The following is a 115343-nucleotide window of genomic DNA, read 5'->3' as shown; positions in this document are numbered from 1 at the left end:
CCCGCGGCCTGACGGCCGATCCGACGGGACTTCCCGGACCCCCGCAGACAGGGACCCCTGCCCATGGCCAAACCGACCGCCAACCTGCGCGACTTCGTGCGCCTGTGTGAAGAGCGCGGCGAACTGATCCGCATCAGCGAACCGGCCGATCCCTGCCTGGAGATCACCGAGATCGCCGACCGGTTCGTCAAGCGGGGCGAGCGCCCGGCGCTGCTCTTCGAGAACCCGGCGCCCGGCCGCTGGAGCGCGACGGCGGGCGGCCGTCCGCAGGCCCGCATGGCCGACGGCCGGCCGGTGCCGGTGGTCATCAACCTGTTCGCCAGCGAGCGCCGCATGGCCTGGGCCCTGGGCGGCGAGACGCTGGCGGAGGTGGCGGCGCGGGTCGAGGAGCCGCTGCGCCTGGGGCCTCCCGACGGCCTGTGGGAGAAGATCCGCCTGCTGGGCAAGCTGAAGGAGTGGGGCTCGGCCGCGCCGAAGAGCGTGGGCCGGGGCGCCTGCCAGGAAGTGGTCGTGCAGGGCGATGAACTCGCCAGGCGCGGCCTCCTGGACCTGATGCCCGTGCTGACAACCTGGCCGCGCGACGGCGGGCCGTACATCACCACGCCGCTGGTCATCACCCGCAGTCCCGAGAACGGTCGCCGCAACATCGGCATGTACCGCATGCAGGTCTTCGACGGCCGCACCACCGGCATGCATTGGCAGATCCACAAGACCGGGGCCGCCCACCACGCCGGTTACGAGAAGCGCGGCGAGCGCATGCCGGTCTGCGTGGCGATCGGCGGGCCGCCGGTGCTGACGTATGCGGCAACGGCGCCGCTGCCGCCGGACGTCGATGAGGCCCTGTTCGCGGGGTTCCTCACCGGGCAGCCCATCTCGATGGTGAAGGCGCTGACCTGCGACCTGGAAGTGCCGGCCGAGGCCGACTTCATCATCGAAGGCTATGTGGAACCGGGCGAGCGCCGGCTGGAGGGCGATTTCGGCGATCATACCGGCTGGTACTCGCTGGCCGAGGAATTCCCGGTCTTCCACGTGACCTGCATCACCAGCCGGCGGGAGCCGCTGTACCTGACCACGATCGTCGGGCGGCCGCCGATGGAGGACGGCTGGCTGGGCCAGGCCACCGAGCGGTTGTTCCTGCCGCTGCTGCGCGTGCCGCTGCCCGAAGTGGTGGACTACCACCTGCCGGTGGCGGCGTGCTTCCACAACCTGGTGATCGTCAGCATCCGAAAGTCCTATCCCGGGCACGCGCGCAAGACGTGCCATGCGCTGTGGGGCACCGGGCAGATCATGTTCACGAAGAACGTGATCGTCGTCGACGCCGACGTGGACGTGCAACCTGAACGAGGTGCTGTGGCGCGTGACCGGCAGCATGGACCCGGCGCGCGACGTGTTTTTCAGTGAAGGCCCCGTGGACCAGCTCGATCACGCCACCAACCTGCCCTGCTTCGGCGGCAAGATGGGCATCGATGCCACCACCAAGCTGCCCGGCGAGTACGGCTACCAGCGGCAGTGGCCGGAACTGGTGACCATGTCGGCGGACGTGAAGGCCGACGTGGACGCGAAATGGGCGGCGCTGCTGGCGCAGCTGGGCGGTTCCACGCGATGAGTGAGCCTGTCCGCAACGGCCGCTTCGAGGAAGTGCACGCCCGCGAGGCGGGCGTGTGGACCGTGCGCGACCCGCAGCAGCACGGGCGTTCGGTGCAGGCCATGTTCGCGCGCATTGCCGGCGTCTACGATTTCATGAACCATTTCCTCAGCGCCGGCCGCGACCGTGCCTGGCGCAAGCGGGTGGCCGCGCGCATCGACCACGATGCCTGGGAGATCCTCGACCTCTGCGCCGGCACCGGTGACCTGGCGCTGGCCTGCCGCGCGGCGGGGCGCGGCCGCGCGTGGCTTGCGGCCGATTTCTGCGCCGAGATGCTGCGCGGCTCGCGCGGGAAGAAGGGCGCCGACGAACTGGAACTGCTGGCGGCCGACGCCCTGGCGCTGCCCTTGCGCGACCACAGTGTCGATGTGGTGACCGTCGGCTTCGGTGTGCGCAACTTCGCCGACGTGCGCGGCGGCCTGGGCGAGATCGCGCGCGTGCTGCGGCCGGGCGGGCAGTTGGTGGTGCTGGAGTTCTTTCGCGACGATCCGCGCGCCCACGGCGAGTTGCGCGGCGTAGTGGCGCCGATCCGCTTCCTGGTCGGCAATTCCGTGCGGCTGCTCGGCCGCCTGGTGGGCCGCGACAAGGGCGCGTATGCCTACCTGCCGGCGAGCATGGACCAGTTCCTGACGGTGCGCGAGTTCCGCGACCTGCTGGCCGAATACGGGTTCAGCGATGTCGAGGTGGAACGGCAGACTTTCGGGATCGCGCATATCGTGGCGGGCCGGCTGCCGTGAATGGCGCGCGCTCGGCATGATGAATTGGCAGAGTTTGCGCGCCGATGTGCGTGTTCTGGGATGATTGTGCAAGAACGATGGCCGTCATTCCGGTGACTCCTTCAGCGATTGCCGCGCCGCGTCTTCAGCATCGTGCAACGTGCGGTGGCATCGCCAGCACAGCACTTTCAGGTTCTCCAGCTTGTTCTCGCCGGCCTCCGCCACCGGGCGGATATGGTGCACCTGCAGGAACACAGCGCACTCGCACCCGGGCGATTCACAGCGATAGCGCGCCCGTTGCAGGGCCCGGCGCCGCAGGCGCTGGTTCACGGTGCGGCGGCGGTTCCCGTCGGCATCTTCCACCACCGCGTCACACATGCCGGCTTCCAGCATGGGGCGGGGCACTGTGAACTCGCCCCGTGATGTGGGGCAGGAAGCCCGGCCACAGGTGGGACAGGCGAGCATGACCACCAACGGGACGCTGCTGTCGCCGTCCTGGCCTGCATTCGCGCCGCCGAGCCCCTCCAGAACTGCCTCTTCCAGGTTTCCCCTGCGTCTGGCGGCCTCGGCCAGGCGTTGCCAACGCGCATACTGCTCAATGGTGAAGCGCAGTTTGATCGCGAGCGAAACCGGTGACGCGGGAATGGGCGCGGCAAAAGGGGCCTCGCCTCTGGGCCTCATGATATTGGACGGAAGCTTCACGGGCGCCTGAACTGTCAACTCGAGTTGGCGGGGCGATGCGGGAATGTCTTCTTGGGTTTCCTCCGTCTGTCCCATGACCACCGCACCCAACTCCGCGCTGGTGAGCGTGGCCGCGAGCTCCAGCCATTGCTTCTGGTCCTCCGGCCGCGCCCGGCGGCAGATCATGCGCGCCTGGCTCCAGGACAGGCTCCCTGCCTGCAGCGCCTTCTCGACATCGGGAAAATCCGCCAGATTCCGCGCGAGCTCAAGAAAGCTGCGGCATTGAGCCGGGCTAAGTCCGGCCGCGGCCTGGGCATAGTCCGTGATGCTCGCAAAGCCCAGGGCCCGGTGGATCTGGCGTTGGCGAACCTGCAGCAGGTAGTAGGCGGCTCGGACGAGATCGCGGTGGAGAGCGTGCAGGGAATGCACAAAATTGTTATGAATGGCCTGTTGGGAAGGCAGTAGTCGTTCCAGATTGGCAAGTTCCTGCTGCATTGTGTTAGCTTCCTCATGTGCGGGTAAGGTGCCTGAAAACGGGTCAACGCATGAGGAATCGTCACGAACCCTGCACATCGAACCACGAACCCTGACAATTCCACAACGCAACGCCATCCCGGAAAGGCCGGCATTGAGCAATTCCCCCGCCATCGGTATCGGCTGGACCGGCGCCAGCGGCCTGGTCTATGGGGTCAGGCTGGTCGATGTGCTGCTGCATGCCGGCCGCGACGTGAACCTGGTCTTCAGCGATGCCGTGCGGCAGACAGCGCACGCCGAGATGGGCCTGGACGTGGCCGGCATCCTTGATCGCCTGGGCACCATGGGCCCGGGCAGCCTGCGCGTCTTCGACCAGCACGATTTCTCGTCGCCGCTGGCCAGCGGTTCGGCGCACGGCGGGCCGTTCGTGATCGTGCCCTGCTCGATGGGCACGGCCGGCCGCATCGTGGCCGGCACCAGCGAATCGCTGCTGTTGCGCGCGGCCGATGTCTGCCTCAAGGAGCGGCGCCCGTTGATCGTGGTGCCGCGCGAAACCCCGCTCGCCACCCATCACCTCGAGCACCTGGCCACCCTGAGCGCGCGCGGCGCGCTGGTCGTGGCGGCCATGCCGGGGTTCTACCATCGCCCGCAGTCGGTGGGCGAGATGGTGGACTTCATCGTGCAGCGCGTGTGCGACCACCTCGGCGTCGATGTCGAATTGACGCCGCGCTGGGGCGCGTGAGGAACATGAGCGAATCCAGGAAGCCGCCCACCACCGCCGAAGCCGCCTTCAGCGTGACCGGCATGAACTGCGCCGGCTGCGTGAACCACGTGGAGAAGACCGCGTCCGCAGTGACGGGCGTCGCGTCGGCGCAGGTCAACCTGGCCCGCGGTCGCGCCACGGTGACGTTCGATGCGCGGATGACTTCGGCGCAGGCGATCGCCGACGCGCTCACCTTGTCGGGGTACCCGAGCACGCCCGAGGTTGCCGGCGCTGACGCGGCAGTCGCCGAAACGGAGCGCCTGCGCAGCCAGGAAGCCCACACGCGGCGCTGGCTGCGGCGGGCGCTGGTTGGCGTTGCGCTGTGGCTGCCCGTCGAGGCGGTGCACTGGACGCTGCACTTCAGCGGGCGGCACGCGGGCGACTGGATGGAATGGGCGGCGCTGGCCACGTCCACGGCCGCGATGGTGCTGGTGGGCTCGGCCTTCTTCCGGAATGCCTGGTCCGCCCTGCGACGCCGAACGACCGACATGGATGTGCTCATCGCCATGGGCACCAGCGTGGCCTGGCTGTACTCGCTCGTCTCCTTTGCCGGCTACCAGCTGGGAGCCTGGGCGACGCTGCCGAACCTCTACTTCATGGAGGCCACCGGCCTGCTCGCCCTGATCAGCCTGGGCCACTGGCTGGAGGGCCGGGCACGGCAGAGCGCCGGGCGTGCCATCCACGAGTTGCTGCAGCTGGCTCCGTCGAAGGCGTTGCGGCTGGATGCGGCCGATGTCCCCGTCGAGGTGCCGGTGGCCGCGCTGCTGCCCGGCGATCGCCTGCTGGTGCGGCCCGGCGACCGCGTGCCCAGCGACGGCGTCGTGATCGAGGGCCGCTCGAGCGTCGACGAATCGATGATCACGGGCGAACCGCTGCCGGTCACGCGCGATCTCGACGACGAAGTCATCGGTGGCACCCTGAACGTCGATGGCCGCCTGGTGATCCGCGCCACGCGCGTGGGTGCGCAGACGGCGCTCGCGCAGATCGTCCAGCTGGTCGAGACGGCGCAGAACAGCAAGGCGCCCGTGCAGCTGCTGGCCGATCGCATCGCGGCCGTGTTCGTGCCGGCGGTGCTCGGGGTGGCGCTGGTCACCGGCATCGGCTGGTACGTGGCCGGGACGCTCGGCGGCTGGGAATCAGCCGTGCTCTGGAGCCGGCTGGCCAATGCGGTGTGCAGCGTCCTGATCATCGCCTGCCCCTGCGCGCTGGGCCTGGCGGTGCCGGCCGCCCTGATGGTGGGCACGGGCCTGGGCGCGCGCCGCGGCATCCTCATCCGCGACATCGATGCGCTGCAGCACGCGGAGAAGGTCACGCTCATCGTCCTGGACAAGACCGGGACCATCACCAGCGGCAAGCCGGTGGTGGTGCGCCTGGTGGATGACGAGGTGCTGCGGCTGGCGGCAGCGGCTGAGCAGTCGAGCGCGCATCCGCTGGCAAAGGCAGTGCTCGATGCGGCGCGCGCGCGGGGGCTGGCGCTGCCCGCCGTCGGTGCCTTCCGCGACGAGCCCGGTTCCGGCGTATTCGCCACGGTTGAGGGACGCAACCTGGTCGTGGGGAGCGAGGCGTTCGTGCGGCGCGAGACGGTCGCCGGCGGCGCCCTGCCCGAAGGCGCCGGATCGGAAGTCGGCACCGAAGTCTGGATCGGCGAGGCCGGCGGTGCCATACTCGGCGTGCTCGGCATCGAGGACGAGGTGCGGCCCGACGCCGCTGCCGCGATCGCGAAGCTTCACGCGCGGGGCCTGCGCACGGTACTGTTGACCGGCGACCGCGAAGCGACGGCGCGGGCAGTGGCAGCGCGCGTCGGCATCACCGATGTGCGCGCCGGTGTGGCGCCCGCGGGGAAGCGTGCGGTCATCGAGTCGTTGCAGCAGGGCGGCAAGGCCAGGGTGGCGATGGTGGGCGACGGCATCAACGACGCGCCGGCTCTGGCCCAGGCCGACCTGGGCATCGCCATCGGCAGCGGCTCGGATGTCGCGAAGGAGACCGGCGGCATCGTGCTGGTGAGCGGCTCGCTGCTGCTCGTGCCTGCGGCCATCGGACTTTCGCGCGCGACGATGCGCTGCGTGCGCCAGAACCTGTTCTTCGCCTTTCTCTACAATGTGCTGGCGATCCCGCTGGCGGCGTTCGGCCTGCTGAACCCGCTGATCGCGGCGGCGGCGATGGCGCTGTCCGACGTGACGGTGATCGGAAATGCCCTGCGCCTGCGGTGGGCAAAGGTGGATTGAGCCCGTTCTCCCCGACGTTCGGAGTCCTGCCATGTCGGAATCCGCCCCGGAATTCAGCGACCTGAACCTGGCCGCCCCGCTGGTCAGGGCCGTTGCCGAACTGGGCTATGAAACGGCCCTGCCCATCCAGGAGGCGTGCATCCCGCCCCTTCTGGCGGGCCGCGACGTGCTGGGACTGGCGCAGACCGGAACCGGAAAGACGGGCGCCTTCGCGCTGCCCCTGCTGTCGCGCATCGACCTGGCGCTCAAGGCGCCGCAGGTGCTGGTGCTGACGCCCACGCGCGAACTGGCCATCCAGGTCGCCGAGGCGTTCCAGGCCTATGCCCGCCACCTGAAGGAATTCCATGTGCTGCCGCTCTACGGCGGCCAGAGCTACACATTCCAGTTCAACCAGCTGCGGCGCGGGCCCCACGTGATCGTCGGTACGCCGGGACGCATCCAGGACCACCTCGACCGCGGCACGCTCGACCTGGGCAGCATCGCCAGCGTGGTGCTGGACGAGGCCGACGAGATGCTGCGCATGGGTTTCGTCGATGCCGTGGAGGCCATTCTCGGGACGACGCCGCCCGACCGCCAGATGGCCCTGTTCTCGGCGACCATGCCGGCACAGATCAAGCGCATCTCCAAGCGGCACCTGAAGGATCCGGTGGAGATCCGCATCGAGAACAAGACCATGACCGCCGAGAGCATCGAGCAGGTGTATCTCGTGGTGCCGCCGGCCGGCAAGTTCGAGGCGCTGGTCCGCATTCTCGAGACCGAATCGTACGACGGCATCATCATCTTCGCGCGCACGCGGCTGGCGACGGGAGAATTGGCCGAGAAGCTGTCGGCGCGCGGCTACGATGTGGCCGCCCTCAGCGGTGAAGTGACGCAGATCGCGCGGGAACGCATCATCAAGCGCCTCAAGAACGGTCGCCTGGACATGATCGTGGCGACGGACGTGGCGGCCCGCGGCCTCGATGTCGAGCGCATCTCGCTGGTCATCAACTACGACATCCCGGGCGATTCGGAAGCCTATGTGCACCGCATCGGCCGCACCGGCCGCGTGGGGCGCTACGGCAAGGCGATCCTGTTCGCGAGCCCGCGCGAGCGCCACCTGCTGAACTCCATCGAGCGGCTGACGCGGCAGCCGCTGAAGCGCATGGAGATGCCGAGCCACGACGAAGTGACCCGCAAGCGCGTGGGCAAGTTCCGCGACGAGCTGGCCGCGTTCATGGAGGGCCGGCCGCTGTTGTTCTTCGAGGACCTGAGCCTCGAGTTGATGGATTCGCTGAAGATCGACGTGCTGCAACTGGCCGCCGGCGCCCTGGCCTTTGCCCAGAAGAACCAGCCGCTGCAGGCCGAGGACAACGGGGCCCTTGCCGATGCCCGCTGGGACGAGCCCCGGCCGGCGGCGCGCGAGCGCGGCCCGGCGCCAGGGCGCGGCTCCCGGAACATGGCGCTGTACCGCATCGATGCCGGCAGCGCCGACGGCGTCGAGGTGCGGAACATCGTGGGCGCCGTCACGAACGAGAGCGGGCTGCGCAACCGCGTCATCGGCCAGATCCGCATCCACCCCGACCACGCGACCATCGAGTTGCCCGACGACCTGCCGCCGGCCATGATCGAGCACCTCAAGAAGGTGTATGTCGGGGGCAAGGCCATGAAGATGGAGCGCGTCGGAGGCGGGTCGGGCGCCGGAGCCGACCTGCGGCACGAGCGGCCGCCGCGGCAGCGCCCGAAAAAGAAGGAAGCGGCGCCGGCGCACCAGGCGAAGCCCGTCGCGAAGGCTCCCGCGAAGAAGCCCAAGAAGACGCCCAAGCCGGGCGCCAAGAAGGACAGGCGGCGGACCGAATAGCCGGCCCGCCGCGGCCTCCGTGAAGGGGAAACCGTCCGTGCAGATCGCCGTTGTCCACGACTACGCCGATGTCTTCCGGCGCACCCCGGCGTTCGTGCGGCTGGCCGGCCACGAAGTCGTCGTCTGCACGGAGGCGAACCCGGACCCGGCGCACCTCGTGCGCGCGGCAGGCGGCTGCACCGCCCTCGTCCTGACGCAGCAGCGCGTCGCGCTGACGCGCGCGATGATCGCGCAGCTGCCCGACCTGCGCTTCGTCGCCCAGACCGGCCGCAACACCGACCATCTCGATCTCGAGGCGTGCACCGACCGCGGCATCGTCGTCTCGGTCGGACGGCGCAGCAGCTCCGGGCCCTACTCGACCACGGCCGAACTGGCCTGGGCCCTGATCCTCGCCTCGCTGCGGCACCTGCCGCTGGAGGTGGAGCGCCTGCGCGCCGGCCACTGGCAGTCGACCACGGGCACGCGCCTGTTCGGCCGCACGCTGGGCGTGTATGCGTTCGGGAACATCGGCGCCGCGGTGGCCCGTGTGGGCCGCGCCTTCGGCATGGAGGTGGTGTGCTGGGGACGCGAGGCCTCGCTGACGCGCGCCCGCGACGAGGGCTTCGCCGTCGCATCCTGCCGCGAAGCCTTCTTCGCCGGCGCCGACGTGCTCAGCCTGCACCTGCCGCTGCAACCGGCCGCGCGCGGTCTCGTGACGGCTGCGGACCTGGCGCTCATGAAGCCGGATGCGCTGCTGGTCAACACGAGCCGGGCGGGGATCATCGAGGACGGGGCGCTGACAGTCGCGCTGCAGCGCGGGCGACCCGGCTTCGCAGCCGTCGATGTCTACGAACAGGAGCCGGTCATCGGCGCCGCCCATCCGTTGCTGGGGCTGCCTAACGTGTTGTGCACGCCGCACCTGGGCTACGCCGAGCAGGGCACCCTCGAGGCGCTGTATGCGGTGGCCGTGGAGCAGCTGCTGGCCTTCGCCGCCGGAGCGCCCTGCGACGTGGCCAATCCCGGCGCTGCCGGGCGCTGACCGGTCACTGGCCGGTCACTGGCCGGTCACCTGGCGATTTGGCGTTCGCCGCCGGATCGGTTATATTCGGGGCCGGTCCGCCACCCCGGGGTTCTCCTCCCCGCACGCGGCGACGGGCCACACGCCGGCACGGGCCGGCTTCCCCGATGCCACGACAACTTACGCCTGAAATGGATCTGCATGTCCGACACCACTACCGGCGTTCTGGACCTCTCCCAGAAGGGGGACGGATTCCTGCGCAACCCGGCCAAGTCGTTCCAGCCCTCTCCCGATGATGTGCTGGTGCCGCGGCAGGCCATCCAGAAGTTCGCGCTCGTGCACGGCGCCACCATCACCGGGCCGGTCAGGGCCCGGCAAGCGGTCGCCGCAGCTCGTGGGCCTGGACGCGGTCTGCGGCCTGCCCTACGACACCTACCGCAAGCGCACCCCGTTCGAGAAGCTGCTCGCGGTGAACCCGGACCGGCGCTTCCGCATCGGCGATTTCGGCGGGCCCACTATGCGCATCGTCGAATTGTTCGCGCCGCTGGCTCGCGGCACGCGCGGGCTCATCGTGGCCCCGCCGCGGACGGGCAAGACGGTGATGCTCGAGGAACTGGCCAAGGCCATCTGCGCCGAGATTCCCGACTCCCGCGTGGTGGTGCTGCTGGTCGACGAGCGCCCCGAGGAAGTCACGCACTTCCGCCGCTCGGTGCCGGCCGAGGTGCTGGCCAGCAACAACGACCACAGCATCGAGGCGCATATACGGCTCTGCGAGCTGACGATGGCGCAGGTGCGCTGCGAGGCCGAATGCGGCCACGACGTGGTGCTGCTGGTCGACAGCCTGACGCGCATGGCGCGCGCCTTCAACAACCGCGGTCCCGGCTCGGGCCGCACGCTCTCGGGCGGCCTCGACTCGCGCGCGATGGAGATACCGCGCAAGTTCTTCGGCATGGCGCGCAATGTCGAGGGCGGCGGCTCCATCACCGTCATCGCCACCGCGCTCATCGAGACCGGCTCGCGCCTCGACGACCTGATCTTCGAGGAGTTCAAGGGCACCGGCAACAGCGAGATCGTGCTCGACCGCCAGATGGCTGAGGGCCGCGTGTTCCCCGCCATCAACATCCGCACCAGCGGCACGCGCCGTGAAGAGCTGCTCTACACCGAAGACCAGATCGCCGCGCTGAACCTGCTGCGCAAGCGCGCCATCGCCGTGCCGCCGCGCCAGGCCATGGAAGGCATGCTCAAGCTGATGGAGAAGTATCCCACCAACGATGCGCTGCTGGCGGGGCTCAAGTCCATGCCCGGCGTCTGAGGAGCCGCGAGATGGCTGACGACGCGCGCGAACAGCTGGCCGCCATCGCCCGGCGCTGGGTGGAGGAGGGCTGGTGCGCGGGCGACGGCTCGCGTCCCGCCGGATCCATCGTCGACGAACTGCACGCCCCGGACTTCATCGACTACGACAGCGGCGGCCGCGCGTCCGACAACGCGGGTTTCCGCGACGGCATCGTGCGACTGCTGGCGGCGTTTCCCGACCTCGAGGCGGCGGCGCGCGATGTGGTGGCGGAACCCGCTGCGACTTGCGCCGGCGCAAGAGGGGTGGCCGCGAGCGGCAGCATCGCCGTTCGCTGGACGGCCGTGGGCACGCACCGAGGCGCCTACCTGGGTGTCGAGCCCACCGGGAAGCGCATCGCCTTCAAGGGTATCGAGATGATCCGCGTGCGCAACGGACGGATCACCGAACGGTGGGGCGAATGGGACGGGCTGGAGTTGCTGGGGCAGCTGGGGCGCGGGCTCTAGGTACGCCGTCGCGCAGAATGTCCTTGACTTTATTCATCTTTAGTCGAATAATTATTCAACCATGACCAAATACAAGGCACGGACAAGTTATTTGATTGTCCTCCAAGAGCTTAACTCGCGTTTGGCCGAGCGGGCGCCGACCCGTATCCAGCTGCTGGCCGGGCCGCGCCAGGTGGGAAAGACCACGCTGCTTTTGGAATTGGCTCGTGGGCTGGGACCGCGGGCCTTCTACCAGAGCGGCGATGGCCCCGAAGCTGCGGCGCCGGGGGCCTGGGAGCGACTGTGGCAGCAGGTCGCGCGCCTGGCGCGGGAGCATGCCGAGCAGGGTGGCGTCGTTGTCATGCTGGACGAGGTCCAGCATATCTCGGACTGGCCGCTCCGGCTCAAGGGTGAATGGGATCGGATCCTGCGCCTGGGCCTTCCCGTCCACGTGATCGCGAGCGGTTCGTCGGCGTTACACCTGGGCACAGGGTCGCGGGAGAGTCTGGCCGGCCGCTTCGAGCGATTGACCCTGTCGCACTGGGGAGCCGAGGCATTGGCGGCCGCATTCGGACTCCCGCGCCGGGAGGCCATCGAACTGGTCGTGAACGGTGGCGCGTGCCCCGGTGCCGTCACCTTGCGCCACGACCACGCCCGTCGCATGGCCTACCTGCGGGACGCGATCGTGGAACCGGCCATCGGCCGCGACATCCTTTCCAGCGGCAGTGCGCAAGCCTGCGCTCCTGCGGCAGGTGTTCGCTGCGGCCGCCTCGTCGCCGGCGCAGGTGGTTTCGCTGCAGAAATTGCAGGGAATGCTCGCCGATCGCGGCGCGCTGGAGACCATCGCTCACTACCTGAAGCTGCTTGAAGAAGCATTTCTGGTCGCTGGATTGGAGCGGCATTCGGAGCGTCTGCTGCGTCGCCGCGCCTCGCCCCCGAAGCTCGTCCTGTTGAATAATGCGTTCCTGGCCGCCATGGATCCCCGCGGTGCTCCCGATCGCGAGCGCGAGCCCGACCGCTTCGGCGCCTGGGTCGAGAACGCCTGCCTGGCCTTCGCCTGGAACGCCGGTCAGCAGGTTCGCTGCTGGCGCGAGGGGCCGCTTGAGGTGAATGCCGTGCTGGAGGGATCGTGGGGCCCATTGGCGATCGAGGTGAAGACCGGTCCGTTCGTTGCGGCGGATCTGCGCGGGCTGTTCGAGTTCACTCGGCGGCACCCCGCATACCGGCCGCTGCTCCTGTGCGACGAGCGTCATCTGGAAGTGGCGCGCCGCTGCGGGGTCGAGGCCATGGCCTGGGACGCGTTCCTGTGGCATGGGCCGCATGCCGTTGACTAGCCGCCGTCCGCCAAGATAGTGACGAATGCACGGAATCCACTCATATTGGGAACAGTGAGCCCATACCCCGAACCCGGAAAGTCCCACGGATCCTCATGACCGCACCGACCATGCCCAAGGCCACGCCCCTGTTCGTGCGCGCCCCCCGACCCGGCGCCGCGCCCGCGCCCGCGCCCGAACTGCCCATGTCGCGTGCCGAGATGGACGCGCTGGGCTGGGACGAGTGCGACATCATCATCGTCACCGGCGACGCCTACATCGACCACCCCAGCTTCGGGATGGCGGTGGTGGGCCGGTCGCTGGAGCGGGCGGGTTTCCGCGTCGGCATCATCGCGCAGCCGGACTGGCTCAGCGCCGCGCCGTTCACGGTGCTGGGGCGGCCGCGGCTCTTCTTCGGGGTCACGGCCGGCAACATGGACTCGATGGTCAACCGCTACACGTCCAGCCGGCGCATCCGCAAGGACGACGCCTACACGCCCAACGCGGAGCCGGACAAGCGGCCCGACCGCGCGGTGCTGGTCTATGCGCAGCGCTGCCGCGAGGCATACAAGGACACGGCCGTCATCATCGGGGGCATCGAGGCCAGCCTGCGGCGCATCGCCCACTACGACTACTGGTCGGACAAGGTGCGACGCAGCGTGCTGCCCGACTCGAAGGCCGACCTGCTGGTCTACGGCAACGGCGAGCGGCAGATCCTCGAGATTGCGCATCGTCTGGATGCGGGCCGGAACGTACGCGAGATGACAGACATCCGCGGCACCGCCTTCATGCGCAGCGGCGTGCCGGCCGGGTTCATCGAGATGGATTCCACCGAGCTCGATACGCCGGGCAAGCTGGTCGTGCATGCGGACCCGTATGCGATGGAGCCCGAGGGCTGCGCCACGAAGGACGATGAGCCCGATCGCGCCTGCTCGATGCCGGACCCGGGTGCATCGCCGGCCGGCCCGGATGTGGGCCCGGCCGATGCCGCGCCGCCCGCGCCCGGCGCCGCCGACCCGCGCAAGCTGTGGCGTGACCGCGACCGCACCGTGGTGCGCCTGCCGGCCTATGAACAGGTGGCGGTCGACCCGGTTCTCTATGCGCACGCCTCTCGCGTGATGCACGCCGAGACCAATCCCGGCAACGCACGCGCGCTGGTGCAGCGCCACGGCGAGCGCGACCTGTGGCTGAACCCGCCGCCGGTGCCGCTGTCGACACCCGAGATGGACGCCGTCTTCGACCTGCCCTACGCGCGCCGGCCGCACAGCAGCTACGGCCAGGCGCGCATCCCGGCCTGGGAGATGATCAAGGGCTCGGTGAACATCATGCGCGGCTGCTTCGGCGGCTGCACCTTCTGCTCCATCACCGAGCACGAGGGACGCATCATCCAGAGCCGCTCGGAGAAGTCGATCCTGCGCGAGATCGAGGCCATCCGCGACAAGACCGAGGGCTTCACCGGCGTCATCTCCGACCTGGGCGGGCCCACGGCCAACATGTACCGGCAGGCCTGCAAGTCGCGCGAGATCGAGGCGGCGTGCCGCCTGCCGTCATGCGTGTACCCGGCCATCTGCCCGAACCTCGACACCGACCACTCGGCGCTGATCGGCCTCTACCGCAAGGCGCGCGAACTGCCGGGCATCAAGAAGGTGCTGATCGCCTCGGGCGTGCGCTACGACCTGGCGGCGACCTCGCCGGCGTACGTGAAGGAGCTGGCCCAGCACCACACGGGCGGTTACCTGAAGATCGCGCCCGAGCACACCGAGGACGGCCCGCTGGACATGATGATGAAGCCGGGCATCGGCAGCTTCGAGAAGTTCCGGGCGCTGTTCGACAAGTTCTCGCAGCAGGCGGGCAAGAAGCAGTACCTGATCCCGTACTTCATCGCGGCGCACCCGGGCACCACCGACGAGGACATGCTGAACCTGGCGCTGTGGCTGAAGAAGCAGTCGTTCCGGCCCGACCAGGTGCAGACATTCCTGCCTTCGCCCATGGCCACGGCCACGGCGATGTACCACTCGGGTCGCAATCCGCTGCGCAAGGTGACGCGCGAGGCGAGGCCCGGCGGCGACGAGGTCTTCGTGCCGAAGCGCGGCAAGCAGCGCGACCTGCACAAGGCATTCCTGCGCTGGCACGACCCGGCCAACTGGCCGCTGTTGCGCGACGCGCTGCACCGGATGGGACGCGAAGACCTGATCGGCAACGGGCCGGAGTGCCTGGTGCCGCCGGGGAAGGGGAAGCTGATGGCCAACGTGAAGGGCAAAGCCAGGCCCGCAGGAAAGGCGAAGAGCGCAGACGACAGCGCGTCGCCGCCCCGCCCCGCCGGCGGGAAGGCGAAGGCCCCGGCCGATGTCGTGCGCATCGGCCGCGTGCCGGGTCGCGCGCGCCTGTCAGCCAAGGGACGGGCGGCGGCGAAGAACAAGCTGTCGCCCAACGACAAGGCTGCGGTGCTGCGCAAGGCCGCGGTGAAGGAGCGGCTGGCGGCCAAGGAGCGGGCGGCGGCCAAGGGCCAGGCCCCGGCGAAGGACAAGCTGGCGCCCGACGCGCGCAGGTCCGGGCCGGACATGGCACCGCCGGACCGCGGCCGGGGCGGACCGAATCCCGGGCGTCGCCGCAGCCTGGGCAAGCCGGAAGGCCGCACGGGCGGCAAGCCGCAGGGCCCCGGCGCCCCGCGGGCACCCCAGGCGGGTCGCAGCAGCGGCCGGGCTTCGAGCGCGCCGAAGAAGCGCGGGCGCGGGCGGTAGCCGATTTTCCGGAACCGGCGGCCGCCACCGCTGTTTACCGACCTTTGCCCTGGACCGCCCCACACAACGCAGGGGGATCTCCCGCATGCATTCGAGTCGCTGCCCGCGTCCGATCATCGTCGCGATCGGCATGCTTTGCCTGCTGGCCACGCTGGACAACAGCGCCGGCGCCGCCACGACGGCGGTACCGCAGCCGGTTCGCAATTGGAAGGAACTGGTTCTCGTCTACCTGACCGATGTGAAGGGCGAGATCGAGGAGTGCGGCTGCAAGGGCCATCCGCGCGGCGGGCTGGCGCGGCGGGCGACCGTCCTGGACGGGATCTGGAAGAAGGGCAAGCCCGTGCTCCAGGTCGATGCCGGCGATGTCTTCGGGGCCCCCACCCAGGCCGACCGTGAGCAGACGAAGTTCCTCTGCGCGGAACTGGGGACGCTCGGCCTCGACGCGATCGGGCTCGGCGAACAGGACCTGAACTACGGCCTCGAGTTCCTGCGCGAGATGATTGCGAAACACAAGCTGCCGTTTACCAGCGCCAACGTGCGCGATGCCGCCACGAACGAGCTGATCCTGCCGCCGTATCTGGTGGTCGAACGCAATGGGGTGCGCTACGGCATCGTCAGCGTGCTGGATCCCCGGCAGCGCATCGAGACGCTCACCGGGGGCGGTGCCCGGTTCTCCATTGCCGATCCCCTCGTGACGTTGCGCGAACTGTTGCCCGTGGTGCGGCGCGAGGCCGACTCCGTGATCCTGCTCGCACACCTGGGCGAGAAGGGCACCGAAGACCTGCTCAAGGACCTGCAGGGCGTGGACATCTGCGTGATCGGGCATACCTACCGCAACATCGACACCGAGCAGATACTCGACGACACGGCCATCTTCGCTTCGGCCTTCGAGGGCCGATTCCTCGGCCGGGCGAACCTGTTCGTCGAGGAGGGTGCGGGGCGGGTCATGGCGATCGATGTCGGCATCACCGACCTCGACGACAAGATCGCCGACGATCCCGAGACTGCGGCCCGCGTGGAGGCCTTCAAGAAGAGCCGGAACTGAGGCAGCCGGCCGCTAGACGGCCGCCGACTGCGTCGACCTTTCGATCAGCTCGTCCACGGCCAGCAGCAGTTCATCGACCTGGAACGGCTTGGTGAGGTACTTGTCGACGCCATTCTGCCGGGCGCGCTCGAAGTCGATCTCATTCGTGCGTGCGGTCAGGAAGATGATCGGCAGGAACATGGTGACCGGGTCGCCCTTCAGGCGCTGGGCCACCGTGTGGCCGTCGCCGCCGGGCATGCCGATGTCCAGCACGACCAGGTCGGGCCGTTCGCGGCGCGCCAGGCGCGTGGCCTGGACGCCGTCGCCGGCCGTGTGAACCTCATACCCGCCCGAGCGCAACCGGAGACGCAGGGCCTCGAGCAGTTCAGGGTCGTCATCCACCACGAGAATCCGCGCACGACTCATGACGCGACCTTTCGCCGGACATCGCAGCCAGCCGTGCGTGGCGCGCGCGCGGCGATTGATCCAGTCAGCAAGGCGGGCCTTGCCCGCCGTTCCGGCACTGGATCGGACATCGCGTATCCGACTTTAGGGCGAATACAGCAACCCCGTAGGAAAAACGTGCCGGGCGGCTCAGCAGCCGGGGCGTCGGCCCGACGCTGCGGTCATGCGCTCGATTTCGGCCTCGAGTGCGGCGCCGGCCGCGTCGAGCCAGGCTGATGTCTGGCTGCTGCTGCGCGCAGTCACCACCAGCGGGGCGGCGTCGAAGCGGAAATCCAGTCGGTCGTGACCGGCATCGCCGGCGGTCTCGAGCTGGCGCCGGATGCGGTCGACCAGCACGGCGGCACCGGCGGCGTCAGCCGCGGCGACGACGAAAGCGAGCTCACCCGTCTGGTCGCAGATCAGGCGCGGCAGCAGCAGGTCGCGATCGGGCATGAGGCACTCGCCGATGACCCGGCGCACCGCATCGAGGTAGCGGACCTCGAATCCCTGGAGAACGCCCCCGTTGACCGCGGTCGCCTCGATGCCGATCAGGCACAGACCGTCGATGCCGATGGGCGGCATCGGCAGTCGCGACAGCAGGGTGCGGCAGGAGAACACCGGCACCGTGAAGTGGAAGCTGCTGCCCTGGCCCGGCAGGCTGTCCACCCAGATGCGCCCGCCGTGCTGACTCACGATCTGGCGACAGATGTACAGCCCCAGCCCCAGTCCCTTGCGTCCGATCTCGGGACCCATTTCGCGCTGGTAGAGATGCTCGAAGATGCGCTCCTGCTCCTCGGGCGGAATGCCGCAGCCCGAGTCGCGCACCGAGATGCAGACCTCGTCCGCCAGGAGGGGATCCACCTTCGCGCTGACCGTGATGAACCCGCCGGCCGGCGTGAACTTCACCGCGTTGTTGAGCAGGTTGACCAGCACCTGGCGCAGCCGCCCCGGGTCGGCCAGCAGGTCCGGCAGGTCGTGGGGAAGGTCGACGCGGAACTGCACGGTTTCGCTGCGCTGGCTGGCGCGCACCGAGGTCACGGCCTCGTCGGCCAGGGCCGGCAGGCGGATGCGCAGCGGATCCACGCGCAGCTTGCCACTGTCGCTGCGCTGCGCCTCCAGCAGGTCCTCGATCAGCTTCTCCAGGTGACGGCAGTTGCGCAGCACGGTTTCGAGCGCTGTGGCCTGCTCCGCGGTGACGGCGCCCAGCAGGCCGTCCTTCAGCAGCGCCACCCACTGCTGCGCCACGGTCAGCGGCGTGCGCAACTCGTGCGAAACGTGGGAGAGGAAGTGGTCGCGCACCATCAACTGGCGCAACCGCATGTCGTCCAGCTGCCGCAGCGTTTCCTTGTGGGCGGTGATGTCGCGGAACGTGGCCAGGAAGGCCGGGGCACCCAGCCACTCGACGGGCACCACGCGCATCTCGGCGGTGACGGCGCGCCCGTCCGGACGGTTGAGTTCCAGTTCGCTGCGGCTGCCGTCGACCGGAAGCCCGAGGGGGCTGCCGATCAGGACGGCGCGGCGCCGGTTGAACAGGTCCTCGGCGGCCGGATTCGCGAAGACGACGATGCCGTCGGTGTCGGTGATGATGATGCCGTCGGCCGAACTGGCGATCAGGCGCTGCAGGCGATCCTCGCTTGCCGACAGTTCGCGGGTCTTCAGCGAGTACTCGCGTCGCATGCGGTGCCGCTCGATCGCGTAGCGGATGGAGCGGCTGAGCAGCGAGGCGTCGAGGTGCGACTTGGCCAGGAAGTCCTGGGCGCCCTTCTGCACGGCAGCGAGGCCCGTGGCTTCGTCGTGCAGTCCCGTCAGGATCAGGACGGGCGCGACCGACTGCACGGCCATCACCTGCGGCAGGGCCTCGAGGCCGATGGCGTCGGGCAGGTGGAGGTCGAGCAGGATCACGTCGAACGACGCGTTGCGCAGCAGGTCCAGGCCGCCGGCCAAGGACGTTGCGTCCTGCAGGCGGCAGCGCCCCCGGCCGAGATCGCCGAGGCAGATCTGGGCCAGCACGTCGCGCACGAGGACCCGGTCGTCGGCGTCATCGTCGATGAGAAGGATGTCCAGGTCGTCGTGCCGCCGGCTGCCGTCGAGTGTCTTCATTGGCCGAACAGGTCGTTGAGACGCGCGATCTCGCGCTCGGAGGCGTGGACCGGCACGCCAGCCAGGATTCCCGAGACATTGCGGAACGGCGAGCCGATGTGCATGCCGGCGCTGTCGATGGAGACCTCGCGGATCTCCTTGTCATGCATCGAACCACGCATCTTGAGCACGGTCATGCCGCGCCGCATCACGCCGTACATCTCCACGTAGCGCAGGAGCAGGATCGAGTCGGTGATCGTCGAGATGTGCGCCTCGGTCACCGAGGCGCCGCCGAGCAGCGTCGGCGTCGTGGCCGTGAACAGGCCCGCCATTTCGTGGTGCTTGATGAAGGACGTCAATCCGATCACGAACTCGCGGAAGCCCTTGCTGTTGCCCACGCGCTCCAGGGCCGAAAGGCTGTCGACGGCCACGCGGTTCGGCTTGAACTCGTCGATCTCGGCCTTCATCGACACCAGGTGGTCCTCGAGGCCGGCCACTTCGGGATACCTGCAGATGACGCGGAGACAGCCCGATTTCTCCAGTTCGTGGAAATCGAGGCCCCACCCGCGGGCGTTGCGGAACAGCTGTTCGCGGCTTTCCTCGAAGGCGAACAGCAGGCAGCGCTCGCCGATGGCGGCGCCGCCGTTGATGAACTGCGTCACGGTCAGGGTCTTGCCCGTGCCGGTGGCGCCCGAGACCAGGATCACCGAATCGCGGAAGAAGCCGCCGCCGCACATGTCGTCGAGCACCGGGTTGCCCGAGGTGATCCGCAGGTCGGTCGACTGCTGCTTCAACTCGAGGGCCGACAGGGGCAGCACGATGATGCCGTCGCGCGGATGGATCGTGAACGGATACTCGCCCTTCTGGTGGTCGGTGCCACGGAACTTGAGGATCTCCATGGTGCGACGGCGCTTCTCGTCGTCGAGGATGTTGCGCAGCACGACCACGTTGTCGGTGACGAACTCCTCGATGCCGTAGCGGGCGATGGCGCCGAACTCCTCGATGCGCTCGGCCGTCAGGATGGAGGTGACGCCCAGCTTCTTGAGGGCGGTCGTGATGCGGAGCATCTCGTTGCGCACGATCTTCGACTGGGCGATCTGGGTGAACACGGCCCCCAGCGAGTCCATGACGAGGCGCTCCGCGCCGACCTTCCTGACGGCATTCTCCATCCGCGCCAGCAGCGCACCCAGGTCATATTCGCCGCCGATGACCGTGTCGTCCGTCAGTTGCGGCGAGACGTCGACGAAGGCCCACTTGCCTGCGGCTTCCCAGGCTTCGATGTCCCAGCCGAAGCCCCGCATGTTGCGCCGGATGTCCACCGGCGGCTCCTCGAACGTCACGAAGACACCCGACTGGCCGAACTGCTCGATGCCCGACGCGAGGAACTGGCAGCCGAACACGGTCTTGGCGCTGCCGGCGGTGCCCGACAGGAGCGACGTCCGGTGCAGGGGCAGGCCGCCGTTTGTGATGCTGTCGAAGCCCGGGATACCGGTGAGCAGTTTGGGGAGGCCCAATGCGACGTCAGTCATGGTTCGGTTCCTCGAGGTTGCGGGTGGTTCCGGGAGCGTCGCTGCTGTTGAGCAGCCCGATCGTCTGCCAGACGATCTCGCGCGCTGAGAGGTCGCCGATGATGCGCAGCGACGGCATCGGCAGCAGGCGGATCAGGGTGGGCGTCGCCAGGATGTGGCGTTCCTCGGCCCGATCGGGCTGCTCGAGCACGTCGACGATCGTCAGTTCGTACTCGACCTCCGGAATCTCCGCGAAGTAGGCACGCAGATTCTGGATGGCGGCCTGCGACTGCCGCGTTCGGCCGGTCACGAACAGTTCGAAAACAAGTGTGGGCAAGGTCAGCTGTCCTTTCCCGGGTGGTCGCCGCGCGTCGTGTCCGCTGCGGCGGGGTGGAGGTTGAGCCCGGTGACCTGCCGGCGATACCACGCCATCAGGTATCCCATCAACTCGACCAGCATCAGGCGGCCCTCGTTGCCCATGGCGCGGGCGACGGAGTCAGTGGCCATTGCGGTGTACTCGCGAAGCGCATCCTGGTGGACGCGGATCACGTCCCGGGGCCCGGCGTACATCAGGCCCATGCTTTCCGACATCACCTGCAGGTCCTGCGAGGTGGCCCGTTCGCCGGCGCGCACGGTGTCCGAGAAGCGCCTTTCCAGCAGCTCGCCATAGCGCTGGACCAGTTCCCCGAAAAGCTGCGGCGCCGAATCGGCCAGTTCGACGGCACCGTAGAACTGCGCTGTGACCGAGGTGCGCGAAGGCGCCAGCAAGCGGGCATAGGCGGCCTGCTCCCGTTCGGCGCGCTCGTGCTCGCGCAGGTCCTCGATCTGGCATTGCAGCGACTTGCGCTCCTGCGCGTAGCGCAGGGCACGCACCAGCAGGTTGCGGTCCAGGCCGGCCTTGAGCAGGTAGTCCTCGGCGCCGAGGCCGAGCGCCTCGATCCCGGCGCCGGCGTCGCTGAGCCCGGTAAGCACCACGACCGGCACGCGGCGATGGCGGAGCCCGATCTCGCGCAGGCCCTCGAAGCCCTCGCTGTCGGGCAGCGACAGGTCCAGCAGCACGGCGTCGGGGGAGGCATTGTCCATCTCGACCAGCGCCGCCGCGAGCGTGGTGCGCAGGCAGACGTTGAAACCGGGTCGCTCCTCGGCGGCCAGCAGTCCGGCGACCAGGTGTGCGTCGTCGGCGTCGTCCTCGACGATCAGGATGCGGAATTCACGCGTGTTCACCATGAGGCTCCACAGGGGGCGGCAGTTCGACGATCTCGAACCAGTACTTGTCGAGTGTCCGCACCGTCTCGACGAGGGCGTCGAACGTGACGGGCTTGACGATGAACGAGCTGACGCCCAGGTCGTAGGTGCGCAGGATATCCTCTTCCGCGCGCGACGTCGTCAGCACCACGACCGGGATGCGCCGCAGGCGCGGATCCGCCTTGATCTCGCGCAGCGCTTCGCGCCCATCCAGTCGCGGCATGTTGAGATCCAGGAGGATGAGCCCCGGCAGGCCTTCCTCGCGGGCCGCATGCCGCCCGCGGCGCTGCAGGTACTCGAGCAGTTCCTCGCCGTCGGCCACGGTGCGGATGCGGTTGGCCAGCCGGCTTTCCTTCATGGCCTCCAGCACCATGGTGCGGTCTTCCTCGTCGTCTTCGGCGTACAGGATCGAGATGGGCCGCGCGGTCGGCATGGCTTCAGTCCTTCCCGGCGGGCTGGTGCCGCGGCAGTTCCACGGTGAAGACGGTGCCGCAGTCGGGGCGGCTCGCGACATCGATGGTGCCGCCGTGGCGGTGGGCGATCTTCTCGCAGACGGCCAGGCCCAGCCCGGTTCCCTCGTAGTCCTGGCGCGAATGCAGGCGCTGGAAGATGCGGAACACGCGATCCTTGTACTTCTCGTCGAATCCGATGCCGTTGTCGGCGATGGTCAGGACCACGGTGCCCACGCGCGCCGAGCCGGTGATCGTGACCAGCGGCGGCACCCCGGGCCGGTGGAACTTGAGGCTGTTGCCGACCAGGTTCTGCAGCAGCATGCGGATCTGCGTGGGGTCCGCCTCGAACGGGGGCACCGGCCCGACTTCCACCCGGCCGCCGGTCTCCTGGAGCCGCGACTCGAGGTCGCTGACGACCTCCTGCGCGATCGCGGCAACGTCGATCTCGGCAAAGGCGTGCGCGTGCATGCCGACCCGGGAGTAGGTCAGCAGGTCGTTGATGAGCTGCTGCATGCGGCGCGCCGAATCGAGCATGCGCGTGAGGTTGTCGCGGCTGGCGTCGTCGAGCTTGTCGCCCAGCGCGATGGCCAGGCGGTCGCCGAACGACTGGATCTTGCGCAGCGGCTCCTGCAGGTCGTGCGAGGCGAGATAGGCGAACTGCTCGAGCTCGGTGTTGGAGCGCGAGAGCTCGGCCACGTTCTGTTCCAGCTTGCGTTGCAGCTGCTTGCGCTCGGTGCAGTCCGCCGAGAGCTGGTAGTGCACCAGCCGTCCGTCGGTCCAGGGGATGAGGATGTCGGTGATCTCGTAGTCGCGCCCGGTGCGTTCGTCGTGGCGTTCCCAGTACATGGGCTGGCCAGGCATGGCTGCCAGCACGTTGCCGCGGCAGAAGTCGCAGGGCTCGTCGAATTGATGGAACGCGCGGAAGCAGGCCTGGCCCACCGGGTCCAGCGCCAGCGACTCGCGGTAGCGGCGATTGACGAAGAGGATCTCATGCGTGCCCGGGTCGACAACACTGACGCGCTCGGGATGCGCGTCGAGGATCGCCAGGAAGCGATTGTTCTGCTCGGTGAGATGCGCGATGACACGGTCAGCACCGGCCTTGTCGCTGGCGACCGGCCGGTCGGCTGAACTCCCACTCGAGGAGTGGCTCATCGACGACTTTCTGTGGCGATGGACGGGCGGGGCCCCAGCCCCAAGCGCAACCTGTTAAAGGACGTTACTATGCGCGTGCAAGGAGAGTCAACCTCTCTTGTAGGTTAACTTGTTGTCGATAAAGAAACTGAAACGCAGTAGCAATAAGGGCTCCCGGGTCTACCGCACCACCTCCACCTCACCCATCTTCGCCGTCGCCGACAGCCGCAACACCGGTGCCGGCACCTCGGCCGTGCTCCCCGTCAGCGTCGGCTCCAGGGCACCGTGCCCCTCGACCCGCATCTCTGACGGCACCTTGATGCTGATGCCGCCCATGTTCGCGGTGGCGCGCGCCGTGCAGTCGCCGCGCCAGGCGCCGCGCAGGTCGAAGTCGCCGCCGCCCATGGCGCAGTCGATGTCAAGCGCGCGCGGCGAGGCGTTGCCGACCCGCTTCGCGGCGATGCCGCCCATGCGCGCCTGCAGGCGCAGGCTCTCCATGGGTTCGCGCAGCGGGCTGCTGAACTCGAGTTCGATGCCGCCCTGGTGGAACCGGATGTCGCCCGTGCGCAGCCACAACCCGCCGAGGTCGGCCTCACAGCCGCCGCGGCGTCCCTCAAGCACGAGGTCGATCGGCACCTCGGCCGGCAGGTACACCGTCACCTTGGCGTTGTTGCGCTCGCCGCCGAACAGCTGCTTGAAGAACGAACTGTCACCCACCTGGCGGCAGTCGAGGTGGTACTCCCACGTGGAGTCGGGCAGCACGGTGAAGAGTTCGGTCAGGCGATGCCGCGTCGAGTCGTACTGGGCCCGCGCATGCAGCCCCTCGCCGGGCCCGGCGGGCCGCAGGCGGAATTCGCCCTCGCCCAGCACCAGCCGCACGCGTCCGCCCTGCGTGGTGGTCAGCCGCGCCGCGCGCGCGCTCATCGGTTCGTTCACCGCGCCGACCACCGTGGAAACCGCGTTGTCCGCCAGCGGCAGCTTGTCGTCGCCCCCGTTGAGCGCCTTCCAGGCCAGCGTCGAGATGATCACGCCGCCGATCACGAGCAGCGCGGCGAAACCGGCGCAACCGAGCGCGCAGGACTTGAGGCAGCCTTTGGGTTGCGGCATGGCGGGGAACACTCCGGGTCGGGGGTTGCCGGGGCGAACATGTTTCGGGCACAAGGAACACTATACGCGATGGCGGGCGGAATGGTTGCGGGGAGTGGGTTGGGGAGTTGAGCAGTTGTGAGGTGGCTTGATGGGGGAGTGCTTGCGCCGGCGCAAGGCGGCATTGCCCGGCGGGCTCCCGCGTGCGAAAATGCCTGGTCACGGCCACGCCATGTGGCCGATCCCGGTCCCGGATAGCTGTGTCGAGGTGCTGTCATGAGCCTGCGTGGTGCCCTGCCTGCCGTCGCCATCCTCTTCTGTGGCCTGATTGCGGGAAAAGCCGCCGCCGACCCTCCCTGCGTCGACTACAGCGCCTGGCTGCACGAAGCCGGCTTCCTGGATATGTGGCAGGTCGAAGGCGGTTCCGCCGCACCTCAGCGCCTCGAACTCGAAGGACACCATCTCTACTTCTATGACCGCGACTCCTACGCCGGCGTCATCGACGTCAGCGATCCCAGCCGACCGGTCCTGCTGCCCGGGCGCATGTACCACGACTCTTCGAGCGATGCCTTCGCCCTGGCCGACGGGCATGTCTACATCGCGTTCGACAACGGCGTCGTGATCTTCGACGTCTCCGATCCGGCCGCCCCCCGCCAGGTCGCGTTCCTGCCGACGGCCTCCTGGATCGCTGATATCGTCGTGATCGGTTCGCGCGCCTACGTCTCGCGCGGCGACGACGGCGTCGTCGATGATCCGCTGGATATCGTCGACGTGAGCGACCCTTCCGCGCCGCGCGTGGTGCGCACGCTGGCCGGCATGGCGGCGTATCGCTGCGTCGTCAGCGGAAACCGCCTGTATGCCACCGGTGGCATAGGACTGGTCGTCAAGGATATCACCGACCCCGACCAGCCCACGGTTCTCGGAACCTGGGATCCCCGGACGATCGGCCACTATCCCGTGGCCCTGACGGTTGTCGGGGACACGGTCTACCTGCCGTGCGGGGGCGGCGAACTGCTCATCGTCGACTGGACGGATCCGTCGACGCCCACGGTGCTCTCCACCTGGAACCCCGAGGGGTTCGAGTGCGGGAGCATCGCTGTCAGCGGCTCGCTGGCTCTCGTCGGCGGCGAATCCTACCCCCATGGCATGATGGTCCTGGATGTGTCGGACCCTTCGGCGCCGGTCGCCCTCGGCAGCAAGGTCCCGACGCCGCGGCTGACCGAAGTCGTCATCAGCGACGGATTCGCCTATCTCGGAAGTCGTGCCGAGTCTCTGCGCGTTCTCGATATCTCCCCGACGGAGGTCTTCCCCGGTTACGAGTGGCATGACACAGAGGCCCCGGTCGCCGCGGTGTGCGCCACGGCCGATCCTGACGTAGCCCTCATGCTGGTCGGCAGCGATCTGCGCGCCGTGGACCTCGGCGCCGCCGGCGCGATCACCGCCTCGCTGCCATTGCCGGGCTCGCCGCAGCGCATTGCGGCCGTCGGCAATCGCGCGCTGGTTGCCTGCGGCAGCGGCGGGCTCGTCGCGTTCGACATCACCGATCCGCGGGCGCCGCTGGCCCTCGGCGCCGTGTCCGGCATCCCGGAAGCAGTGGATGTCGTGCCCGGTGGCGGTGGTGTCGTGGCCCTGGCCGAGGGCGGGCCGCTGTGGGTGGTCGATCCGGACGGTGCGCCCGTCCCCTTGGTCATCGGTTCGCTGCCGATCGGGATCCCGGCCTGGCGCGTCGCGGTCGACGGCGATGTCGCCTACCTCGGCGCGAGCGAACAGATCCAGTCCGTCGACCTCTCCGATCCGACGCACCCGGTGTCACGCTGGACGACGGCCGGGCCCTGGACGATGGACCTCGAGCTCGTCGCGCGCGACGGCCTTCTCTACTTCATTCACCCGGCGGCTACGGTCATCTACGCCGACAACGGCGCCGGCGTGGATATGCTTGCCGTGTCCCCATATGGGGGCGGAGGCTGGGCATCCGACGCCGACGTTGTCTACATGGCCGGCACGGACTACGGCTTCGAAGTGCTGGACTTCGTCGATCCCGTGGCTCCTTACTCGGTGGGGCTCGTCACCGCCGCCGAGAGTCTGGACAGGTGGTCGCAGTGCGTGGCCCTGGTCGGCGACCGTGTCGTGGTTGGATACGAACCGAACGGCTTCCTGGTGACGCCGCGCCATTGCCCTGCCACCGTGGGCGTCGAGGTTGCGGCGTTCGCGGCCGCCATCGATGGCGCTTCCGTGCGCCTGCACTGGACGGCGAACGGAGCATCTTCGTCTTTCCGCGTCGTCGCACGCTCGACAGCCGGCGACCGCATCCTGGCCAGCCGCTTCCTGGGCAACGGCCACTTCGAGGCGCGCGACGACGTGACGCCATCGCCCGGCACGGTTGTCTCGTACGTGCTCGAGCGCGAGGACAGCCCCGGCGCCTGGGTCGCGCTGGCGACGACCGGGTTCACGGTGCCGCCTTCTGCCGTCGGCCCGCGCCTGGTCGGCTGTGTCCCCAACCCGTTCAACCCCGGCACGCGCGTGGACTTCACCCTGCCGGCCGCGGCGCACGCGGTGGTCACGGTGCACGACGCCGCCGGCCGCCTGGTGGCCGTGCTGGCCGACCGACGTTTCGAGCCGGGACGCAGTCGCTGACCTGGGACGGCCGGGACACGGCGGGGCGTGCGGCGGCGTCAGGAGTGTATCTGGTGCGGCTGCACGTTGGCGCCGCGTTGGATCAGGGCAAGATGCTGCTTTTGCGGTAGTGCGGGCACTTGCGCCGGCGCAAGTGAATTGAACAAAACATACGCATAAAATAGCCTTGACGAGTCAAAAATATACCCATATTTTGGCCAATACAACCACTTCAGGATTGGGGAAAAATCATGCAACGCCATGCCATGAAAAGGCTTGAGTCTTGGGTTGAAGCGTCGCATCGAAAACCCTTGCTCATCCGGGGTACGCGCCAAGTGGGCAAGTCCACGCTCGTCCGTCTCTTCGCCCAGCGTTCGGGGCGGAAGCTGCACGAAGTCGATCTCGAACGGCACCCGGAACTGGACGCGATCTTTGCGTCGCGGGATACCTCGCGGATCCTGTCGGAGCTGGAATACCTGATCGACAAGGGCCCCATCGACGATCACGCGTCTCTTCTGTTCCTGGACGAGATCCAGGCCGCGCCCTCCGCCATTCCGGCCCTCCGCTCCCTGCACGAGGACCGGCCCGAGCTGCCGATCATCGCCGCCGGTTCGCTGCTTGAGTTCGTCCTCGCGGACCACGCCTTCTCCATGCCCGAGGGTCGCATCGAATACCTGTTCCTGGAGCCCATGGGATTCGAGGAATTCCTCGAGGCGCTCGACGAGACGTCGCTACTGGATCTGCTGCGAACGCACAAGATCGTCGACGACTTCCCGGGGACTGCCCACAAGCGGCTTCTCGGGAGGCTTCGCGACTACATGCTGGTGGGAGGCATGCCGGAAGCCGCCCGTGTCTTCGCCGAGACGGGATCGTTCGCGGACGCGGGCTTCGTCCACGCTTCGATCCTCGAGACCTATCGCGACGACTTCGCCAAGTACGGCACCCGCTCCGAGATCGCCCAACTGCGCCGCGTCTACGGTTTCGTTCCGGGCGCCGTCGGCGACAAGTTCAAGTACTCCCGCGTGGACTCGGATGCCAGAACGCGGGACGTCAAGCGGGCCCTCGAACTGCTGGTCATGGCGCGGGTCGTCCGGCGCGTGACCCACACCGATGCGACAGGCCTCCCTCTCGGGGCAACCCTCAAAGGGTCGGCCTTCAAGACCTACTTCCTGGACGTTGGCCTAGTGAATGCGTCCTGCGGCCTCGACCGCCTGACGCCGGAGCAGGTGGCCGACGCACGCTTCGTCAACGAAGGCGCCATGGCCGAGCAGTTCATCGCCCAGCACCTGCCCCTGCTCGCGCCTGACAACCGCGCCTTCACGCCTACCTACTGGCTGCGGGAAGGCCGCACCAACAACGCCGAAGTCGACTTCGTGCAGCAGTTCGGCTCGGACGTGGCGCCCATCGAGGTGAAGGCCGGCAAGAGCGGATCGCTGAAGTCGCTGCTGGAACTGGTATCGGCGCGGCATTTCGATCGGGCCCTGCGCTTCGACACGAATCCTCCGCAAATGCAGCACGTGTCACACGCGCGTTCACACGGCGACGACGTCATCGAGTTCACGCTGCTGTCATTGCCCCTGTACATGGTCGAGCAGGCCCCCCGACTCTGGCGGGAGCTCGCAAGCGACATTCGGGTTCGACCAGACGGTCGCGACCACGGACCGGCCTGAGATAGACCAGACGGCGGGGCAGGCGGACGGCTGGGCGTGATCCCCGGTGCAGATGAAGCGGAGGCGTGTCGCGCCTGTGCAGCTTGCCCGAGCAGGAACGCTCAAGCCATCGTCCGGCTGCGATACAGCGCCACCAAAGCCGCGCCGATGGCCTGCGAAAGCTCGCCCAGGGTCGCCGGCACGATCTTCAGCGTGTCGCGCTGTTGCGGCCAGAGATAGGGCCGGGCCGCCTGCTCGATGAGATTCAGGTACCGCTCGCGGAATGCCGGCGTCGTGGCCTCGTGGTCCATCAACCCGCCGCCGATGATGAAGATGCCCGGATCCAGGGCCATGGCCAGGTTGGCGACGTGAATGCCCATGACCTTGGCCTGGAAATCGAAGATCTCCAGCGCCAGCGCATCGCCCTCCTGCGCGCGGCTGCGGAGCGAAAGCACCTGGTCCTTGAGGGGGGCAGCCGACCCGGCGAGTTCATGATCCGGGTGGCGCCGGCTGAAGATCGCCAGCAGTTGACCCAGGCCGGAAATGGTGGTGTAGGCCTCGACGCAGCCCCAGTCGCGGCCGCAGCCGCAGGCGAGGGGTTTGCCGGTCAGGCCCAGCAGCTGCAGCGGCACGGGCATGTGGCCGGCTTCCATGCCGGCCAGCGTGTCGCCATCGAGGCAGAGACCGTCGGCGCCGACGAACGCCGCCCCGAGCCCGGAGCCGGGCATGAGCATCGCCACCGAGGCGCGGGTCCTGCCGCGCGCCAGCTGCGCCTCGGCCACGCCGCCGTAGTTGCCGTCATTGCCGACCGACAGCGGGATGTGGCGGCCGATCGGTTCGGCCAGCGCCGCGCTGAAATCCTGGTGCACATCCCAGCCGCAGAAATGCTCGGGGAGGTTGGGCGATTTCCCCCAAACGCCGTAGCGCTCGTAGGGGCCCGGGATCGCCAGTCCCACGCCGTGAACCTGCGCCCACTGCAGGTCGTTCTGCGCGAGGAATTCGCCGATGCCCGCGATCCAGCCGCCGATGACCGCCTCGCGGCCGGCCTCCGCGTTCGTCGGTCGCTGTAGCACGCGGGGGGAGACCGTCTCGCCGTTCTCGGTGACCGCGCAGAATTTGGTGGTGGTGGCGCCGCTGTCGGTGCCGATGAAGATCCTCTCGCTCAAGAACTGCGCCTTCCGTTGCGGACTGCTGCGTCATGGGCATGACCTGCCCCCGATGATCGTACCACGTCTTTCGTCAGGCTACCTGTTCGGCGCACCCGTGACTACGGATTTGCGCCGGCAAGAGTCTGTCGGCGCCGGCAAGAGTCTATCGGCGCCGCCACCATTGCGCCGGCGCAGGTGCCCGCCAGTCCCACTGCCGCATGAGATGGTGCGCGCCACCCTCACGACCTGGCCGGCCACAGCGGCTAAGCGTGACGAGTACATGTCCGCGATCACGCCCTCAGGCGGGCGCGGGGGTGCTGCGAACGTGTCGCAGCAGCAGCGCAAGCACGAGCCAGGCCAGCCCCAGCAGCCAGTAGTCCTTGACCAGCGCGCCGGGCGTGCCGGCCGCGAACGGAGCCCACACCGACAGGGCGAACGGTGCGCGGATCGGCAACGCGAGCAACGCCAGCATCGACATCGACAGCGCCAGGGGCCGCGGACGAATCGAGCGCATGACCACCAGGAAGGACGGCAGCACCAGGATGATGTAAGAATAGCTCTTCATCCGTGGCATGAATGCCGCGTAGATCGCGCAGGCCAGGCAGATCGCCAGGGGGCGATCCGCGATCAGCGTGGGGAGGGCGGGGCCCAGGCGGCGCACGGCCAGGGGCACGCTGAGCGCCACGATCGCCACGTAGCCGAGAAGCGGCACGGCGCCCGGTCCGCCATCGGCAGCGTCCTTGAGGAAGGCCAGCAGCCCGGAGTTGTACCGGCTGCCCAGATCGTTCATCCGGATTGCCTGGCGCACGTATTGGGCAAACTGATCCGGCGCCGCCAGGTGGTTGGCCAGCAGGTAGACCGCCATGGCCGTCGTCGTGACGCCCAGGCACAGCCACTTCCGCTTCTGGTCGAACAGCAGCAGCAAAGGCAGGAACGCCAGGAACGACAGCTTGAAGAGCGAGGCCGCCAGCAGCAGCACGCAGAACGCCCGGGGGCGGTCCCGCAGCAGGCAACCGAAGGCCGTCCACAGCAGGAATTGCTCGACGATCGAGATGTTTCCCGCCTTCAGGTCCCAGGCGAAGGTGGCGCCCAGCGCGAAGCACAGGAAGACGGCGAAAACGGCGAACGGTGCCAGGCGCGTGAAGAGGCGGTGCCACTGGAGCACCAAGACGCCGGCCAGGACCAGCTTGAGCACCAGCCAGACCCGGGCCGCGACCGGATAGTCCAGGGTGCGAAAGACGGAGAACAGGTGCAGCGTCAGCGGCGGGTAGAGGAAGGCCGGCGTCCACCGCTTGTTGGAGACCTGGGAGATGCTGGCGGGGTCGTAGGGGTCCAGGCCGGCGGCCTGGGCCGCCGAGGCGTAGTAGTAAGTGTGGAAGTCCCACTGCAGGTGGAACGGCTCGCGCCAGATGTTGGCGAGGAAGAGCAGCGCGCACGTGCCCATGACGAGCAGCGCCAGGCCGCTCCCGGCCCTTGTGAGCAGGAGTCGCAACGGTCATCCTTCCCGTCGGGTCCAGGAGGCGGCGCCGGCCGTTCGGTCCAGGCGAGTGTACTGTTCCCGGTGCCGGATCGCCAGCGGCGACGCCTTGCGCCGGCGCGAATGCCCGCCCGGCTGCGTCCGGCTCGGCCACCGTACCCCCGCAACCGATGCGATCCGGGCGAACTCAGAATGCGAACAGCCCAAGGTCGTCCTCGAGGATCGCCCCGGTCGCGCTGAACGCGAAGCGGTCCGGCGGAAAGAGGCGCACGGGCTCGAAGCCGGGAGCCTCCGGATCAAGCGCCAGCGCGGCGCCGACGGGATCCGCGGGCACGGGGCCGAATGCCGACACGATTCCCACCCACCCGCTCAACAGCTGCGGGTCGCCCGCCGAACGCAACAGGTCACAGACCAGGCGCAGCCGTGCCCGCGCGATCAGATCCTCGGCGAAGCCCCGCTCGGCCACGTTCACCAGTTCTTCACGCAAGGCCGACAGGACCGCGGGCGCCTGTCCCGGTTGGCAGGTGACCTGGATCTCGGGCAGGCCCCATCCCGAAACCTCGTGGATCCGGCAAGAAACGTGGTAGGTCCAGCCCTCGCGCTGGCGCAGTCGCGCGTCGAGCGCCGTCTCGTATAGTTCCGAAAGCAGCATGAGGGCCAGACCGGGCTGCGCCGCGGCCGGTTCCGGTTTCACGGCGGCGAACGACAAGGTCAGTGTCACATCGCGGTCGTCGGGTGATGGGAAGATGGCGCCGGTGATGGCGTCGGGGCCGGCCGGCGGCGCACCGACCTTCCGCGGCTCGTGGTCGCCTCCGGAGCCGAACGAAGTCTGCAGCACGGCCCGCACTGCATCGGGATGCACGCCGCCATATGCCAGAAGCGTCAGGTCGCCGGAAGGGCGGGTTGCCCGGCGGTGCACCTTCTGGAGATCCTTGTAGACGATGCCGTCCAGTGCCGCAGTCTCGGGCTGCCATTCGCCCACGGCCGGATGGTCAGCACCGATGATCCGCGCCCAGCGCCAGGCGGAGGCGCGCCGCCCGGCGTCCCGGCTGCGGCTGAGCAGGTTGCCGGGACCGAATCTGAGGCTCGCGGTCCAGGCAGAGATGTTGAAGTCGTCGCGCTCGAGCCGGGCCGCCAGCGACGTGGCGATGGAGGCAGCTTCGTCGCGCGGACCGGCGGCGGCGAAGCGGTAAAGCCCGTCGGCCGCCAGGGAGAAGGTGGCGCCGAAGGCCCAGGGCTTCGGCCGGCGTCCCTCGGCTGTTGGCGCCGGGTCGAAGGCGGCCGTGCGGTCGTAGAGATAGCAGATGCCGGGTCGTTTGCCCGGCCGCGCGGCCGCTACCGGTTCGCCGCGTCGCCAGCCGGTCAACTGCCATTCGGTGTCGCCAGGAGCGTGGCGGCAGACGACCGGGATGCCGTTGTCCAGCTTAAGCAACCCCAGAGAGAGAATGTCGGCGTCGCCGCAGGCGCGCAGCACGGGCTCGATCTCGGAAGCGGTCAGATCGCCCAACGGATCGGCGGCGTCGATACCGTGATCAGGCACGACCCGGCCGGCCAGCTGCTGTCGCGCTATCCGTCGCGAATCACTGCCGTGTCCGACTGCGATCGCGGAGTTCTCAACAACAAGATGACGCCCGATGAACGCGCGCAGGTCCGCCAGGCCGATTCCGGCAACCAGTTCCGCGTACTCCAGCGGCGACGGTGTCGCCAGGCCGGCGAGCAGCCCCGTTCCCGCCATCTTCGGTGGCATCACGTTGTCGACTCGCCTGGCCGTGGCGTCAGCCAGCCACTCCTTCATCTCCCCGCTCCGGGACGACGAAGTCAACGCACGTGCCGCCTGGTCGAGGCGCTCCCAGAACCAGCCGAGAGAATTCTGGACATCCCGGTCCGCGTCGAACAGTTCCTCCAGGTAGTCGAACCGGGCCTTCGGCTCGTAGTAGGGTCCCCGCCAGGGGAACGCGACCACGGCCGCCCCCGGGATAAGCGTCAGGTTCGCACCAAGGGTCTCTTCATTCAGGAACGCGACCGCCAGATCGACCAGCGCCAGATCACGCATGGTCGTGATCGGCACCCGCACCGACACATTGACCCGGTAGCCGGTGTAGTCGCGGTCGTCCAGGATGACCAGCCTGGCCGCAGCTGCCGGATACTCGGGCAACGGCGCCGGCGGCGCTCCTGCCGGAATCGCGGCGAAACGCGCGCGCACCAGGTCCAGCGTGGCGACAGGGTCGATCGGGCCGTCGATGACCAGGGCGGCTGCGGCCGGCTGGATGGTACGCGCACAGAACTGCTCCAGGCCTGCGAGGGTAATCCGCCGGATGGACTCGGCCGTGCCGATGGCGGCCCTCCCGTAGGGATGGCCGGGGAAACCGGCCTGGAAAGCGGCGATGTCGGGCGAAGTCTCGCGCCAACCGCGGTAGGCGGCCTCCTCCAGCACCACGCTACGTTCGCGCTCGAAGACCAGGCTGTCGGGGTGGATACCGCGCATGCGTTCGGCTTCGAGTTCCAGAAGCAGGGGCAGGAAGGCCGGCAGGCATTGAGATTCGAAGGTCATGACCGGAGGCGATGTCGAGGCATTCGCATGAAGGGCCAGCAGGGCCTGCCGTCGACACAGCCAATGCCCGCCGGCGTCCTTGTCTCCCTGGAAAAGGAGATGCTCGGCCAGGTGGGCCAATCCGGCCAGGGAATCGGGCTCGGCAGCCGAGCCCGCCGCGTAGAACATTTCGATCGAGACCAGCGGCTCGGCGGGCATGGCCCGCACCAGCACGCGCAGGCCGTTGTCCAGCGTGGCTTCCGCGGTCCGGCCGATCTCGGATCCCGCGGACGGCGACACACAGAAGGTGGTGGCAAACGCAAGCATGACGAGCCGGAAGAGGTCCCGAGCAGACACGATGATCCCTTCGCGTCGGTGACATGACAGCTGGCATGGCGATGGGCGATCGGTCGATGCTAGCACACGACCGCCGGCCGCTCCATTCCCGATGAAGCGCGCCGGGCGGTTGTGGAGGTGTGGCGCTCGTGCCCGCAGTATCTGCGCAATGGTACGACTATCTGCACATCGAAGCGCGAATCATGACATAACGACCATTGTCCCGAGATGCCCGAACTGCGGCGAGCCGTCCGGCAGGCCTTGACGGCATTTCGCCGCAGGAGGACAATATGATTGGGCGTATTCAATTAGGAGGGGGATTGTCATGAAACGCTGGTTGATTCTGTTCGCGGTTGGCCTGCTGCTGCCCGCCTGCTCGAGCGACGACCCGGCCGGGCCCGACCCCGTGCCCCAGTCCACCATCGACGCCATCCTCGCCACCGCAGGCACCGTCCCGACGCTGGGCGACGCCCGCGACGACATCACGTCCGACAGCGAGGTCGACGGCGACTATCGCTACACCTACGAGCACCACGACGCCATCGAGAATCTCGAGAACATCACCTGCCTGGGGCTCAACGACGACGTGATCTATCCCGGCAGCCTGGTCCGGGGAGACCTGGCCTACAGCTACGTCTACTCGCCGATCGTCGTACCGCGGGCGCCGATCACGCTGTCGAGCTCGCTCGAGGGCGCCGGCAGCGGTCTCGACCTGGACGAGGTCGTCGACGCCCCGGAGCTCGCCTCCGTGCGCCAGGGGATCTCGAACCTGTTCGGGCGCGCGCTGGCGACCAACACGAGCGCGCCGGCGCAGGTCGACTTCTCGTACCGGCAGGTGCACAGCGCCTCGCAGATGAGCCTCTTCGTGGACGCCGACATCTCCTACGGCGCCGGTGACCTGAGCACCAGCTTCGACTGGAACACGTCGTCGAGCTCCACGAAGATCATGGCCAAGTACACGCAGATCTACTACTCGGTCGACATGAACACGCCGTCGTCCCCGAGGGCGGTCCTCGGCGAGGACATGACCGAGGAGGAGATCCGCGCGGCGTTCCCGGCCGGCTCGCAGCCGCTCTACGTCGCCGGCGTCAAGTACGGACTCATGGCCATCATGTGCATCGAGAGCGACTTCTCGATGAGCCAGATGGAACTGGCGCTGGAAGCCTCCTACGACGGTGTCGTCGACGTCGACCTCGGCTTCGGCTACACGGCCGAGCAGGTCATGCGTTCGTCCTCGATCCGCATCATCGTCTACGGCGGCTCGACCAGCGGCATCGAGGAGCTGACCGGATTCGACGGCTTCATGAGCATCATCTCGGCCAGCACCGAGTTCTCGGCCACGTCGCCCGGCGTGCCCATCCTCTACAAGTTCCGCCACCTGCGGGACAACACGCTGGCGATGATCTCGCTGACGTCGCAGTACACCATCGTGCGCCCGCTGAAGATCCGGCAGGGCGTGCGGGTGACCGTGAACCGGTACATCTGCGAGTGGTCCGACGACGACGACCCGTTCTACGACGCCGATGTCGACATGGACATCTTTGCCGTCTACTGCAACGCCTTCAACCGGACCAGCGGCGGCGACGCCGGGGTGCAGATCAATCCCGTCGACCAGGCCGTGCACTACTGGTCGACGCCGGACTACTACGAGATGGCGGCCGGCTCGATCTTCACCGCCGGGACCTCGGTCGACCTGACCTTCAACACCGAGGGCTTCGACTTCAACTACGCGAAGATCGAGTTGAAGGCCTTCGCCCGGGACTTCGACTGGGCGAGCGGCAACGAGCAGGAGTGGGGGACGATGAGCATCTTCGGCTCGTCCATGCTGGGGAGCCAGAACATCATGATCTACGGCGCCGACTTCCGCTTCCGGGTGGAGTGCACCGTCGAACTGCTGAACTGAGCGCATGGTAGCGCGGCCGCCGGCTTTCCGGCCGGCGGCCGCCCCTGTTCCGGCCGATCGCCGGTCCCGCCACAATCCTCCCAGATCAGAAGATCAGTCGGTTGCGGCCCGATGTGTCGTATCGGCAATGCGGGTACGTTCGGCGCCGTTGATGGTCCACGTCTGAAGTCGCATGCCCTCGGCGCCGAGGCGCTCGATGCGCTGTTCGATGCGCGTCGTGGCGGCGTCGTCAGCGCGCTCAGCGTAGATCCGGATCGCTTCGCCGTCGGCGCTGGCGGTACCTTCGTCGATGGCTCCGGACTCGTGGATGGTGAGGGTGTGGATGATCCCGGTGTGCGGATGAGGATAGAAGATCGTCTCGGTGACGGGCTCGTTGGTGCGCGTGTCGATGGTGCGCATCAGGATCGCTTCGTTGTAGGGGATCCAGGCGAGACTGGTGCGCGTGGCATCGGTCTTCCACTCGGTCTCCAGGAAGGGAAGGAAGCCATTAAGGTGCGTGATGTGTTCCGGCGGTTCGGCTGCGCTCGGCGGGAGGGGTGTGACATCATCGTGCCTGTTATAGACCCAAGCGGTCACGGAGGGGTCGACGGGTTGTCCCTGATCTTCGATCCAGTGGCTGGTGTAGCTGGTTGGGGTGTCGAAGGTCCAGACGGATGAGATCGCCCGTCTGGGTTCGGCCGCCCACGCAATCTTCTCCTGATCGTAGAAGAGAATCATGTCGAAGCGAAGGTCAAGACCTTCCAGTCGGGTGAGCGTGCCGGTCTGGATGAGATCGGGTCCGGAGAGCGCGAGCACGGTGAGTTCATCGCGCCAGGGGTGGTGATAGATGACCCGGAAGCCACCGAAAATGGATTGGGACGTGGCCTGGCTGTTGGACGTGATGGAGGTCAGCGCGTGCCTGGATGGTCCCCAGGTCCAGACATCGCGTTGTTGAACGCCGTTGGCCGGTGTCGTGCGCCACTCGCCATGGGGGAAGCGTGCGAGGAGTGCGAGGCGCTGGTTGCGCTGTTCGGCATGGATGTCGTCGATGGCGACCTGGAGGTCGGACCAGACACCGTGGGCGTCAGGCTGGGGGCTCGCGCGGAACTCGATCGTCGACTCGGCGTCGGAGTCGGCGCGGGTGTCGGCCTTGAGATTGATGAGGATGGGTTTGAAAGTGGCGAAGCCGTCGACGAGCCGCATGGTGCCCCGAAGCCCGCCGTCGGTGGATTGTTCGAGGTCGACATCGACATCGTTGGGCGGAGATTCCGGGTTCTGGCCGACGCCGAAGGCGCTCATGAGCCCGGTGTAGTAGATGTCGGTCAGTTCTTCGAGACGCGCCGTGGTGGGCGTGGGTTCGTCGAGGCGCAGGACGATGGCGTAGGACCAGAAGTTGGCGGAGACGGGATCTCTCCAGCCGGGGGGAAAGCGGAGGTCTTCAACGCCGGAGGGCATGTCGGGGGCGAAGTCCGGGGGGAGCTCGATGGTTTCGCGCGCCCAGTTGCTGATGGTGACCGGCGCGGACTGGGCGAAAGCGGGGGGTGTGTGCGTGAAGAGGAGTGCGCCGAAGAGGTGGGTGCACGCGAGGAACGCGGGTCGGTACATCGTGGGCTTTCGGGTTCGGGTGGAGGGCCGAAAGACGAACGGCAAGGCGTGGGACGACAGGATCCCATCTCAACAATCAGGAGGCAGGATTTGTTCCCTGTCCATTGGCTCTCGCATACCGGGAGGCACGCCTATCGAAACAGTGCCTTGACGTCGCCGAACGAGGCGGTCTCGGTCGCGACGGCGCAGTCGGAGATGAATTCGAGCTGATAGGCGCCGCAGGAATTGGTCCCGTAGGAATCCACGACCAGGATCAACGACTGTGGCGCTGGAGTGTCGTTGTTGTAGATCACGACCTCAGGTTCGCCTTCGTAGGTGATGTCGGCGTAGCCCAGGCAGGCGTAGCCGTCCGCGCAGGAGTCGAGCAGCCACATTGCCCCGTCCTCGAAGTCGAAGGCGGCGCTGGCGGTGAAGGTGCACCCCGCCGGGACCTGGATTTCGTAGTAGTGCTCCCGGCCCCTCTCGGGGTAGGAACCGCAGTCGCTCGTCGTGATGTTGTTGTAGCCGTCGCAGGTGTTGCCCGTGAAGAAGGTGCCGGTCACGTCGTGGATCAGGTCGCAGATCGCCGGTGGGACGAAGTAGGGGGTGGTCTCAACGGTCAGCGTGAACGAGCCGGCGGCGCCCTCGTAGCCGTCCACCACGAAGTAGATCTCGCCGGGATAAGGCGCCGCCAGGCGCACTTCATTATCCACCACGATCAGGCAGCCCAGGGATTCGTCGCACCTGTCCAGCACGGCCAGGTCCAGGTCGGCCGTCAGGCCGCTCAGAACGGCGGACCAGGTGACATTGGCCGGGAAGCTGACGTGGAAGACGACCTCGCCGCCGCCTTCGTTCCAGGCGCTGCAGCCGTAGCTGGTCACGTTGTTGGCGGCGCCGACGTTGCTGCCGGTATAGACCCACGGACTGGTGCCGAGGTCGATCTCGATGGCGCCGGTGCAGTCGAGCAGACCCTGAGTGGCCACAAGGCCCGGGTCAGAAGCCTTCCGGGTCGGGGACTTGCCGGTCGACTCGAACAATTCGCCGGCACTGGCGGCGCCGGCCACGGCCATCAGGCAGATGCCCGCGACGAGTGCTTGCGAAACGCGCATGACATCCCTGCTCCCGGTTCGCCCGACCCTTCATGATTGTCCCACAACGGCGGACCTCGGGTCAACCCGGCCCGTCAGGGTCGATAATGCCTTGTCAATCAAGCGACCGACTGTGCACATCCTGATCTTAATCCTACGGAATTGCGCCGGCGCAAGTCGTCCCACGAACGTGAGACTTGCGCCGGCGCAACTTCGATCCGCAATTCGCTCGCGCTAAGCCTTGAACAACGACTGCGCCGCATCATAAATCGTCTCCGACAACGTCGGATGCGGATGAATCGTCCGCCGCAGGTCCTCACTGACCGCCGCCATCTCCATCGCCAGCACACCTTCGGCGATGAGTTCGCCCGCGCCCGGCCCCGCCACCGCCATGCCCAGCAGGCGGTCGGTCTCGGGGTCGACGATCAGCTTCGTCATGCCGTCCTCGCGCCCGAGGGTCAGGGTGCGGCCGTTGCCGCGCCACGGCAGCTTGGCGGTCTTGACCTTGATGCCCTGCGCGCGCGCCTCGGTCTCGGTCAGGCCGCACCACGCGATCTCGGGATCAGTGAAGACGACGGCGGGGATCGCGCGCGGATCGTAGGTCGCCTTGCGGCCGGCGGCCGCCTCGGCGGCCACCTCGGCCTCGGCGTAGGCCTTGTGCGCCAGCATCGGTTCGCCGGCAATGTCGCCGATGGCGAAGATGTTCGGCTCGGCCGTGCGGCGCTGGCCGTCGACGACGACGAACTTCCGCTCGTCCAGCTTGATGGCGGTGTTCTCCAGGCCGAGGTCCGATGTATTGGGCTTCCGGCCGATCGAGACGAGCACCTTGTCGAACGTCTCGACCGTCTGTTCGCCGTTGGTGGTCTCGAAGGTCACGTCGACGCCCTTCTTCTTCTCGTCCAGCTTCGCCACCTTCGTCTCCATGCGGAAACCGGCGAACTTCGTGTCGAGCCGGCGCTTCAGCAGCGAGACCAGGTCGCGGTCGGCGCCGGGCAGCAGGCCGTTGGTCATCTCGACCACGCTCACCTGGCTGCCGAGCGAGGCGTAAACCGAACCCAGCTCCAGCCCGATGTAGCCGCCGCCCACGACCAGCAGCTTCGCCGGCACATCCTTCAGTTCCAGGGCGCCGGTCGAGTTGATGATGCGGTCGCTCTTCGCGGCGCCCGGCAGCATGATCGGCTGCGAGCCCGTGGCCAGGATCGCCTGCTCGAACGTCATCTCGCCGACGGTGCCGTCGTGCGCGGTGACCACCAGCGTGTGCGCGTCCTTCAGCTTCGCCGTGCCGCGAACGTAGGTGAGCTTCTTCTGCGTCACCTTCTGGCCCAGGCCGCCGGTCAGCTTGCCGATGACCTCGTCCTTCCAGGCACGCACGCGGTCGATGTCGATCTCGGGCTTGGCGAACTTCACGCCGATGGCGGCGCTCTCGTGCGCCTCATCGACCAGCTTCGCGACGTGCAGCAGCGCCTTCGAGGGGATGCAGCCGCGGTACAGGCAGACGCCGCCGGGGTTGATGGCCGGGTCGATGAGCGTCACGGCCAGGCCCAGTTCGGCGGCCTTGAACGCGGCGTGGTAGCCGCCGGGGCCGGCGCCGACGACGACCAGCTGGGCAGTGGCGGGAATGGCGTCGCTCACGGGTCATCCCTTCATCACGAGGTTCAGGGGCTCTTCGACCGCTTCGCAGATCCAGCGCAGGAAGCGGGCGCCGTCGGCGCCGTCGATCACGCGGTGGTCGTAGGTCAGCGACAGCGGCATCAGCAGTTTCGGCGTGAACTGCCCGCCGTTCCAGACGGGCGTCATCTCCGAGCGCGAGACGCCCAGGATCGCCACCTGCGGCGCGTAGACGATGGGCGTGAAGGCCGTGCCGCCGATGCCGCCCAGGTTCGAGATGGTGAACGTGCCGCCTTCCATCTCGGCGGGCGAGATCTTGCGGTCGCGCGTGCGCTGCGCGGCGGCGTTCAGTTCCAGCGCCAGCGCCTCGACGCCCTTGCGGTCGGCATCGCGGATCACCGGCACCAGCAGCCCGTTGGGGGTGTCGACGGCCACGCCGACGTGCACGTAGTCCTTCAGCACCAGTTCCTTGTGCGCCAGGTCGAGGCTGCTGTTGAAGCGCGGGAACGCCCTCAGCGCCGCGGCGCAGACCTTCAGCAGGAACGCCGTCATGGTCAGCTTGCCGCCGGCCGGGGCGGTCTCGTTATAGCGCTTGCGGAACTGCTCCAGCCGCGTGATGTCGGCGCGGTCGTACTGCGTGACCATGGGGATGGTCGACCACGCGTAACCCATGGCGTCGGCCGTGATCTCGCGCACGCGGGACAACGGCTCGGTGTGCACCGGGCCCCATTTGGTGAAGTCGGGCAGGGGGCGCTGCGCGTGCAGGCCGGGGAACTCGCCGCCGGTCGCCGCCTCGCGGCCGCCGCCGGTCAGGCGCTGCATGGTGGTGCGCACGAAGGTGCGCACGTCGTCTTCGCTGATGCGGCCGGCCGGGCCGGTGCCTTGCACCTGGTAGATGTCCACGCCCAGTTCGCGCGCCAGGCGCCTGACCGAGGGCGCCGCGGGGGCCACGGCGTCGCCCGTGCGCACCGTGGTCAGGTCCACCGGCACGCCGGCCATGCGGTCGGGCTTCGCGGCCTCGACGGCCGGGGGCAGGGGCTGCGCCGCGGCCACCGCCGGGCGGGGCGCTGCGGGGGCCGCCGGAGCAGCGGCCGGCGCTGCCGCGGGGGCGGCTGCGGGCGCCGTCGCCGCGGGCGCCGTCGGCTTCACGGTCGCCGCGCCCGTCTCCAGCTTCATGATCACGTCGCCGATCTTCACCACCGAGCCCTCGCTCACGAGGATCTCGGTGATCACGCCCGCCTCGGGCGCGGGGATCGCCACGACCGCCTTGTCGGTCTCCATCTCGAGCAGCGTCTGGTCGGCCGTGACGCGGTCGCCCGGCTTCACCGCCAGGCTGATCACGGTACCCTGCTTGACGCCGTCCGAGACTTCGGGGACCCGGATCTCCTGTGCCATCTTCATCCTTCCCGGCGCGGGGGCGCCGCGGGTTCCGTCAATCGACTCGTCAGTCGGTATGCGGGTTCTTCTTCGCGTGGTCGATGCCCATGTCCTTTATCGCCGCGGTCACGTCCGACGGCTTGAGGACACCCTTGCCGGCCAGTTCGTGCAGCGCCGCCAGCGTGATGTAGCGCGCGTCGACCTCGAAGAAGTCGCGCAGCTCCTTGCGGCTGTCGCTGCGGCCGAAACCGTCGGTGCCCAGGATGTGCACCGGGCCGGGGAACCACTTGGCCACCGTGGCCGGCAGCACCTTCATGTAGTCGCTGGCCGCCACGAACACGCCCTGCTCCTTCGACAGGAGCTGCGCCAGGTACGGCTGCTTCTCCTTGCGGTTCGGATTGAGCAGGTTCCAGCGCTCGCACTCGATCGCGTCGCGGTAGAGCTCCTTGTACGAGGTCACGCTCCACACGTCGGCCGCCACGCCGTACTTCGTCTCGAGCATTTCGGCCGCGGCCAGCGCCTCGTTGAGGATGGCGCCCGAACCGAGCAGGTGCGCCTTCGGCGCGTCGCCCTTCAGCGGCGAGATGCGGTAGCGGTACATGCCCTTGAGGATACCCTCGCGCACGCCCGGCCGCTTCGGCATGGCCGGCATGCGGTAGGTCTCGTTGGTGACCGTCAGGTAGTAGATCCAGTCCTCCTGGTGGCAGAACATCCGCGTGATGCCGTCGTGGATGATCACCGCCAGCTCGTAGGCGAAGGCCGGGTCGTAGGCCTTGACCGGCCCGGGGGTCAGCGCCAGCACGTGGCTGTGCCCGTCCTGGTGCTGCAGGCCCTCGCCCGCCAGCGTGGTGCGGCCGGCGGTGGCGCCGACCAGGAAGCCGCGCGCGCGGCTGTCGCAGGCCTGCCAGATCAGGTCGCCCACGCGCTGGAACCCGAACATCGAGTAGAAGGTATAGAACGGGATGGTGCTGACGCCGTTGTTGGCGTAGGCCGTGCCCGCGGCGGTGAAGCTGGCCATCGAGCCCGCTTCGCTGAGGCCTTCCTCGAGGATCGCGCCCGTCTTCTTCTCGTTGTAGAACAGCAGGCTGCCCTTGTCGACCGGCTCGTACAGCTGGCCGGCGTGCGAGTAGATGCCCACCTGCCGGAACAGCGATTCCATACCGAAGGTGCGCGCTTCGTCGGGCACGATGGGCACGATCAGCTTCCCGAACTCGGGATCGCGCAGCATCTTCGCCAGCATGTGCACGTAGGCCATGGTCGTGGCCAGTTCGCGGTCGCCCGAGCCCTCGAAGTACTCGCTGAACAGCGCCTCGGTCTGGCAGGCGAACGGCTGCGAGTTGTTCACGCGCCGCGGCAGCGAGCCGCCGAGGGCCTGGCGGCGTTCGCGCAGGTAGATCATCTCGGGGCTGTCGTCGGCGGGCCGGTAGAACGGCGCCTCGGAAATGTCCTCGTCGTTGATCGGGATGTTGAACCGCGTGCGGAATTCCTTCAGCTCGTCCTCGTTCAGCTTCTTCTGCGAGTGCGTGATGTTCTTGCCCTCGCCGGCCTCGCCCAGCCCGTAGCCCTTGATGGTTTGCGCCAGGATCACCGTCGGCGTCTTCTTGTGGTCGACGGCCGACTTGTAGGCCGCGTACACCTTCGCCGGGTCGTGGCCGCCGCGCCGCAGCTTGCGGATCTGCTCGTCGGAGTAGCCGCTCACCAGGTCCAGCAGCTCGGGATAGCGACCGAAGAAGTGCTCGCGGATCTCCGAGCCCTCCGACACGTTGTAGCGCTGCATCTCGCCGTCGAGGATGTCATCCATGCGCTGGTGCAGCAGGCCCTTCTTGTCGGCCTCGAGCAGCGGATCCCAGTCGCCGCCCCAGATCACCTTGATCACGTTCCAGCCCGCGCCGCGGAACGCCGCTTCGAGCTCCTGCATGATCTTGCCGTTGCCGCGCACCGGGCCGTCGAGCCGCTGCAGATTGCAGTTGATGACGAAGATGAGGTTGCCCAGCTGTTCGCGCGCCGCCAGCGTGATGGCGCCCAGCGACTCGGGCTCGTCCATCTCACCGTCGCCCAGCAGCGCCCACACCTTGCGGCCGCTGGCCGCGCGCAGCCCGCGGTCCACCAGGTAGTGGTTGAAGCGCGCCTGGTAGATGGCCGACAGCGCGGTCAGGCCCATCGAGACGGTGGGGAACTCCCAGAACTCCGGCATCAGGAACGGATGCGGGTAGCTCGAGAGCCCGCCGTCCGGATGCAGTTCGTGGCGGAAGTTGGCCAGGTCCTTCTCGCTGAGGCGGCCTTCCAGGAAGGCGCGCGCGTAGAGGCCCGGCGAGGCGTGGCCCTGGAAGAAGACCTGGTCGCCGAGGAACTCGTCGTTGCGGGCGCGCCAGAAATGGTTGAAGCCCACTTCCCACAGCGTGGCCGCCGAGGCGTACGTCGAGATGTGCCCGCCGATGCCCGGCCGCTCGCGGTTGGCGCGCACCACCATCGCCATCGCGTTCCAGCGGATGATCGACTTGATGCGTCGCTCCAGCTCGCGATTGCCCGGGTAGAGGGGCTGCTGCGCCGTGGGGATGGTGTTGATGTACGGCGTGTTGGCCGTGTACGGGATGCTCACGCCGCGCTCCTGGGCGCGTCTGCAGCACCCTCAGCAGCTGGCGGACCCGGTCGGGGCCCTGCTCACGCAGCACATAGTCCAGCGACTCGCGCCACTCGGTGTTCTCGATCTCCTGAAGGCGCGCCAGCAGTTCGGGGTCCTGGATGGCCATGGGGCCGTCTCCTGTCGGTACGGGAAACTGATGGTCAGATTCAGTGCAAAGGATAGGGGAATTGGGGGGGGCGTCAACCTAAGGGGACGGCCAGGTGGTCGCGGACGGTCTTGGCGCCTCTTGATGCATCTTGACAGATATGGACAAAACAGTTATAAACCATATAGTATACAACTAAAGGATTTCGCCGGAGAGCCCAAGGAGACGAACTCTATGCTCCCATTCAGGTTGGGTATGCGGGTGGCCGGCCCCGAGTTTTGCGGCCGCCGGCCCGAGCTGGCGCAGCTTCGCGAGTACATGGCCGGCAGCGGCCGCGTCTATGTGGTCGGGGAGCGGCGCATGGGCAAAACCTCGCTGGTCTTCGAAGCAGCGCGCACGCTCCCCGGGACGCGCGTGGTGGATGTCGACCTGATGGCCGCCCGCAGCCTGGGCGACGTGACCCAGCGTCTGGCTGCGGCCGTCGTCCGCACCCAATCAGGTCAGGCGGGCCAGTCGGGCCAGGCCGGGCTGTTGCGGCTGCTTAAGGGGCTCGCGCAGTTGCGCCCCACACTGGGTGTCGACCCGCTGTCCGGGGCGCCGACCGTCAGTTTCGCGCCCGGCAGCGGCAATCATCCGGACTCGCTCGACGCCGTCTTCGCCTTGATCGCGGCCTGGCCCCGGGCCGTGGTCGTCATCGACGAGTTCCAGGATGTGCTCGGGCTGCCCGATCCTGGGGCGGCGCTGGCGCAGTTGCGTGGCCTGGTGCAGCGGCAGCCGGAGGCGGCGTTCGTGTTCTGCGGCAGTGTGCGTCATCGCATGGAGGACATCTTCACCCGCGACGACTCGCCTTTCTTCAAGGCGGCCATGCGCATGCACGTGGGGCCCATCGACCGGGGTGAGTTCCGTGACTTCCTGGCCGCAAAGTTCGCCGAGAGCGGGCGCACAGTGACGCCGGAACTCCTCGACGCGATCTGTGATCTCTGCCACGACAACCCGGGCGATGTGCAGCGATACTGTACGGCGCTGTGGCAGGTGACATCGGACGGCCAGGCCGTCACCGACCATGACCTGCCGGCAGCGTGGGAGATGGTCTTCGCGATGCACGCCCAGGAGTACGAGGTGATCCTGCGGAACCTCAGCGCGCAGCAGTCGCAGGCCCTGCGCGGGATTGGCGGCCCTCGGCGGGCGATCGCACCTGACCGGAGCATTGCTGGCGGCAGCCGGCATCGCGCTGCTTCCCTCGCTCGCCAAGGCCCTGTCCGTGCTCGTGGAGAAGGGGCTCGTGGTGAAGGAAGGCACCGAGTACCGTATCTGCGACCCGTTCCTCATCCGCTGGCTGGTGCTGCGGCTTTCGTGATGCGACCCGGGGAACTCACCGGGGCGGCGGGGTTTGACGCACTGGCCCGGCCGCCCGGCCTGTGCTAGGCTGCTCCGGATCCCACACGCCCTATCCAATGCCGCGATGACACATGGGGGACCCCTGACTTGCGTCTTCGCCTACTCTGGCTCGTGTTTCTTGCGCTGCCGACGGTCTTGCAGGGCTGCCGTCCCGCCGAAGGCCTGCCCACCGTGCGCGCAACAAGCGGCGCCCTGCCTCTCGTGTCGGTCGAGAGCGGCGAGATCCAGGCCGTGCATTCGCAGATGGTGCGACCACCGATGGAATGGAACAGCGACCTGGTCATTGCGGCGATGGTGCCCGAAGGAAAGATCGTCAAGCAGGGCGAAGAGGTGATGCGACTGGACGCCAGTCCCGTCGAACGCCGGCTGGCTGAGACGCGGGACCAGATCGACACGCTCGAGATGCAGCGCACGGGCGTGGTGGCCAACCAGCGCTCGCGGTTGCAGGCGCTCACCAATGCCGTCAGCACGGCGACACTCAGTCGCGAGCAGGCCGAACTGCAGATCCAGAAACTGAAGTTCGAGGCGAAGTACCGCCAGCAGGACGCGCAGCTCGCGCTCGACCGGGCCGGAGTCGCGCTGGTCGAGGCGACGGCCAAGCTCGCCGCCCAAGCCGTGCTGGACAGCCTTGAACTGGCCAAGACCGATCTCGAACTGGGCGCGGCCCGCACGGAATTGGCGTCGTTGCGAGGACGCATCACCTCGATGTCGCTGCGCGCTCCCCTGGCGGGCATGGTGGTCTACCGGGGGCGCGAGGACGGCGAGGCGCGCGGCATCAAGCCGCGCGTCGGCGACGTGATCCAGCCCTGGCAGCCGCTCTTCGAGATCCCCGACCTCGACTCGATGCAGGTCGAGTTCCCGCTCCACGAGGTCGACCGTCCCGCCTTCCTGACGGGCCAGGCCATCAGCGTGCGCCTCGAAGCGTATCCCGAGAGCGTGTTCACCGGGCAGATCGATGACATCGCCGTGCTGGCGACCGAGGTCGAGAAGGAGAGCCGCGCGCGCGCCTTCGTGGCCCGCGGCCGCATTGCCCCAGCCGATCCGCGGCTCAGGCCGGGCATGACGGCGGTCGTCGAGGTGGTGCTGGCGGCCACGCAGGACTCGGTGCTGGTGCCGCGCGGCGCAGTTGCCGAGCAGGACGGCGCCACGGTGGTGTTTCCCGCCGAATCGTGGCCGCAGTCGCGGCCGGTCCGGCTGGGCAGTGCCAACGCCCTGTACGTCGCCGTTGTGGAAGGTCTCGAAGCCGGCACGGAGCTCGTGCTGTGGGCCGAGGCGCCGCCGCCGGGCACCCGACCGCTGGGATACGCCCGTCATTTTGCCAAGGAGCAGCCATGACCCGGTTCGGGCGACGTCGCATCTGGGTAGTTGTCGCGCTGGCTGCGGCAGCGGTGATCGCGATCGCCGTCTGGGGCGGCGCCCGCCGCACGGGCGAGGCCGCGGCGACGGCGACGGCGCGTCGCGGCGAATTCATCGTGGACATCGCGACCACGGGCCAGGTCGAGGCCGTGCGCAGCCGCAACGTGTCGCGCAAGCGCATCGGGCGGTCGTGGAACGCCTCGCAGGTCGTCCAGCTGGCACCCGAGGGCAGCGTGGTCAAGGAAGGCGACTTCCTGGTGCAGCTGGACATGGCCGAGACGACTACGCAGCTGGAAGAGGCGAAGAACGCGCTGCTGAACGCGCGCGCGGAACTGGCGCGCCAGCCGGCTGAGAGCGACTCGCGACTGGCCGAGCTCGAGAGCGCCGTTCTGACGCAGCAGTACAGCCACGAACAGGCGAAGCTGCGCACCGAGGCGATGAAGTTCGAGGCCGAGGTGCGCCGTCGCGAACAGGAACTGGAGCTGCGCAAGAGCGAGCTCTCGCTGCAGGAGGCGCGGGACCGTCTGGCCGCGCAGCACGTGATCGCCAGGGCTGAGCACGAGAAGTCCGAGTTCTCCGTGCGGCAGGCGCAGTTGCAGGTCAGCCAGGCCGAGGAAGCCCTCGCGGCCATGACCATCACGGCACCCGAAGCCGGCCTGGTGGTCTACAAGACCTACCGGCAGGGCAAGGTCAAGGTCGGCGACCAGGTGTGGCCGGGCATGGACCTCATCGAGCTGCCCGACCTGGCCCAGATGCAGGTGCGCACGCGGGTCAACGAAGTCGACGTGCGGCAGGTGGCCGTCGACCAGGAAGTCATCATTCGCGTCGACGCGCTGGACGGCCAGGAGATCCCGGGCAAGGTCTCGCGCATCGCGACCCTGGCGCGCACCGAGGGAGAGGCCAAGGTCAAAGTCTTCGACGTGGACGTGCTCGTGACCGGGTCCGCGGAGGAATTGCGCCCGGGCATGACCGCGCAGTGCCGCATCATCGTCTCGCGGTTGGCTGACGTCGTTTCCGTGCCGCTTGAGGCCGTGTTCGAGCGCGAGGGGCAGAGCGTCGTCTTCGTGGTGCCGGGCAGTGGCAAGCCGGTGCCGGTGACGGTGGGCGCGCGTTCCGACGACTTCGTCGAGATCGTGACGGGCCTGACCGGCGGAGAGGCCGTGGCGCTCAGCGACCCGGAGAAGCCGGCGCCCGCCGCCCCGCGTGAGGAGGCCAAGCCCTGAGCATGTCGACGCTCGAATGTGCGCGGATCGGGTTGGACGGACTGAACGCCCACCGCCTGCGCACGCTGTTGACCACGCTGGGCATCGTGTTCGGGGTCGCGGCCGTGATCGCCATGCTGTCGATCGGCGAGGGCGCGCGGCGAAAGGTTCTCGCGCAGTTTGCGCTGATGGGCATCGACAACCTGCTCGTGGTCGACAAGCCGCCCCCGGACCCCGCCGATGACACCGAGACGCGGCCGTTCAGCGCCGGGCTCACGCTGGCCGACGCTGCCGCCGTGCGCGAGGTGATGCCGCAGGCGTTACGTGTGGTACCGATGCGCATCGAGGACCTGGATGTGCAGGCCGGTCGCCGGCGCGTCTCGGCGAATGTTGTGGGCACCACGCCCGACTATATCGACGCCACGCGTGCCCGCGCCGCACGCGGCCGTTTCCTGGACTGGGCCGAGGTCGATTCGCTCAGCCGCGTCTGTGTACTGGGCGCAGGCCTGGCGAGCGAGTTGTTCCTGCTGCAGGATCCGGTGGGCGAGCAGGTCAAGGTGGGGCGCGACTGGTACACGGTGGTGGGGGTCATGGCGGGCGCCGACGTCTCGGCGGCGAATGAACTGGAAGACATCCGCGACACCGCGCGCGACCTCTACCTGCCGGTGGGCGCGGCGCTGCAGCGCCTGAACGTCAAGCCATACACCAGCGAACTGCATCGCCTGATCGTGCAGGTCGATGACACCGACCGGCTGAACGAAGCCGCGGGCGTGCTGTCGTCGGTCATCAAGAGGCGCCACCGCGGCGTCGAGGACCACCGCATCGTGGTGCCGGCCCACCTCATCCGCCAGCAACAGTCGACGCAGCGCATCTTCAACGTCGTCATGGGCGCCATCGCCGGGATCTCGCTGCTGGTCGGCGGCATCGGCATCATGAACATCATGCTGGCCAGCGCGCTGGAGCGCACCCGCGAGATCGGCCTGCGGCGGGCGGTCGGCGCCACCGAGCGCGACATCCTCCTGCAGTTCCTGCTCGAGGCGGTGGGCGTGAGCTTCCTGGGCGGCATCATCGGCGTTGCCGTCGGGCTGGGCCTGACGGCGGCGATTGCCGTCTACGCCGGCTGGCCCGTGGCGATCGCGCCGTGGTCGGTGCTGTTGGCTTTCGGAGTGTCCGCGGCCGTCGGCATTGCCTTCGGCTACTACCCGGCGCGCCGCGCTGCGCGCCTCAGTCCCATCGAATCCCTCAGGTACGAATGATGCGCATGCTGCTGCTTCTGGCCCTGGCGACGATCCTGCCTGCAGTGGGCTTCGCCCAGACCCTGGACCTGGACGAGGCCATCGCGCTGGCGCTCGAGTCGAGTTACGCCGCGCGGACCCAGCGGCTGGTGCTGCTGCAGGCCGAGCAGGAACTGGTGGCGGCGCGCGGGCGGTTCCGGACGCGGCTCGACCTCGAGCTGGATGCCCCCGACTACAACGAGTCGGTGTCGCCGGTGAACGAGCCGGGGCAGCTGCCGGTCTATTCAACGTACGGCTCCAGCGAGTGGCGCGCGGGGCTGACGCTCACGCAGCCGCTTCCGACCAACGGCCGGATCGGACTGACGGGCATGGTCCGGCACCGCACGAACACCGTAGTCTCCGACCTCGACGCCGCCGAGGCGCGCAGCCGGACCATGATCAACAACTACCGACTCGACTTCGTACAACCCCTGTTCGTGCCCAACGCGCTCAGTCTTTCCCTGGAGCGCGCGCGCCTGAACTTCGAGGATTCGCGGCGACGTTTCACCGTGGCCCAGCTGGACATCGTCTACGACGTCACGGCCGAGTTCTACGGCTTCCTGCGCGCCGAACGACGGCTGGAGATCGCGCGCGCGGAGCTTGTGCAGCAGGAGGAGGCGTTCCAGCTGGCTTCGCGCAAGTTCACGGCGGGCCTGATTCCCGAAGTGGAGGCGCTGCAGATGGAGGTCGACCTGGCGCAGAGCCGGAACAACCTCCTGTCGGCCGAGGGCGCGCGCGCCGCCGCCGCGGACCGGTTCAAGCTGCGCCTGGGGCTGCCCATGGATGGTGACGTCGACGTCACCGCCGAGGACACGCCGCGATTCTACGAGGTGGACAGTTCGCTCGCTCACGAGCACGCGCTGGCCCACCGGGCCGAGATCCGCAACGCCGAGTCCGACCGCAGGCGCGCCGAGATCACCGTTTCCGAGACGGATGCCCGCTCGGCGCTGACCGGCGAGCTGCGTGCCTACTACGACCTGACGGGAGTCGCCTCGAGCGACGTCTACCGCGATCCTGCCGACCTGTGGGACCTGAGCTGGGACGACCTGGAGCGCCGGCCTGGTAACCGCGGCGTGACCTTCTCGCTGCGCGTGCCGCTGTGGGACAGCGGCGTCAACGGGGCCGAAGTCGCGGCGGCAAAGGCCATGCTTTCCCGCAGCGACCTGGACGGCGAGGAGCAGCAACGCCGCGTGGTCCAGGAAGTCAACGCGGCGCTGACGGCGCTCACCGAGTCGCGCGGCCGCCTTGAAGCCCTCGGCCGCAGCGTGGAACTGGCCGGCAAGAGTATCGAGATCAGCGTACAGCGCTTTGCCAACGGCGACATCACCAGCCAGGAGCTGGCGCTGGACCGCGACCGGTTGACGCAGGCGCGCATGGCGTACCTTGATGCGTTCATCGGGTACCAGTTGGCGGGGGCGGATTTGAGGCGGCAGACGCTTTATGATTTCGAGGCGGGCCGCACCATGGTAGACGAGTGAATCGTGCCCATCATCGCCCACAACCACCTGCCCGCCTACGCCCGCCTGCAGGCAGCCGGCTACGACGTCGCCCCGGCCGCCGGCCCCGGCGCGCCCGGCAGCGGCCGTGACCTGCACATCGGCCTGCTCAACCTGATGTCGGACGCCACTCTCGAGGCCACCGAGCGGCAGTTCCTGCGCCTGCTGGCGGCGCGGCGGCCGGCGGCGCGGATCCACCTGCATCCGTTCACGCTGGCGGCGGTGGCGCGGGGCCCGAAGGCGAGCGAACACATCGCGCGGCATTATGCCACGTTCGCGCAGCTGAGGGCGCGGGGCCTCGACGCGCTGATCGTCACCGGCGCCAACGTCACCGGGCCCGACCTGACGGTCCAGCCGTTCTGGGAGCCGCTGCAGGAAGTGGTGGGCTGGGCCTGGGACGAGGTGCCGTCGACGCTGCTGTTGTGCCTGGCCACGCACGCGGTGCTGCACGCACGTCACGGCCAGCCGCGCGCGCGCCTGGCGGCCAAGTGCTGGGGCGTGTTCCCGCACGTGGCCACCGGGCCGGCGCATCCGCTGTTGGCCGGACTGCCGGGCACGGTCGATGTGCCGCACTCGCGCTGGAACGAAGTGTTCCCCGCCCAGTTCGCGGCGGCCGGGCTGCGCATCCTGCTGGCGAGCGAAGCGGCAGGCGTGCACCTGGCGACGAGTCCCGACGGGCTGCGCCAGGTGTACATGCAGGGGCATGCCGAGTACGACGCCATTTCGCTGCTCAAGGAGTTCAAGCGCGAGGCGCTGGGCTGGGCGGGTGGTCGGACGGCGGCGTTCCCTCCGTATCCGGAGAACTACCTGCCGCCGGCGGCCGTGGCGATCGTCGAGGAGTGGCGGGCGGGTGTGGCGGGTGCCATGGCGGCCGGAATGGCGGCGCCGGCCTTCCCGGAGGCCGACCTGGTGCCTCTTTTGGCGGACCGGTGGCGTGGAGCGGCGGAGGCCGTGGTGGGGAACTGGGTTGCCGGGCTGGGGGGAGCGCCTCTGGACTTGTGAGAGGTGATGGATCCGGTGGGGTGAAATCCAGATTCACCTTCTTCAGGACAACACTCGTTATATCGTGTTTGCTCGTTCTCCGCCGCCCGTCCGTTTGCCTCCGCGCCTTGCCACGCGGTCACGCAACATCACTCGGAATCGGAGTCGGCTTCTAAACGCGGCACGTTGACGATTGCGCCGGCGCAAGTTTCACGAACTGTCGTTACGTGATCCGGCACAACGACTTGCCGCCATCTCCGCCTCCCGCCGCCCCAAGGCATTCGAGGGCACCCCTGCGCGATGCGAGCGGTCAACAACCGGCGACAACCTTCGCGGCACGCCTACCGCTGGCGACGGCCTGCGGTCATGCTGCTGTGTCGGGCGCACCAGTCCCGGGAACTGGCAGGCAGAGCATCAGTACGCCTCAACTCATGGCTAAAACTTGACAAAAAAGCCAAGCGCGATTAAAATGTCCAATTGTGGGAGCTGGGCCCATGACATTGCCGGACTTCGTCCCGGATGGCGTGTTGCCGCCAAGGGACTTCGAGCTCACGATCGCTGAACTTCGAACCTCCATGCTGGTTCTCGGCTCGCACACCGGGGGCCGCGATACCTGGGACGAAAGCTGGCGGCGGAAGCTGGTCGACAACCTGGAGATCCTCGTGACGCAGCTTCACCGGACAGGCATTTCTGAGGTGTTCATCAATGGTTCGTTCGTGGAGGACAAGGATCACCCGAACGACATTGACGGATACTTTGTCTGCGACCTTGGACGTTTGGCCTCGGGCGAGTTGCAGAGGGAGCTCAATCTCCTTGAACCCGACAAGATCTGGACCTGGGATCCGAGATTGCGGCGCCCGTATCGAGGATACGACAAGCTCCAGCTGCCCATGTGGCACAAGTACCGCGTGGAGTTCTACCCCCACTGGGGCCAAGTCTCGGGGATTCGCGACCGCTTCGGCAACGAACTCGACTTCCCCTCCGCGTTCCGCATTTCGCGCAGGAGCGATACACCCAAAGGGATCATCAAGATAGGGGGGCTATCATGATCCGGAACGACACTGAACACCAGAACGCTGTCGCACGAATCCGCGCTGAACGTGAGCGCATCGACTCGACCGGCGCTGTGCTGGCGTCGCAGGGGCTCAAGCCCGACGAGATCAAGCGCGCGCTGGATCCGCTCGTCTCGTTCCATCTGCAACTCGTGGAAGAGGTCGAAGCCTACGAACAGCTGCAGCGCGGCGAATTCGGCACGCTCATCAACCTGCACGGCGTTGGCCGGCTGCTGATCTCGCTGCGCATCTACAGCGGATTGACGCAGCGTGACCTGGCCGCCAGGTTGGGCATCCATGAGTCCCAGGTCTCGCGCGACGAGCGCAACGAATACCATGGAATCACTGTGGGGCGGGCTACCCGGATTCTCGAGATTCTCGGGGCCAGAGTTTCGAGCACCGTTGAAGCCGTGGATCCGCCTGAGGAAGTGGAGGTTTAGGTTGGGGTACCCGCGACACTCGACGCCGGCGTGACGCCGCGTTACCGGACGCAGAACGGAGCCCGGCAGATCCAGGCTCCGTTCAGGCGAAGCGCACCACTCGTTCGTCGGCCGCTGTCAGCGATACATCGCCTTCAAGGCACCGAAGCTCTCCTCTTCCAGCGCAACGGCGTTGTCGTAGGAATAGGTGACGCAGACCTCGGCCGAAATCTCGATACCGAAGCTGAAGATCCCCGCGCCCCCCATCTGGGCGACGCCGCCGAAGCTCGGCGTGGTGAAGCTGAGGACCTGGTCGGAATAGAACGAACTCAGCACGGTCCAGGGGATCGCATACCCCGCCACGATCGTACCGCTCAACGGCACGTTGACGGTGTTGGGATCGACCCCGCCGGCGACCGGGATCTCCCCATCGGCCAACACGGCAGCATTGAAGGTGTAGGGAGTGAGATCCATGGTCCCGGAAGCCAGGCCCAGGTTCATATTGAAGCTCCACCAGCAGGGCGTCACCGTGCTCGTGTTCTGGCCGAGCAGCTGCCCGGTGTAGGTGACGTTCAGTTCCACGGTGGCATCGGTCAGGGCGAAGGCGCCGATGTCGAAGCGAGCCACATCCAGGGTGAACTGGCCGAGCGGGCCGACATAGGAATCACAGCTGGTCACGGTCTGGGCCTGCGCCGGGCTGAACGCAAGCGCTGAGAGCGTAACTGTTGAAATGACATCCAGTAACACTGCGGACAGTGCCGATACCCTTTTCATGACGTTCCCTCCAGGAATTTTTGGACCTTTCTTCCCCTGATCAATCGTTATCATAATCTGCTGAAAATGTAAAGATCCGCATGCGGGCATAGGGGAAAGCGCCAAGGGTCAACCGGTCTCCGATCGACCCAGGGCGCCTTCGCAGCGCCGGCCCGTCCACGCCGGCGCCACTCGCTCAGTCGTAGAGATCCCCGGTCTTCCGCACGTTGAAGGTGATGCGGTACCGCCAGCATTCGCCGGAAGGCGTGTCCCACCGGGTGTAGGCGAGGTTGCCGGTCGGCATCGTGTTGCGGTAGGTCAGGTCCCAGCTCACGAAGGGACTGACCTGGCGGATGTTGCCGAAGAGCCGCACCGAATCGCGGCCGTCGTTGTGCAGGCGCACCGTCCTCACCTGCGCGGCGCCCCCGTTCCACTGCAGGGGCCAGGAGTTGCCCTCGCACATGGCGGCGCCGACGGCCGGATCGTAGGTCGCCAGGTGCTGCTGCCCGGCCTGGTCGTTGACGTAGAAGTCGTAGCCCGTAATCAACGGGCAGACGCCGCCGCAAAGAAGCCCGCCCCAGTCCACGTACGTGAGCTGCTGCATCGTGATCTCGTACTCGGCTCCCGTCGGCACCAGGACGGCCGGCGCGCATTGCCGCAGGCTGTACTGCGTCGTCTCGCTGACCTTGGCGATGGTGTTGTCGGCCAGGTTGCGGATGGTGTAGGAGATCGGTCGGGCCGAGGTCAGCGTGGCGTCGGTGCGGAAGAACTCGGACAGGTTGCCCGAGCGGATCAGCGCCAGGGCGTGGGACGCATCGCCTCCCACCGTGACGACCTTGATCTGCGCATTCTCCATCAGGGCCTGCTGCTCGGCGGTCAGGTTGGCGCCGCCGCCGCTGCCTCCGGATTCGAGCACGACGTTGAGCGTCGACTGGATCTCGGCCTCGGTCGCCTGCGAACTGAGGGAGAAGACCAGCATGCGTCCGTAGGAGATGTTGGAGACGAAGACGGGGAGGTTGTCGGGCCCGATCCGGCCGCGATCCACCTGCTCCTGCAGCTTGTCGGCGGATAGGTCTTCCGAGAAGAAGGCCTGGGGCGTTGACGGCAGCACGACCGAGACCGTGAACATGCGCTGGATGAAATAGGCCGTGACGTTGGTGCGTTCGGCCGAGTAGCTGACCTCGAGGTTCGAGTTGATCTCGGCGCCGGTGTACTTCGCCGAGAGTCCCATCTTGAGCAGGCCCTGGCTGACCGTGTGCATGCGTTCCTGCGTGAAGAGCACGTTGCTGCCGGCCGCGTGCCCGGCGTCGGTGGCGGCCTGGATCAGTTCGCCGATGGCCTGGTTGACCGTCGCGAGCGTGGGTTCGGCGACGGTTCGCGTGTTGTTCGACGTCAGGAGATCGATCGCGATCGTCAGCGGCGCGCGTTCGCGGATCGGCAGTTCGGCCAGCGACCCGATGCCCATCGCGTAGCCCTGGCCCTGCAGCAGCGAACCGGGCCAGAGCACCTCCAGGTCGGGATTCATGGTAACGATCTTGTCGGGGGTGCGGGTGATCGAGAACGGAGTCGTTTCGCAGACGAATTCCTGGCCGTCGACGGCTTCCTCGATGGTCTCGGGATCGCCGACGGCGGTTTCGGAGTCGCCCTGGTTGGGTGAGAACTGCTCCCAGGTCGGAAGGCCGACCAGGAATTCGTTCACATCCGCGACGACGACGTTGTCGGGGGCGGCAGCATCTTCGGAACAGCCGCCCATGAGCGCGGCAAGGATCATGAGCGCGAGGGCTCCAATGGGTTTGCGCGTGGTCTTCATCATCGCCAAAGGCCTCCTGGACGGTGTGGGTCCGGGGGCCGCTGCCCCCTTCACCTGCACATGCGCAGAAGTCCGGTAAATCGTGCACGCCGCCGGCGAAATCGTGTGACATCTGTCGGGCCGATTGTCTATGTGTTGGAAATTCAATAACATATGAGCTTCGTGAAATCACATGGAAATGGTCATGTATTGAGTGCTATTCTTGAAGCAGAGGCGAAAATCGAATCGCTCCGCAGAAAGCGATTGTATGGACGACGCCCCCACACCGGTGACCCGCCTGCTGCAGAACCTGGATCTCGCCAGCCCCGACCAGGCCGAAGAACTCCTGCAACTGGTGTACGCGGAGCTGCGGTCGCTGGCCGCCGGCTACCTGCGCCGGGAGCAGGCTGCCCACACCCTGCAGCCCACCGCCCTGGTCCACGAAGCCTACCTGCGGATGGTTGGCGCCCGCGCCATCGACTGGCAGGGCCGCGCCCACTTCTTCGGCATCGCCGCGCGCTCCATGCGCCAGATCCTGGTCGATCATGCCCGGCAGCGACAATCCGCCAAGCGTGGCGGCGGTGCCCAGCACGTCACGATCCGGACAGACCTGCTTGGTGACGACGACCACACGTGCGGCATCCTCGACCTTCATGAAGCGCTGGAGCGCTTGAGCAACCTGGACCAGAGCACCGGCCAGCTGGTGGAGCTGCGCTTCTTCGCCGGGCTGACGCTGGACGAGGCCGCGGCCGTCGTCGGTGTCTCGCGTCGCAAGGCGGCCAAGGACTGGTCGGTGGCGCGGCTCTGGCTGAGCCGCGAACTGAGTCGGGACTGACGCCGTGGACACCCCGCGCTTCCAGCGATTGAAGGACGTGGTGGCCGGCGCCCTCGCCAGGCCTGCCGGGGAGCGCGAGGCGTTCGTTCGCGCGCAGTGCGCCGACGATGCCGAACTGCGGCAGGAGGCGCTGTCGCTGCTGGCGCGCGACATCGCCCCGGCGGGCGCCGGGGTCACCGCCGACGTGGCGGGGCGCATCGGCAGGGCGGCGGCGCACGCGGTCGGCGAGGAAAGGCGTCCCGAGACCATCGGGAGCTACCGCATCCTCGAGACCCTGGGCGAAGGCGGCATGGGCACGGTCTATCGTGCCCTGCAGCAGGAGCCGTTGCAGCGTGAAGTGGCGCTAAAGGTGATCCGGGGCGGCTTCGGCGGCACGGCGGCCGCGGCGCGGTTCACCGCCGAGAGCCAGGCGCTGGCGGTCATGAACCATCCGCACATCGCCCACGTCTTCGAGGTGGGGAGCACGGAATCCGGCCGGCCGTGGTTCGCGATGGAACTGGTGACCGGCCTTCCCGTCACGGCCTACTGCGACGAGCACCGACTGCGCCTGCCGCAACGGCTGGCACTGTTCGAACAGGTCTGCCACGCCGTCCAGCACGCGCACCAGCGCGGCATCATCCACCGCGACCTGAAGCCGTCCAACGTGATGGTGGCCGAGGTGGACGGCGTGGCGTCGCCCCGCATCATCGACTTCGGCATCGCGAAGGCGATCGCGGACGATCCCGGAAGTGGAGGACTGCGCACCGAGGCCGGCGCGCTCCTGGGTACGCTCGAGTACATGAGCCCGGAGCAGGCCGCCGGCGATCCGGCGCAGGTCGACACGCGTTCCGACATCTATTCGCTGGGCGTGCTTCTCTACGAGCTGGTCTGCGGTCGGTTGCCGTTCGAATCGGGAACACTGCGCGCGGTCGCGGGGCTGGAGTCGGTGCGCATCCTGAAGGAGAAGGACCCGCCCCGGCCCAGCCTGCGCCTGATTGCGAACGACCCCGGCACCACGACGGCGGCCGCGGCCCGCGCCACCGAACCGGGGACGCTGCGGCGGCAGGTCCGCGGCGATCTCGACTGGGTCGTCATGAAGGCGCTGGAGAAGGATCCCAACCGCCGCTACCAGACAGCCCACGAACTGGCACTGGACATCGCGCGCAGCCGTCACGACCAGCCGGTCACGGCGGGGCCACCCGGGCTCCGCTACCGTTCCGCCAAGTTCGCGCGCCGGCATCGCGTGGGCGTCGTGGCCGCCTCGGCGGTCCTGGTGGCGATCCTGGCCGGCACGACGCTGGCCGTCACCGGCCTGGTGCGCGCGACGCGCGAACAGAAGCGGGCCGAGACAGAGGCCGCCACCACCCGCGCCATCAACGAGTTCCTTTCCGATATGCTCGTGGCTGTCCAGCCGGACAATGCGCGCGGCAGGGAAGTCACGGTCCGTGAGATCCTGGACGCAGCGTCGACGCGCCTGGACCAGGAGGAGCGGTTCGCCGCGGCGCCCGAGGTCGCGGCGTCGTTGAGCTTCACCATCGGCGACACATACCTGGAACTGGGCGAATACGACCTGGCCCTGCGATTCCTCGAGCGCGCGCTGGAGATCCGGCGCCGGCTGCTGGATTCCGCCGACGAGCGGGTGATCGTCACCATCGACCGCATCGGCCGTGTCCACTGGGAGAAGGGTGACCTGGAGGAATCCCTGCGCCGCTGCGAGGAGATCCGCGCAATCCGCGAGCGCACGGTCGGCCGCCTGCACCCGGAGTACGCCGCCGTCATGGGCAACCTTGGCAACACCTACGCCGACCTGGGCCGCTACGCCGAGGCCGAGCGTTGCCTGCGAGAGGCCCTGGCCATTGACCGACAGGTCCTGCCGGATGAGCAGGGTGCCGACCTGGCCCTGTCGTTGAACAACCTGGCCACCCTGCTCGCGGACCAGGAGAGGTTCGCCGAGGCGGTCGAGCTGCATCGCGAGTCGTTGGAGCTACGCCGCCGCTTCCACGGCGAACCCAGCCCGGCGGTGCTGACGGCGCTGGGCAACCTGGGCTTCGCGCAGACCGGTCTGGGCGAGTACGAGGCGGCCGAGCAGACGTTGAGCGATGCCGCGCGCGAAGCCGAGGCCATCTACGGTGCGGCGCATCCCCAGACGGCTCTGATCTGGAAGAACCTGGGGGTGGCCCTGCAGAAGCAGGGGCGGTTCGCGGAGGCGGAACAGCTCTTCCGCCGGTCGCTGGAGGTGTTCGTGACGACCGCAGGAGCGCGGGCCTGGCGGGCGGGCGCGGTCCGCGCCAGTTTGGGCGCACTTCTGGCCGAGACGAACCGGTACGCGGAGGCTGAAACGGAACTGCTCGCGGCGTGGGACATCCTGACGGCGGCGCTCGACAGCGACAGCAAGGCCGTGCGCGGGGTTGCCCGGTCGCTGGCCGGTCTCTACCGGCTGCAGGGCGATTCTTTCCTCGCCGCAACGTGGGACCAGCGGGCGCTGGGGGAATCCAGGCAGCCGCTGAGCTGACCGGGTCGGCCTTTAGAGGATGAAATACATCCGAGTTGCCCGATCATCAATTTTCATGATATAATATAGTCTGCCTGACGTCGGCCCGTCGCGGGATCGTTCCGCCTTGCGCCGTCGTCCTCCGCGGGGGTTCGCCCCTCCGTCGTCCCTGTACGAGGAGACCACACATGTCCCGACTGTCCGTGGCTGCGTTCGCGGTCGTTGCCTTTGTTGCCATCTTCGGGGCCTTTGTCGGCGATATGGTCAAGGCCGACGCCGGCTGGGACCAGCGCCAGCAGGCCAAGCTCGAGAACCAGCTGCGCCATGCCGCGCCGGGTTCGGACAAGGCCTTCAAGGCGCAGCTGAAGCTGGATCGCCTGCAGGCCTGGCGCGAGGACCGGCCCCAGGCCGGGTTCCCCGACGAGTTCGCGCGCGCCCTGCACGACCTGAAGGTGCCGGCCGACCGCAAGGAACCCGAGTACCGCACCGGCTACCAGGGCATGGAGCTGCAGAAGGCGCTGCCGTTCGCGCGCGCCGACAAGTCGGTGGTCTGGACCAGCCGCGGCCCGGGCAACGTGGCCGGTCGTGCGCGCGAGATCCTCGTCGACCCGGGTGACGCGACGACGAACACCTGGTTCGTGGCCAGTGTGGGCGGCGGCGTCTGGAAGACGACCGACGCCGGGGCTTCGTGGCGGCAGCTGACCGACGAGATCGCCAACCTGCCGGTCTCGGCGCTGGTGCAGGCGCCGTCGAACCCGAACATCCTCTACGCGGGCACGGGCGAGAGCTTCTACAGCGTGGATGTCATCAACGGCAACGGCATCCTGAAGTCGACCGACCGCGGCGAGACCTGGACGCCGCTCGCCTCGACGCTGAACGACATCCGGTTCAACAACGTCTCGCGCATCCTCGTGTCGCCCACCGATGCGAACCTGGTGCTGGCTTCGACCACCGTCGGGCGCTACAAGGCCGACTACGACAGCACCTCGAACATCTTCCGCTCGACCAACGGCGGCACGTCGTGGACCGTGGTGCATACCGAGACGGGCACCGGCGTGTTCGGCGACCCGCGCATCCTGCAGCTGGTGGCCGACCCGAACAACTTCAACATCCAGTACGCCTGCGTGTACGGCGGCGGCATCCGCAAGTCGACCAACGGCGGCCTCACCTGGTCGACGATCAACAACGGCATCACCAACCTGACCGGCCGTTTCGAGCTGGCGATCTCGCCCGTCAGCACGAACTACCTGTTCGCCTCGTCGCAGGGCTCGGGGCACAGCGAGCTGTGGGTGTCGTGGAACGGCGGCACCAACTGGCAGGAGACGTTCGAGGTCGGCACCGAGCCCAACTGGCTGGGTTCGCAGGGCTGGTATGACAACACCATCGTCTGCAATCCCACCGATGCGCGCATCGTCTATGTGGGCGGACCCGAGCTGTGGCAGATCACGCTGGCCTCGGTGGGTTCCTCGTCGCGCACGACCTCGCGTCTGGCCAGCTACTCGTTTCCACACCCCGACCATCATGCCCTGCGGGTAGTGCCCTATCAGGGTACCTGGTACCTGCTGAACACCAACGACGGCGGCGTGGCCCGCACGGCCGGCGGCGCCACCGGCTACACGATGCCGATCACCGGCATGGTCACCACGCAGTTCTACGGCGTGGACAAGGCGCCGGGCCGCAGTGCCTATTTCGGCGGCACGCAGGACAACGGTACCTGGCAGTCGGGCGACAACCCGGACGCGGTGGCGGCCTACGACTTCCGCATCGGCGGCGACGGCTACGAGACCTCGTGGCACTTCGACGACCCGCTGAAGCTGATCGGCGGCTACCAGTACAACGGGCTGCAGCGCTCGCTGGACGGCGGCGCCACCTGGGAGTCGGCCACCAATGGCATGACCAACAACAGCAGCTCGACGGCGCCGTTCATCACCAAGATCGCCAAGAGCCAGAAGCGCCCCGACACGATCTTCGCGGTGGGCGTCTCGGGCGTCTGGAAGTCGACGGACTTCGGCGGTTCGTGGGCGTTGACGTCGATTTCGCCGGCGAACCTCGGTTCGCTCAGCTCGTTCCTGAGCGTGCGCGTGTCGAACGCCAACCCCGACATCGTCTGGGCCGGCAGCCGCATGGACGCCAACGGCCGCATCAACGTGTCGACCGACAACGGGGCCTCGTTCAACCCGACGTCGCTCTATCCGCTGGCCGTCATGGGCCCCGCCTCGGGCCTGGCCACGCACCCGACCGATGCGAACACGGCCTACGCCATGTTCTCGTTCTCGAAGCGCCCGAAGATCCTGCGGACGACCGACCTCGGCGCCAACTGGACCGACATCACCGGCTACAACGGCTCCGGCGTGACCAGCTCCAACGGGTTCCCCGACGTGGCCGTGTACGACCTGGTCGTGTGGCCGAACGACACCAACCGGCTGTGGGCGGCGACCGAGATCGGCATTGTCGAGTCGCTGAACGGCGGCGCTTCCTGGGCCCTGGCCAACTACAACCTGCCGGCCGTCGGCGTCTGGCGCCTGACGGCGGTCGAGGACGAGATCATCGCCGGCACGCACGGCCGCGGCATCTGGTCGATGACCGACACGGCGCTGGAGGCCGGCCAGGTCTACCGGCCGCTGTTCGACTACATGGTGCAGCCGCCGAGCGGCGGGCTGGGCTTGCAGTTCAACCTGCGCTCGGTGTACGACTCCACCCAGGTGTGGATCAACGGCGCCAAGGTGCAGGTGGTGGGGCCCAACACGCGTCGGCAGTCCGTGTCGCTGACGGTGCCGGTCATGGCCTCGGGGCTGAAGACGGCCTTCGCGCGCTCGTTCAAGGGCGGCATCGCCTACGACTCGGTCACGCGCTCGCTCAACGCCCTGGCGTTGGCAGCGCCCTCGTTCGAGTACGTGAGCAGCCTGAACTCGGGCGCCGACTTCGACCTGACGCAGTTCTCCGTCCTGACGCCCGGCGGTTTCACCGACCCGGCGCTGCACACCACGCACGACTACACCAACGGCGCCGCGCCCATTGCCCTTTTGAAGACGCCGATCGTCATCGCCGAGAACACGACGCTGACCTACAACGAGATCGCGATCGTCGAGCCCGGCGACCCGGGCGCGGTGTTCGGCGACACGTCGTTCTGGGACTACGTGGTGGTCGAGGGCAGCCGCGACGGCATCACCTGGCTGCCGGTGGCGCCGGGCATCGACGCCCAGTCCGACGCTTCCTGGCTCAACAGCTTCTACTCGGGCAGCCCGGCACCCTCGGAGTCGCTGTTCCGCGCCCACCAGACGGTGCTGAACGACACCTTCGCCAAGGGTGAGACGATCCTGCTGCGCTTCCGCCTGTTCTCCGACAGCGCGGTGACGGGCTGGGGCTGGGCCATCGACGACATCAGCATCCAGGCCACGACCGGCGCCACGCCGGCCGAAGGGCTGCCGGCGGCGATGGCCCTGGCGCAGAACCATCCCAACCCGTTCAATCCCTCGACGACGATCGCCTTCTCGCTCGTGCGCGACGGGCGCGTGGAGCTGAAGGTGTTCGACGCGCGGGGCGCCCTGGTCCGCACGCTGCTCGACGGGGCCGCCGTGGCCGGGGAGCAGCGCGTGGTGTGGGACGGACGGGACAACAGCGGGCGGCAGTCGGCGGCGGGGGTCTACCTGTACCGCTTGCGCGCTGATGGCCGCGAACTTCAGAGGAAGATGACGCTCGTGAAGTAGCGGAGCGATTGGCAAGCTGAATGTGTGCTTGTTGCGAGCCCCGGCCGGAAACGGCCGGGGCTTTTCCATGATGCGGGTACGTTCAGCGGCTTCCGAACAGCAGCCCCGCCATGATCCTCAACTCCGGAATGTCGCCGGTACCAAAGCGGGCCTCCAGATTGTACCAGCCGATGTCACCGAATTCGACTCGCGCGCCCGCGCCGAGCGAGAAGCCGATCTCGGTGTCATCCTCCGCTTCGTCCAGGATCCAGTGCGACAGTGTCGGGCCAGCCAGTCCGTAGAACAGCAGGGACGAATTGGGGAGTGGCATGAAGATCTTGAAATCGCTGTTGAGGCTCATGGTAGTCATTTCGCTTCCGAGACCCACGTCAATACTCGGTACGAAGTGCAGCCGACCGTAAGTCGGGCCCATGTCGGCCTGGAGGCCGAAGACGAACTGGTCAGGTTCCGCCCCGTATCCGACACGGAATCCGAAGGCCTTTCCTTCGTCGTCACTGTATTCGGCCATCGCTGCCGGCGCGACGAGCATGAGGACTGCCAGCGCGGTCCACGCAATCTGCTTGTTCATAAGCTACTGCTTTCAGTTCGGGACGTGACGGCAGATACCCAATGTAATACTTGTCGACAGCAGTCCGCTACCGACGGAAACTGTTCTCCGATTGCGCCAAGATAGTCCGCATCGCGAGCGCCCGCGCACACGCACTTCCGATCCGCGGAGGCATCTTTCCGTGAAGCCCATCGCCATTTCGATTGGATTGCTGGTCTGCAGCAACGTGTTCATGACGTTTGCCTGGTACGCCCACCTGAAGGAACTGAACCACAAACCGTGGCTGGTTGCGGTGGTGGTCAGCTGGGGCATTACACTGCTGGAGTACTACTTCCAGGTACCGGCCAACCGCATCGGGCACACGGTGCTCAGCGTGGGGCACCTGAAGATCATCCAGGAGGTGGTGACGCTGGTGGTGTTCGTGCCGTTCTCGGTGTGGTACCTCCGCGAGCCGCTGAAGCTGGACTATCTCTGGGCGGGGCTGTGCCTGATGGGTGCGGTGTTCTTCATGTTCCGCTCGAAGCTGGTGGGCGCCTGAGGCGCCGCTTGCGCGGACGGTGGTGCGGTGGCCATAATGGCGACTCGCACGCACGTGTCTCCGCCCGCAGGCGATTGGACGGAATTGAGCGCCGGTAACCGGACACGACGACGTTCCCTGGGGTTGCTGGTCATCCTGTTCTACCTGTCCGGCAGCCTCGGCACGGCCGCTGTCGCGATGGCGCGCGATCTCTTCGACGCTTCGGTCGGCGTCGGCACGGGCGCCTGCGGTTGCACCTCCGGCGCCGACTGCTGCGGCGCCGCGTGCTGCAGCCCGGAGCCTGCCGCGGCGAGCTGTTGCGACGAGCCCGCCGCCGATCCCGCGATTCCCGATTGTTGCGCCGGCGGGAGCGAACCCATCGTCGCCGTGACCACCGCCTTCGTTGCCACGTGCACGTGCGGGCAGCGCGATCACCAGCACGCACCGGCGAGCCACCAGGACCTGCACGTGGCCGCCGGGTTCCGCGCCTGCGTGTGCCCGCCCGACCGTGACCTGCTCGACGGCGCCTGGCGCGCCGCCGCCGCCGCGTGGCGCCCCGAGCCGCGCGACCGCGTCCCGAAAGCCGCCTCCTTCTCCGCCTGATTTCCTGTCCTTTCCATCAGCGCCGGCCCGCAGTCGCCGCCGTCCCGGCGCGCGCCTGCGACCGGCCCAAGGACCCGAGAAGGAGCGCCAAACATGACTTATCAGGGAATACGCGCGGCCGTGCCGCGCCACACCCGACCGCCTGCGTTGCGGGCCGGGATTCATTCACTGTACCTGTCGGCAGTCATCTGCCTGCTGACGTTGCCCGCGGCGGCGACGCCGGTCGTGGCCGCCGAACCGGCGGGATCCGCATCGCCCCGCATCGCGAAGACCGACACCGTGCACGTGGTCGGTGCACGCCTGCACGCCGGCGCCGAAACGCGTACCGTGGAGCCCGGCCAGCAGCTGGCCGATGTGCTGCGGGCCACGCCGTTCACGATGGTCACCCGGGGCGCAGCCGGCGTCGGCGACCTCTACGCCGACGGCTTCCGCCGCAACGACCTGACCGTGACCATCGACTGCGAACGCTGCGAGACGGCCTGTCCCAACCGCATGGACACGCGCCTGGGCCAGGTCGACCTGCTCGAGATCGACGCGGCCACGCTCGCGCGCGACGGCACCTCGCTGCAGTCGGGCCTGGGCGGCACCGTCAGCCTGCGCCGGTCGTTGCCGGGCTCGCCCTGGCTGGTGCGCGGCCGCGCCGAGGGCTCGGCCGGTCATGCCGAAGGCGTCGACGGCACCTTGTCGGTCGAGGGACGCGGCTCGCGCCTGGCCGCGCGCTGGCGGCAGATCGAGGCCTATACGGACGCCGACGGGAACACGTTCACCGACCTCTACGGCTTCGCGCGCACGCCGGCCACGTACATCCGCGAGGTCCGCGCCCAGGCGCGGCTGGCGCACGGCGACCTGCGCGCCGGCCATGAGCGTTCGCGCGACATCCTGTTCCCGTACCTGCTCATGGATGAACGCGAGAACGACCGCATCGAGTTCTCGGGTTCGTGGCTCGGGCATCGCCTCTACTTCAACCGGACCGAACACCTGATGGACAACGGCCTGCGCCGCAGCCTGGGCACCACCGTGATGTCCACCGACGCCGAGAACACCATGATGGGTGCGGTGGGCGACCGTTACGAGGTCTACGCCCGTCACTGGGATGCCGACAACGTCATCACCCCGGTGGCCAATCCGGGCGCCCGGACCAACAGCCACATGCTGCCCGATGTGTGGCGCCTGGGCGCGGGCGTACGCCATGCCCTCGGCTCCGTCGACGAGCCCTGGCTGGTGCTGCGGCTGGGATTGGCGCGCACGAAGGTCCATGACGAAACGCAGCTGGCGGCGTTCCAGCGTGTGCACGCCGGCGCCGAGCTGGAGAAGTGGTCGGTTCCGTTCGGGGTGACCGCCAGCCGTTCGCAGCTGCTGTCGGGCCTGGCGATGACGGCGGCCGTCGAGCTCGCGGCCGATGCGCCGGGCATCGAGCAGCAGTTCATCGTCGTCGACAAGCCGGGGATGTCGGCGGACTGGGTCGGCAATCCCGGCCTGTCGGATCCGCTGCGCGCCACGCTGCGACTGGTCGGCAGGAGGGGAGCGGTGCGCGCCGAGGTGTTCGCCACGCGCGTGAGCGACTACCCGACGCTGGTCCGCCGCCTGGTCAGCAACGTGCCCTGCCAGACCTACGACGGGGTGGACGCCATGCTTGCCGGCGCCTCTGTGCGGGCCGCCTGGGACCTGGTGGACGCGGGGCTGGCCTGGAACTGGGGCGAGCAGATCGCGACGAACGCGCCGCTGGCGGAGATCCAGCCCGTGCTGTTCGACCTGAACCTGCGCACGCCGCGCTGGCAGGGCTGTCGCGCGCGCGCCACCTACCAGCATGCCGCAGGGCAGGGCCGCGTCGACCTCTCGCAGGACGAGGAACGGACCGGCGCCTGGAACCGCCTGGATCTCGGCCTGGAACTGGAGCGTGAAGGGGTGCTCTACGCGTTGGCGCTGGACAACGCCACGAACGCCTCCTTCACCCAGCACCTGTCGTACCAGCGCAACCCGTTCGCTTCGGGACTGCGGGTCATGGAGCCGGGGCGCACGGCGCGCCTGAGTGCGGTGTTCGACTTCTGATCGCCGCTGTCCGGTGATGAAGGCGCCGCCGTCCCTGCCCTGGGGGGGGCGGCGGCGCTCTTTCCTGGTGGTGCCTGCTGCAATGACGCCTGTGTGTCGCTCAGTCGGCCAGCCGCCAGCGCACGCCCATCACCGCCGTCAGTTCCCAGCTCGGCTGGTTGATGGCGTCGTCGGCGTCGGCCCAGGCGTAGTCTTCCTGCTGGTTGATGGCCGTTCCGTCGGGGCTGTAGGCGGTGTCGTGGCCCTCGAGGGTGGCGCCGAAGTAGCGGTCGAGGCCCATGGCCAGCGTGAGGTCGGAACTGCGGCCGATGGCGAAGGCCGTGTCGAAGGCGAAGCCGACGCCCCACGGCCGGCAGGTGACGTCGAAGTTCTCGTTGCCGCCGATGTAGTCGAAGGTGCCGGTGAAGAACGCCTTGCGCACACCCAGGCCCAGGTTGACCGGCGCCCTGCCCAGCCTCGCGACGGGACGCGCCAGGTCCAGCCGCAACTGCCAGGAGTGGCCCGACTCGTCGGGGGTGCCGTTGGTGTTGTTGTTGATGAATACGCGGCGCGCGGCCAGCGGATCGCCGGCGTCACGGCCGGCGTAGCCCACGCCCACGCGCAGTGACAGCGGCAGGTCGCGCGTGAAGTCGTGCAGCGTGAAGTCGGCGCGCGCGCCGAATCCCGTGGTGGCGCCCAGTTCGAATGCGGCCGACTTCGTCGGTGCGGCGCCGGTGGCGGCCCTGGTCGTGGTCGCCGACAGGCCGAGACCCAGTCCCGTGATCGTGCAGATCGCTACCGTGCGCCTCAGGCGCGCTCCCCAACGATGCCCTTCCAGCATGTCTTCTCCCTTCCGCCGAACCACCCGCCATGGCGGGCGTATCAAACGCCCGTCTCAATCCCCGGGATGCCGCCCCATGCAGCCGGCGTGCCTGCCGCGCCGGACGCCGGCCCCACGCGAAGCGCGACACGTGCAGGCCGGGGCCCGGGTGCGCTATGATGTGGCCCGGGATTTCCTGAAGTGCCTCGCGATTCCGTGAAGGGGTTCGTCAATGAGTGACCTGAATACGAAGCACAACCGTGCCGTCTGGTTCGATATCCCGGTGGCCGACCTCGAGCGGGCCGCTGCATTCTACCGTGCCGTCCTGGGTGTCGAGGTGACGCTCGACAGCTTCGGCGGCACGGCCTTCGGCGTCATCGAACACCACGATGGCAACGGCGGCTGCCTGGTCCTGGATCCCGCGGCAATCACCGCGGAAGGGGGATTCCTCGTCTACCTGAACGTGGACGGACGCATCCACGCCGCCGCGGAGCAGGTCGTGAAGCACGGCGGCCGTGTGGTGCAGCCGGTGCACGCGATCGGGCCGCACGGGTGCCGGGCGGTCATCGTCGACAGTGAGGGCAACCGGCTGGCGCTGCATTCGACGGGTGCACCGTAGGCAGCCACTGCCCGGCGCCACCGCTTGCCGCCACTCCCTGCAGGTGGTAGCTTCGGCGCGCGTCGTTGCCACCACCTGCAACCATCCCGGTCCGCCATCATGAGCCTGGTCCGTCGCTACCTGTCGTTCATCAAGTTCGAGCACACGGTGTTCGCGCTGCCGTTCGCGCTCATCGCGCTGCTGGTGGCTGCCGAGGGCCGGCCGGCGTCGCGCACGCTGCTGTGGGTGCTGGTGGCGATGGTGGGGGCCCGCAGCGCCGCCATGGCCTTCAACCGGCTGGCCGACCGCACCCTCGACGCGGCCAACCCGCGCACCGCCGACCGGCACCTGCCTGCCGGCACCGTCTCGGTGGCGGGCGCCGCCGTGTTCACGGTATTGGCTGCCGCGTTGCTGGTGGTGGCGGCCTGGCAGCTGAATCCGCTGTGCCTGAAGCTGAGCCCGGTCGCGCTCCTGGTGACGCTGGGCTACTCGTACACGAAGCGGTTCACCGCCCTCTCGCATCTGGTGCTGGGGCTGGGGCTGGGCATCGCGCCGGTGGGGGCCTGGCTGGCGGTGACCGGCTCGTTCGCGCCGTTCCCGCTCTGGCTGTCGGCGGCGGTCATGTTCTGGGTGGCCGGGTTCGACACCATCTACGCCTGCCAGGACGTGGACCATGACCGCCGCGTGGGCCTGCACTCGCTGGCTTCACGCCTGGGCACGGGCAGGGCGCTCGTGCTGTCGCGCGTGTTCCATGTGCTGGCGATCGCCTGCATGGCGGCGGCGTTCCGGCGGGCCGGGGTGCTGGGCCCCGTGTCGCTGGTCGGCGTGCTGGTGATGGCGGCGCTGCTGGCCTGGGAGCAGGCACTCGTGCGCGGCGGCGACCTGCGGCGGCTCAACCGCGCCTTCTTCGAGATCAATTCCTGGGTGGGGATGGTGCTGCTGGGCGTCGTGCTGGTGGATCTCTATCTGATCTGAATCCGGCGCCAGCGATGCCAAGCCGGTTGAATGACAGGTCTCGATACCCGCAGCCAGTGGCGGCGGGTGACCGGTGCAGCTTGATTGTCCGACTTGCGGGCCAGAAGCAGGCGATCCTGTCGGCGTGATTGCGAAGCGCCGGGAGTGACGCGGCCGACCGGGGAGTGCATGGATCGGCAATACAACTCGCTGAGCGAAGTCCACGAGAGCGTGGCCATCCCGAAGCACGGGGCGCGGTGGCGGCGCGTGCTCGCGTTCATCGGCCCCGCCTACCTGGTCAGCGTCGGCTACATGGACCCGGGCAACTGGGCCACCGACATCGCCGGCGGCAGCGCCTTCGGCTACAAGCTCATCTGGGTGCTGCTGATGAGCAACCTGATGGCGCTGCTGCTGCAGAGCCTCAGCAGTCGCCTGGGCATCGTGCGCGGCCTCGACCTGGCACAGGCTTCGCGGCACACGTACCCGCGAGTGATCAACATCCCGCTCTACATCCTCGCCGAGATCGCGATCGCGGCCTGCGACCTGGCCGAAGTGATCGGCATGGCCATCGGCCTGCACCTGCTGTTCGGCCTGCCGCTGCTCGAGGGCGTGCTCATCACGGCGCTGGACACCTTCCTGATCCTGTTCCTCATGCAGAAGGGCATGCGGATCATGGAGGTGTTCATCATCTCGATGGTCACCATCATCGGCCTGTCGTTCCTGGCGCAGATGGTGATCGTGCGGCCGGTGGTGGCCGATGTCATGGGCGGGTTCCTGCCCTCGGCGCTGTCGGACCAGGCGCTGTACATTGCCATCGGCATCATCGGGGCCACCGTGATGCCCCACAACCTGTACCTGCACTCGTCGCTGGTGCAGACGCGCAAGATCGAGCGCACGCCCAAGGGTATCCGCGAGGCGCTTCGCTTCAACCTGCTCGACACCGGCATCGCGCTGAACGTGGCCTTCCTGGTCAACGCCGCCATCCTCATCCTGGCCGCCAGCGCCTTCCACACCAAGGGCTACACCGCGGTGGCCGAGATCGAGGATGCGCACCAGTTGCTGCGCGGCCTGTTCGGCGACCTGGCGCCCACCCTGTTCGCCATCGCGCTGATCGGCGCCGGGCAGAGCAGCACGGTGACCGGCACGCTGGCCGGGCAGATCGTGATGGAAGGCTACCTGAACCTGCGCGTGCGGCCGTGGCTGCGGCGGCTGATGACGCGGCTCATCGCGATCACGCCCGCGCTCATCGCCATCGTCTTCTTCGGGGGCGAGTCGCTCGGCGCCCTGCTGGTGCTCAGCCAGGTGGTACTGAGCCTGCAGCTGGGCTTTGCGGTGGTGCCGCTGCTGCACCTGTGCGCCGACCGGCGGAACATGGGCGACTTCACCGTCGGCCGAACGATCCAGGTGCTGGGCTGGCTGTGCGCCGCCGTGATCATCGGGCTGAATGGCCGACTGGTCGTCTCGGAGATCGGCGGTTGGCTGGCGCAGGGCGGCGGCGTGGGGACCTTCGCCCGCTGGGTGGCGATCCCGCTCACCGGCGCCTTCGCGGTGCTTCTGGCCTACATCACCGTGGCGCCGTGGATCGGCGTCGTGCGCAAGAGGCGGCCCGTCCTCATGCACGAGACCGTGCCGCTGCTGGCCCGCCCCGCGTGATGCTGCGCCGCCGCATCTGCGTGACGGTCGACTTCTCGCAGACGGACCAGCTGGCCATCGACGCCGCCGTGGCCACCGGCGGCCAGGAGGCCCATTACGTCCTCATCCACGTCGTGGAGAGCGCCGTGGCCAACTACATCGGGCAGCAGAGCCGCGACTACGAGACGCTCAGCGACACCGCCAACCTCGAGGCCTACGTGGCCCAGCTGGCGAACCTGGGCTACCAGGCATCGTTCCGGGTCGGTTTCGGCGGCGTCGTCAAGGCGATCGCCGCGCTCGTCGGCGAATCGGAAGCCGACCTGCTGGTGATGGGCGCCCATGGCCATCGCGGCCTGAAGGACGTCGTCCTGGGCGCCACCGTCGACTCGGTGCGGCACCATGTGAAGGTGCCGGTGCTGATCGTGCAATAGCGCCGCCTACGGCAGCCGGCTGTGGGTCCCGTCGCAATACGGCGCATTGCCGGTGTGCTTGCACTGGCAGATGGCCACGGTCTTCGGCTCCGCCAGCTCGAAAACGACCGGGCGGAACTCCGAGCCGGCGTGGGAGCCGTCACAGAAGGGCTGTTTCGTGGACTGCCCGCAGCTGCAGTAGGCGTGCCGTCCGGCACCCAGCTCGATGACGGCGGGGCGGCGGGCGGCGATCCTGGGGTCACTCATGGTCCGGTCCTTTCCCGGCCGTCAGGGGCGCCGGCGTGAAGCGGTCGCGGCATCAGGGCCGACAAGCTAGTTCAACGGGCGAGGACGGCAAACGACCGGCGGCGCCGTGGCCGGAATCGGCATGCCGCAGTCTGGTAATCACCAGGCGAACCGGATATCCTGTTCCCGAACCACGAGACGCCCCCGTGAGCACCATTCCCCGGGCAGGCGCCCGCCGCTTCGTTCCGCCCGTCAGCAGGAGGTTCCCGTCCGTGAAATCCATGGCCATGCTTCGCCGTCTCGTCGTCGGTGGCGCCCTGCTGCTGGCGGCAGCCGTGTCATCCGCGAAGACCCCGGTCCAGACGCTCGACGACATGCCGCGGCACACCTACCGCGTTGCCGGATCCGTCAGCGCGATGCTCGCGGACCCCGCGGCCTTCGGGGCGTTCTGCGCCAGCGTGCGGACGGACATCGAATCGGACCTGGCGACCTACGAGATCGGCGACAAGGCGGCCCGCCAGCGCCTGCTCAACACGCTGCTGTCGCTTGACCTGCAGGCGGGGCGCGACGCTGACGTGCCGGCCCGGGTTGAGGCGGTGCGCGCGCTCGAGGACAAGGAGGCCACGCGACTGACCACCGGCCTGGTGGCCCTGGCCTGGGTCGATGCGCGTCGCGCCGCAGGCAACGACCAGACCACGCCGGCGTTCAAGGCGGCCTTCCGCGCTGCCCTGGATCGGGACCTGGCCGCTTTGCCGGCCGAACTTGTGCGCGACAACATCCAGGCCCAGAAGGGGCGGATGGAGATCATGAGCCCGACCGTCATCGCCGGCATGGTGCAGAGCCAGCTCGACCCCATCGTTGCGGCCGCCGGAGAAGTGAGCTCGGACCTGGCCGGGCAGATCGTGGGCATCGGCGTGGCCATGAACACCGTGCTGCCGCTGCGCGAGGAACTGGTGGCGGCGTATGCCGGCTTCCTGGACGCCGGCAAGGAGGAGAAGAAGGACATCTGGGCTGCGCGTGACGTGTCGCTGGAGGGCCGCACCGATCTCAAGCCCGTCACCGTAGCGATCTGGGATTCAGGCGTGGATGTGGATGCATTTCCAAACGGCCTGTTCACCAATGCGGCGGAGAAGGTCGACGGCCAGGATAACGACGGCAACGGCTTCATCGACGACATCCACGGCATCGCCTGGGACTACGACGGCAAGGCCGTGCCCGAACTGCTGCACCCACTGGGCGACCAGACCGGTCGCCTGGAGGCGGCCATGCAGTCGATGAAGGGGTTCACGGATCTCGGCGCGGGTGTCGACAGCCCCGAGGCTTCGGCGCTGCGCAAGCACATGAGCGGTATGGGTTCGGCCGACGTCGGTCCGTTCATGGAGTCGCTCGGATTCGCCGGCCTGCACGCGCACGGCACGCACGTCACCGGCATCGCGCTGGCCGGGAACCCGGCGGCGCGGGCGCTCGTCGCGCGCATCTCATTCGACTACCACACCATCCCGAAGCCGCTGACCGCGCAGACGGCGCAGGCGCACGCCGAGTCGTACAGCCGGACCGTGGACTACTTCCGGGCCCACGGCGTGCGCGCCGTGAACATGAGCTGGGGCTGGTCGCTGAAGGAGATCGAGTCGTCGCTCGAGGCGAACAATGTCGGCGGCACGGCGGCGGAGCGCGGCCGCCTGGCGGCCGAGATGCTGGGTACCCTGCGCAACGGCATGGAGAAGGCCATGAAGTCGGCGCCGGACATCCTCTTCGTCGCGGCCGCCGGCAACGACGACAACGATGTCGAGTTCGACCAGTCGATGCCCGGCAGCCTGGACCTGCCCAACCTGATGATGGTCGGCGCCGTGGACCAGGCCGGCCGTCGCACGGGCTTCACGAGCAGCGGTCGTCGCGTCCGCGTCTACGCCAACGGCTTCGAGGTCGACAGCAACGTGCCGGGCGGCGGGCGCATGAAGATGTCGGGAACGTCGATGGCCTCGCCCAACGCCCTGAACCTGGCCGCGAAGCTGTTCGCCGTGAAGCCCGCGCTGACGCCGCAGCAGGTCGTGTCGCTGATCGAGCGCGGCGCCGACACCGTGGACGGGCAGGAAGGGTTGAAGCTCATCAACCCGCGCCGCTCGCTGGAGTTGCTGGCGGCGGAGTAGGGACACCCGTGCGGGCTCACAACGGGTCCGGCACCGGCCGGACTCGTTGTGTTGCCGCCGCGTCTCAAACCGCCGGCTTGGGCCTCTTGAGTGCGGCCGCCAGGGCGTTCCAGGCCACGACGGTGCGCGGCTTGAGGGCGGCGCGCTCTTCGTCACGCGCGGCCCGGAAACCGGTGAACTCCGTCAGCGCCGTCGCGTGCAGTGCCCGGAGTTCCGTCACGCGCCGGCTCGTCAGCGCCTCGGCCGTGGCATCGGGCGGCGGTGTCCGCGCGGCCATGTCCTCGATCCTGGCGAGCCAGGATTTCAATTGCGTGTCCATCTTCCTCAATGTCGTGCTCATGGCTTCTTCCTTGTGGATCCGAATCTCCATCGAGTGCCGGGAATGGCGAATCGACGGTGATGTCCCTGACCCAGCTTAGCTTCACTTGCGATCGGGCGCCTGCCCGCGCGGGTCGGCGCTCCCGCCTGTGAAGGAGGGGGCCTCCTTGCGGAGGCCCCCCCTTTTCGTTCAGATGGCCCTGTGGCGGGCTACAGCTTGATGTCCAGCAGCCCCGCCAACTCCGTCACGATACGGTCGAACCGCGCCAGCGCCGCGTTGATCGCATCCGGCTTCGTCAGGTCGACGCCCGCCTTCTTCAGCAGGTCCAGCGGCGGCTCGGAGCAGCCGCCCGAGAGCATCTGCAGGTAGCCGTCGACGGCGGGCTGGCCGTTCGCCTTCACGTTCTCGGCGATGGCGATGCCGCAGCTGAGGCCCGTCGCGTAGCTGTACACGTAGTACTTGTAGTAGAAGTGGGGGATGTAGGCCCACTCCATGCCGTCGTTCGCGGCCACGGTGAAGCCGGGGCCGTAGTAGCGCTTGATGAGCCCGGCGTAGGTCTCGTCGAGCAGCGCGGCCGTGACCGGGGTGCCCGCCTCGACGTAGCCGTGCACCGCGCGCTCGAACTCGCTGAACAGCGTCTGCCGGTAGATGGTCGAGCGGATGGTCTCCAGCTCGGCGGCCAGGATCCCGATGCGCGCTTCCTTCGACTCGGCCTTCTTCACCAGGTAGTCCGACAGCAGCGCTTCATTGCAGGTCGAGGCGATCTCGGCCAGGAACGTCACGTAGCGGTGGTCCTGGTACGGCTGCGCGGTCATCGCCAGGTGGCTGTGCAGCGCGTGGCCGTACTCGTGGGCCAGCGTCGACAGGTCATCGAGGCTGTCCTGGTAGTTCATCTTCACGTAGGGGTGCCGTCCGTAGACCGAGGCGGAGAAGGCGCCGCTGTCCTTGTCGCTGCTCGGGTAGATGTCGATCCAGCCGTTGCGCGGGTCCAGGCCCTGGTTCAGCATCTCCACGTACTGCTTGCCCAGGGGCGCCAGCGCCGCGGGGAGGATGGCGCAGGCCTGCTGGTAGGTGACGTCCATCTCGGCATCGGCCGTCAGCGGCACGTTCAGGTCGTACAGGCGCAGTTCGTCGAGGCCGAGCACCTTGCGGCGCAGTTCGACGTAGCGGTGCAGCGGCTTCAGGTTGGCATTCACGGCGTTGATCAGGTTGTCGTGCACGGCCACCGGCAGGTTGTCCTTGTCCAGGTAGGCCTCACGCGCGGTGTCGTAGCCGCGGGCCCGGGCATAGGTCACGTCCAGGTCGAACTGGCCGGCCAGCGTGGCGGCGAACGCGTGCTGGAACTGGCGCAGCGTCGTGTAGAAGGCGTTCACGGCTTCCTCGCGCACGCGGCGGTCGGGCGAGGCGCGGAAGACGGGGTAGTTCGACAGCGTCAGCTGCACTTCCTTGCCCTCGGCATCGTGAACCTTCGGCCAGGCAATGTCCGACAACAGGGCGCCGAAGGCGTCCTCGTAGGCACTGGGCACCTCGTTCAGGTCGATCTCGACCCAGAGGTTGTCGCCGGCCAGCTGCAGCGCCCTCTCGGCGTCGGGCGACAGCACGCGCGACTTCCGGCGGCGCAGGTTGTCCACGTACTTGCGGTACGCGGCCGGGCCGTCCTTGGCCGCGTAGGCCTGCTTCATGGTGGCGTCGTCGAGCGCCAGCAGTTCCCCGCGCAGGAAGCCGGACGCGGCGTTGAGTTCATCCAGCAGCGACAGGCTCAACTGCTTGCGCGCCTGGAGATCCTGGTTGGTCTGTTCGCTGTCGAGCGCCAGGTTCGCGTACTGGGCCACGCGGCTGGCGCGGTCGTGCAGGTCGAAGTAGAGCTTCAGGCAGCCGGCCATCGCGGACGGCTTGCCGAGCGTGCCGGCGTAGGCCTGCAGCGCGGGCAGCCCGGCGCGCACGGCCTTCAGTTCCGCGTCCCAGGTCGCGTTGTCGGCGAACAGCGGCGTGAGGTCCCACTTGTAGATGTCGGGCACCTGCGCGCGCGTCGCGTTGGCGTCCGGCTTGTACGGAGGCAGATCGGCGGCGAAGGAAGCGGCGGCGACGCTCAGCATGGCGACACACACCAGCAGGTTGCAGAACCGGCGGGACATGGATGGGCCTCCTCGGGCTGGACAGCGGGGGATTTTTCCATCACCCCATTCTCGGGCCCGGGGGCCGGCTTCGCCAGCGGAAATGCAGGAGGGCCGGCTTCCCGCGGGGGAAACCGGCCCTTTGCTGTCGACAAACTGCCGGGAAAACCGCGGCCTAGAAGCTCACCGCGGCGCTTACGCCCCAGACCAGCGCGTCGGCGTCGCCGCCGGCGTCCTCGACGCTGGTGCTGGCGTCATCCATCAGTGTGCTCCAGGAAACGCTGGGGGTGACCGTGGCCAGCGGCGTCGGGTGCCAGGGCACCGACAGCGTGAACGACAGGTCGGTCAGCGAACTGGCGGTGGTGCCATCGTCGAGCGCCTTGCTGACGGCGGTCGGGAAGTAGCCCTGCAGGTAGCGGTCCGAGCCCGCGCCGACCCGCGCGGCCACGTCCACGTTCGCGGCGGGCGACAGCGGCAGGCCGTGGCTCACGCCGGCCTGCCAGTACCAGCCGTCGACCTGGTCGAGGTCGCGGTACACGGTCAGCGTGGGCGAGAACAGTACGCCGGCGCTGGCGCTGGCGAAGGCCTCGGTCGTGTTCTGCTCGCTGGCATCGGGCAGGGCGTAATAGATGAAGCCCAGGTCCACCGAGGCCATGGGCACGCCCGCGCCATAGCTGACCGTGACATCGTATTCGTTGAAGCCGCTCGTGCCGTCCGCGTCGTCGGCGTCGACGTTGCCCCAGAGGCTCACGCCGAAGCCGCCCAGCCCGGCCGACAGCTCGGGCTGCACCACCGGACCGTCCACCAGCGTCATGCCGCGCCAGTTGTAGCTGCCGTAGTACCCGACCTCGGCGTTCAGGTCCACCGGGCCCATCGCCGCCGCGGCGATCGGCGCCAGCAGCGCCAGGCACAGAACCAACTTGTTGATCGACCTCATGTTCGCGTCTCCCGGTTGAACCGCAGTCAGGGGCGGTCCGCCGCAACCGGCGGCGGGACGGCCCACGTACCCGGAGGGTATCGGCACCACCTGCCGTTTCCTGTAGCCCCCGGGTGGGAAGGCCGAAAACGGCCCTCAAGAACGCCGGCCGGGGGCCGATCCCAATCCCAGCGGACTATCCCAACTCAGCGGAGGCTCCCGAAGTGATCAAGGAACTCGCCTTGCCCGGTCCCGAAGTGCCCGTCATCGACGAATCGCGCCTCCTGTCGGAGTTCGGCGGCGATCGCGAGATTCTCGCCGAGCTGCGCGACCTGTTTCTCGCCCAGGCCCCTCCCTTGTACATCGCCATCCTCGAGGCGATGGATCGCGGCGCCGTGCCCGAGCTGGTCACGGACGCGCACAGCCTGACGGGCGCCTGCGCCACCTACGGCGCGCCGCGTTTGACGATGGTCTGCAAGGAGATCGAACTTGCGGGCAAGGCGAACGACCTGGAAACGGCGCGCGCCTGGCGGTCGGCCTTCGTCACGGAATTCGCGGCGCTGAGCGAGGGTATCACGCGGATCGCGCAGGGCTAGCCGACGAGGCAAGCCGGGCAACCAGCCGAACCGGAACGCAGCAACGGTGAACGCAGGCCGCAACGGCCACGTTCACCGTTGCCTTCTTATGCCTGGTCGTTCGGCCCCGACCCCGACGCACCGCCGTCATCGTCCGGAAGCGCGGCAATCTCGGCCGCCATCCCCGCCAGCGCCTCGTCCGACAGTTCAGGCTCGCCCGGCAGTCCCTGGAAGCGGGGCACCCGCAGCGCGCCCGTGATATGGCGCGCCAGGATGTGGTAGATGTGCGTCTCCCAGTTGACGATGCCGGCGCGCATGTGCAGGTGCCTGAGGTAGGTGAGGAATTTCAGGCGCTCGCGCGGCGTGTAGCCGATCGCGGCCATGGCGTGAGCCAGGTGCGCGTACATGTGGTCCAGCTCGCCCTGCGTGGGCAGGCGCGTGCCGCGGTGCGGATGGTTCGGCCGCGAGGCGGAACCCTGTCCGCGCGGGGCCAGGCCGCGGCCGCGGGCGCCGAGCGCGTCAAGAGCGCCGGCGCGCTGCATCGCCTGGCGGATCTCCCAGCCGTAGAGCATGACCGCCTGCGCCAGGTTCAGCGAGGGCTGCTCGGGCGCGGTGTCCACCGTCGAGAGGTGGCGGCAGATGTCGATCTCGTCGTTGGTCAGGCCGGTGCGCTCGGTCCCGAACATGATGACGACGCGGCCCTCGCGCGAATGTTCGGCGATGTTGTCGGCCAGTTCCGCCGGCGTGAGCAGGGCGCGCTTGCGCAGCTGGCGCTCGCGCGCCGTGGTGCCGGTGACGACCAGTGCATCGCTGACGGCGTCCAGCAGATCGTCGACCACCAGGGCGTTGTCGAGGATGTCCTCGGCCCCGTGCGCCAGGGCGCGCGCGCTGCGCCCCTTGGGATTGAGCGGGGCGATGAGGCGCAGCCGGCTCAGGCCCATCGTCTTCATGGCGCGGCAGGCGGCACCGATGTTCATCGGCTCGGTGGGGCGGCTCAGCACCACCACCACGTTGTCGAGGGATGGGAGTGAGGCGTCGCTCATCTCAGGGATTGGCGGCGGGTTCGCCGGCGTCTTCCAGCCAGAGCAGCGACTCGACGTGCGCGCTCTGCGGGAACATGTCCAGCGCCCGCAACTGGCGGGGCCGGTAGCCGGCGGCCACCAGGATGGCGGCATCGCGGGCCTGCGTGGCCGGGTCGCAGCTCATGTAGAAGACGTGCGCGGGGCGTCGCGCCAGCACCGCGGCAGTGCCGTCCTTGCCCAGGCCGGCGCGCGGGGGATCCACCACGCAGACGGCGTCGCGCCAGGCGTCGTCGCCCAGCGGGCCGCCCGGGCGCAGCACCTCGGTCAGGTCGCCCTCGTGCACTGCGGCGCGGCTGCGCACCGACTCGTCGCGCGCGATGTTGTTCACGGCGTCGCGGCAGGCGCCGGCGTCGAGCTCCACCAGCGCCACGCGCTCGAAGCGCCCGCCGAGGGCCAGCGTGAACAGGCCGACGCCTCCGTAAAGGTCGAGCAGGCGCGGCAGTTTCGTTCCGGCGGCGGCAATCTCGTCGAGCCAGCCGCGCGTGATCGCCACGGCGGCCTCGGCGATTTCCTGGTTGTTCTGGAAGAACGAGCCCGCGCCGACGCGGTATGAGTGCCCGCCCACGCGATGCACCAGGTAGTCGCGGCCCCACACGGGGCGGTTGTTGAACAGGATGCCCTTCAGGCCGGGCGCCGGCGCATCGCCCGGTTCCAGCGCGCCGACGATCTTCTTGAGGATCTTCAGGCGCCCCGGCACGCCGAACAGCGACAGCAGCCAGCCGTCGCGCCCGTCCAGCTTCACGACGACCTGCTCGACCGGCGGCAGGAACCGCAGCCAGGGCAGGATGATCTCTGCGAACGGCGCCGCCATGATCGGGCAGGTCTCCAGCCGCACCACTTCGTGCGAGCCGCGCCGGTGCATGCCGTAGAAGCCGGTGGGATGCGCGTGCAGGCGCAGGCTGGTGCGCCATTCCAGGGGCGCGCCGTAGACGGCCGGGCCCATGAAGCCCGCCACGTCGAGCTTGCCCTGGCGCTGGAAGCACTCGGCGATGATGGAGAGCTTGGCGGCGCGCTGCGCCTCGATGGTCAGGTGCTGCAGGTCGCAGCCGCCGCAGGTCTCGTAGTGCTGGCAGGGCGCGGCGCAGCGGTCGGCGCCTGGCTCGAGCAGCTCGCGCAGTTCGGCGCGCCGGTAGCCGCGGCGCTCCTCGACGACGGCCGCGCGCACGAGGTCGCCCGGCGCCGTGCGCGGGACGAAGCAGGCGCCCTGGGCATCGCGGGCAAGCCCGTCGCCACCGGTCACCAGCTTCTCGATGCGCAGTTCGACGACGACGGGTTCGACCGGAACGGGTTTTTCCGGACGGCGGCGGTGTTGCGGTTCCGGCTTGTGTGATTTCATCGTCTGGCTAAACTAGCACTGTCCCCGGCGTCCTCCAAGGAGCGCCCGCGAAGAGTCGCGCCGCGCTGCCGACGACCGATGCCCGGGGCCCGGAGTTTGCATTCCGGAGAATCAAAAAAGAGAACAAAATGAGATAGCTTGCGGCGCCCGCAGGGGCGCCCTGGCAGGGTTGGCGGCTGTGGCGGCACAAAGAGGATGATGCAGGCAGGTTGGCGGATCACGGGATGGTTGGTGGCGGCGGTCCTGCTGGGGATGGCCGCGTCCGGCTGCGCTCCCAAGCGGGTGGGCGGCCCGGGGGTGGCCACCGCATCGCGCCCGCATCCCGTGGCGGTATCGCCTACGCCGGCACCGGCGCCGGGCAGGGTGCCCGCCGGCGACCAGGCGGCCGCGGCGGGATTCGATCCCGGCTTCGCGGAAATCGGCTCGGAAGCGGAGGCGGGGGGCGAACCGGCCGGTCCGCCGGTGCCGGCCGACCAGCCGGAACCATCGCTGGCGGGGGATCCGGACGCCGGCCCGGGCGACAAGGTGGCCGAACTGGCCCGCACCCAGGTGGGCAAGCCCTACGGCTGGGGTGCCACCGGGCCCGAGCGCTTCGATTGCAGCGGCCTGGCCATGTACGTTTACCGCCAGCTGGGCATCGCCCTGCCGCGCGTGAGCCTGGAACAGGCGGGCACCGGGGTGCACGTCGAGCGCTCGGAGCTGAAACCGGGCGACCTGGTGTTCTTCTCGTTGCGCAGCGCCTTCGACCATGTCGGTATCTTCCTCGGCAACAACAGGTTCGTGCACGCGCCGCGCCGGCAGGAGCCGGTCCGCGTGGACAATCTCGACGATGCCTGGTGGAACCGGGCCTACCGCGGCGCCCGCCGCGTCTTCGGCGGCGAGCCCTGACCCGCCTGACCTGACCGGCCGCCCATCCCCCCCGACTCCCCTCCCAACCAACAGGATGTTGATGGCACGCATGTTGCCTTCCTCGTCGTGCCCGATTGTTCCCCGAAATGCCTAAAGATCTCCCTTGCTGTGGCGAAAACAGCAGGGAACGAGGGCGACGGGGCCGATCCGGCCCTGTCAGACAGCGGAATCGCGGCCGGTTGCCGGCGGCGGGCGGAGATGCGGCAGGATGGTCGGCAGGCGCGGGATGCGGCGGGGAACCGCCGCGAATCGACGCCCGGCGATCAGAAATCTGTCGCCGCCTGCGGCGGAAACGGCCTGAGGCGCTTCGAGACTGAGGGTGCGTGCCACATGAGCAAGTCCACGGTGCTTGAGCTGCTCGAACAGATCGCCGAGACGGTGGTCTTCATCGACCAGGACACTCCGGCAGGGTTCGCGACCGTCGAGAACGACCTGACCACGCTGTCCGGTCGCCTGGCCGAGGTCGGCCGCCTTCAGGAATCGGCGATCTGCGCCAATGCGGCGCACCTGGCCGGCGGCCTGGCCAAAGGATTCGGCAACCCGGCACAGGCCCTCAAAGTACTGACTGCGGGCCTCGACGCCCTGCGTGCCAGCCTGGGCCAGGAATGCCATCCGGAAGACGCCGGCTTCCCGGCCGAGCTCGCGACGGCGGAGGCGACCGCAGTGGTGTCCGAGTCGCTGGCCGAGCCTGCGCCGGTCAACGAGCCTGCGCCGGTCAACGAGCCTGCGGTCGCGTCCGAGGTTGAAGTCGCCGTCGCGGTCGAAGCCGATGTCGCAGCCGCCTGCGAAGAGGCGCCCGCTGATGCCGCCCCCGTCGCCGTGGCCGCGCCCGCTGTCCATGTACCGGTGACGCCTTTGGCCAGCGACGTCCTCAGCATGGTGGACGAGTCCATCATGAGCGAGTTCCTGGCCCGCCAGGCCGATGTGCTGGACGAGATCGAGAAGGAACTGCTCAACGTCGAGGACGGCACCTCCGAAGGCGACCTGACCGGCCTGTTGCGCTTCTTCCATACGCTCAAGGGCGAATCGGCGCTGCTGGGCATGCCCCATGTGGCCGAGCTCTGCCACGCCACCGAGGACATGATGCAGAGCGAGCCGCTGGCCGCCTGCGTCGAGCGCCTGCTCGACGTCAAGGACTGGCTGGGTTCGGTGATGCGCCAGTACTCCGGCGCCAATGTCGTGCCGGCGCCCGTCATGGACATCATGGCGCGGCTGAAGGAGATCCCCGCGGCGCCAGCTCCGGCCGTGGCACCGACGGTCGCGACGCCAGTCGCGCCCGTGCCCGTTGCCGTGGATGAGGCGGAGGTCGCCACGTACGAAGTGGTGGCCTACATCGGCCACAACGTCCTCGACAGCGACACCGACCTGATCCACGACTTCGTGGCCGAGGCCGTCGAGCATCTCGACGCCTCGGAAGGCCACCTGCTGGCCATCGAGAAGGATCCGCACCAGTCCGAGGCGCTGAACGCCGTCTTCCGCGCGTTCCACACCATCAAGGGCCTGGCCGGGTTCATCGAGCTCGAGCACATCAAGGACCTGGCCCACAAGGCCGAGAACCTGCTCGACATGGCGCGCCGCAGCGAACTGGAGCTTGTCGGCAACAACATGGACCTCGTCTTCGAGTCGGTCGACATGATGAAGCGACTGGTCGAAGGCGTGACGGCAGCGCTCGGCGGCGACGGGCGCCTGACCGGTGAAAGCCGGCTGGCGAGCCTGATGACGCGGCTGGTGGCGGCCACCGACACGAAACGGGCGGCCCCGGCCCCCGTCGTCGCTGCGACTCCCGCGCCGGAGCCGGTCGCCGCCCCTGCGGCCGCGCCGAAGAAGCCCGGCACCGGGTTCATCCCCCTCGGCAACATGAAGAAGACGGCAAGCGCCCCGGCAGCCCAGGCGGCGGCGCCCGCACCGGTCGCCACGGCGCCGGTCGCGCCCGTCGCGCCGGTTGCGGCAGCCGAGGCGGACGGCGATCAGCGCGGGGGCAAGGCGCCCTCCAAGGTGCGCGAGGCCATGCGCGTGGACGCCGAGCGCCTGGACCACCTGATCGAGACGATCGGCGAGCTGGTCATCGCCGAGTCGATGGTCAGCCAATCGCCCGAGATCAAGCGGACCGGCATGTCGGTGAAGCTGGCCAAGGACATCGACCACCTGGACAAGATCTGCCGCGAGTTGCAGGAGATCGGCATGTCCCTGCGGATGGTGCCGGTGCGGCCCGTGTTCCAGAAGATGGCCCGCCTAGTGCGCGACCTGTCGAAGAAGCAGGATCGCGAGGTGGAGTTCGTCGTCAGCGGCGAGGACACCGAGCTGGACAAGAACGTCGTCGACAAGATCGGCGATCCGCTGGTGCACATGGTCCGCAACGCGGTCGACCACGGCATCGAGGCCGACCCCGCCGACCGCCTGAAGCTGGGCAAGCCGGCGCAGGGGCGCATCGAGCTGAGGGCGTTCCACAAGGGCGGCAACATCTGCATCGAGATCGAGGATGACGGCAAGGGCCTGGACCGCGAGGCGATCCTCGCCAAGGCCATCAGCCGCGGCATGCTGCGCGAAGGCGAGAACCCGAGCGATCGCGACCTGTTCGCGCTGATCTTCGAGCCCGGCTTCTCGACCGCCAAGCAGGTCACCGACATCTCCGGCCGCGGTGTGGGCATGGACGTCGTGCGCCGGAACATCGAGGAGCTGCGCGGAACCGTCGACATCTCGTCGGCGCCCGGCAAGGGCTCCACGTTCAGCATCAAGCTGCCGCTCACGCTGGCCATCATCGAGGGCATGGTCATTCGCGTCGGGGAGGAGCACTACATCATCCCCACGCTGTCGGTGGTGCGGCTGATCCGGCCGCAGGCCCGCGACGTGACGCATGTCTTCGACCGCGGCGAGATGCTCGCATTCGAGGGGAATCACCTGCCGCTGTTCCGGCTGGCCGGCCTGTTCGACGTCAACGAGGCCAAGGTGCGCCCGGAAGAGGCCATGGTCGTCGTCGTCGAGGACGAGGGACGCAAGGTCGGCCTGATGGCCGACGAGCTGCTGGGCCAGCAGTCGATCGTGATCAAGAGCCTGGGCGAGACGATGCAGGGCACCGACGGCGTCGCCGGCGGCGCCATCATGAGCAACGGCAACGTCGCCCTGATCCTCGATATCGCCGGGATCGTGCGTGTCGCCCACCAGGTCGACACCACCGCGCATTCCCGCGTCTGCCGCGGCGCCGCCACGGCCACGCTGGACCAGGCGGTCACCGCGGGGGGCGCCCTGCCCGCGATGGAATACGTCGACGGCGACCTTGAGGCCGTCGAGGGACGCGAACCGGCAACGCAGACGGTCTAGCAACGGGCCGGGCGTGGCCCGGCGCAACCGGGGCAACACCCCGTGACGGAGGTAGGACATGGCAACGGAATCGACGGCCGCCAGGATCGCGCAGGCGGGGAAATTCCTCTCGTTCATCCTGGGCGAAGAGGAATACGGGCTGGAGATCCTGAAGGTGCAGGAGATCAACGGCATGATGGGCATCACCCGCGTGCCGCGGACGCCGGACTATGTTCGCGGCGTGATCAACCTGCGCGGTCGCGTGATCCCCATCGTGAGCCTTCGCAAGAAGTTCAAGATGCCGGCCGTGGCCGACACCGAGAAGACGTGCATCATCGTGGTCCAGGTCCGTTATGTGGACCGCGAGATCACGATGGGCATCATCGTCGACGAGGTCTCGGAAGTGCTGAACATCGGTGACGGCCAGATCGAGCCGCCCCCGAGCTTCGGCGGCGGCATGGAAGAAGCCGACTTCATCACCGGCATGGGCAAGCTCGAGAACAAGGTCGTGATCCTGTTGGATATCGACCGCGTGATGAGCGGCACCGAGATGGAAGCCGTCATGCAGGCTGCGAACTGATGAACGCGGGGCGCAGGGATGCGGCGGTCCTGGACCGGCCGGCAGCAACGGGGATGACGCCGGCGGAGCTGGCGGCGTACCAGAAGCTGCTGTTCGACCAGACCGGCATCGTCCTCCAGGACAACAAGCGCGCGCTGGTCGAGGCGCGGGTTTCGTTGCGCCTGCGCGCCCTCGGCATGTCGTCGTTCGGCGAGTACCTGGAGCTTCTGCGCCAGGACAGGACGGGAGAAGAGCTGGTCCAGCTCATCGATGCCGTCTCGACCAACGTTACGCACTTCTTCCGCGAGGACGAGCATTTCCAGTTCCTGTCCGAGGTGACGGAAGGCTGGGCCAGGCAGGGTGCGGAACGTCTCCGCATCTGGTCCGCGGCGTGCTCGACCGGCGAGGAGCCGTACTCGATCGCGATGACCGTCGGTACCCCGAACGGGCGCCGGAACGCGGATATCCGCATCCTGGCCACCGACATCAGCACCCGCGTGCTGGCGGAGGCCCAGGCGGGGCGGTATCCCGAGGGGCGTCTGTCGACCGTGCCCGAGGCTCGTCGGCGCACCTGCTTCACCCGCGTGAGCGCGGGGGGCGAGACGCTCTACGAAGTGAAGCCGGAGTTGCGGCGGCTGGTGATGTTCCGCCGCCTGAACTTCAAGGCGATGCCGTATCCGATTCGCGGCACCTTCGACGTCATCTTCTGTCGGAACGCGATGATCTATTTCGACCGGCCTCAGAGGGAACGCATGGTCAGGGAGTTTGCGCGGCTTCTCAAGCCGGGCGGCTATCTGCTCGTGGGTCACGCCGAGACGCTCATCGGGATGTCCGATTGCTTCCGCGTGATCCGACCTTCGATCTACGAACGGCTGAAGGACGGGGTGAGACCTTGACTCAAGTCATCGAGAGGCCCGGACAGAGCCTGCGCTCCAGGCGCAGCATCTGCGTGGACATCAGCGACATGAAGCTCTCGCGGAACCGCGAAGACGTCATCGTCACGTACTCGCTGGGATCGTGCGTCGGCCTCACGCTCTATGATCCGCTGGCGGGTGTCGGCGCGATGATCCACTGCATGCTGCCGATGTCGAAAATCGACCCTGAGAAGGCGCGCCTCAAGCCCTACATGTTCGTGGACACGGGCGTCGCCGCCATGCTCCATGACATGTACCAGGCGGGCGCGCAGCGGCAGAACCTGATCGCCAAGGTGGCCGGCGCGGGTTCGCCCCTGGGCAAGGAAGAGACTTTCCGGATCGGGCAGCGCAACTACACGATCCTCCGCAAGTTCCTCTGGAAGAACAACATTCTCATTGCCAAGGAAGACGTGGGCGGCAGCAAGGCGCGCACACTCTACCTGAACATGGCTGACGGACGCACCACGGTGAAGTCCGAGGGACAGGAGGTGGAGCTGTGAGCGAGCGCGAAACAATCCTGGCCAGGATCCAGACGGTCCCGTCCCTGCCGTCGGTGGTGATCAAGCTGCGGCAGTATCTCAACGAGCCGGACGTCAACTTCGACGCCCTCGCGCGGATGATCGAATACGATCCGGGACTCACGGCCAACGTGCTGCAGCTGTCCAATTCCGCCTATTTCGGCTGGTCGCGCTCCATTCGCACGGTCAAGGAAGCGATCGTGCGCCTGGGCACCAACCGGATCTTCCAGATGGTCCTCTGCATGTCGGTGGCGCCCCTGGTGCGCAAGCCCATCAAGGGCTACGACATGGATTCCGAGGGGCTCTGGCGGCATTCGATCGCGACGGCGATCTGCGCCGAGCTGGTGGCCGCTGAACTGGAACTGGAGTGCCGCGGCGAGGCCTTCACGGCCGGCCTGCTGCACGACATGGGCAAGATCGTGCTGGGCACCTTCGTCGAAGTGGACGACGAGCCCATCAAGGAAGTCATGCGCATGGACGGCTTGGCCTTCAACGAGGCCGAGCAGATGGTCCTGGGCATCGACCACGCCGAAGTGGCGGCCGAACTGCTGCGCACCTGGAACCTGCCGGACGACGTGTGCGATGCCGTGCGCTGGCACCACCAGCCCTCGCGCGCCGAGGAGAACCGGCGCGAGCTGGCCGACCTGGTGCACGTGGCGGACATCCTCTGCATGGACTTCGGCTTCGGCGGCGGCGCCGATGGCCTGAGCTATCGCCTGGACAAGAGCGCGAGCGAACGGCTCGGGCTGGGGGTCGGGATCGCCGAGAAGGTCGGCGCCCAGATCATGATCGCGGTGAACGAGCTGGATTCGATGTTCTCGACAGTCAGGGAAGGTGAAAGCAATGGCGTTCAACATTCTGCTCGTTGACGACTCGGTCACCGTCAGGGCTGTGATCAGCAAGGCCCTGCATCTGGCCGGCGTCGACATCAACCTCCTGTATCAGGCCGGCAACGGGCAGGAGGCGCTGGAGATCCTGGAGGCCGAGTGGATCGACCTCGTGCTGTGCGACATCAGCATGCCGATCATGGACGGCGAGACGCTGGTCGCGCGCATGGTCGACAACGGCATGATCAAGACGGTGCCGATCGTCATCGTGTCGTCGGCCGGAAGTGAGCCGCGCATCGCGCGCCTGAAGGATCTGGGTGTCCGCGACTACATCCAGAAGCCGTTCACGCCCGAACGCATCCGCGAGGTTGTCGACAACGTGATGGGGGTTGCGAAAGATGCGTGACGACGTCCTGACGTCCGTGAGTTCGACCTTCCTGGAAGTGGTCGAGCAGCTGACGTTCATGTTCGGCGAGCCCGCTGCCAAGTCCGGCGTCCTGGATGCCGACGGCGACTACGTGATGGCGCAGCTCGATTTCACGGGTGACGTGACCGGCAGGCTTTCGCTGGCCGTGCCGTCCGACTGCGTGCCGGAGATCGCGGCCAACATCCTCGGCCTGGAGCCGGAAGAGATGGAAGCCAGTACGATGGCCCCCGATTCGCTGGGCGAGATGCTCAACGTCATCTGCGGGCACGTGATCATGGCGATCGCCGGCAAGGGTGCCGACTTCCGCCTGGGCGGTCCGGAAGTGGGCCCGGCCACCCCGGAGTTCCTGGCCTCGTGCGTGGATGATGAAAACTGGTTGGGATTTCTCCTCGAGGAGAATGTGGTGCTGTTGGGCCTCGTCACGGAGTAGGCGCCTTGAAGAACATCCGCGTGCTCATTGTCGATGATTCGCCGACCGTCTGCGCCATTATCAAGCGCGGGCTGCAGGCTGCCGAGGGCATCGAGGTCATCGGGATGGCGCCCGATCCCTTTGTTGCCCGCGACATGATCGTCAAGAACCCGCCCGACGTGGTGACGCTCGACATCGAGATGCCGCGCATGGACGGCCTGACGTTCCTGACCAAGCTGATGAAGCATTTCCCGCTGCCGGTGGTCGTGGTTTCCACTCTCACCCCGGCCGGCAGCAGCAAGGCCCTGGAAGCGCTGGCGCGCGGTGCGGTGGAGGTGGTCGGCAAGAACGTGGCCGACGACCGCCGCCAGGCGTTCGTGATTGAACTGGTGGGCAAGGTGCGGGCAGCCGCGCGGGCCACGGTTCGCGCGCGGCCGGCGGCCCTCCCGTCGGCTCCGGCGATGGCGCCGGCGCCGGTCGGACCGCTGGGCGCGCTGCGGAGCGCCGGTCGTCATGTCCTGGCCATCGGCGCCAGCACCGGCGGCACCGAGGCCCTGGCGCGCATCTTCGAGCGCCTGCCCGGCAACACGCCGCCCACGGTGATCGTGCAGCACATGCCGCCCGTGTTCACGATGCAGCTGGCCGAGCGGTTGAACCGCCTGTCGGCGATGACCGTCCGCGAAGCGACGAACGGCGAGATGCTGGTACCCGGCCTGGCCCTGCTGGCGCCCGGCGACCGGCACCTGATGCTGCGGCGCGCCGGCGCCGGCTATCGCGTGGAACTGAAGGATGGTCCGAAGGTGAGCGGGCACAAGCCGTCGGTGGATGTCCTGTTCCGCTCCGTGGCGGAGGCGGCGGGCGCCGACGCGGTGGGCGTCATCCTGACCGGTATGGGCGCCGACGGTGCGCAGGGCCTGCTGCAGATGCGCCAGGCCGGCGCCGACACCATCGGGCAGGACGAAGCCTCATGCGTCGTCTACGGCATGCCCCGTGAGGCCGCCAACCTGGGTGCGGTCGCGACCGTGTCCGCCCTCGACCGGATTCCCGAGCGGATCTGCCGCGCCGTCGAGTCCGTTCGCGCCTGAACCGTCCCCGCTCTGCTGTTCGCGGCCGCTCCGGCTCCCCGGCGCGGCCGCGTCGTCTTTCCAGAGCTTCTGCAGCCAGCTGGCGCCGCCCGAAGTGGAGCTGACGATGGCGACGATGCCCAGGACGACGACGGCCAGGACCGTCAGGGCCAGCGGCAGGAAGTGCAGGGGCATCGGACGGACTCCCGGGGACGTTGATGTCGCGTGGACGGTGACCGGACCCGCGCAAGATAGGGATGAACAGGTACCGCCGCCGCCGCCACGGACGCAAACGCCCGGCTTCGCGGCCGGGCGTCGGGTGGCGAAGGTGGCGCGGCGCTGCGGAGCGCCCGCTAGGGTGCGATCAGCGTGATGGTGCCGTTGCCGTAGGGCGTCTTGCCCACGTAGTCGATGCGCTTGCCGGGATCGAGGATCCAGGCCACGAAGTCGTCGGCTGCGGGCACCTGGTAGAGGAACGTCTTCGTCGGGGCCACGTGGGGATTCAGGTCGATGGCATTGAAGAGCGTGCGCAGGTTGTTGATCACTTCGGTGACCGCCTCGACCACCGGCTCGTCGGCTTCGCCCGCGTTGAACTGGTTCTGCAGGCTGACCGGCGGCAGCAGGATCAGCTTGCCGCCGATGTAGAGCGTGGCCGCGAGGTCGGTGATGACCGCACCCTCCACTTCGAGGTCCTTGCCCTGCAGGAACGTGATGTAACAGCCGGGCTCGGGCTTCCGCAGGTCCCAGCCCTCGCCGCGCCTGAACAGGGGCTTCTCGCCGATCAACATCTCGATCAGGTCGAAGATCTCCGCCTGCTTCGGGAACACGAGCGCCACGGCGATCAGCCTTCCTGCCAGATCAGGATGACATGGGCCGACACTTCGCCAGGGCCGCGCACGGTCTGCGCCATGCCCTGGATGCCGGAGGCAAAGAACTCGAAGCAGCCGCGTCCTTCCATGAACAGCGGCAGGCCGAGCTGCACCTTCTGCCCGGCCGCGGCGCGACTGGCCTTCAGGACGCCGGCGGCAACATTGGCGATCTCGCCCAGGGCGTCGGCCATGTCGGCCATCGCCGGGTCCTCGTCCGCTTCCATGGCGAAGAGGTTGCGCGTCAGCGCCTCGCAGCTGCCGCGGCTGCCCATCACGGCCAGCTGCCACCCCCCGGTTTCGGAGGTCAGGGCGATGCTGCTTCCGTATTCGACGTCCGCGTCCCGGGGATCGGACGGGCTCGGGTCGACCTCGAGTTCCAGGTTCATCTGGATCGCACAGGTCTCGACCACGGCCCGCACGGCTTCCTGAAGCACCTGCGTGGGCACTGAACGCCCCGCAGTCACGGTTCCGTCGACGGTCTGGGTGGACATAAGCCGTTCGCCTCCGTCACGTTGGCCATACTGCCAGATCAGGACCATCTGCATGACGGTCCCGTCCGGGGCCTGCAGGGTCTGGCCGATGGCGTTGACATTACGTGGAAAATACCGGACCCAGCTGTTGCCCTTCAGGAAGATCGGCAGGCCCAATTGATACTGTTCGCCGGCCGTGCGCTCGCGCATCGCCTTCCACACGCCGGCAGCGACGTTCGGGATCTCCCGCAAGCCGTCGCCCATGTCCTCGAGACTTGGTTCCTCGTCCTCTTCCATCGCGAACAGGATGCGCGTGAGCTTCCTCGCCGTCTCCACCGGGAAGCCGCAGGCGAACTGGTAGTTCACCTGGTCGTTGGCCACGGCCAACGTGCTTCCGTAGGCGATGAGGTCGGGGTTGGGCGTGCCGGGCATGCCGACCAGTTCGAGTTCCATCTGGAACTGGACCCGGAAGGTCTGCCGGAACGCGGCCACCGCTTCCTGCAGCGACTCGAGCTTCGACATCAGGTCGGTCGGATCCTCGACCCGATGCATGCGAGCCAGGGTTGTCACTGGACAAACGCCCCCAGCACCTGCGCCATGTCCTCGGCGGTGAACGGCTTCGCGAGCAGGAACATGGCCCCACCCTCGGTCGCCTGGTCCACCATCTCCTTGGTGCTCTCCGAAGTCACGAACCCGAAGGGGATCTCAAAGCCGCCGGCGTTCAGGGCGGTCAGGAACTCGATCCCGGTCATCTCGGGCATGTGCCAGTCCGAGAGGATCAGGTCCGGCTTCTGCGCCTTGACCACGTCGAGAGCCTCGCGGCCGTTCTCGGCCTCGATGATCTCGTGGCCTTCGAAGCCCGCCTGGCGGATCGTGCGCGAAACGATGCGCCGCATCGCGCGTGAATCGTCCACCACCAGAATCTTCATCTTCCAAGCCTCCTGCTTGTCGCCATGCCTGCCGCAAACGCCGTCCGGCCGGGTACGCCGGTCCCGCGCCGCGCAGCGAGGCGTTGGCCGTTCAGGTACGAGCCCGTTCCGGCTCAACGAGTTCATCGGTTGGAGCGGGCGTCGATTTAGGTTTTTCTTCAGGAGACCGTGGATCAGCCCTCAGGCCCGATGACGCGCCGGACGGATGCGTCGGCGGCCTCGCGAACCGCCTCCTCGAGGCCCATGGCCTCGGACAGGCGCAGCAGGTCGATGCCGCGGGCGTTCAGGATGGGCCGTGGCGAACGGATGGAGCAGCAGTCGCGGTAGGGCTGGATCGAGGTGTTGAAAAGGCCGGTTCGCTGGCTCCAGGCCGTGATCTCATGCTTGTCCAGGCCCACCAGCGGCCGGAGGATGGGCAGGCTCACGTCCGGGCTGATGGCGGCCAGGTTGTGCAGGGTCTGGCTGGCGACCTGGCCCAGGCTGTCGCCGGTGACCAGGGCCAGGCACTTGTGGCGCCGGGCCAGGCGGGCCGCCGTGCGCACCATGAAGCGGCGGAACATGACCATGTCGTAGCGGTCGTCGATGGTCCCGATCGCGCGCGTCTCGTACGGCACCACCGGAACCAGGTGCAGGTGCAGCGGGATGGGCATCCAGCGCGCGAGCAGGCGCACCAGTTCCTCGATCTTCGCGCAGTCGGCCTCCTCGACGTTGCGTCCGCTGTAGAAGTGCACGAAGTCCGCACGGCTGCCGCGCCGCATCATCATCCATGCGGCCACGGGCGAGTCGATGCCGCCGGAGAGCAGCACCATCGTGCGCCCGCTCGAGGTGGCAGGCAGGCCGCCGAATGCCTGTTCCTTCAGGGCGAATGCGAGCACGCTCTCGCGCAGCACGAGCACGTCGATGACGAAGTCGGCATCGACCATGCGCCCCGGCAACCCGCTGCGATGGTGGACGGCGGCGCCCACCACGGCGCCGATCTGCAGGCTGTTCAGCCCGAAGCTGTGGTCGCTGCGCCGCGCGTGGATGCGGAAGTTCCGCGCATTGCCGGCACCCTCGTCCGCCAGCTGGCAGGCGGCCCCGCACAACTGGGTCAGGCGCGGCTCGTGTCCGTCGGCCAGGTCCTCGGCCAGCTCGGCGTCGAGTTCGGCGCGCGGCAACTCGATGGCCGGCGACACCCACTGCAGCCCGAACACACGGTGCAGCCTCGTCGCCGCCTCCGTGGTCTGCGATTCGTCGCGCAACCGCACCAGCAGCCGACTCTCGACATGGTGGATGGTCACGCCGCCCAGGCCCTTCAGCGCCGCCTGCATGTTGTTGATGAGCTTGCGCAGGAACATGGTCCGATTGCGCCCCTTGAGGGCGATCTCGGAATAGGTGCAGGCGATGACGGACGTGGGGAAGGACATGGTTCTCCCGCTTGATTCCGCGCCGGGCGGCTGTATTGTGGGCGCTGCCGCCACAGGGTGGGTCTGGTGCAGAATGTACCAGTCCGGGCCGGGGGCGCAAGGTGGGGCCCGTCCCCACATGATTCGCAGGGAATTCGCCAGGGAAGGACGCGCGCATGCTGGAAGCCGCCGGAGTCAGCCTCGATCTCGCGGGAACAGGGTCGTTCCTCGCCACCTCGCAACTGGAAGCGCTGGCGCCGCGCGTGGCCGCAGCGGCCCGCGGACTGGCCCAGGGCACCTGTGCCGGGCATGAGTTCCTGGGCTGGCTGGACCTGCCTTCGCGCATCGACGAGGCCTCCCTGGCCGCGTGCGCCACTGCTGCCGCGCGTGCGAAGGCCGACTCGCAGGCCGTGGTGGTCGTGGGCATCGGCGGCTCGTACCTGGGCGCGCGCGCGGTGCTCGACGCGCTGCCGCCGGGGCCGGGCGCCGGCGTGCCGCTGCTGTTTGCCGGCACGGGCCTGTGCTCCGCGTCGCTGGACCACGTGCTGCGGACCGTCGAGGACCGCGACTTCCGCGTCTGCGTGATCTCCAAGTCGGGCACCACCGTGGAACCCGCAGTGGCCTTCCGCGTGCTGCGCGGCCTGCTGCGCCGGCGCTACGGCGACAAGGGCGCTTCCGCGCGCATCACCGCCGTCACCGACGCCCGCAAGGGCGCGCTGCGCCAGCTGGCCGACGCCGAGGGCTGGGAGACGTTCGTGGTTCCCGATGATGTGGGCGGTCGCTTCTCGGTGCTCACGCCCGTGGGCCTGGTTCCCCTGGCAATGGCGGGCGTGGATGTGCGCGGGCTGGTCGAAGGCGCGCGCGCCATGCAGCAGGCCTGTGACAACGAGGGGCTGTTCGACAACCCGGCCCACCTGTACGCGGCCGCGCGCTACCAGCTCTACACGCAGGGCTACACCACCGAGGTCATGAGCTCGTTCCACAGCGGCCTGCACAACCTGCAGGAATGGTGGAAGCAGCTCTTCGGCGAAAGCGAGGGCAAGCAGGGGCAGGGCATCTTCCCCGCTTCGACCGTCTTCACGACCGACCTGCACAGCCTCGGCCAGTACCTGCAGGACGGCCGGCGCAACCTGCAGGAGACCTTCCTCTGCGCCCGCCGCGCCGTGCCCGGCCTGGTGGTGCCGGCCGATCCCGGCGCCGACGCCGACGGGCTCGGCTACCTGGCGGGCCGTTCGTTCGACGACATCAACTGGATCGCCTTCGAGGCCACGCGCCAGGCCCACATCCAGGGCGGCGTTCCCTGCCAGGCGCTGGCCGTGGACGAGGTCAGCCCGCGTACCGTCGGGGCCCTGCTCTACATGTTCGAGAAGGCGGTCGGCATCGGGGGCCTGCTCCTGGGCCTGAACCCGTTCGACCAGCCCGGCGTGGAGGCCTACAAGCTGGAGATGTTCCGGCGCCTGGGGCGGCCGGCCTGAGCCGGCGGGCCGGAAACGGCCATCCCGGGGCCGGGTATTCGCGCCGTTTGCCCCCACGGGTTTGGTGGCTTATTTTCGGGCGGTCCGGGAAGGCCTGACCGAGGCCTCCGCCCCGGCTGTGCGCTTGCTCCGAACCGAGGAGACTTCCTTGAAGAAGCTGCCCTTCATTTCGCCGTTGTTCGTGATCGTGCTGGCCGTCGCCCTGACCGGTTGCGGCGACAAGGTGGGCGGCAACGCCCAGGCCACGGCCAGCAATACGCCCGCTGCGAGCGCCACGCCGGCGGCCCAGCCGGCTGCCATGCCCGGCACCTGGCAGGGCACCGTCGCCGAAACCATGGACTCGGGCGGCTACACCTACGTGCTGCTGGATACCGGCACCGAAAAGCTCTGGTGCGCCAGCACGCAGACGCCCATCGCGGCCGGTGACAAGGTCACGATCCCCCAGGGCCAGATGATGGTCGACTTCCGCAGCGCGACGCTCGACCGCGTCTTCCCCGAGATCTATTTCACCACGGCCATCTGGAAGGCCGGCACCGAGCCCCAGGGCGGGGCGATGCCGCAGGGCCACCCCGGCATGGGCGGCGGTGCGGCCGGCGGCATGGGCGCGGCCGGTGGGCAGGAGATGGGCGGCGGCAATATGCCTGGCGGAATGGGCAGCGGCCCGGCCGGCGGCACCAAGCTGGCCCTCGACGACCAGCATGTGTCCGGTGTGGCCAAGGTGGCCGGCGGCTACCAGGTGGGCGAGATCTACGCCAAGGGCGCCGAGCTGGGCGGCAAGGCCGTCAAGGTGCGCGGCCGCGTGGTCAAGTTCACGCCCAACATCATGGGCACCAACTGGATCCACATCCAGGACGGCTCGGGCGAGGGCGCCACGGTCGACCTGACCGTCACGACCAGTGAGATCGTCGCTGTCGGCGATGTCATCGTGGCCGAGGGCGTGCTGGCCATCGACAAGGATTTCGGGGCCGGGTACGTCTATGCAGCCATCATAGAAAAGGCTGCGATCACCAAGGAATAGCGGCCCTTTGGCGCTGTTTCCTGGCTGTGGGTGAAATGAAGGGATCCCGGGCTGTCCTCGCCCTTCGGGCTGCGGATTGCCCGGGATCCCTTCATTTCACCCACAGCCAGGCAACCGACGAAATGGCCGCTATTCCTTCGTGACGGCGGCCTTTTCGATGAGGTAGAGTGGAGACATGAGCGACGCGGATAAACTCCAGTTACCTGGACGCACTGCCGTCGAAGCGGAAGCCTTCGCGGCGGCTGATCATCGGCGTGGCGGTGGCCGTGGTGGTCGTCGCGACGCTCGCCGCATTGTCGACGCTGCGCAACCCGGTGGTGGCGCGCGTCAACATGCTGGGCCTGTGCCTTGAGGTGAAGGGCGAGGACGTGGCGAAGAGCGCGCAGGGCGAGGCGCTGGCGCGCGTGCTCGTGGCTACTCCCGACAGCACCGAGGTGGAGTTGCTCCTGCCGCCGCCGGTGCCGCGGCCCGGCGATTTCGTGCCGCTTGTGGCCGACCAGTACAAGAAGGGGAATGTTTCCTACACCATCGATGCGGCTCGGTGGAGTGCCGAAGGGCCGCTGTAGGTTGCGTCAGAAACAAAGCCCGGTGCGCTGTCCTCGCCCTTCGGGCTGCGGATTGCGCACCGGGCTTTGTTTCTGACGCAACCCACAGGGGTCCTTCGGCACACCCACGTGCCCGCGGTGGTGGGGGCCATCGGCCTTCGGCCTCGGCGCGGCGGAGAGACCTGCGGTACTTGATTTTCTTACACTACTGGCGACCGGGTCTCTCGTACGGTGGAAAACAACGAGCCCGCGAAATCCGCAGCCCGAAGGGCGAGGACATCGCGGGCTCGTTGTTTTCCACCGGACGAGAGAATCGCCTGTCGCCTAGCTATGCTTCTTCAGGTACGACGCCACACCCGCCGCCGTCGGCTTCATGGCTTCGTCGCCCTTCTTCCAGTTCGCGGGGCAGACCTCGCCGTGCTCCTCGAGGTGCTGCAGCGCATCGACCAGGCGCACCATCTCGTCCACGTTGCGGCCCAGGCCCAGGTTGTTCACGGTGCTGTGCTGCACCATGCCGTTCTTGTCGATCAGGAACGTGCCGCGCAGGGCCATGCCGCCCTCGAGCAGCAGGCCGTAGTCCTGGCTGATCGTCTTCTGGAAGTCGGCCACCAGCGGGAACTGCACGTTGCCGATGCCGCCGTTCTCGGGCTTGGTGTTCTTCCAGGCCAGGTGGCTGAAGTGGCTGTCGGTGCTGACGCCGATGACTTCGCAGTTCCGCTTCTTGAACTCACCGAGCGCCTTGTCGAAGGCGATGATCTCGGACGGGCACACGAAGGTGAAGTCCAGCGGGTAGAAGAACATCACGACGTACTTGCCGCGGTAGTCCGCCAGCTTGAATTCCTTGTTGAAGCTGTTGTCCGGCATCACGGCGGTGGCGGTGAAGTCGGGGGCTTCGCTGGCAACCAGCGGCACGGGGATGAAATCGAAGTCCATGTCGTCCATCTTCATTCTCCTTGTTGCGTCCTGCGAGTGACGGCGCCTGCGGGCGCCTGGTGAACATTGTCTGAACATCGTCTGGCCCGTTGCCGCCGGGCCGGTTCTCAGGCAGCCCCGGCCGAAGCGGGGGGCCGCATGTCGTGTCCGGCGGCGCGGCAGCCCGCGCAGACGCCGAGATACTCGAGCCGCCGGCTCTCGAGCAGGAAGCCGGGCGGCAGGACCGGCGTCACCGCGCCCTGGGCCGGCCTGCCGCCTGCGCCCTGAACCGGGACGTCGGCCACCGCGCCGCAGCAACGGCAGCGGGCGTGGTCGTGCGGCGCCGGCATGCCGTCATAGCGGGCCTCGGCGCCGTGGCCGGCCAGCTTGGCCGCCAACCCCTCGGCTGCGAGCACGTCCAGGTTGCGATACACGGTGCCAAGGCTCAGGCGCGGCAGGCGGGGCCGCAGGCGCTCGTAGAGTTCAGCAGCCGTCGGATGGTCGTGCGCCGCCTGCAGTTCCGCAAGGATTTCCGCGCGCTGGGGCGTCATGCGGCGGGTGTGGGCGGACGTGGACAGGCGCAGCCTCCGTGGGTGGATTGTCGGGGGTGGCGCAGCGCGCCGACCGCCCGTGAGCATGCGTCCTATTTAATCGGAATGATTCCTGATGTCAAGGGTCATTTGCTCCCGCCTGGCTTCGCCGCAGGCTGCGCCGGTCAGGCCGGGGACCACCAAAAAAAGCCCCGGGCCGAAGCCCGGGGCTTTCAACACCAGCGATCTGGTGCCCGTTCAGATTTACCAGCTAAGAACAGCGCCGACCGAGAAGCCCGAAGGATCCTGGAAGTCGCCCGAGTCGTCAAACGTGCCAAAGGTGCCGCCCGTGCCGAAGCCAGCCTGGTTGCCGGCCAGAGCCACGTCGCCACCGTTGTCCACGAGACCTTCGCCGTTGCTGATCGAGCCGTACTGCAGGTAGACCAGCATGGTCTCGGTGAACACGCGCTCGACGCCGAAAGCCATCATCGTAGCCTTGGTGTCGCTCTCATCGACGTCGGTCGTGTCGGTGTCGTCTTCAGCGTCGGTGTTGTCGTTGAAGATGTACAGCGCGGCCTTCACATTCCACTGGGGATTGATGTGGTAGACGCCGCCCAGACCCATCAAGGACGAGTTCCAGTCCTGGATCGCCTTGGTGTAATCCGAGTACTGGTAGGTCATGGTCTGGAACAGGCCGCCCAGTTCGAATTCCGGGGCGGTGTACTTGGCAACAAAGCGCATGGACTTGTCGCCGTCGCCGTACGAGTCCGTCTCGCCGTCATATTCGCCGAAGCCGGACGACAGGGCCTCATAGGCCGCGCCGACCATGAACTTCTCGGCCGTGTACGACGCCATCGCGCTCATCGCGGTCATGGCCTCGTAGTCCTCGTCGCTCATGTCGTAGTGGTCGCCCTGGTCGAACATGTAGGCGGCGAAGATCGAGAAGCCGTCCCAGTCCGGCGACACCCAGGCGAAGAGCTCGCTCAGGCGGTTGTCCCAGCCATGGCTCACGCTACGGAAGTCGCCCAGGCGCTCGGGGAAGAACTCCACCTTGCGGCCCAGGGCCTTCAGCGGGGTGTCGTGGCGCCCGAAGACGAACTTGCCGGCCGAAGCGTGCTTCACGCCGACGTACGTGTTGCGTGCGCCGATCTCGGTGCTCGTGCGGTTGCCGGCGAAGTCCACCAGCGATTCGAACTGCCAGAAGGCCGTGAAATCCTCGTTCATCGGGGTGGTGCCCTTGAAGCCGAACCGCGACGTGTTGCTGGTCAGCCCCAGCTGGCTGTCGCTGCCGTTGTTGAGCATGTTCAGCGAGACATGCCCGACGCCGTAAAAGTTCCAGTTGGCGTCACCGGCGAAAGCGGCGCCGGCCGTGAGAAGCGTCAGGACCGACAGGGTAAGCAGCATCTTCTTGAACAACTTGGACCTCCTTGATTCCACTGGGATACTTCCGGGCAGCGAGGCCCCGGAAATCGATCAACCCCCGACCAAACGGGGACTGTCGAACATCGCCCTGGCCGACCCCAATGCCGGCCTGGACAATATTTGGCCACCCCATGGTGGCAACTCTCCGTCTTTCCAGCCGTGCGGTGCTGTCCTCAGTGCTGGTTCCGGACCGAGGCCAGATCAGAACCATGCCTCTGGATCTCCTGCAAAATCCGCAGGTCGTCGGGATCATCTGCGCAACGAGCTCTCGATTTCATCCGCCTCGTGCCGGCGCGGATGATCCCAGCAGGGGCCTTGGCCGCCGGACCTCTTCGAGGCCAGGCATTGAGCACGGCCTGTGCCAAGGCACATAATCCGTGTCCATTGAAACCATGTCAACCTTTTATCGGATCTTCGCGGACGGGTGTGGGACGTTCCTGCCGACAAAGCGGACGCCCGGGCCAATGGTCCCGGGCGCCTGCGTCGTCATGGCGGCCGTGGAGACCGTTGCCCCATCATCCGTTTCCGCTAGAAAGTGACCGTGCCGCCGACCCGGATCAGCAGCTGGTTCTGGTTGCCGAGCGACAGGAGGTTGTTCAGTTCGTCCATGTGGAGCTGGCCCTCGAGGCGCACGTTTTCGCTCGGGGAGAAGGCCAGGCCGCCGCTGTAGAAGAAGTCCATCCCGTGCTCGCTCTCGGACGCTTCGTCATCGACCACGGTCTCGGTCATCTTCATCTGCGACCAGAACGCGTTGGCGCCGGCCATCAGTTCGAAGCGCTTGCCCAAGCTGGGTCCGGCAGGCGACCCGGGTGCCCGGGATGACCGTGTTCGTGGTCTCGTCCTCGAAGTCCGTGACTTCCTCGGTGTAGGTGAGGTAGTTGACGAAGAACTCGGCCGTGACGTCGGTCATGTCATTGTTCACGAGGAAACGGCCGGCGTTTGCCGTCACGCCCATCAGGCCGATGTCCCACTCGTCCTCCTCGAACTCCTGCCAGGAGCCGCTGCCCATCACGACGCCCGCCTGGTAGATCCAGCCGTTGTCCCGCGCGAGGCGGGCCGTGATGTCGAAATTCATCATGCTGGACTCGTCCTCGGTCTCGGTGTCGCCATAGGTCGCGCTCTCGTTGAAAACGCTGGCCGCCAGGTCGAAGCCGTCCCCGTTACCCCAGGTCGCCTGGACCCCGAATGCATTGGACTTGTTGTTGAATTCGGCGTCAGGCACCCTCTTCCTTGGAGCCTGCGGCAGAGTAGAGCACGCCGAGCGAGAAAGCGCCGCCACCGCTGAGGGAGCGGGCCAAGGCGAGGTTGATCATCTGGCCCTGGGAGTATGCGCTGTACCCGGAGACGCGATCGAACAAGGCACCGGGGCTCAGGAACGGCCTGTCAAGCGTGCCGCCCCAGACGAAATTCGAGTTCTGGCCGCCGAGGTCGAACTGGCGCACCCGGAAGAGCAGGTGGGTTTTTTCGTTGTACTTCCAGTGGAGCGTGCCCTGGCCACGTCCGCTGCCCAGCTTGTCCGGATCGTATTCCGCATCGCCAACGCTGAGTTCGACGAAGTTGTCGTATTTGACGATCCAGTGCGTCCAGGAATTGAACTGTGCCGTGGTTTCCATGAGCGTTGAACCGCTCATCGCGGAATGAGAAGTCTCACCGGGCAGACCGGCGAAAGCCATGCTGCCGATACCGACGATCAGCAAGGCCAAAAAGCCACGAACGGCGACTGACATCAACATGATTTGGACCCTCCTAGTCTGGTCACGATCGTTGTCCAGCGTCGCGCTGGCCGACACTGACGCGGCCCCCGACAGACCGTCCACGGTCCTCGGGAACCCGTTGTAGCGCCGGAAGCCTAGCAACAGCTTCCCCGGGCGAGCAAGCGAACCGACAAACATTTGAGGGAGTGCCCTCGACGCCCGACGATTCGCTGCCGCGCAAGATGACCGGTACCCGTGAGGTGTTCAACATGTTTTTTCGGCGCAATCATGGGTAAAGTGGCCGCAGTCGCGACCGGCAAACCGCACGCTCCGTATCAACAACCCGTCTGGACCCCGGCCTGAGGAGTCGCACCGATGCACGCCGCATGTTCTTACCCGCTCTTGATGATCTTTGGTCGATTCGGTACGGCCCTTTGGCGGGCATTCTTCCAGGCGCTGGTCATCGCAATGATCTCCGCAGTTGCGGCCGCCGGCGGCACTCCGCCGCCGGTGACGCCGTACGAAGCCTCCGGGGGCCGCCGCACACCGCGCTATGACGAAACGATTTCCTGGTTGCAGAATCTCGCGGCCGCGTCCCCGCTGCTCGAGTACGCAACCTTCGGCACGAGCCCTGAAGGTCGCCCCCTGCCGTTGGTCGTGGCCGACCTGCGCGGGCGGTCTACCGCCGAGGCCCTGGCGGACCGCGGCCCCGATCATGCCGTGGTGCTGGTCCAGGCCTGCATTCATGCCGGCGAGTCGTGCGGAAAGGACGCGGGCATGGTGCTGCTGCGCGACCTGGCGACAGACCGCGACCTGGCCGCGCACCTGCTGCGCAACGTCACGCTGCTGTTCATCCCCATCTTCAACGTCGACGGCCACGAGCGCTTCTCGGCCTGGGGGCGCATCAACCAGAACGGGCCCGAGGAAATGGGCTGGCGGGTCAACGCCGCGAACCTGAACCTCAATCGCGACTACCTGAAGGCGGACACCGTCGAGATGCGCGCCTGGCTGGCCCTGTGGCGGGCCTGGCTGCCGGATTTCTTCATCGATGTGCACTCGACCGATGGCGCCGACTACCAGTACGCCCTGACCTACAGCCTGGAAACGCACGGGAACCTGGAGGCGGGCCTGACCGCCTGGACCCGCCGCTACGAAGAGGACCTGAAAGATGCGCTGGCCGCGCAGGGCTGGCCCATCTTCCCGTACGTGATGCTGAAGGACTGGGCCGACCCCACCAGCGGCCTGGTCACGTCGGCCGCCACGCCGCGGTTCAGCCAGGGCTACGTCGCGCTGCAGAACCGCCCCGGGCTGCTGGTCGAGGCCCACATGCTGAAGGACTACGCCACCCGGGTCGAGGTGGTCGGGCGGTTGCTGCGGCACTCGCTGGGCTGGCTGTCGGGCCAGGCGAAGCCGCTGCGGGCGGCCGTGGCCGCAGCCGACGCCTTCACGGCCGGGCCGCAGTTCCGCGCGGCGCCGCTGGCGCTCGATTTCGCGCTGACCGACAGCGTGCGCACCGTCGATTTCCTGGGTGTCGGCGCCAGCGAGCAGGTGGGTGCCGTGACGGGCGGCAGGTGGTTCCGCTTCGACGGCGGGCCGCAAGTGCTGCCGATGGCGCTGCAGGACCAGCTCGCGCCGTCGGTCAGCGCCCGCCTTCCCGAGGCCTACCTGCTGCCGCCGGCCTGGGGCGAGGCCATCGAGCGCCTCGAGGCGCACGGTGTGGTTTCGTTCCGCCTGTCGGAACCCGTCACGCTGCCGGTCCGCTCCTGGCGCCTGCTCGACCCCAAGTGGCAGGAGCGCCCCAACGAGGGCCATCACCCGGTGAAGTACAGCGTCGAGGAGTTCGACGAGACGCGCACCTTCCCGGCCGGCACCGTCGTGGTGGACCTGGCGCAGCGCGCCGCCCGCGTGGCGGCCCACCTGCTGGACCCGCAGGGCCCCGACGCCCTGTCCCGATGGGGCTTCTTCGACGCGGCCTTCGAGCGGGTGGAGTACGTGGAGTCCTATGTCATCGAGGAGATGATCCCGCGACTGCTGGCCGAAAACCCCGGGTGGGCGGCCGAGCTGGAGGCGCGGAAGGCCGCCTCGCCGGAGTTCGCGGCCGATCCGTGGGCGATCCGCATGTGGTTCTACGCGCGCACGCCCTGGTGGGACGGCCGGGCCGGGGTCTACCCGGCGGCGTGCCTCGACGCCAGGTCGCTGGTCGACGGGCTGCCCGGACATCCATGATCCCTGGTGGCTTTATTTGACGAGAACGCGTTGAATCCCATCACGGTTTTGTGAGATATAGAGGAATTTTGTCGATTACATGGATTTGCAGCCCGCCGGCTATTGAATGAGTCTTTCTATCATGATACGCTTCTTGAACAAACGGATTCGGAAGTGCCCCTCGTCTCTCGCCCTGCCGCGGCACCCCGGGACCGGCATCGTCAGGTTCGCAGTCACTCTGTGGAGGAACAGCATGAAGAAGTTCGCTATCGTCCTGATGGCTATTGCCCTGCTCGCGGGCACTGCCAGCGCCGACAACAAGCCCGCGCCCGAGAAGAATGAAGTCATGGCCGTCATCAATGCCAGCCTGACCGAAGTCGAGCCCAACGACACGCCGGCCACCGGCAACCCGATCGCCGGCGGCGACAACTACGCGGCCAACATCTCGGCCGGGACCGACGTCGACTACTTCACGTTCACGACGACCGGTGGCGCCGCCACCTTCGAGACCTCGGCCGGCGCGGCGCCCGCGATCGGCGACACCAAGATCTACATCTACGGCACCGACGGCACGACGCAGATCGGCTACGACGACGACGCCGGCGTCGGCTACTACTCGCTGGTGAACTACAACTTCACCGTGCCGGGCACCTACTACATCAAGGTCATCGGCTACAGCGCCTCGTACACCGGCAACTACGTGCTGACCTGCACTGCCGTCGCGCCGCCCCCGCCGCCGGCCGTGAACGATGTCTGCGAAGGCGCCATCGACATCCAGGGCCAGAGCCTGGCATCGTGGGACGTCGCCCTGAACGTGGCCGGCGGCTTCAGCAACAACTACAGCCTGACCTCGGCCGACTGCACCGGCTACACCACGCCGGGCCCCGACGCCGTGTTCATGATCGACCTGGCCGCCGGCGAGGAGATCATGGTCAGCGAGATCGGCGCCTGCGACACCGCGCTGTGGATCTCGAGCGACTGCGCCAACCTGATGACCAGCTGCGTGGTCGGCGCCGATGACGCCCTGGCCGGCGCCGCCGAGACCGTGTCCTTCACGGCCGTCACGGCCGGCACCTACTACGTGGTCGTTGATTCCTACACCGCCGCCGGCTGCCCGGTGACCGTGACCATCAATGCCCCCGTGGCCACCGAGGAGTCGTCGTTCGGCGCCCTCAAGGCGATGTTCCGCTGATATGGAGTGACCCATGTCAAGGGCCGTCTTCCTTCAGGGAGGCGGCCCTTCCCTTTTCTGCTTGTGGCCACAGCAACCGGAGAGGGCGGACGAGGCAGGACGCTTCGACGACGTGTCACTCTGATATACGCGGGTTGCGCCGGCGCACCGGTGCCGTGCCGCATGACCGTGCTCCGTCGGGAGGTACCGCTCTCTAGCAACGCGAATCTGGACTGTTCGGCCCAGTGGCATAGCGTTAACGCGGGTTCTCCGGATCGTGCCTGCTCTCATCCGCCGTCTCCGATTGCCGGACCAGAAGTCCGGGTTCAGGCCTGATTGGGCTGCGCTTCCCGCAGCGTCTCCCACACGTACCCGATCAGCATCCGTGCGATGGCCACGACGATGGTGTTGTGGTGCTTGTTCCTGCCGACCAGCCGCCGGTACTGCGTGCACAGGCGCTGTTGTGCCCGGTCAGCCCGCGCGATCACCTGAGGCGGTTGACCGCGCCGACGCTTGGCCAGCCTCACGCCCACCGCCGGCTTGTGCCGGTAGTGCCAGGCGGTCTCGATCAAGAGGCGTCTGACGTGGCGGTTGCCGGTCTTGGTGATCTTGCCTCGTCGTCGCTGGTCGCCGCTGCTGTGCTCGCTCGGCACCAGTCCCAGGTAAGCCATCAGCGAAGGGGCGGTCGGGAACCGCCTGACGTCGTGCAACTCCGCGGCCAGGGACAGGGCGGTGACCGTGTCGATGCCGCGGAAGCAGCGCAGCTGGGCCACCGGTGCGCGGTACGGTTCCTGCGCTGCCACAGCCACCAGTTGCTCGTCCAGAGCCGCCACCCGAGCCTCGTGCTGTTCGAGAGCCAGCATGTAATCCTCGAACACGACCTGGTCGGCCGTCCGCGAGAACTTCAACCCGTGCAGCCAGGTGCGGTGCGTCTGCGACCACTGGTTGCCGTCGTGGAAGACCAGCGCCCGACGCAGCAGGAACTTGCTGAGCCGGTGCCGCGCGCGCACCAGATCCAGCTGCGCGTCCTCGCGGCAGCGGCACAGGTCGCGCACCGACTCCTCGTCCTCGGTCGGCGGATGCACCGCCGTCAGCAGCCCGGCGGCGTGCAACTGCGCCAGCTTGCGGGCGTCCCGATGGTCGGTCTTGATCCGGTCCCCCTGGCGCACCGGGATCAGCGACGGAGCGGCGATCATGCACTCGATCCCCTCCTTCTGGAGCAGCCGCTGCAGGGCGTAGCCGGTGGGACCGGCCTCGTAGACGCAGCGCAACGGTGCGTGCGGCTTGAGCTTGCGGATCAACCGCTTCAAGGCAGTGGGCTCGTTGGCCACATCCCACTGCTGCACTTCCCCGGTTCCGGTCTGGAGCATCGCCACGGCGATCGTCCTCTTGTGCACATCCAGCCCGACGTAGGTTATACTGCTCATTGCCGGCTCCCTTCGTCGTCTGCGGCTCTGGCGCCTCGGCGCTAACCCGCGACTGCGGTGCTTGCCACCCGGCCGCCATCGCCTACCACCTGAACGACGGTGGCGACGATACGACAAGGGGGCCGGTCACTCCATAGGGTCTAGAAGTTAACACCGTCCCGGCGCGTGCCGGGCTGTTACGTGAAGAGGCCCGGGGTTCGCCCCGGGCCTTCTTCGCATTTCCCCGGCGGCTCGCAGTCGCGCCGAAAATCACGCCCACGCGACACCAGCAGTATGTTAGAATCCCGCCCGCATCGGCCGGGTTCTTGCGGTTCCGGTTGATCCGTCAGGCAATCGGGGATTCCCGGCATGCGCGAACGGGCCGGCTGCGGCGCTCCGGCGCCCTGGCGGGTCCGGCACACCTCGTCATAGGGAGAGAACAATGAAACGTTGCAACCTGATGCTCACGATCCTCCTGGTCCTCGGAGTCGCCTCCCTGGCCAGCGCCATGGACAAGGAAGAAGCCGCCCACGGCCCGACGGCCTACGTGGCCCCGCCGGCCAACTCGATCATGGGCTCCTGCGCCACACCTGTCGTCATCTCCGGCCTGCCGTTCTCGGCGACCGCCCAGACGAACTGCGGCCTGGGCAACACCTATGCCGCGACGTGTCTCGGCAACTACGACGGCGGCGAGGACATCATCTACCGCCTCGACCTCGCGGCGTCGACGACCATCGACATCGTGATGAATCCGGGCACCACCGGCTGGACCGGCATCCTGCTGGATTCCGCCTGCCCGCCGAACGCCACGACGTGCATCGCGACGAACAGCGGTTCGTCGGGGACGCGCTCGATCCTGGGCAAGACGCTGGCGGCCGGCAGCTACTACATCATGGTCGACACGTGGCCGACCCCGAACTGCATCCCCTCGTTCACCCTGGACATCACCGCCGGCACGCCGCCGCCGCCGCCGGCCGCCAATGACGTCTGCGCCGGCGCCATCGACATCCAGGCGCAGAGCCTGGCGTCGTGGACCGTCAACCTGACGAACGCGGGCACCTACTACAACGACTACAGCCCCGTGGCGCCGAGCTGCACCGGCTATGCCGCCAACGGGCCGGACGCCGTGTACAGCATCAACCTCGCGGCCGGCGAGGAAGTCACGATCAGCGAGCTGGGCGACTGCGACACGTCGATCTGGATCGCCACCGACTGCGGCAACCTGGCCGGCACCTGCGTGGCCGGCGCCGATGCGGTCGGCGGCTTCGCGGCCGAGACCGTGGTCTACACGGCCGCCGCTGCGGGCACGTACTACGTGATCATCGACGCCTACGCGACGGGCGGCTGCCCGGTGACCGTGACCGTCAACGCGCCGGTGTCGACCGAAGAGTCGACCTTCGGCACGTTGAAGGCGATGTTCCGCTAGTCGGCTTCCAGCCGGCAGGAACGTTCAGCACAAGCAAGGGCCCGGGGTTCGCCCCGGGCCCTTCTCGTTGCGCAACCGCGGCCGGTGGCCCGGCTAGTCGTGCGTCAGCCGCCGGTACTTGATGCGGTGCGGCTGGTCCGCGTCCTCGCCCAGGCGCTTGCGGCGGTCCTCTTCGTACTCGGAGTAGCTGCCCTCGTACCAGGCGACGTTGCTGTCGCCTTCGAAGGCCAGCGTGTGCGTGCAGATGCGGTCCAGGAACCAGCGATCGTGGCTGACCACGACCAGGCAGCCGCCGAACTCGGTCAGGGCGTCTTCCAGCGCGCGCAGCGTGTCGACGTCCAGGTCGTTCGTGGGCTCATCCAGCAGGATCAGGTTGGCGCCGCTCTTGAGCAGCCGCGCCAGGTGCACGCGGTTGCGTTCGCCGCCGCTGAGCGTGCCCACCTTCCGCTGCTGGTCCGACCCCTTGAAGTTGAAGCCGCTGCAGTAGGCGCGGCTGTTGACCTTGACGCCACCCAGGTCCAGTTCCTCGGCGCCGCCGGTGATGTTCTCCCACACCGTCTTCTCGGCGTCGAGGTCGTCACGGGCCTGGTCGACGTAGGCCAGGCGCACCGTCTCGCCCACCGTCAGCGTGCCGCTGTCGGGCTTCTCCTCGCCGGTGATCATGCGCATGAGCGTGGTCTTGCCGGCGCCGTTGGGGCCCACCACGCCGACGATGCCGCCGCGCGGCAGGCTGAACGTCAGGTCATCGAACAGCAGCAGGTCGCCGTAGCCCTTGTTCAGGTGCTCGGCCGCCACCACGATGTTGCCCAGGCGCTCGCCCGACGGGATGCGGATCTGGGCCGCGCTCTGGCTCATCTGCCGTTCCTGGCTGACCAGCTGCTCGTACTGCGAGACGCGGGCCTTGTTCTTCTTCTGGCGGGCCTTGGGCGAGGCGGTGACCCACTCCAGCTCGTGCTCGATGGTCTTGAGGCGCTTGCTGTCGGCCTTCTCCTCCTCGATGAGCTTCTTCTTCTTCTGGTCGAGCCACGAGGAGTAGTTGCCTTCCCAGGGGATGCCGTAGCCGTTGTCCAGTTCGAGGATCCAGCCGGTGACGTTGTCCAGGAAGTAGCGGTCGTGCGTGACGAGCACCACGGTGCCGGCGTACTCGCGCAGGTGGCGCTCCAGCCACGACACCGACTCGGCGTCGAGGTGGTTGGTGGGCTCGTCGAGCAGCAGCAGGTCGGGCTTCTGCAGCAGCAGGCGGCACAGCGCGACACGGCGGATCTCGCCGCCCGAGAGCTTGCTGACGTCGGCGTCGCCGGGCGGGCAGCGCAGTGCGTCCATCGCGATCTCGAGCTGGCGGTCCAGCTCCCAGCCGTTGGCGTGGTCGATCTCGTCCTGCAGGCGGCCCATCTCCTCCATCAGCTTCGTCATCTTGTCGTCGTCCATGGGCTCGCACATCGCCATGCTGATCTCGTTGAAGCGGTCGAGCTTGCCCTTCATCGCCGCGACGGCTTCCTCGACATTGCCGCGGACGTCCTTCGCCTTGTCCAGCTGCGGCTCCTGGGGCAGGTAGCCCACCTTGATGGAGGGGTCGGGCCACGCCTCACCGATGAAATCCTGGTCGACGCCCGCCATGATCTTCAGCAGCGAACTCTTGCCCGAGCCGTTCAGGCCGATGACGCCGATCTTGGCGCCAGGGTAGAACGACAGCCAGATCCCCTTGAGGATCTCGCGGCCGGGGGGGACGACCTTCTTGAGGCCCTTCATCGTGAAAATGTACTGCTGAGCCATGTTTTCCTTTCCAGGGCGGGACCGCGCCAAAGCGCGGCAAAGGCAGGGTTCTCGTTCCGATCCATTGCGGATATAGTCGGTTCCGTCCGGGTGATCGGCAACCCGAATCCGTGCCGGGCGTAGCAGCGGCGGCGGCAGGGCATTCCCACGAACAGGGGGCGGGCGCATGGCGGGCACGGCGAAGCAATGGTTGGTCGGTTGCGGCATCGGCTGCGGCCTGATGGTGGCGCTGGGCCTGGGCCTGGGGGCCGCCGGCTGGTACGGGGTGCGCCACGTGGCCAAGCGTGCCGAGACGCTGGAGGCGGCGAGCGACTCGCTCGCGACGAAGTTCGGCCCGCCGGAAGCCTGGGCGCCGCCCCTTGACGGGGGGCTGGATCCCGCGCGGATCGAGGCCTTCCTGGAGGCCCGCCGGCTGATGGCGCCGGAACGCGAGCGCACCGCGAACAACCTGGCGGTGCTCGACGGCTCGAAAGGCAGCAGCGTACCGGCGAAGATCGCCGCCGGCGTCGACTTCGTGCCGCGACTGCTCGGCTTCATCGAGGAACGCGACCGCGCCCTGCTGCAGGTCGACATGGGCCCCGGCGAGTACATGTACATCTACAGTGTGGCCTACTTCGGCCTGCTCGCGAAGGACCCGGGCGATGGGCCCGGGTTCCATCTTGCGGGCGACGGTGCAGAGGATCGAGGTCACAGCTGGTCGTTCGGGAAACAGGGCGACAGCGGCGGCGGCAGGGTCGAGATCGGCGGCTCCGGCGATTCCGGCGACTCAGGCGATGAAGCCAAGCGCGAAGGCGTGCGCAAGCAGCGCGTGGCCGACATCAGGGAACTGCTCAATCGCGTGCAGCGCGAGAACCTGCGCCGGCAACTGGCGGCCGTCGATGCGTCCGGCGACGGGACTGCGCGCGCTTCCTGGCGCCAGGCGCTGGCGGCCGAACTGGCGGCGATGGAGGCCGATCCCGCGCGGCTGGCCTGGGAGCAGGGATTGCCCGAGCCCACCCGCGCGGCGCTGGAGCCGTTCCGGGCCCGGCTCGAATCCAGTTACGACGGCATGACGGGAGTCCTCGAACTGGGCCTGAACGACCGCGACTGAACAGGTCCGCGGCCAGGCCCCGGCCGTCAGCTGCCCGCCCGGCACCAGAACGCCCGCACGTCGCGGGGCTGGTCGGGCAGCAGGGGGAAGTCGAGCGGCGGCCGCAGGTCATCGACAACAGAGAAGCGCTCGCGCAGCTCGTCGCGGTAGCGCGTGTGGTCGCCGCCGCGGTGGTTGTTGGCGAACAGCGCCACACCCGTGGGCGACAGGAGCGCGGCGACGGCGTCGGCCAGCGCGGACCATTCGCGGCTCACCGAGAAACGGCCGCCTTCCTTCACCGATGAGAACACCGGCGGGTCGCAGACCACCAGGTCGAGCGGCCGGTACGCCTCCGGCTTCGCGAGGCGGGCGCGTTCCTGCCGTCCCAGCCAGCGACGCGCGTCTTCCTGGATGAACTTGCCGCAGCCGCGCTCGACCAGCCCGTTGAGCGCGAAGTTGTCGGCGCCGTCGCGCAGGCAGCCGCGCGCCGTGTCCACCGAGAACACCACCTCGGCGTCGTTCGCCGCGGCCACCACCGAGAACGAGCAGGTGAACGCGAACAGGTTGGCCACGCGCCGTCCGGCGGCGACGCGCGCCACGCGCCGCCGCGTGTCGCGCTGGTCCAGGAACAGGCCCGGATGCGGCGCCCCGGCCAGGTCGACGCCGTAGCGCAGCCCGTGTTCGACGACAACGAGGCGCTCCGGCGGCGGCTCGCCCAGCGTGCGCGTGAAGCCGGGCAGGGCTTCCTGGTGCGGGTTCTGCCGATGCCCGCGCACCACGGCGCCACGCGTGCCCGGTCGTGCGCCGATCATCTCGAGCAGCGGCGACAGGCGCTCGACGACCTCGTCGGCAGCGAGCGACTCGTCCCAGCACACCGCCCGCAGCCACGGGCCATAGACATCGACGGCGGCGTCGAGCCCGTCGATCTCGCCGCGGTGCACCGCGCGCCAGCAGTCGGCGACGCCCGCCGGCCAGGCGCCGCGGCGATCGCGGCACAGCGCCTCGTCACGCGCCATCGCATCCGCACCCCGCGCCAGCGCGAAGGACGGCGGCAGCGGCGCACACACAGGCTCGGCCACGCCGGGCCAGCGTACCTCGGCGCAGTGCAGGTACAGGCGCCCGGCCGGTTCGCCGCCATAGTCCGCATCGCCCAGGATGGGCACGCCGCTCAGCGCCGCGTGGCGCCGCACCTGGTGGCGACGGCCGCGCGTGATCACGGCGGTGTAGCGCGTGAGGCCGCCCGGGCCCGGCTCGGCCCGGCGCTGGAACAGGGTGTGCGCCGGACGTTCGTCGAGGGGGTCGTCGCGCGTCCAGCTGTCCGGCAGTCCAAGCTGCCGCGCATCGACCGCCGACAGGAACTCGTAGGTCTTGAGCGCGAGCCCCTCCTCGTGCACCCGCTGGGCGCGGCCCGAGGCTTCGCGATGGCGCGCGAGCCACAGCACGCCGCTGGTGGCGACATCGAGGCGCGACACGACGAACGTCTCCAGGTCGCGGTGCAGGGCCAGCCATTCGACGGCGCCCAGTTCGCCGGGGTGGCCGCCGTGGGTGGCCAGGCCGGAGGGCTTGTCGACGGCGAGCCAGTCCGCGTCCTGATAGAGGATCACGCAGCGCTCCCGCCACCGAACGCCGCCTGCAGGGCAGCCACCAGTTCGGCGTCCAATGCCCGGCCGCGGTCGCGGCCGTAGAACAGGTGCAGGCGCTCGAGGGCCGCCGCCTTGTCGAGGCCTTCCTCACGCGCCGCGTCGAAGACGGCCTGTGCCGCGGCCGGGCGCGGGCCCCAGCGGAACAACTCGACACCCGCGTCGTCCAGGGCCACGAGGATGGGGATGCTGCGCGTGCCGCGCGTGAGGAATCGGTCCATGACCGCTGGCTGCGCATCGCGACGCAGCAGGCGCAGGCGCACCAGCGGGCAGAGGCGCGCGGCAGCCGCCAGGCAGGGCACGCACTGGGCCGAGTCGCCGCACCACGGCTCGCTGATCACCAGCCAGGTCTGCGGACGGTCGATGCGCAGCAGCCGGGCGGCGAGTTGTGCCGTAGGCTGCCACGTGCGCCCGATGCGCAGCGTGCGGTGCAGGTTGAGGCGCGTTGCGGCCACGTGGTCGGCCTGCTCCTGCGGCAGGGCCGCCGTGTCGAGTTCAGCCTCCGCTTTCAGCAGCAGGAGCCAGCCCGGCTCGTCCAGTCCCTCACGGTCGATGATGTCGAGCAGCCCGTCCATGGCGTCCTTCCGGTCGCGGCGAGTCTGTGCGTTTCGGCGAATGTCACGTCACGCAAGCTAACAGTCCGCATTTTGGCAGTAAACAGGAACCGGGTGTTCTCCTATATTGTGGGGACGGATATCTGACCAACGTGATGTCGATCGCCCGTACAGCTGCGGCGACCGGCGGTTTCCGGGATTGGTTCATGGCCAAGGCGTCCGACTTTCCCGCTCCCTTCACGCTCGGGACCTGGCGGGTGCAGGCGGAACTCAACCGCATCACAGGGCCCGGCGGCGCGCACCAGATCGAGCCGCGCATCATGCGCGTGCTCCTGGTGCTGGTTGAGCATGCAGGTGGCGTCGTCACGCGGCAGGACCTGCTGGACGAGGTGTGGGCCGACGCGATCGTCGGCGAGGAGATCCTCACGCGCGCGGTGAGCGAACTGCGTCGCGTCTTCGGTGATGATCCGCGGCAGCCCGCCTACATCGAGACCATCCGGCAGCACGGTTACCGGCTGATCATGCCGGTGGGGCAGGACCCGGTATCAGTGGCGGATCCGGCGCCGGCGGAGCCGCCGGTCGTGAACTTGCCCGCGGCGGAGCCGCCCGTCGTCCAGGCGCCAGCGGCGAATCCGCCTGCACTGGATCCACCCGCCGCCCCGGCGCCGGCTGCGGAGCCCGCAGCCCCCGCCGCCCTGTTCGCCGCAGCCGAGCCTGCGGCGCCGGCCGTCCGCCGCCTGGCCCGCGCGCTGGCCGGCCGGGCCCTCCCGCTGCTGGCCGTGGCTGCTGCAGGCCTCGCCCTGGTCACGGCGCCCGCCTGGTGGCCGGGCTTGGATCGCGGCGCGAAGGCGCCGACCGTACCGGTCCCGCTGACCAGTTACCCCGGGCGCGAACTGCACCCGGCGCTGTCCCCGGACGGCGTCCGCGTGGCCTTCGCCTGGTCCGGCCCCGACGACCGTTCGCCGGGCATCTACATCAAGCAGCGCAATTCGGAGACCGCGTTGCGCCTGACCGCCGAACCCGGCTGGCCGGCCTGGCCGGTGTGGCTGCCCGACGGGCAGAGCGTCGCCTTCGTCCAGACGGCCGATACGGCCAGTACCATCTGCCTGGTGTCGTCGCTGGGCGGGCCGGTGCGGCGGCTGCGCGAGGTGCCTTCGCTGGTCGACGGCCTGACCGTCTCGGCGGACGGCCTGCGCCTGGCCTGGGCGGCACGCGCCGCGGGCCGGGGGCCGTACCGGCTCGAAGGGCTGGCCGTGACCGATCCGACCACGATGTGGCGCCCGGCGCCCCCGACCGGCGCGGCGGCGGACGTGCAACCGCGGCTGTCTCCCGACGGCCGCTGGCTGGCCTGGGTCGCCGTCGGGCCCGGGGGCGACGGCACCATCTACCGCACGCCGGTGGCCGGCGGCGAGGTGGCGGCGGTGACGCATGCCCACGGCCCCATCGCCGGGCTGGCCTGGACCCCCGACAGCCGCCAGCTGGTCTACGCGGCGGCGCCGGCCGGCGCTTACGGCCTGTGGCGGGTCGATCATGACGGCTCCCGTCCCGAAGCCGTGGCGCTGACCGCGGAGTTCGTCTGGAATCCGACCATTGCGGCCCTGAGCGGTGACCTGGCCTTCGAACAGGTGCGCCTGGATCAGGATATCTGGCGCCTGCGCGTCCTCGAGCGCGAACCCTGGCGCTTCGAAACGGCGCCATTCCTGGTTTCCACGCGCTGGGAAGCCGATGCCGACCTGGACCCGGCGACCGGACGGGTGGTGTTCGTCTCGCTGCGGTCGGGACGGCCGCAGGTGTGGACCACCGGCACCGAAGGGACCGACCCGGCGCCCCTGACCGATCTCGAAGCGGCCGCCATTTCGGCGCCGCGCTGGTCCCCGGACGGAACCCGGGTGGCGTTCCGCGCCGTCACCGACGAGGGCGCCGCGGTCATGGTGGTGCCCGCCGTCGGCGGCCGCCCCCGCGCCGTGCCCCTGGCGGCCGACGACCTGCTGCCTGCCGGGTGGAGTCGCGACGGCCGGACCGTCCTGGTGGCGGCCGACCTGGGCGATGGCTGGCAGTTGCACCGGGTGGACCCGGTCGACGGCAGCCGGCAGGCGCTGACCCGTGCGGGCGGCCTGACCGGCGCCGAAACCGCTGACGGGCGCGACCTCTACCATACGCGGCCGGGCCTGGCCGGCCTGTGGCGGCTGTCCCTGGCCGGCGGCGAGCCCGAACTGGTGATCCCGGGGCTGCTGGCCGGCGACCGCGCGGCCTGGCGCCTGACCGGGGACGCCATCCTCTGGGTGCTGCGGGTACGGGGGCGCGCCGTCCTGATGCGCCATGACCTGGCTTCCGGCGTGTCGCAGCCCCTGGCTGAGCTTCCGGGCTTTGCCGGAGGGGCGCTGGGGGTGTCGGGGACCGGTGAGGTCGTGCTCTACTGCCACGCCGGCGAGGCTGCCGGCGACCTGATGCTGCTGTCTTCGTTCGCCGCGCCGAAAAATTAATCCATTGAATGGCAACAGGTTACGGAAATCGAGGCGAACCTCGCCCAAACCTCAGGTGTCCCTCAGGCGCGCCCGCGCGGATTCCGCTTTCGTGACCCCCGTGGAGAGCAGGCGGCACCCCGTCGGCATCCATGAATCGGAAGGCCGGTCTCCCGCGCGCCTGGACAACCCCTGCGACGGGATCCTAAATCACCTGGTCACCATCGGGATCCCGGGGTGGACAGGCACCGGCCAAGTCGGACTGGAAGCCGGGAAACATGCCCCCCTGGCCAAGGTCCGGCGACGTCGGCAGCGGAGCCGGCCTTCCGAGGATCATCCCGAGAGTCCGGCATCCGGCCCCGACCCGGTAGCCGGACCCGCCGACCGGCAGAAGGCAGGAAGCTCCGATCCCCCTCGGCAACTTCCGGACGCAGGTCGGCAGGGCGCGCAGAGAGGGCCCGGCGCAGCAGCGTCGGGCCCTTGCGCATATACGGATACTGCGTAGCAGAGGCCCGCACGCCTGGCCGTCGCTACCCGCATCAAAAAGTGGCAGGAGCGGGAACCAAAACTATATTTATCCTGTTACCAGCCCTCCGCGTGCGCCCACGTAATCCCTGGGGTATCGAGCCCCTCGCAGTAACGGACCGGCGGCGGTCCGCTAGAGAAAGGACGAGCCATGAAGAAGACTTCCCTGTTGACGGTGGCCGCTCTGGCCGTGACGGCTCTGGTGGCGACGGCCTGGGCCGGTGGCCCGGCCTGCTCCGGCGCCAAGGATGCCAAGACCGCCGCTGCCGGTGGCGCCTGCTCCACGACTGCGGAGGCCAAGACCGCCGCTGCCGGTGGCGCCTGCGCCAAGACCGCAGAGGCCAAGACCGCGGCTGCCACGGGCGCCTGCGCCACGACGGCCGCCGCCGGTGGCGCCTGTGTCCAGACTGCCGGCGCTGCCGGTGGTGCCTGTGTCCAGACGGCCGGCGCGACCGGCGCTGCCTGCGCCACCACCGCCGACTTCACCAAGGCCACCTCGATGCACGCGTGCTGCCAGAAGGCTGCCGCCGCGTCGAAGGAGTGCTGCGGCCATTCGGCCGGCGAGATCCACGCCAGCTTCGCTGCCTTCCAGGCCGCCAAGGCGACCCTGGCCGGCATGCACGAGTGCTGCGCCAAGTCCGTGGCCGAGGCCAAGGGCTGTTGCGGCAAGGATGCCACGGCCCTCAAGGCCGATTTCAACCTGAAGGCCGGCAAGGCCCTGACCACGGCCTGCGCCGTCGAGGCGGGCATGCACGAGTGCTGTGCCAAGTCCGTGGCCGAGGCCAAGGGCTGCTGCGGCAAGGATGCCGCTGCGCTGAAGGCCGACTTCAACAAAAAGTCGGAAGAGGTCCAAAAGAAGCTGGCCTCGAACTGAGTTTTGCCGCATACTGAGACATGGCGACCACAACGCCATATGGATCGACTGGACCCCGATCCATCACTGGGGTGAACGAGCGCGGGAACCGCATAGGTTCCCGCGCTTTTTTTCGGTGATGCGTGTCCCTGCGCGCGGCCGGCTGCGTATTCCAGCGCGTCGGAACCTCGCTGGATCATGACCCGTGTACGAGGTGAACCTGTTGGCCTTGTCAGCGACGATGCGTGACGCGCGTCACCGGTTCCTGCTGGAACTGGCGAAGCGCGGCAGCGAAGAATCCTTCCGGCGCCTGTACGCCGAACTCTACGACCAGGTCTGCCGATTCGTCGGC

91 protein-coding genes and 3 pseudogenes (1 of these 94 cut by a window edge) are annotated in these 115343 nt (G+C 68.2%); 53 read left to right on the top strand and 41 right to left on the bottom strand.

The window, feature by feature from the left end:
- The first annotated feature begins 63 nt into the window (after positions 1–63).
- Positions 64–1606: pseudogene (locus tag IPG61_06425) on the top strand (menaquinone biosynthesis decarboxylase).
- Positions 1603–2382 carry a ubiquinone/menaquinone biosynthesis methyltransferase gene (locus IPG61_06420; protein MBK6733713.1) on the top strand — a complete coding sequence of 260 codons (780 nt, stop codon included), beginning with the start codon at positions 1603–1605 and terminating at the stop codon, positions 2380–2382. Before IPG61_06425 ends, IPG61_06420 begins: the two are co-directional and overlap by 4 nt.
- Positions 2383–2466: 84 nt before the next feature.
- Here the strand turns inward: IPG61_06420 and IPG61_06415 are convergent, their stop codons facing one another.
- The gene (locus IPG61_06415; GenBank protein MBK6733712.1) at positions 2467–3537 is read right to left on the bottom strand and encodes an HNH endonuclease; all 1071 of its coding nucleotides are present in this window, start codon (positions 3535–3537) and stop codon (positions 2467–2469) included.
- Between IPG61_06415 and IPG61_06410 the strand changes: the two genes are divergently transcribed.
- The 10 genes from IPG61_06410 (at position 3485) to IPG61_06365 (ending at position 16213) form a co-directional block, all read left to right on the top strand.
- Positions 3485–4258, top strand: a complete 774-nt coding sequence (locus IPG61_06410) for a UbiX family flavin prenyltransferase (GenBank protein ID MBK6733711.1) — start codon at positions 3485–3487, stop codon at positions 4256–4258. The genes IPG61_06415 and IPG61_06410 overlap by 53 nt on opposite strands.
- Before the next feature lie 5 nt (positions 4259–4263).
- Complete coding sequence (cadA, locus tag IPG61_06405) at positions 4264–6504, top strand: cadmium-translocating P-type ATPase (protein MBK6733710.1); 2241 nt, start codon at positions 4264–4266, stop codon at positions 6502–6504.
- Between the two features lie 31 nt (positions 6505–6535).
- Entirely contained in the window at positions 6536–8341 is a 1806-nt protein-coding gene (locus IPG61_06400) for a DEAD/DEAH box helicase (GenBank protein MBK6733709.1), read from the top strand.
- 37 nt (positions 8342–8378) lie between these two features.
- Positions 8379–9359, top strand: coding sequence for a D-2-hydroxyacid dehydrogenase family protein (locus tag IPG61_06395; protein ID MBK6733708.1), 981 nt, complete (start codon positions 8379–8381; stop codon positions 9357–9359).
- A 373-nt stretch (positions 9360–9732) separates the two neighbouring features.
- Positions 9733–10650 carry a transcription termination factor Rho gene (gene rho, locus IPG61_06390; GenBank protein ID MBK6733707.1) on the top strand — a complete coding sequence of 306 codons (918 nt, stop codon included), beginning with the start codon at positions 9733–9735 and terminating at the stop codon, positions 10648–10650.
- An 11-nt stretch (positions 10651–10661) separates the two neighbouring features.
- On the top strand, positions 10662–11135 hold the full coding sequence (locus tag IPG61_06385) for an ester cyclase (protein MBK6733706.1): 474 nt from the start codon (positions 10662–10664) through the stop codon (positions 11133–11135).
- A gap of 61 nt (positions 11136–11196) precedes the next feature.
- Positions 11197–11982, top strand: a complete 786-nt coding sequence (locus tag IPG61_06380; protein MBK6733705.1) for an AAA family ATPase — start codon at positions 11197–11199, stop codon at positions 11980–11982.
- On the top strand, positions 11927–12448 hold the full coding sequence (locus IPG61_06375) for a DUF4143 domain-containing protein (protein ID MBK6733704.1): 522 nt from the start codon (positions 11927–11929) through the stop codon (positions 12446–12448). Before IPG61_06380 ends, IPG61_06375 begins: the two co-directional genes overlap by 56 nt.
- Positions 12449–12558: 110 nt before the next feature.
- Positions 12559–15168, top strand: coding sequence for a YgiQ family radical SAM protein (locus tag IPG61_06370; GenBank protein MBK6733703.1), 2610 nt, complete (start codon positions 12559–12561; stop codon positions 15166–15168).
- 85 nt (positions 15169–15253) lie between these two features.
- Entirely contained in the window at positions 15254–16213 is a 960-nt protein-coding gene (locus tag IPG61_06365) for a bifunctional metallophosphatase/5'-nucleotidase (protein MBK6733702.1), read from the top strand.
- A gap of 12 nt (positions 16214–16225) precedes the next feature.
- Here the strand turns inward: IPG61_06365 and IPG61_06360 are convergent, their stop codons facing one another.
- The 8 genes from IPG61_06360 to IPG61_06325 form a co-directional block, all read right to left on the bottom strand.
- Positions 16226–16618: a response regulator gene (locus tag IPG61_06360; protein ID MBK6733701.1), complete on the bottom strand. Its 393-nt coding sequence runs from the start codon at positions 16616–16618 to the stop codon at positions 16226–16228.
- Positions 16619–16786: 168 nt separating this feature from the next.
- Complete coding sequence (locus IPG61_06355) at positions 16787–18736, bottom strand: response regulator (protein ID MBK6733700.1); 1950 nt, start codon at positions 18734–18736, stop codon at positions 16787–16789.
- Positions 18733–20244 carry a circadian clock protein KaiC gene (kaiC, locus tag IPG61_06350; protein ID MBK6733699.1) on the bottom strand — a complete coding sequence of 504 codons (1512 nt, stop codon included), beginning with the start codon at positions 20242–20244 and terminating at the stop codon, positions 18733–18735. The genes IPG61_06355 and kaiC overlap by 4 nt, the downstream gene beginning before the upstream one ends.
- On the bottom strand, positions 20237–20560 hold the full coding sequence (locus IPG61_06345; GenBank protein MBK6733698.1) for a circadian clock KaiB family protein: 324 nt from the start codon (positions 20558–20560) through the stop codon (positions 20237–20239). Before IPG61_06345 ends, kaiC begins: the two co-directional genes overlap by 8 nt.
- A gap of 2 nt (positions 20561–20562) precedes the next feature.
- Positions 20563–21447 carry a response regulator gene (locus tag IPG61_06340; GenBank protein ID MBK6733697.1) on the bottom strand — a complete coding sequence of 295 codons (885 nt, stop codon included), beginning with the start codon at positions 21445–21447 and terminating at the stop codon, positions 20563–20565.
- Positions 21434–21901: a response regulator gene (locus IPG61_06335; GenBank protein MBK6733696.1), complete on the bottom strand. Its 468-nt coding sequence runs from the start codon at positions 21899–21901 to the stop codon at positions 21434–21436. Before IPG61_06335 ends, IPG61_06340 begins: the two co-directional genes overlap by 14 nt.
- 4 nt (positions 21902–21905) lie before the next feature.
- A complete protein-coding gene (locus IPG61_06330) occupies positions 21906–23072 on the bottom strand; it encodes a hypothetical protein (protein ID MBK6733695.1) in 1167 nt (388 codons plus the stop codon).
- A gap of 159 nt (positions 23073–23231) precedes the next feature.
- Entirely contained in the window at positions 23232–24158 is a 927-nt protein-coding gene (locus IPG61_06325) for a hypothetical protein (GenBank protein ID MBK6733694.1), read from the bottom strand.
- 255 nt (positions 24159–24413) lie between these two features.
- On the opposite strand from IPG61_06325, the gene IPG61_06320 reads away from it, so the two are divergent.
- Both IPG61_06320 and IPG61_06315 read left to right on the top strand, forming a co-directional pair.
- Positions 24414–26771, top strand: coding sequence for a hypothetical protein (locus IPG61_06320; protein ID MBK6733693.1), 2358 nt, complete (start codon positions 24414–24416; stop codon positions 26769–26771).
- 230 nt (positions 26772–27001) lie between these two features.
- A complete protein-coding gene (locus tag IPG61_06315; GenBank protein MBK6733692.1) occupies positions 27002–28420 on the top strand; it encodes an ATP-binding protein in 1419 nt (472 codons plus the stop codon).
- Between the two features lie 101 nt (positions 28421–28521).
- Here IPG61_06315 and IPG61_06310 read toward each other — a convergent pair whose 3' ends face one another.
- The 3 genes from IPG61_06310 to IPG61_06300 all read right to left on the bottom strand — a co-directional run bounded on the left by IPG61_06310 (position 28522) and on the right by IPG61_06300 (position 33911).
- Complete coding sequence (locus IPG61_06310; protein MBK6733691.1) at positions 28522–29565, bottom strand: ROK family protein; 1044 nt, start codon at positions 29563–29565, stop codon at positions 28522–28524.
- A gap of 280 nt (positions 29566–29845) precedes the next feature.
- Complete coding sequence (locus IPG61_06305; protein MBK6733690.1) at positions 29846–31039, bottom strand: DUF2029 domain-containing protein; 1194 nt, start codon at positions 31037–31039, stop codon at positions 29846–29848.
- A 172-nt stretch (positions 31040–31211) separates the two neighbouring features.
- Positions 31212–33911 (bottom strand): insulinase family protein, encoded by a 2700-nt coding sequence (locus IPG61_06300; protein MBK6733689.1) that lies wholly within the window; start codon positions 33909–33911, stop codon positions 31212–31214.
- Positions 33912–34215: 304 nt separating this feature from the next.
- Here IPG61_06300 and IPG61_06295 point away from each other — a divergent pair, with 304 nt between their 5' ends.
- Positions 34216–35793 (top strand): thiol-activated cytolysin family protein, encoded by a 1578-nt coding sequence (locus IPG61_06295; GenBank protein MBK6733688.1) that lies wholly within the window; start codon positions 34216–34218, stop codon positions 35791–35793.
- Between the two features lie 93 nt (positions 35794–35886).
- Here IPG61_06295 and IPG61_06290 read toward each other — a convergent pair whose 3' ends face one another.
- The 5 genes and pseudogenes from IPG61_06290 to aceE form a co-directional block, all read right to left on the bottom strand.
- Positions 35887–37377 carry a hypothetical protein gene (locus IPG61_06290; GenBank protein MBK6733687.1) on the bottom strand — a complete coding sequence of 497 codons (1491 nt, stop codon included), beginning with the start codon at positions 37375–37377 and terminating at the stop codon, positions 35887–35889.
- Positions 37378–37508: 131 nt separating this feature from the next.
- Positions 37509–38465 carry a hypothetical protein gene (locus IPG61_06285; protein MBK6733686.1) on the bottom strand — a complete coding sequence of 319 codons (957 nt, stop codon included), beginning with the start codon at positions 38463–38465 and terminating at the stop codon, positions 37509–37511.
- A 213-nt stretch (positions 38466–38678) separates the two neighbouring features.
- The gene (lpdA, locus tag IPG61_06280; GenBank protein ID MBK6733685.1) at positions 38679–40076 is read right to left on the bottom strand and encodes a dihydrolipoyl dehydrogenase; all 1398 of its coding nucleotides are present in this window, start codon (positions 40074–40076) and stop codon (positions 38679–38681) included.
- A gap of 3 nt (positions 40077–40079) precedes the next feature.
- A complete protein-coding gene (locus IPG61_06275) occupies positions 40080–41447 on the bottom strand; it encodes a 2-oxo acid dehydrogenase subunit E2 (GenBank protein MBK6733684.1) in 1368 nt (455 codons plus the stop codon).
- A gap of 49 nt (positions 41448–41496) precedes the next feature.
- A pseudogene (gene aceE / locus IPG61_06270) lies at positions 41497–44179 on the bottom strand (pyruvate dehydrogenase (acetyl-transferring), homodimeric type).
- Between the two features lie 213 nt (positions 44180–44392).
- Here aceE and IPG61_06265 point away from each other — a divergent pair.
- The 8 genes from IPG61_06265 to IPG61_06230 all read left to right on the top strand — a co-directional run bounded on the left by IPG61_06265 (position 44393) and on the right by IPG61_06230 (position 53357).
- Positions 44393–45583 carry an ATP-binding protein gene (locus IPG61_06265; GenBank protein ID MBK6733683.1) on the top strand — a complete coding sequence of 397 codons (1191 nt, stop codon included), beginning with the start codon at positions 44393–44395 and terminating at the stop codon, positions 45581–45583.
- A 60-nt stretch (positions 45584–45643) separates the two neighbouring features.
- On the top strand, positions 45644–46891 hold the full coding sequence (locus IPG61_06260; protein ID MBK6733682.1) for an efflux RND transporter periplasmic adaptor subunit: 1248 nt from the start codon (positions 45644–45646) through the stop codon (positions 46889–46891).
- Positions 46888–48135, top strand: a complete 1248-nt coding sequence (locus IPG61_06255) for an efflux RND transporter periplasmic adaptor subunit (GenBank protein ID MBK6733681.1) — start codon at positions 46888–46890, stop codon at positions 48133–48135. The genes IPG61_06260 and IPG61_06255 overlap by 4 nt, the downstream gene beginning before the upstream one ends.
- Positions 48136–48137: 2 nt before the next feature.
- Positions 48138–49370, top strand: a complete 1233-nt coding sequence (locus IPG61_06250) for an ABC transporter permease (GenBank protein MBK6733680.1) — start codon at positions 48138–48140, stop codon at positions 49368–49370.
- Between the two features lie 5 nt (positions 49371–49375).
- A complete protein-coding gene (locus tag IPG61_06245) occupies positions 49376–50866 on the top strand; it encodes a TolC family protein (GenBank protein MBK6733679.1) in 1491 nt (496 codons plus the stop codon).
- Positions 50867–50869: 3 nt separating this feature from the next.
- Complete coding sequence (locus IPG61_06240) at positions 50870–51886, top strand: homoserine O-succinyltransferase (GenBank protein MBK6733678.1); 1017 nt, start codon at positions 50870–50872, stop codon at positions 51884–51886.
- Positions 51887–52359: 473 nt separating this feature from the next.
- Positions 52360–52914 (top strand): hypothetical protein, encoded by a 555-nt coding sequence (locus IPG61_06235; protein MBK6733677.1) that lies wholly within the window; start codon positions 52360–52362, stop codon positions 52912–52914.
- Positions 52911–53357 carry a helix-turn-helix domain-containing protein gene (locus IPG61_06230; protein ID MBK6733676.1) on the top strand — a complete coding sequence of 149 codons (447 nt, stop codon included), beginning with the start codon at positions 52911–52913 and terminating at the stop codon, positions 53355–53357. Before IPG61_06235 ends, IPG61_06230 begins: the two co-directional genes overlap by 4 nt.
- A gap of 117 nt (positions 53358–53474) precedes the next feature.
- Here the strand turns inward: IPG61_06230 and IPG61_06225 are convergent, their stop codons facing one another.
- Both IPG61_06225 and IPG61_06220 read right to left on the bottom strand, forming a co-directional pair.
- Positions 53475–54014, bottom strand: a complete 540-nt coding sequence (locus IPG61_06225; GenBank protein MBK6733675.1) for a hypothetical protein — start codon at positions 54012–54014, stop codon at positions 53475–53477.
- 271 nt (positions 54015–54285) lie between these two features.
- The gene (locus IPG61_06220; GenBank protein MBK6733674.1) at positions 54286–55902 is read right to left on the bottom strand and encodes a thiol-activated cytolysin family protein; all 1617 of its coding nucleotides are present in this window, start codon (positions 55900–55902) and stop codon (positions 54286–54288) included.
- A 244-nt stretch (positions 55903–56146) separates the two neighbouring features.
- Between IPG61_06220 and IPG61_06215 the strand changes: the two genes are divergently transcribed.
- From IPG61_06215 to IPG61_06205, 3 genes are all read left to right on the top strand, one after another.
- On the top strand, positions 56147–56713 hold the full coding sequence (locus IPG61_06215) for an RNA polymerase subunit sigma-70 (GenBank protein MBK6733673.1): 567 nt from the start codon (positions 56147–56149) through the stop codon (positions 56711–56713).
- A gap of 4 nt (positions 56714–56717) precedes the next feature.
- The gene (locus IPG61_06210) at positions 56718–59204 is read left to right on the top strand and encodes a serine/threonine protein kinase (protein ID MBK6733672.1); all 2487 of its coding nucleotides are present in this window, start codon (positions 56718–56720) and stop codon (positions 59202–59204) included.
- Between the two features lie 167 nt (positions 59205–59371).
- Positions 59372–62890 (top strand): hypothetical protein, encoded by a 3519-nt coding sequence (locus tag IPG61_06205; GenBank protein MBK6733671.1) that lies wholly within the window; start codon positions 59372–59374, stop codon positions 62888–62890.
- An 82-nt stretch (positions 62891–62972) separates the two neighbouring features.
- Here the strand turns inward: IPG61_06205 and IPG61_06200 are convergent, their stop codons facing one another.
- Entirely contained in the window at positions 62973–63458 is a 486-nt protein-coding gene (locus IPG61_06200; protein ID MBK6733670.1) for an outer membrane beta-barrel protein, read from the bottom strand.
- 160 nt (positions 63459–63618) lie between these two features.
- Here IPG61_06200 and IPG61_06195 point away from each other — a divergent pair, with 160 nt between their 5' ends.
- The 3 genes from IPG61_06195 (at position 63619) to IPG61_06185 (ending at position 66606) form a co-directional block, all read left to right on the top strand.
- Positions 63619–63975: a DMT family protein gene (locus IPG61_06195; protein MBK6733669.1), complete on the top strand. Its 357-nt coding sequence runs from the start codon at positions 63619–63621 to the stop codon at positions 63973–63975.
- 84 nt (positions 63976–64059) lie between these two features.
- Positions 64060–64557: a hypothetical protein gene (locus tag IPG61_06190; GenBank protein MBK6733668.1), complete on the top strand. Its 498-nt coding sequence runs from the start codon at positions 64060–64062 to the stop codon at positions 64555–64557.
- A gap of 93 nt (positions 64558–64650) precedes the next feature.
- Complete coding sequence (locus IPG61_06185; GenBank protein MBK6733667.1) at positions 64651–66606, top strand: TonB-dependent receptor; 1956 nt, start codon at positions 64651–64653, stop codon at positions 66604–66606.
- Positions 66607–66706: 100 nt separating this feature from the next.
- Here the strand turns inward: IPG61_06185 and IPG61_06180 are convergent, their stop codons facing one another.
- Entirely contained in the window at positions 66707–67426 is a 720-nt protein-coding gene (locus tag IPG61_06180) for a hypothetical protein (protein ID MBK6733666.1), read from the bottom strand.
- A 211-nt stretch (positions 67427–67637) separates the two neighbouring features.
- Between IPG61_06180 and IPG61_06175 the strand changes: the two genes are divergently transcribed.
- The 3 genes and pseudogenes from IPG61_06175 to IPG61_06165 all read left to right on the top strand — a co-directional run bounded on the left by IPG61_06175 (position 67638) and on the right by IPG61_06165 (position 71020).
- Entirely contained in the window at positions 67638–68024 is a 387-nt protein-coding gene (locus IPG61_06175) for a VOC family protein (protein MBK6733665.1), read from the top strand.
- Positions 68025–68123: 99 nt separating this feature from the next.
- Positions 68124–68978, top strand: coding sequence for a UbiA family prenyltransferase (locus tag IPG61_06170; protein MBK6733664.1), 855 nt, complete (start codon positions 68124–68126; stop codon positions 68976–68978).
- A 168-nt stretch (positions 68979–69146) separates the two neighbouring features.
- Positions 69147–71020, top strand: a pseudogene (locus tag IPG61_06165) (Nramp family divalent metal transporter).
- A gap of 6 nt (positions 71021–71026) precedes the next feature.
- Here IPG61_06165 and IPG61_06160 read toward each other — a convergent pair.
- Positions 71027–71266: a CDGSH iron-sulfur domain-containing protein gene (locus IPG61_06160; GenBank protein ID MBK6733663.1), complete on the bottom strand. Its 240-nt coding sequence runs from the start codon at positions 71264–71266 to the stop codon at positions 71027–71029.
- Positions 71267–71517: 251 nt separating this feature from the next.
- Here IPG61_06160 and IPG61_06155 point away from each other — a divergent pair, with 251 nt between their 5' ends.
- Positions 71518–73392: a S8 family serine peptidase gene (locus tag IPG61_06155; GenBank protein ID MBK6733662.1), complete on the top strand. Its 1875-nt coding sequence runs from the start codon at positions 71518–71520 to the stop codon at positions 73390–73392.
- A gap of 64 nt (positions 73393–73456) precedes the next feature.
- Here the strand turns inward: IPG61_06155 and IPG61_06150 are convergent, their stop codons facing one another.
- The 3 genes from IPG61_06150 to IPG61_06140 form a co-directional block, all read right to left on the bottom strand.
- Positions 73457–73732, bottom strand: a complete 276-nt coding sequence (locus tag IPG61_06150) for a hypothetical protein (protein MBK6733661.1) — start codon at positions 73730–73732, stop codon at positions 73457–73459.
- 188 nt (positions 73733–73920) lie between these two features.
- Positions 73921–75846 carry an oligoendopeptidase F gene (pepF, locus tag IPG61_06145; GenBank protein ID MBK6733660.1) on the bottom strand — a complete coding sequence of 642 codons (1926 nt, stop codon included), beginning with the start codon at positions 75844–75846 and terminating at the stop codon, positions 73921–73923.
- A gap of 154 nt (positions 75847–76000) precedes the next feature.
- The gene (locus IPG61_06140) at positions 76001–76762 is read right to left on the bottom strand and encodes a hypothetical protein (GenBank protein MBK6733659.1); all 762 of its coding nucleotides are present in this window, start codon (positions 76760–76762) and stop codon (positions 76001–76003) included.
- 203 nt (positions 76763–76965) lie between these two features.
- On the opposite strand from IPG61_06140, the gene IPG61_06135 reads away from it, so the two are divergent.
- Positions 76966–77337: an Hpt domain-containing protein gene (locus IPG61_06135; protein MBK6733658.1), complete on the top strand. Its 372-nt coding sequence runs from the start codon at positions 76966–76968 to the stop codon at positions 77335–77337.
- An 86-nt stretch (positions 77338–77423) separates the two neighbouring features.
- Here the strand turns inward: IPG61_06135 and IPG61_06130 are convergent, their stop codons facing one another.
- Together IPG61_06130 and IPG61_06125 are read right to left on the bottom strand one after the other, a co-directional pair.
- On the bottom strand, positions 77424–78359 hold the full coding sequence (locus IPG61_06130) for a TrmJ/YjtD family RNA methyltransferase (protein MBK6733657.1): 936 nt from the start codon (positions 78357–78359) through the stop codon (positions 77424–77426).
- A gap of 1 nt (position 78360) precedes the next feature.
- On the bottom strand, positions 78361–79734 hold the full coding sequence (locus IPG61_06125; protein ID MBK6733656.1) for a class I SAM-dependent RNA methyltransferase: 1374 nt from the start codon (positions 79732–79734) through the stop codon (positions 78361–78363).
- Between the two features lie 231 nt (positions 79735–79965).
- Between IPG61_06125 and IPG61_06120 the strand changes: the two genes are divergently transcribed.
- The 9 genes from IPG61_06120 to IPG61_06080 all read left to right on the top strand — a co-directional run bounded on the left by IPG61_06120 (position 79966) and on the right by IPG61_06080 (position 88679).
- Positions 79966–80622, top strand: a complete 657-nt coding sequence (locus tag IPG61_06120; protein MBK6733655.1) for a C40 family peptidase — start codon at positions 79966–79968, stop codon at positions 80620–80622.
- Positions 80623–80973: 351 nt separating this feature from the next.
- On the top strand, positions 80974–83961 hold the full coding sequence (locus tag IPG61_06115; GenBank protein ID MBK6733654.1) for an Hpt domain-containing protein: 2988 nt from the start codon (positions 80974–80976) through the stop codon (positions 83959–83961).
- A gap of 58 nt (positions 83962–84019) precedes the next feature.
- Positions 84020–84520, top strand: a complete 501-nt coding sequence (locus IPG61_06110; GenBank protein ID MBK6733653.1) for a purine-binding chemotaxis protein CheW — start codon at positions 84020–84022, stop codon at positions 84518–84520.
- Positions 84521–84573: 53 nt separating this feature from the next.
- Positions 84574–85395, top strand: a complete 822-nt coding sequence (locus tag IPG61_06105) for a protein-glutamate O-methyltransferase (GenBank protein ID MBK6733652.1) — start codon at positions 84574–84576, stop codon at positions 85393–85395.
- A 68-nt stretch (positions 85396–85463) separates the two neighbouring features.
- Positions 85464–85913: a chemotaxis protein CheD gene (locus tag IPG61_06100; protein ID MBK6733651.1), complete on the top strand. Its 450-nt coding sequence runs from the start codon at positions 85464–85466 to the stop codon at positions 85911–85913.
- On the top strand, positions 85910–86800 hold the full coding sequence (locus IPG61_06095) for an HDOD domain-containing protein (GenBank protein MBK6733650.1): 891 nt from the start codon (positions 85910–85912) through the stop codon (positions 86798–86800). The genes IPG61_06100 and IPG61_06095 overlap by 4 nt, the downstream gene beginning before the upstream one ends.
- Positions 86775–87164 carry a response regulator gene (locus IPG61_06090; protein MBK6733649.1) on the top strand — a complete coding sequence of 130 codons (390 nt, stop codon included), beginning with the start codon at positions 86775–86777 and terminating at the stop codon, positions 87162–87164. Before IPG61_06095 ends, IPG61_06090 begins: the two co-directional genes overlap by 26 nt.
- Positions 87157–87615, top strand: a complete 459-nt coding sequence (locus IPG61_06085; GenBank protein ID MBK6733648.1) for a chemotaxis protein CheX — start codon at positions 87157–87159, stop codon at positions 87613–87615. Before IPG61_06090 ends, IPG61_06085 begins: the two co-directional genes overlap by 8 nt.
- 5 nt (positions 87616–87620) lie before the next feature.
- Positions 87621–88679, top strand: a complete 1059-nt coding sequence (locus IPG61_06080) for a chemotaxis response regulator protein-glutamate methylesterase (protein ID MBK6733647.1) — start codon at positions 87621–87623, stop codon at positions 88677–88679.
- 332 nt (positions 88680–89011) lie between these two features.
- Here the strand turns inward: IPG61_06080 and IPG61_06075 are convergent, their stop codons facing one another.
- The 4 genes from IPG61_06075 to thiI all read right to left on the bottom strand — a co-directional run bounded on the left by IPG61_06075 (position 89012) and on the right by thiI (position 92332).
- Positions 89012–89494, bottom strand: a complete 483-nt coding sequence (locus IPG61_06075; protein MBK6733646.1) for a hypothetical protein — start codon at positions 89492–89494, stop codon at positions 89012–89014.
- 5 nt (positions 89495–89499) lie between these two features.
- Positions 89500–90567, bottom strand: coding sequence for a chemotaxis protein CheX (locus IPG61_06070; protein MBK6733645.1), 1068 nt, complete (start codon positions 90565–90567; stop codon positions 89500–89502).
- Positions 90564–90926 carry a response regulator gene (locus IPG61_06065; protein MBK6733644.1) on the bottom strand — a complete coding sequence of 121 codons (363 nt, stop codon included), beginning with the start codon at positions 90924–90926 and terminating at the stop codon, positions 90564–90566. The genes IPG61_06070 and IPG61_06065 overlap by 4 nt, the downstream gene beginning before the upstream one ends.
- 173 nt (positions 90927–91099) lie before the next feature.
- A complete protein-coding gene (thiI, locus tag IPG61_06060) occupies positions 91100–92332 on the bottom strand; it encodes a tRNA 4-thiouridine(8) synthase ThiI (protein MBK6733643.1) in 1233 nt (410 codons plus the stop codon).
- Between the two features lie 155 nt (positions 92333–92487).
- On the opposite strand from thiI, the gene IPG61_06055 reads away from it, so the two are divergent.
- The 3 genes from IPG61_06055 to IPG61_06045 all read left to right on the top strand — a co-directional run bounded on the left by IPG61_06055 (position 92488) and on the right by IPG61_06045 (position 95370).
- On the top strand, positions 92488–93786 hold the full coding sequence (locus IPG61_06055; GenBank protein MBK6733642.1) for a glucose-6-phosphate isomerase: 1299 nt from the start codon (positions 92488–92490) through the stop codon (positions 93784–93786).
- Positions 93787–93934: 148 nt separating this feature from the next.
- The gene (locus IPG61_06050) at positions 93935–94804 is read left to right on the top strand and encodes a hypothetical protein (GenBank protein ID MBK6733641.1); all 870 of its coding nucleotides are present in this window, start codon (positions 93935–93937) and stop codon (positions 94802–94804) included.
- Between the two features lie 254 nt (positions 94805–95058).
- Positions 95059–95370 (top strand): hypothetical protein, encoded by a 312-nt coding sequence (locus tag IPG61_06045; protein MBK6733640.1) that lies wholly within the window; start codon positions 95059–95061, stop codon positions 95368–95370.
- 303 nt (positions 95371–95673) lie between these two features.
- Here IPG61_06045 and IPG61_06040 read toward each other — a convergent pair whose 3' ends face one another.
- The 6 genes from IPG61_06040 to IPG61_06015 form a co-directional block, all read right to left on the bottom strand.
- Positions 95674–96282 carry a peroxiredoxin gene (locus tag IPG61_06040; GenBank protein MBK6733639.1) on the bottom strand — a complete coding sequence of 203 codons (609 nt, stop codon included), beginning with the start codon at positions 96280–96282 and terminating at the stop codon, positions 95674–95676.
- 107 nt (positions 96283–96389) lie between these two features.
- A complete protein-coding gene (locus IPG61_06035) occupies positions 96390–96812 on the bottom strand; it encodes a transcriptional repressor (protein ID MBK6733638.1) in 423 nt (140 codons plus the stop codon).
- A gap of 243 nt (positions 96813–97055) precedes the next feature.
- Complete coding sequence (locus IPG61_06030; protein MBK6733637.1) at positions 97056–98207, bottom strand: porin; 1152 nt, start codon at positions 98205–98207, stop codon at positions 97056–97058.
- Between the two features lie 534 nt (positions 98208–98741).
- Positions 98742–98942 (bottom strand): hypothetical protein, encoded by a 201-nt coding sequence (locus IPG61_06025; GenBank protein ID MBK6733636.1) that lies wholly within the window; start codon positions 98940–98942, stop codon positions 98742–98744.
- A complete protein-coding gene (locus tag IPG61_06020) occupies positions 98920–99435 on the bottom strand; it encodes a hypothetical protein (GenBank protein MBK6733635.1) in 516 nt (171 codons plus the stop codon). Before IPG61_06020 ends, IPG61_06025 begins: the two co-directional genes overlap by 23 nt.
- Positions 99428–99946, bottom strand: a complete 519-nt coding sequence (locus IPG61_06015; GenBank protein ID MBK6733634.1) for a hypothetical protein — start codon at positions 99944–99946, stop codon at positions 99428–99430. The genes IPG61_06020 and IPG61_06015 overlap by 8 nt, the downstream gene beginning before the upstream one ends.
- A gap of 336 nt (positions 99947–100282) precedes the next feature.
- Here IPG61_06015 and IPG61_06010 point away from each other — a divergent pair, with 336 nt between their 5' ends.
- Together IPG61_06010 and IPG61_06005 are read left to right on the top strand one after the other, a co-directional pair.
- Positions 100283–102133 (top strand): M14 family metallopeptidase, encoded by a 1851-nt coding sequence (locus tag IPG61_06010; GenBank protein ID MBK6733633.1) that lies wholly within the window; start codon positions 100283–100285, stop codon positions 102131–102133.
- A 232-nt stretch (positions 102134–102365) separates the two neighbouring features.
- Entirely contained in the window at positions 102366–103304 is a 939-nt protein-coding gene (locus IPG61_06005) for a hypothetical protein (GenBank protein ID MBK6733632.1), read from the top strand.
- Positions 103305–103609: 305 nt separating this feature from the next.
- Here the strand turns inward: IPG61_06005 and IPG61_06000 are convergent, their stop codons facing one another.
- Positions 103610–104710: an IS110 family transposase gene (locus IPG61_06000; GenBank protein ID MBK6733631.1), complete on the bottom strand. Its 1101-nt coding sequence runs from the start codon at positions 104708–104710 to the stop codon at positions 103610–103612.
- Between the two features lie 421 nt (positions 104711–105131).
- On the opposite strand from IPG61_06000, the gene IPG61_05995 reads away from it, so the two are divergent.
- Positions 105132–106115: a hypothetical protein gene (locus IPG61_05995; GenBank protein MBK6733630.1), complete on the top strand. Its 984-nt coding sequence runs from the start codon at positions 105132–105134 to the stop codon at positions 106113–106115.
- 93 nt (positions 106116–106208) lie between these two features.
- Here the strand turns inward: IPG61_05995 and ettA are convergent, their stop codons facing one another.
- On the bottom strand, positions 106209–107888 hold the full coding sequence (ettA, locus tag IPG61_05990) for an energy-dependent translational throttle protein EttA (protein MBK6733629.1): 1680 nt from the start codon (positions 107886–107888) through the stop codon (positions 106209–106211).
- 166 nt (positions 107889–108054) lie between these two features.
- Between ettA and IPG61_05985 the strand changes: the two genes are divergently transcribed.
- Positions 108055–108978: a hypothetical protein gene (locus IPG61_05985; GenBank protein MBK6733628.1), complete on the top strand. Its 924-nt coding sequence runs from the start codon at positions 108055–108057 to the stop codon at positions 108976–108978.
- Positions 108979–109004: 26 nt separating this feature from the next.
- On the opposite strand, the gene IPG61_05980 is transcribed toward IPG61_05985, so the two are convergent.
- Together IPG61_05980 and IPG61_05975 are read right to left on the bottom strand one after the other, a co-directional pair.
- Positions 109005–110561 carry a class I SAM-dependent methyltransferase gene (locus IPG61_05980; protein ID MBK6733627.1) on the bottom strand — a complete coding sequence of 519 codons (1557 nt, stop codon included), beginning with the start codon at positions 110559–110561 and terminating at the stop codon, positions 109005–109007.
- Positions 110558–111172 (bottom strand): thioredoxin family protein, encoded by a 615-nt coding sequence (locus IPG61_05975; GenBank protein MBK6733626.1) that lies wholly within the window; start codon positions 111170–111172, stop codon positions 110558–110560. Before IPG61_05975 ends, IPG61_05980 begins: the two co-directional genes overlap by 4 nt.
- Before the next feature lie 185 nt (positions 111173–111357).
- Between IPG61_05975 and IPG61_05970 the strand changes: the two genes are divergently transcribed.
- The 3 genes from IPG61_05970 to IPG61_05960 form a co-directional block, all read left to right on the top strand.
- Complete coding sequence (locus tag IPG61_05970) at positions 111358–113634, top strand: PD40 domain-containing protein (protein MBK6733625.1); 2277 nt, start codon at positions 111358–111360, stop codon at positions 113632–113634.
- Between the two features lie 655 nt (positions 113635–114289).
- Positions 114290–115012: a hypothetical protein gene (locus IPG61_05965; GenBank protein MBK6733624.1), complete on the top strand. Its 723-nt coding sequence runs from the start codon at positions 114290–114292 to the stop codon at positions 115010–115012.
- A 184-nt stretch (positions 115013–115196) separates the two neighbouring features.
- A protein-coding gene (locus IPG61_05960; protein ID MBK6733623.1) for a sigma-70 family RNA polymerase sigma factor crosses the window boundary here: on the top strand, positions 115197–115343 show its beginning. 495 nt of this gene lie beyond the right edge of the window; only the first 147 of its 642 coding nucleotides appear in the window; its start codon is at positions 115197–115199; the stop codon falls past the right edge of the window.

It is taken from the genome of bacterium (assembly GCA_016703265.1).
Taxonomy (GTDB): Bacteria; Krumholzibacteriota; Krumholzibacteriia; order LZORAL124-64-63; family LZORAL124-64-63; genus CAINDZ01.
Note: the sequence above shows the minus strand (reverse complement) of the source record. Positions and strands in the feature narration are given on the sequence as shown.

What these genes read in the sequence shown, in the direction of transcription:
- IPG61_06420 (MBK6733713.1), top strand. Translation starts at nt 1,603, where the DNA reads ATGAGTGAGCCTGTCCGCAACGGCCGCTTCGAGGAAGTGCACGCCCGC.
- IPG61_06410 (MBK6733711.1), top strand. Translation starts at nt 3,485, where the DNA reads ATGGCCTGTTGGGAAGGCAGTAGTCGTTCCAGATTGGCAAGTTCCTGC.
- IPG61_06415 (MBK6733712.1), bottom strand. Translation starts at nt 3,537, where the DNA reads ATGCAGCAGGAACTTGCCAATCTGGAACGACTACTGCCTTCCCAACAG.
- cadA (MBK6733710.1), top strand. Translation starts at nt 4,264, where the DNA reads ATGAGCGAATCCAGGAAGCCGCCCACCACCGCCGAAGCCGCCTTCAGC.
- IPG61_06400 (MBK6733709.1), top strand. Translation starts at nt 6,536, where the DNA reads ATGTCGGAATCCGCCCCGGAATTCAGCGACCTGAACCTGGCCGCCCCG.
- IPG61_06385 (MBK6733706.1), top strand. Translation starts at nt 10,662, where the DNA reads ATGGCTGACGACGCGCGCGAACAGCTGGCCGCCATCGCCCGGCGCTGG.
- IPG61_06380 (MBK6733705.1), top strand. Translation starts at nt 11,197, where the DNA reads ATGACCAAATACAAGGCACGGACAAGTTATTTGATTGTCCTCCAAGAG.
- IPG61_06375 (MBK6733704.1), top strand. Translation starts at nt 11,927, where the DNA reads ATGCTCGCCGATCGCGGCGCGCTGGAGACCATCGCTCACTACCTGAAG.
- IPG61_06370 (MBK6733703.1), top strand. Translation starts at nt 12,559, where the DNA reads ATGCCCAAGGCCACGCCCCTGTTCGTGCGCGCCCCCCGACCCGGCGCC.
- IPG61_06365 (MBK6733702.1), top strand. Translation starts at nt 15,254, where the DNA reads ATGCATTCGAGTCGCTGCCCGCGTCCGATCATCGTCGCGATCGGCATG.
- IPG61_06360 (MBK6733701.1), bottom strand. Translation starts at nt 16,618, where the DNA reads ATGAGTCGTGCGCGGATTCTCGTGGTGGATGACGACCCTGAACTGCTC.
- IPG61_06355 (MBK6733700.1), bottom strand. Translation starts at nt 18,736, where the DNA reads ATGAAGACACTCGACGGCAGCCGGCGGCACGACGACCTGGACATCCTT.
- kaiC (MBK6733699.1), bottom strand. Translation starts at nt 20,244, where the DNA reads ATGACTGACGTCGCATTGGGCCTCCCCAAACTGCTCACCGGTATCCCG.
- IPG61_06335 (MBK6733696.1), bottom strand. Translation starts at nt 21,901, where the DNA reads ATGCCGACCGCGCGGCCCATCTCGATCCTGTACGCCGAAGACGACGAG.
- IPG61_06330 (MBK6733695.1), bottom strand. Translation starts at nt 23,072, where the DNA reads ATGAGCCACTCCTCGAGTGGGAGTTCAGCCGACCGGCCGGTCGCCAGC.
- IPG61_06325 (MBK6733694.1), bottom strand. Translation starts at nt 24,158, where the DNA reads ATGCCGCAACCCAAAGGCTGCCTCAAGTCCTGCGCGCTCGGTTGCGCC.
- IPG61_06320 (MBK6733693.1), top strand. Translation starts at nt 24,414, where the DNA reads ATGAGCCTGCGTGGTGCCCTGCCTGCCGTCGCCATCCTCTTCTGTGGC.
- IPG61_06315 (MBK6733692.1), top strand. Translation starts at nt 27,002, where the DNA reads ATGCAACGCCATGCCATGAAAAGGCTTGAGTCTTGGGTTGAAGCGTCG.
- IPG61_06295 (MBK6733688.1), top strand. Translation starts at nt 34,216, where the DNA reads ATGAAACGCTGGTTGATTCTGTTCGCGGTTGGCCTGCTGCTGCCCGCC.
- IPG61_06290 (MBK6733687.1), bottom strand. Translation starts at nt 37,377, where the DNA reads ATGTACCGACCCGCGTTCCTCGCGTGCACCCACCTCTTCGGCGCACTC.
- IPG61_06285 (MBK6733686.1), bottom strand. Translation starts at nt 38,465, where the DNA reads ATGCGCGTTTCGCAAGCACTCGTCGCGGGCATCTGCCTGATGGCCGTG.
- IPG61_06275 (MBK6733684.1), bottom strand. Translation starts at nt 41,447, where the DNA reads ATGGCACAGGAGATCCGGGTCCCCGAAGTCTCGGACGGCGTCAAGCAG.
- IPG61_06265 (MBK6733683.1), top strand. Translation starts at nt 44,393, where the DNA reads ATGCTCCCATTCAGGTTGGGTATGCGGGTGGCCGGCCCCGAGTTTTGC.
- IPG61_06255 (MBK6733681.1), top strand. Translation starts at nt 46,888, where the DNA reads ATGACCCGGTTCGGGCGACGTCGCATCTGGGTAGTTGTCGCGCTGGCT.
- IPG61_06250 (MBK6733680.1), top strand. Translation starts at nt 48,138, where the DNA reads ATGTCGACGCTCGAATGTGCGCGGATCGGGTTGGACGGACTGAACGCC.
- IPG61_06245 (MBK6733679.1), top strand. Translation starts at nt 49,376, where the DNA reads ATGCTGCTGCTTCTGGCCCTGGCGACGATCCTGCCTGCAGTGGGCTTC.
- IPG61_06235 (MBK6733677.1), top strand. Translation starts at nt 52,360, where the DNA reads ATGACATTGCCGGACTTCGTCCCGGATGGCGTGTTGCCGCCAAGGGAC.
- IPG61_06230 (MBK6733676.1), top strand. Translation starts at nt 52,911, where the DNA reads ATGATCCGGAACGACACTGAACACCAGAACGCTGTCGCACGAATCCGC.
- IPG61_06220 (MBK6733674.1), bottom strand. Translation starts at nt 55,902, where the DNA reads ATGATGAAGACCACGCGCAAACCCATTGGAGCCCTCGCGCTCATGATC.
- IPG61_06215 (MBK6733673.1), top strand. Translation starts at nt 56,147, where the DNA reads ATGGACGACGCCCCCACACCGGTGACCCGCCTGCTGCAGAACCTGGAT.
- IPG61_06205 (MBK6733671.1), top strand. Translation starts at nt 59,372, where the DNA reads ATGTCCCGACTGTCCGTGGCTGCGTTCGCGGTCGTTGCCTTTGTTGCC.
- IPG61_06200 (MBK6733670.1), bottom strand. Translation starts at nt 63,458, where the DNA reads ATGAACAAGCAGATTGCGTGGACCGCGCTGGCAGTCCTCATGCTCGTC.
- IPG61_06185 (MBK6733667.1), top strand. Translation starts at nt 64,651, where the DNA reads ATGACTTATCAGGGAATACGCGCGGCCGTGCCGCGCCACACCCGACCG.
- IPG61_06180 (MBK6733666.1), bottom strand. Translation starts at nt 67,426, where the DNA reads ATGCTGGAAGGGCATCGTTGGGGAGCGCGCCTGAGGCGCACGGTAGCG.
- IPG61_06175 (MBK6733665.1), top strand. Translation starts at nt 67,638, where the DNA reads ATGAGTGACCTGAATACGAAGCACAACCGTGCCGTCTGGTTCGATATC.
- IPG61_06170 (MBK6733664.1), top strand. Translation starts at nt 68,124, where the DNA reads ATGAGCCTGGTCCGTCGCTACCTGTCGTTCATCAAGTTCGAGCACACG.
- IPG61_06160 (MBK6733663.1), bottom strand. Translation starts at nt 71,266, where the DNA reads ATGAGTGACCCCAGGATCGCCGCCCGCCGCCCCGCCGTCATCGAGCTG.
- IPG61_06150 (MBK6733661.1), bottom strand. Translation starts at nt 73,732, where the DNA reads ATGAGCACGACATTGAGGAAGATGGACACGCAATTGAAATCCTGGCTC.
- pepF (MBK6733660.1), bottom strand. Translation starts at nt 75,846, where the DNA reads ATGTCCCGCCGGTTCTGCAACCTGCTGGTGTGTGTCGCCATGCTGAGC.
- IPG61_06140 (MBK6733659.1), bottom strand. Translation starts at nt 76,762, where the DNA reads ATGAGGTCGATCAACAAGTTGGTTCTGTGCCTGGCGCTGCTGGCGCCG.
- IPG61_06130 (MBK6733657.1), bottom strand. Translation starts at nt 78,359, where the DNA reads ATGAGCGACGCCTCACTCCCATCCCTCGACAACGTGGTGGTGGTGCTG.
- IPG61_06125 (MBK6733656.1), bottom strand. Translation starts at nt 79,734, where the DNA reads ATGAAATCACACAAGCCGGAACCGCAACACCGCCGCCGTCCGGAAAAA.
- IPG61_06115 (MBK6733654.1), top strand. Translation starts at nt 80,974, where the DNA reads ATGAGCAAGTCCACGGTGCTTGAGCTGCTCGAACAGATCGCCGAGACG.
- IPG61_06110 (MBK6733653.1), top strand. Translation starts at nt 84,020, where the DNA reads ATGGCAACGGAATCGACGGCCGCCAGGATCGCGCAGGCGGGGAAATTC.
- IPG61_06105 (MBK6733652.1), top strand. Translation starts at nt 84,574, where the DNA reads ATGACGCCGGCGGAGCTGGCGGCGTACCAGAAGCTGCTGTTCGACCAG.
- IPG61_06100 (MBK6733651.1), top strand. Translation starts at nt 85,464, where the DNA reads ATGAAGCTCTCGCGGAACCGCGAAGACGTCATCGTCACGTACTCGCTG.
- IPG61_06090 (MBK6733649.1), top strand. Translation starts at nt 86,775, where the DNA reads ATGGCGTTCAACATTCTGCTCGTTGACGACTCGGTCACCGTCAGGGCT.
- IPG61_06085 (MBK6733648.1), top strand. Translation starts at nt 87,157, where the DNA reads ATGCGTGACGACGTCCTGACGTCCGTGAGTTCGACCTTCCTGGAAGTG.
- IPG61_06065 (MBK6733644.1), bottom strand. Translation starts at nt 90,926, where the DNA reads ATGAAGATTCTGGTGGTGGACGATTCACGCGCGATGCGGCGCATCGTT.
- thiI (MBK6733643.1), bottom strand. Translation starts at nt 92,332, where the DNA reads ATGTCCTTCCCCACGTCCGTCATCGCCTGCACCTATTCCGAGATCGCC.
- IPG61_06055 (MBK6733642.1), top strand. Translation starts at nt 92,488, where the DNA reads ATGCTGGAAGCCGCCGGAGTCAGCCTCGATCTCGCGGGAACAGGGTCG.
- IPG61_06040 (MBK6733639.1), bottom strand. Translation starts at nt 96,282, where the DNA reads ATGGACTTCGATTTCATCCCCGTGCCGCTGGTTGCCAGCGAAGCCCCC.
- IPG61_06035 (MBK6733638.1), bottom strand. Translation starts at nt 96,812, where the DNA reads ATGACGCCCCAGCGCGCGGAAATCCTTGCGGAACTGCAGGCGGCGCAC.
- IPG61_06025 (MBK6733636.1), bottom strand. Translation starts at nt 98,942, where the DNA reads ATGACCGAGACCGTGGTCGATGACGAAGCGTCCGAGAGCGAGCACGGG.
- IPG61_06015 (MBK6733634.1), bottom strand. Translation starts at nt 99,946, where the DNA reads ATGTTGATGTCAGTCGCCGTTCGTGGCTTTTTGGCCTTGCTGATCGTC.
- IPG61_06010 (MBK6733633.1), top strand. Translation starts at nt 100,283, where the DNA reads ATGCACGCCGCATGTTCTTACCCGCTCTTGATGATCTTTGGTCGATTC.
- IPG61_06005 (MBK6733632.1), top strand. Translation starts at nt 102,366, where the DNA reads ATGAAGAAGTTCGCTATCGTCCTGATGGCTATTGCCCTGCTCGCGGGC.
- IPG61_06000 (MBK6733631.1), bottom strand. Translation starts at nt 104,710, where the DNA reads ATGAGCAGTATAACCTACGTCGGGCTGGATGTGCACAAGAGGACGATC.
- IPG61_05995 (MBK6733630.1), top strand. Translation starts at nt 105,132, where the DNA reads ATGAAACGTTGCAACCTGATGCTCACGATCCTCCTGGTCCTCGGAGTC.
- ettA (MBK6733629.1), bottom strand. Translation starts at nt 107,888, where the DNA reads ATGGCTCAGCAGTACATTTTCACGATGAAGGGCCTCAAGAAGGTCGTC.
- IPG61_05985 (MBK6733628.1), top strand. Translation starts at nt 108,055, where the DNA reads ATGGCGGGCACGGCGAAGCAATGGTTGGTCGGTTGCGGCATCGGCTGC.
- IPG61_05975 (MBK6733626.1), bottom strand. Translation starts at nt 111,172, where the DNA reads ATGGACGGGCTGCTCGACATCATCGACCGTGAGGGACTGGACGAGCCG.
- IPG61_05970 (MBK6733625.1), top strand. Translation starts at nt 111,358, where the DNA reads ATGGCCAAGGCGTCCGACTTTCCCGCTCCCTTCACGCTCGGGACCTGG.
- IPG61_05965 (MBK6733624.1), top strand. Translation starts at nt 114,290, where the DNA reads ATGAAGAAGACTTCCCTGTTGACGGTGGCCGCTCTGGCCGTGACGGCT.